Annotated in this window: 92 protein-coding genes, 1 tRNA gene and 8 pseudogenes; 39 read left to right on the forward strand and 62 right to left on the reverse strand. The window is 73.4% G+C overall.

Annotated elements, in window-relative coordinates:
- Positions 1 to 27: 27 nt before the first annotated feature.
- A complete protein-coding gene (locus J7I97_RS22020) occupies positions 28 to 1,659 on the reverse strand; it encodes an IucA/IucC family protein (protein WP_214937535.1) in 1,632 nt (543 codons plus the stop codon).
- Between the two features lie 87 nt (positions 1,660 to 1,746).
- Here J7I97_RS22020 and J7I97_RS22025 point away from each other — a divergent pair, with 87 nt between their 5' ends.
- From J7I97_RS22025 to J7I97_RS22040, 4 genes are all read left to right on the forward strand, one after another.
- A complete protein-coding gene (locus J7I97_RS22025) occupies positions 1,747 to 3,240 on the forward strand; it encodes an IucA/IucC family protein (RefSeq protein ID WP_214937803.1) in 1,494 nt (497 codons plus the stop codon).
- A 31-nt stretch (positions 3,241 to 3,271) separates the two neighbouring features.
- Positions 3,272 to 4,012 (forward strand): class I SAM-dependent methyltransferase, encoded by a 741-nt coding sequence (locus J7I97_RS22030; RefSeq protein WP_214937538.1) that lies wholly within the window; start codon positions 3,272 to 3,274, stop codon positions 4,010 to 4,012.
- A 146-nt stretch (positions 4,013 to 4,158) separates the two neighbouring features.
- Entirely contained in the window at positions 4,159 to 5,673 is a 1,515-nt protein-coding gene (locus tag J7I97_RS22035) for an FAD-binding oxidoreductase (protein WP_214937540.1), read from the forward strand.
- Positions 5,674 to 5,730: 57 nt separating this feature from the next.
- Positions 5,731 to 6,663 (forward strand): hypothetical protein, encoded by a 933-nt coding sequence (locus J7I97_RS22040; RefSeq protein WP_214937543.1) that lies wholly within the window; start codon positions 5,731 to 5,733, stop codon positions 6,661 to 6,663.
- On the opposite strand, the gene J7I97_RS22045 is transcribed toward J7I97_RS22040, so the two are convergent.
- The 3 genes from J7I97_RS22045 to J7I97_RS22055 form a co-directional block, all read right to left on the reverse strand.
- Positions 6,602 to 7,003: a hypothetical protein gene (locus tag J7I97_RS22045; RefSeq protein ID WP_214937545.1), complete on the reverse strand. Its 402-nt coding sequence runs from the start codon at positions 7,001 to 7,003 to the stop codon at positions 6,602 to 6,604. The two genes, J7I97_RS22040 and J7I97_RS22045, sit on opposite strands and share 62 nt — an antisense overlap.
- Before the next feature lie 300 nt (positions 7,004 to 7,303).
- Entirely contained in the window at positions 7,304 to 7,846 is a 543-nt protein-coding gene (locus J7I97_RS22050) for an HXXEE domain-containing protein (RefSeq protein WP_214937547.1), read from the reverse strand.
- On the reverse strand, positions 7,843 to 8,790 hold the full coding sequence (locus tag J7I97_RS22055) for an AEC family transporter (RefSeq protein WP_214937549.1): 948 nt from the start codon (positions 8,788 to 8,790) through the stop codon (positions 7,843 to 7,845). The genes J7I97_RS22050 and J7I97_RS22055 overlap by 4 nt, the downstream gene beginning before the upstream one ends.
- 108 nt (positions 8,791 to 8,898) lie before the next feature.
- Here J7I97_RS22055 and J7I97_RS38745 point away from each other — a divergent pair.
- Together J7I97_RS38745 and J7I97_RS22060 are read left to right on the forward strand one after the other, a co-directional pair.
- Positions 8,899 to 9,057: pseudogene (locus J7I97_RS38745) on the forward strand (response regulator transcription factor); the annotation flags it as partial.
- 7 nt (positions 9,058 to 9,064) lie between these two features.
- Positions 9,065 to 9,637 (forward strand): annotated as a pseudogene (locus J7I97_RS22060) (acyltransferase); the annotation flags it as partial.
- Between the two features lie 12 nt (positions 9,638 to 9,649).
- Here the strand turns inward: J7I97_RS22060 and J7I97_RS22065 are convergent.
- Positions 9,650 to 10,072: a DUF350 domain-containing protein gene (locus J7I97_RS22065; protein ID WP_214937551.1), complete on the reverse strand. Its 423-nt coding sequence runs from the start codon at positions 10,070 to 10,072 to the stop codon at positions 9,650 to 9,652.
- A gap of 101 nt (positions 10,073 to 10,173) precedes the next feature.
- Here J7I97_RS22065 and J7I97_RS39970 point away from each other — a divergent pair, with 101 nt between their 5' ends.
- Positions 10,174 to 12,018 (forward strand): GNAT family N-acetyltransferase, encoded by a 1,845-nt coding sequence (locus J7I97_RS39970; protein WP_308369267.1) that lies wholly within the window; start codon positions 10,174 to 10,176, stop codon positions 12,016 to 12,018.
- Here J7I97_RS39970 and J7I97_RS22075 read toward each other — a convergent pair.
- Complete coding sequence (locus J7I97_RS22075) at positions 11,967 to 14,045, reverse strand: AMP-binding protein (RefSeq protein ID WP_214937553.1); 2,079 nt, start codon at positions 14,043 to 14,045, stop codon at positions 11,967 to 11,969. The two genes, J7I97_RS39970 and J7I97_RS22075, sit on opposite strands and share 52 nt — an antisense overlap.
- A gap of 162 nt (positions 14,046 to 14,207) precedes the next feature.
- Between J7I97_RS22075 and J7I97_RS22080 the strand changes: the two genes are divergently transcribed.
- Both J7I97_RS22080 and J7I97_RS22085 read left to right on the forward strand, forming a co-directional pair.
- Positions 14,208 to 16,109: an ABC transporter ATP-binding protein gene (locus J7I97_RS22080; RefSeq protein WP_214937556.1), complete on the forward strand. Its 1,902-nt coding sequence runs from the start codon at positions 14,208 to 14,210 to the stop codon at positions 16,107 to 16,109.
- 49 nt (positions 16,110 to 16,158) lie between these two features.
- Positions 16,159 to 16,536: a VOC family protein gene (locus J7I97_RS22085; RefSeq protein WP_214937558.1), complete on the forward strand. Its 378-nt coding sequence runs from the start codon at positions 16,159 to 16,161 to the stop codon at positions 16,534 to 16,536.
- Positions 16,537 to 16,668: 132 nt separating this feature from the next.
- On the opposite strand, the gene J7I97_RS22090 is transcribed toward J7I97_RS22085, so the two are convergent.
- From J7I97_RS22090 to J7I97_RS22110, 5 genes are read right to left on the reverse strand one after another with little or no spacing between them, the layout of a single operon-like run.
- A complete protein-coding gene (locus J7I97_RS22090; protein WP_214937560.1) occupies positions 16,669 to 18,240 on the reverse strand; it encodes an AAA family ATPase in 1,572 nt (523 codons plus the stop codon).
- Positions 18,241 to 18,259: 19 nt separating this feature from the next.
- Positions 18,260 to 18,901: a hypothetical protein gene (locus J7I97_RS22095; RefSeq protein WP_214937561.1), complete on the reverse strand. Its 642-nt coding sequence runs from the start codon at positions 18,899 to 18,901 to the stop codon at positions 18,260 to 18,262.
- Positions 18,835 to 19,029, reverse strand: coding sequence for a hypothetical protein (locus J7I97_RS22100; protein ID WP_214937563.1), 195 nt, complete (start codon positions 19,027 to 19,029; stop codon positions 18,835 to 18,837). The genes J7I97_RS22095 and J7I97_RS22100 overlap by 67 nt, the downstream gene beginning before the upstream one ends.
- Positions 19,026 to 20,801 carry a hypothetical protein gene (locus tag J7I97_RS22105; protein WP_214937565.1) on the reverse strand — a complete coding sequence of 592 codons (1,776 nt, stop codon included), beginning with the start codon at positions 20,799 to 20,801 and terminating at the stop codon, positions 19,026 to 19,028. The genes J7I97_RS22100 and J7I97_RS22105 overlap by 4 nt, the downstream gene beginning before the upstream one ends.
- Positions 20,798 to 21,310 carry a hypothetical protein gene (locus J7I97_RS22110; protein WP_251050998.1) on the reverse strand — a complete coding sequence of 171 codons (513 nt, stop codon included), beginning with the start codon at positions 21,308 to 21,310 and terminating at the stop codon, positions 20,798 to 20,800. The genes J7I97_RS22105 and J7I97_RS22110 overlap by 4 nt, the downstream gene beginning before the upstream one ends.
- Positions 21,311 to 21,450: 140 nt before the next feature.
- Between J7I97_RS22110 and J7I97_RS22115 the strand changes: the two genes are divergently transcribed.
- Positions 21,451 to 23,385, forward strand: a complete 1,935-nt coding sequence (locus tag J7I97_RS22115; RefSeq protein WP_214937567.1) for a caspase family protein — start codon at positions 21,451 to 21,453, stop codon at positions 23,383 to 23,385.
- Here J7I97_RS22115 and J7I97_RS39630 read toward each other — a convergent pair.
- From J7I97_RS39630 to J7I97_RS22135, 4 genes are read right to left on the reverse strand one after another with little or no spacing between them, the layout of a single operon-like run.
- Positions 23,366 to 27,457 (reverse strand): CHAT domain-containing protein, encoded by a 4,092-nt coding sequence (locus tag J7I97_RS39630; RefSeq protein WP_285441108.1) that lies wholly within the window; start codon positions 27,455 to 27,457, stop codon positions 23,366 to 23,368. The two genes, J7I97_RS22115 and J7I97_RS39630, sit on opposite strands and share 20 nt — an antisense overlap.
- 15 nt (positions 27,458 to 27,472) lie before the next feature.
- On the reverse strand, positions 27,473 to 28,126 hold the full coding sequence (locus tag J7I97_RS22125; protein ID WP_214937569.1) for an RES family NAD+ phosphorylase: 654 nt from the start codon (positions 28,124 to 28,126) through the stop codon (positions 27,473 to 27,475).
- Positions 28,127 to 28,129: 3 nt separating this feature from the next.
- Positions 28,130 to 28,804 (reverse strand): hypothetical protein, encoded by a 675-nt coding sequence (locus J7I97_RS22130; RefSeq protein ID WP_214937571.1) that lies wholly within the window; start codon positions 28,802 to 28,804, stop codon positions 28,130 to 28,132.
- Positions 28,801 to 30,015, reverse strand: coding sequence for a hypothetical protein (locus J7I97_RS22135; RefSeq protein WP_251050995.1), 1,215 nt, complete (start codon positions 30,013 to 30,015; stop codon positions 28,801 to 28,803). The genes J7I97_RS22130 and J7I97_RS22135 overlap by 4 nt, the downstream gene beginning before the upstream one ends.
- Positions 30,016 to 30,226: 211 nt before the next feature.
- Here J7I97_RS22135 and J7I97_RS22140 point away from each other — a divergent pair, with 211 nt between their 5' ends.
- Positions 30,227 to 31,321 (forward strand): MerR family transcriptional regulator, encoded by a 1,095-nt coding sequence (locus J7I97_RS22140; RefSeq protein WP_214937573.1) that lies wholly within the window; start codon positions 30,227 to 30,229, stop codon positions 31,319 to 31,321.
- A gap of 36 nt (positions 31,322 to 31,357) precedes the next feature.
- Here the strand turns inward: J7I97_RS22140 and J7I97_RS38760 are convergent.
- The 6 genes and pseudogenes from J7I97_RS38760 to J7I97_RS22165 all read right to left on the reverse strand — a co-directional run.
- Positions 31,358 to 31,515 (reverse strand): annotated as a pseudogene (locus J7I97_RS38760) (GntR family transcriptional regulator); the annotation flags it as partial.
- 110 nt (positions 31,516 to 31,625) lie between these two features.
- Positions 31,626 to 31,916, reverse strand: coding sequence for a hypothetical protein (locus J7I97_RS22145; protein WP_214937575.1), 291 nt, complete (start codon positions 31,914 to 31,916; stop codon positions 31,626 to 31,628).
- Positions 31,913 to 32,635, reverse strand: a complete 723-nt coding sequence (locus tag J7I97_RS22150) for a hypothetical protein (protein ID WP_214937577.1) — start codon at positions 32,633 to 32,635, stop codon at positions 31,913 to 31,915. Before J7I97_RS22150 ends, J7I97_RS22145 begins: the two co-directional genes overlap by 4 nt.
- Positions 32,636 to 32,699: 64 nt before the next feature.
- Positions 32,700 to 34,052 carry a cytochrome P450 gene (locus J7I97_RS22155; RefSeq protein WP_214937579.1) on the reverse strand — a complete coding sequence of 451 codons (1,353 nt, stop codon included), beginning with the start codon at positions 34,050 to 34,052 and terminating at the stop codon, positions 32,700 to 32,702.
- A gap of 124 nt (positions 34,053 to 34,176) precedes the next feature.
- The gene (locus J7I97_RS39635; RefSeq protein WP_214937581.1) at positions 34,177 to 34,926 is read right to left on the reverse strand and encodes a hypothetical protein; all 750 of its coding nucleotides are present in this window, start codon (positions 34,924 to 34,926) and stop codon (positions 34,177 to 34,179) included.
- A gap of 298 nt (positions 34,927 to 35,224) precedes the next feature.
- The gene (locus J7I97_RS22165) at positions 35,225 to 38,785 is read right to left on the reverse strand and encodes a S8 family serine peptidase (RefSeq protein WP_308369268.1); all 3,561 of its coding nucleotides are present in this window, start codon (positions 38,783 to 38,785) and stop codon (positions 35,225 to 35,227) included.
- A gap of 232 nt (positions 38,786 to 39,017) precedes the next feature.
- Between J7I97_RS22165 and J7I97_RS22170 the strand changes: the two genes are divergently transcribed.
- The 3 genes from J7I97_RS22170 to J7I97_RS22180 are packed head-to-tail and all read left to right on the forward strand — an operon-like array spanning position 39,018 to position 41,551.
- Complete coding sequence (locus tag J7I97_RS22170; protein WP_251059055.1) at positions 39,018 to 40,664, forward strand: MFS transporter; 1,647 nt, start codon at positions 39,018 to 39,020, stop codon at positions 40,662 to 40,664.
- A complete protein-coding gene (locus J7I97_RS22175) occupies positions 40,661 to 40,822 on the forward strand; it encodes an agmatine deiminase family protein (protein ID WP_214937585.1) in 162 nt (53 codons plus the stop codon). The genes J7I97_RS22170 and J7I97_RS22175 overlap by 4 nt, the downstream gene beginning before the upstream one ends.
- Positions 40,823 to 40,834: 12 nt before the next feature.
- Entirely contained in the window at positions 40,835 to 41,551 is a 717-nt protein-coding gene (locus J7I97_RS22180; protein WP_214937587.1) for a DUF6629 family protein, read from the forward strand.
- Here J7I97_RS22180 and J7I97_RS40380 read toward each other — a convergent pair.
- Together J7I97_RS40380 and J7I97_RS22185 are read right to left on the reverse strand one after the other, a co-directional pair.
- A pseudogene (locus J7I97_RS40380) lies at positions 41,523 to 41,630 on the reverse strand (DUF6126 family protein); the annotation flags it as partial. The gene J7I97_RS22180 and the pseudogene J7I97_RS40380 overlap by 29 nt on opposite strands.
- 79 nt (positions 41,631 to 41,709) lie before the next feature.
- Positions 41,710 to 43,242 carry an ATP-dependent DNA ligase gene (locus tag J7I97_RS22185; protein WP_214937589.1) on the reverse strand — a complete coding sequence of 511 codons (1,533 nt, stop codon included), beginning with the start codon at positions 43,240 to 43,242 and terminating at the stop codon, positions 41,710 to 41,712.
- 238 nt (positions 43,243 to 43,480) lie between these two features.
- On the opposite strand from J7I97_RS22185, the gene J7I97_RS22190 reads away from it, so the two are divergent.
- Positions 43,481 to 46,207 carry an alpha/beta fold hydrolase gene (locus J7I97_RS22190; RefSeq protein ID WP_214937591.1) on the forward strand — a complete coding sequence of 909 codons (2,727 nt, stop codon included), beginning with the start codon at positions 43,481 to 43,483 and terminating at the stop codon, positions 46,205 to 46,207.
- Positions 46,204 to 47,070, forward strand: coding sequence for an ABC transporter permease (locus tag J7I97_RS22195; protein ID WP_214937593.1), 867 nt, complete (start codon positions 46,204 to 46,206; stop codon positions 47,068 to 47,070). Before J7I97_RS22190 ends, J7I97_RS22195 begins: the two co-directional genes overlap by 4 nt.
- 383 nt (positions 47,071 to 47,453) lie before the next feature.
- Here the strand turns inward: J7I97_RS22195 and J7I97_RS22200 are convergent, their stop codons facing one another.
- Complete coding sequence (locus J7I97_RS22200) at positions 47,454 to 48,401, reverse strand: aldo/keto reductase (protein ID WP_214937595.1); 948 nt, start codon at positions 48,399 to 48,401, stop codon at positions 47,454 to 47,456.
- A gap of 203 nt (positions 48,402 to 48,604) precedes the next feature.
- On the opposite strand from J7I97_RS22200, the gene J7I97_RS22205 reads away from it, so the two are divergent.
- The gene (locus tag J7I97_RS22205) at positions 48,605 to 50,230 is read left to right on the forward strand and encodes a N,N-dimethylformamidase beta subunit family domain-containing protein (RefSeq protein WP_251059056.1); all 1,626 of its coding nucleotides are present in this window, start codon (positions 48,605 to 48,607) and stop codon (positions 50,228 to 50,230) included.
- 126 nt (positions 50,231 to 50,356) lie between these two features.
- On the forward strand, positions 50,357 to 50,755 hold the full coding sequence (locus J7I97_RS22210; RefSeq protein WP_214937597.1) for a VOC family protein: 399 nt from the start codon (positions 50,357 to 50,359) through the stop codon (positions 50,753 to 50,755).
- Between the two features lie 125 nt (positions 50,756 to 50,880).
- On the opposite strand, the gene J7I97_RS22215 is transcribed toward J7I97_RS22210, so the two are convergent.
- A tRNA-Trp gene (locus tag J7I97_RS22215) sits at positions 50,881 to 50,954 on the reverse strand.
- A 159-nt stretch (positions 50,955 to 51,113) separates the two neighbouring features.
- Here J7I97_RS22215 and J7I97_RS22220 point away from each other — a divergent pair.
- Together J7I97_RS22220 and J7I97_RS22225 are read left to right on the forward strand one after the other, a co-directional pair.
- Complete coding sequence (locus J7I97_RS22220; RefSeq protein WP_251059057.1) at positions 51,114 to 51,674, forward strand: DUF4352 domain-containing protein; 561 nt, start codon at positions 51,114 to 51,116, stop codon at positions 51,672 to 51,674.
- Between the two features lie 162 nt (positions 51,675 to 51,836).
- The gene (locus tag J7I97_RS22225; protein WP_214937599.1) at positions 51,837 to 53,489 is read left to right on the forward strand and encodes a GMC oxidoreductase; all 1,653 of its coding nucleotides are present in this window, start codon (positions 51,837 to 51,839) and stop codon (positions 53,487 to 53,489) included.
- Positions 53,490 to 53,554: 65 nt separating this feature from the next.
- Here J7I97_RS22225 and J7I97_RS22230 read toward each other — a convergent pair whose 3' ends face one another.
- The gene (locus J7I97_RS22230) at positions 53,555 to 54,034 is read right to left on the reverse strand and encodes a carboxymuconolactone decarboxylase family protein (protein WP_214937600.1); all 480 of its coding nucleotides are present in this window, start codon (positions 54,032 to 54,034) and stop codon (positions 53,555 to 53,557) included.
- Positions 54,031 to 55,110: a dihydrodipicolinate reductase gene (locus tag J7I97_RS22235; protein ID WP_214937602.1), complete on the reverse strand. Its 1,080-nt coding sequence runs from the start codon at positions 55,108 to 55,110 to the stop codon at positions 54,031 to 54,033. Before J7I97_RS22235 ends, J7I97_RS22230 begins: the two co-directional genes overlap by 4 nt.
- 128 nt (positions 55,111 to 55,238) lie before the next feature.
- Between J7I97_RS22235 and J7I97_RS38770 the strand changes: the two are divergent.
- Positions 55,239 to 55,415, forward strand: a pseudogene (locus J7I97_RS38770) (proteinase inhibitor I4 serpin); the annotation flags it as partial.
- Between the two features lie 136 nt (positions 55,416 to 55,551).
- Positions 55,552 to 56,436: an aldo/keto reductase gene (locus J7I97_RS22240; protein WP_214937604.1), complete on the forward strand. Its 885-nt coding sequence runs from the start codon at positions 55,552 to 55,554 to the stop codon at positions 56,434 to 56,436.
- A 180-nt stretch (positions 56,437 to 56,616) separates the two neighbouring features.
- On the opposite strand, the gene J7I97_RS22245 is transcribed toward J7I97_RS22240, so the two are convergent.
- Positions 56,617 to 56,859, reverse strand: coding sequence for a hypothetical protein (locus J7I97_RS22245; protein ID WP_214937854.1), 243 nt, complete (start codon positions 56,857 to 56,859; stop codon positions 56,617 to 56,619).
- 2 nt (positions 56,860 to 56,861) lie between these two features.
- On the opposite strand from J7I97_RS22245, the gene J7I97_RS22250 reads away from it, so the two are divergent.
- The 3 genes from J7I97_RS22250 to J7I97_RS22260 all read left to right on the forward strand — a co-directional run bounded on the left by J7I97_RS22250 (position 56,862) and on the right by J7I97_RS22260 (position 61,415).
- Positions 56,862 to 57,017: a hypothetical protein gene (locus tag J7I97_RS22250; RefSeq protein WP_374103773.1), complete on the forward strand. Its 156-nt coding sequence runs from the start codon at positions 56,862 to 56,864 to the stop codon at positions 57,015 to 57,017.
- Between the two features lie 76 nt (positions 57,018 to 57,093).
- On the forward strand, positions 57,094 to 58,806 hold the full coding sequence (locus J7I97_RS22255) for a sigma-70 family RNA polymerase sigma factor (protein WP_214937606.1): 1,713 nt from the start codon (positions 57,094 to 57,096) through the stop codon (positions 58,804 to 58,806).
- A 143-nt stretch (positions 58,807 to 58,949) separates the two neighbouring features.
- A complete protein-coding gene (locus J7I97_RS22260; RefSeq protein WP_214937608.1) occupies positions 58,950 to 61,415 on the forward strand; it encodes a DEAD/DEAH box helicase in 2,466 nt (821 codons plus the stop codon).
- 26 nt (positions 61,416 to 61,441) lie between these two features.
- Here the strand turns inward: J7I97_RS22260 and J7I97_RS22265 are convergent, their stop codons facing one another.
- Positions 61,442 to 62,833, reverse strand: coding sequence for a glutamate decarboxylase (locus tag J7I97_RS22265; RefSeq protein ID WP_214937610.1), 1,392 nt, complete (start codon positions 62,831 to 62,833; stop codon positions 61,442 to 61,444).
- Positions 62,834 to 63,090: 257 nt separating this feature from the next.
- Between J7I97_RS22265 and J7I97_RS22270 the strand changes: the two genes are divergently transcribed.
- Together J7I97_RS22270 and J7I97_RS22275 are read left to right on the forward strand one after the other, a co-directional pair.
- Positions 63,091 to 63,516: a tyrosinase family oxidase copper chaperone gene (locus tag J7I97_RS22270; RefSeq protein ID WP_214937612.1), complete on the forward strand. Its 426-nt coding sequence runs from the start codon at positions 63,091 to 63,093 to the stop codon at positions 63,514 to 63,516.
- On the forward strand, positions 63,513 to 64,364 hold the full coding sequence (locus tag J7I97_RS22275) for a tyrosinase family protein (protein ID WP_214937614.1): 852 nt from the start codon (positions 63,513 to 63,515) through the stop codon (positions 64,362 to 64,364). The genes J7I97_RS22270 and J7I97_RS22275 overlap by 4 nt, the downstream gene beginning before the upstream one ends.
- Here J7I97_RS22275 and J7I97_RS22280 read toward each other — a convergent pair.
- The gene (locus tag J7I97_RS22280; protein ID WP_214937616.1) at positions 64,316 to 65,023 is read right to left on the reverse strand and encodes a response regulator; all 708 of its coding nucleotides are present in this window, start codon (positions 65,021 to 65,023) and stop codon (positions 64,316 to 64,318) included. The two genes, J7I97_RS22275 and J7I97_RS22280, sit on opposite strands and share 49 nt — an antisense overlap.
- Entirely contained in the window at positions 65,020 to 66,666 is a 1,647-nt protein-coding gene (locus J7I97_RS22285; RefSeq protein WP_214937618.1) for a sensor histidine kinase, read from the reverse strand. Before J7I97_RS22285 ends, J7I97_RS22280 begins: the two co-directional genes overlap by 4 nt.
- A 105-nt stretch (positions 66,667 to 66,771) precedes the next feature.
- On the opposite strand from J7I97_RS22285, the gene J7I97_RS22290 reads away from it, so the two are divergent.
- Together J7I97_RS22290 and J7I97_RS22295 are read left to right on the forward strand one after the other, a co-directional pair.
- Complete coding sequence (locus tag J7I97_RS22290) at positions 66,772 to 68,145, forward strand: cation:dicarboxylate symporter family transporter (protein ID WP_214937621.1); 1,374 nt, start codon at positions 66,772 to 66,774, stop codon at positions 68,143 to 68,145.
- A gap of 330 nt (positions 68,146 to 68,475) precedes the next feature.
- Positions 68,476 to 70,242, forward strand: a complete 1,767-nt coding sequence (locus J7I97_RS22295; RefSeq protein ID WP_214937816.1) for a S8 family serine peptidase — start codon at positions 68,476 to 68,478, stop codon at positions 70,240 to 70,242.
- A 133-nt stretch (positions 70,243 to 70,375) separates the two neighbouring features.
- On the opposite strand, the gene J7I97_RS22300 is transcribed toward J7I97_RS22295, so the two are convergent.
- The 3 genes from J7I97_RS22300 to J7I97_RS22310 form a co-directional block, all read right to left on the reverse strand.
- The gene (locus tag J7I97_RS22300) at positions 70,376 to 71,050 is read right to left on the reverse strand and encodes a (2Fe-2S)-binding protein (RefSeq protein ID WP_214937623.1); all 675 of its coding nucleotides are present in this window, start codon (positions 71,048 to 71,050) and stop codon (positions 70,376 to 70,378) included.
- A gap of 37 nt (positions 71,051 to 71,087) precedes the next feature.
- The gene (locus J7I97_RS22305) at positions 71,088 to 72,326 is read right to left on the reverse strand and encodes an MFS transporter (protein WP_214937624.1); all 1,239 of its coding nucleotides are present in this window, start codon (positions 72,324 to 72,326) and stop codon (positions 71,088 to 71,090) included.
- A 142-nt stretch (positions 72,327 to 72,468) separates the two neighbouring features.
- The gene (locus J7I97_RS22310) at positions 72,469 to 73,275 is read right to left on the reverse strand and encodes an alpha/beta fold hydrolase (protein WP_214937626.1); all 807 of its coding nucleotides are present in this window, start codon (positions 73,273 to 73,275) and stop codon (positions 72,469 to 72,471) included.
- Positions 73,276 to 73,415: 140 nt separating this feature from the next.
- Between J7I97_RS22310 and J7I97_RS22315 the strand changes: the two genes are divergently transcribed.
- Positions 73,416 to 74,102 (forward strand): GNAT family N-acetyltransferase, encoded by a 687-nt coding sequence (locus J7I97_RS22315; RefSeq protein WP_214937628.1) that lies wholly within the window; start codon positions 73,416 to 73,418, stop codon positions 74,100 to 74,102.
- Positions 74,103 to 74,138: 36 nt separating this feature from the next.
- On the opposite strand, the gene J7I97_RS22320 is transcribed toward J7I97_RS22315, so the two are convergent.
- The 3 genes from J7I97_RS22320 to J7I97_RS22330 are packed head-to-tail and all read right to left on the reverse strand — an operon-like array spanning position 74,139 to position 77,348.
- Complete coding sequence (locus J7I97_RS22320; protein WP_214937630.1) at positions 74,139 to 75,167, reverse strand: hypothetical protein; 1,029 nt, start codon at positions 75,165 to 75,167, stop codon at positions 74,139 to 74,141.
- 25 nt (positions 75,168 to 75,192) lie between these two features.
- On the reverse strand, positions 75,193 to 76,464 hold the full coding sequence (locus J7I97_RS22325; protein WP_214937632.1) for an MFS transporter: 1,272 nt from the start codon (positions 76,462 to 76,464) through the stop codon (positions 75,193 to 75,195).
- A gap of 2 nt (positions 76,465 to 76,466) precedes the next feature.
- On the reverse strand, positions 76,467 to 77,348 hold the full coding sequence (locus tag J7I97_RS22330; protein WP_214937634.1) for an alkaline phosphatase family protein: 882 nt from the start codon (positions 77,346 to 77,348) through the stop codon (positions 76,467 to 76,469).
- A 499-nt stretch (positions 77,349 to 77,847) separates the two neighbouring features.
- On the opposite strand from J7I97_RS22330, the gene J7I97_RS22335 reads away from it, so the two are divergent.
- Positions 77,848 to 78,879, forward strand: coding sequence for an alpha/beta hydrolase-fold protein (locus J7I97_RS22335; protein WP_308363576.1), 1,032 nt, complete (start codon positions 77,848 to 77,850; stop codon positions 78,877 to 78,879).
- Here the strand turns inward: J7I97_RS22335 and J7I97_RS22340 are convergent.
- Complete coding sequence (locus J7I97_RS22340) at positions 78,857 to 80,350, reverse strand: carboxylesterase/lipase family protein (protein WP_214937636.1); 1,494 nt, start codon at positions 80,348 to 80,350, stop codon at positions 78,857 to 78,859. The genes J7I97_RS22335 and J7I97_RS22340 overlap by 23 nt on opposite strands.
- Positions 80,351 to 80,618: 268 nt before the next feature.
- Here J7I97_RS22340 and J7I97_RS22345 point away from each other — a divergent pair, with 268 nt between their 5' ends.
- Positions 80,619 to 80,903, forward strand: coding sequence for a chaplin (locus J7I97_RS22345; protein ID WP_214937638.1), 285 nt, complete (start codon positions 80,619 to 80,621; stop codon positions 80,901 to 80,903).
- Positions 80,904 to 81,023: 120 nt separating this feature from the next.
- Here the strand turns inward: J7I97_RS22345 and J7I97_RS22350 are convergent, their stop codons facing one another.
- The 5 genes from J7I97_RS22350 to J7I97_RS22370 all read right to left on the reverse strand — a co-directional run bounded on the left by J7I97_RS22350 (position 81,024) and on the right by J7I97_RS22370 (position 85,725).
- The gene (locus J7I97_RS22350; protein ID WP_214937640.1) at positions 81,024 to 81,887 is read right to left on the reverse strand and encodes a tyrosinase family protein; all 864 of its coding nucleotides are present in this window, start codon (positions 81,885 to 81,887) and stop codon (positions 81,024 to 81,026) included.
- Positions 81,888 to 81,913: 26 nt separating this feature from the next.
- Entirely contained in the window at positions 81,914 to 82,291 is a 378-nt protein-coding gene (locus J7I97_RS22355; protein WP_214937642.1) for a tyrosinase family oxidase copper chaperone, read from the reverse strand.
- Between the two features lie 163 nt (positions 82,292 to 82,454).
- A complete protein-coding gene (locus J7I97_RS22360; protein WP_214937644.1) occupies positions 82,455 to 83,561 on the reverse strand; it encodes an acyl-CoA dehydrogenase family protein in 1,107 nt (368 codons plus the stop codon).
- Positions 83,558 to 84,754 carry an acyl-CoA dehydrogenase family protein gene (locus J7I97_RS22365; protein WP_214937646.1) on the reverse strand — a complete coding sequence of 399 codons (1,197 nt, stop codon included), beginning with the start codon at positions 84,752 to 84,754 and terminating at the stop codon, positions 83,558 to 83,560. The genes J7I97_RS22360 and J7I97_RS22365 overlap by 4 nt, the downstream gene beginning before the upstream one ends.
- Positions 84,751 to 85,725: an NADPH:quinone oxidoreductase family protein gene (locus J7I97_RS22370; RefSeq protein WP_214937648.1), complete on the reverse strand. Its 975-nt coding sequence runs from the start codon at positions 85,723 to 85,725 to the stop codon at positions 84,751 to 84,753. Before J7I97_RS22370 ends, J7I97_RS22365 begins: the two co-directional genes overlap by 4 nt.
- Before the next feature lie 307 nt (positions 85,726 to 86,032).
- Here J7I97_RS22370 and J7I97_RS22375 point away from each other — a divergent pair, with 307 nt between their 5' ends.
- Positions 86,033 to 86,959 (forward strand): SDR family oxidoreductase, encoded by a 927-nt coding sequence (locus J7I97_RS22375; protein ID WP_214937650.1) that lies wholly within the window; start codon positions 86,033 to 86,035, stop codon positions 86,957 to 86,959.
- A gap of 60 nt (positions 86,960 to 87,019) precedes the next feature.
- Here J7I97_RS22375 and J7I97_RS22380 read toward each other — a convergent pair whose 3' ends face one another.
- From J7I97_RS22380 to J7I97_RS22400, 5 genes are all read right to left on the reverse strand, one after another.
- Positions 87,020 to 87,853, reverse strand: coding sequence for an enoyl-CoA hydratase/isomerase family protein (locus tag J7I97_RS22380; RefSeq protein WP_214937652.1), 834 nt, complete (start codon positions 87,851 to 87,853; stop codon positions 87,020 to 87,022).
- 56 nt (positions 87,854 to 87,909) lie between these two features.
- Complete coding sequence (locus tag J7I97_RS22385; RefSeq protein WP_214937654.1) at positions 87,910 to 88,674, reverse strand: PIG-L deacetylase family protein; 765 nt, start codon at positions 88,672 to 88,674, stop codon at positions 87,910 to 87,912.
- Between the two features lie 170 nt (positions 88,675 to 88,844).
- The gene (locus J7I97_RS22390; RefSeq protein WP_214937656.1) at positions 88,845 to 90,155 is read right to left on the reverse strand and encodes an alpha/beta fold hydrolase; all 1,311 of its coding nucleotides are present in this window, start codon (positions 90,153 to 90,155) and stop codon (positions 88,845 to 88,847) included.
- 95 nt (positions 90,156 to 90,250) lie between these two features.
- Positions 90,251 to 91,336: an S-(hydroxymethyl)mycothiol dehydrogenase gene (locus tag J7I97_RS22395; RefSeq protein ID WP_214937658.1), complete on the reverse strand. Its 1,086-nt coding sequence runs from the start codon at positions 91,334 to 91,336 to the stop codon at positions 90,251 to 90,253.
- A 73-nt stretch (positions 91,337 to 91,409) separates the two neighbouring features.
- The gene (locus J7I97_RS22400) at positions 91,410 to 92,336 is read right to left on the reverse strand and encodes a LysR family transcriptional regulator (protein WP_214937660.1); all 927 of its coding nucleotides are present in this window, start codon (positions 92,334 to 92,336) and stop codon (positions 91,410 to 91,412) included.
- A gap of 70 nt (positions 92,337 to 92,406) precedes the next feature.
- On the opposite strand from J7I97_RS22400, the gene J7I97_RS22405 reads away from it, so the two are divergent.
- The 4 genes and pseudogenes from J7I97_RS22405 to J7I97_RS22415 all read left to right on the forward strand — a co-directional run bounded on the left by J7I97_RS22405 (position 92,407) and on the right by J7I97_RS22415 (position 95,542).
- On the forward strand, positions 92,407 to 93,477 hold the full coding sequence (locus J7I97_RS22405) for a dihydrodipicolinate synthase family protein (RefSeq protein ID WP_214937661.1): 1,071 nt from the start codon (positions 92,407 to 92,409) through the stop codon (positions 93,475 to 93,477).
- A 379-nt stretch (positions 93,478 to 93,856) separates the two neighbouring features.
- Positions 93,857 to 93,964: pseudogene (locus J7I97_RS40385) on the forward strand (DUF5954 family protein); the annotation flags it as partial.
- Between the two features lie 73 nt (positions 93,965 to 94,037).
- On the forward strand, positions 94,038 to 94,538 hold the full coding sequence (locus J7I97_RS40390; RefSeq protein WP_214937663.1) for a DUF5954 family protein: 501 nt from the start codon (positions 94,038 to 94,040) through the stop codon (positions 94,536 to 94,538).
- A gap of 254 nt (positions 94,539 to 94,792) precedes the next feature.
- Complete coding sequence (locus tag J7I97_RS22415) at positions 94,793 to 95,542, forward strand: LysM peptidoglycan-binding domain-containing protein (RefSeq protein WP_214937665.1); 750 nt, start codon at positions 94,793 to 94,795, stop codon at positions 95,540 to 95,542.
- A gap of 86 nt (positions 95,543 to 95,628) precedes the next feature.
- Here the strand turns inward: J7I97_RS22415 and J7I97_RS22420 are convergent, their stop codons facing one another.
- The 5 genes from J7I97_RS22420 to J7I97_RS40395 all read right to left on the reverse strand — a co-directional run bounded on the left by J7I97_RS22420 (position 95,629) and on the right by J7I97_RS40395 (position 101,601).
- Positions 95,629 to 97,305, reverse strand: a complete 1,677-nt coding sequence (locus tag J7I97_RS22420; RefSeq protein WP_251059058.1) for a serine/threonine-protein kinase — start codon at positions 97,303 to 97,305, stop codon at positions 95,629 to 95,631.
- Between the two features lie 27 nt (positions 97,306 to 97,332).
- Entirely contained in the window at positions 97,333 to 99,027 is a 1,695-nt protein-coding gene (locus tag J7I97_RS22425) for a peptide-N4-asparagine amidase (protein ID WP_251059059.1), read from the reverse strand.
- A gap of 257 nt (positions 99,028 to 99,284) precedes the next feature.
- Complete coding sequence (locus tag J7I97_RS22430; RefSeq protein WP_251049604.1) at positions 99,285 to 99,620, reverse strand: hypothetical protein; 336 nt, start codon at positions 99,618 to 99,620, stop codon at positions 99,285 to 99,287.
- A 5-nt stretch (positions 99,621 to 99,625) separates the two neighbouring features.
- The gene (locus tag J7I97_RS22435; protein ID WP_214937669.1) at positions 99,626 to 100,504 is read right to left on the reverse strand and encodes a hypothetical protein; all 879 of its coding nucleotides are present in this window, start codon (positions 100,502 to 100,504) and stop codon (positions 99,626 to 99,628) included.
- The gene (locus J7I97_RS40395; protein WP_251059060.1) at positions 100,501 to 101,601 is read right to left on the reverse strand and encodes a phosphatase PAP2 family protein; all 1,101 of its coding nucleotides are present in this window, start codon (positions 101,599 to 101,601) and stop codon (positions 100,501 to 100,503) included. Before J7I97_RS40395 ends, J7I97_RS22435 begins: the two co-directional genes overlap by 4 nt.
- A gap of 215 nt (positions 101,602 to 101,816) precedes the next feature.
- Between J7I97_RS40395 and J7I97_RS22445 the strand changes: the two genes are divergently transcribed.
- Complete coding sequence (locus J7I97_RS22445; protein WP_214937673.1) at positions 101,817 to 102,419, forward strand: TetR/AcrR family transcriptional regulator; 603 nt, start codon at positions 101,817 to 101,819, stop codon at positions 102,417 to 102,419.
- Positions 102,420 to 102,585: 166 nt separating this feature from the next.
- Here the strand turns inward: J7I97_RS22445 and J7I97_RS22450 are convergent, their stop codons facing one another.
- The 8 genes and pseudogenes from J7I97_RS22450 to J7I97_RS22485 all read right to left on the reverse strand — a co-directional run.
- Positions 102,586 to 103,140, reverse strand: coding sequence for a TerD family protein (locus J7I97_RS22450; protein WP_214937675.1), 555 nt, complete (start codon positions 103,138 to 103,140; stop codon positions 102,586 to 102,588).
- 94 nt (positions 103,141 to 103,234) lie between these two features.
- Entirely contained in the window at positions 103,235 to 104,452 is a 1,218-nt protein-coding gene (locus J7I97_RS22455; RefSeq protein WP_214937823.1) for a VWA-like domain-containing protein, read from the reverse strand.
- 171 nt (positions 104,453 to 104,623) lie between these two features.
- Complete coding sequence (locus J7I97_RS22460) at positions 104,624 to 105,820, reverse strand: AAA family ATPase (protein WP_214937677.1); 1,197 nt, start codon at positions 105,818 to 105,820, stop codon at positions 104,624 to 104,626.
- Positions 105,817 to 107,652 carry an ankyrin repeat domain-containing protein gene (locus tag J7I97_RS22465; protein WP_214937679.1) on the reverse strand — a complete coding sequence of 612 codons (1,836 nt, stop codon included), beginning with the start codon at positions 107,650 to 107,652 and terminating at the stop codon, positions 105,817 to 105,819. Before J7I97_RS22465 ends, J7I97_RS22460 begins: the two co-directional genes overlap by 4 nt.
- Entirely contained in the window at positions 107,649 to 108,788 is a 1,140-nt protein-coding gene (locus J7I97_RS22470) for a gala protein (protein ID WP_214937682.1), read from the reverse strand. The genes J7I97_RS22465 and J7I97_RS22470 overlap by 4 nt, the downstream gene beginning before the upstream one ends.
- Positions 108,789 to 108,856: 68 nt before the next feature.
- A pseudogene (locus tag J7I97_RS22475) lies at positions 108,857 to 108,929 on the reverse strand.
- Positions 108,930 to 108,980: 51 nt separating this feature from the next.
- Positions 108,981 to 109,454 (reverse strand): hypothetical protein, encoded by a 474-nt coding sequence (locus J7I97_RS22480; RefSeq protein ID WP_214937684.1) that lies wholly within the window; start codon positions 109,452 to 109,454, stop codon positions 108,981 to 108,983.
- A 131-nt stretch (positions 109,455 to 109,585) separates the two neighbouring features.
- Positions 109,586 to 109,961: pseudogene (locus J7I97_RS22485) on the reverse strand (hypothetical protein); the annotation flags it as partial.
- A gap of 224 nt (positions 109,962 to 110,185) precedes the next feature.
- On the opposite strand from J7I97_RS22485, the gene J7I97_RS22490 reads away from it, so the two are divergent.
- Positions 110,186 to 110,998, forward strand: coding sequence for a glutamate ABC transporter substrate-binding protein (locus J7I97_RS22490; RefSeq protein WP_214937685.1), 813 nt, complete (start codon positions 110,186 to 110,188; stop codon positions 110,996 to 110,998).
- On the opposite strand, the gene J7I97_RS22495 is transcribed toward J7I97_RS22490, so the two are convergent.
- Positions 110,982 to 111,935, reverse strand: a complete 954-nt coding sequence (locus J7I97_RS22495) for an SMP-30/gluconolactonase/LRE family protein (RefSeq protein WP_214937687.1) — start codon at positions 111,933 to 111,935, stop codon at positions 110,982 to 110,984. The genes J7I97_RS22490 and J7I97_RS22495 overlap by 17 nt on opposite strands.
- Positions 111,936 to 112,035: the final 100 nt, after the last annotated feature.

A 112,035-nucleotide genomic window follows, 5' to 3' on the forward strand; every position in this document is an offset into this window, starting at 1 on the left:
CGACCCGGTGAACCTTTCCGGACACCCCTAGCCGCGCAGGGCCCGCAGCGGGTTCGGCAGCGGCAGGTACCGCGCGTCCGCGCCGTCCGCCCGGGTCCAGCGCAGCAGCAGATTCGTCTTGGCCGGCAGGGCCGGGCCGTCAAGCAGGTCCCCGATCTCCGGGAGCCCGCCGCGTCCGGCGTCGTAGCGGAGGAACTCCTCGCGGACCGCCGGCCACACCAGCGCGGCCATGTCCGGATGCCGCTCGGCCAGGGCCCCCGCGACCTCGGCCAGGTGGTTGACGACCAGGCAGTACACGAGTCGCTGCCAGGCCGCCGCCCGCGGCAGGTCCGGCGGGAGCTTCACCCCTTCCGCGTCCCGGAAGAGCGCCTGCACCGGCGTCCCCTGGGCGTCGACCGCCACCAGCGTGTTCTGCAGGTGGGCCTCCAGCACGATCCCGTGCCGGGCGAAGAGTTCCAGCACCGGGGGCACGACATGGCGCAGATACGCCCGCCACCACCCGGCCGGGTCGGCGGTACGGCCCACCGGGCTGCCGTCGAAGCCCTCCGCGAGCGCGGCGGCCAGCAGCGGCGTGGCCCCCGGCTCGCTCTGCGCGTGCAGTCCGTCGCGGACCAGGACGGCGAGTTCCTCGTAGGCGAAGGCGGCGGTGCGGTAGCCCCGGTCGGAGAGCCACGCGGCGTTCGACCCCGAGGCCCGCAGCCCGGCGAAGGCCGCCACGACCGCGGCGTCGGTGCGGCGGAGTCTGAGCAGGTCGTGCCGCCACAGCCGGCGCACGTCGTTGGTGATCCGGACGTCGAGGCTGAACTTGACGAAGAGGTCCGCGGCCGGGTCCGGCACGTACAGGGTCCGGATCGAGGCGGTGGGCCAGGCCGGGAGCCGCCCCGGGCCGAGCCGCAGCAGCCGCCCGTCCGCGAAGGCCTCACGCACCTCCGGCCGGGCGCCGGCCAGGTCCAACTGCCAGGGGTGCGCGGGCAGCAGCCGGTAACCGGCGGGCGCACGCGGGCCGTCGAGGGCGACGGCGAGGGAGTCGATCGAGCGGGCGGCGGCCGGGCCGCCCTCCTCGACGAGCTGGTCTTCGCGCAGCCCCAGGAAGACCAGCGGGAAGCGGGCATGGGCCTCGGGGGCGTACGGCAGCCAGCTCGCGGCCGGCCCGCCGCCCCGGGCCTTGGGGGCCGGGTGGTGCGGATGCCCCATGACCAGGGACTGCTCGGAGAGGACGTACGGGTCCGCCGGGGGATCGGCCGCGGCCCGGGCGGCCAGCAGCGCGGCGACGGTGTTGCGGCTGTCGGCTATCTCGGCCGGCAGCTCGTCGTTGGAGGCGCCCGTGTACTGGCGCAGTTCGTCGGAGGTGAGCTTGACCAGTTCGGTGTGGCTGAGCGGATGCCAGCCGTCCACCGTGCGCAGTTCGGGGCGTACGGGCCGGCGCCCGCCGCCCACCCGCAGCAGCCGCCCGCTGCCGCGCAGCTGGTGGACGCCCTCGCCCTCGGGCCGGGCCGCCTCCCGCAGCAGGCAGTTCAGCAGCGGGGTCGCGGCGTACGCGTCGGCGGCGGCGTTGAGATCCACTGATTGCACCGGTCCCGTCGTCCATCGGGTGTGCCGGAGTTCGCAGGGTGTGCCACCGGCCGTGATCTTCAGTATCCGCGATGATGACGTGATCATCAGCTCAGGCGATGCGAGAGGAGCAGGGCCCTGGACCACAGCACGCACATCTCAGCCTCCCCGGCCGAGGAGGCCGTCGCCGGCGCTCTGGCCGACGGGCCGGCCGAAGGCCCGGCCGGCGCGCGCACCGCTCTCGGACCGGCGTACGCCGCCGCCCTGCCCGGTGCGCGCGCGGCCGTGCTGACCCGGCTGTGGCGGGCACTGGCCCACGAACCCCTGCCGTGGGTGACGGGCCGCGAGCGGGGTTCCGGTTCGCTGGCCCTGCGGCTGGCGGGGGGCGGGCGGCTGGAGGGGCCGCTGCCGGATCCGTACGCGACCGGGGCCTACGTCACCGAGGTACGCCTCGACGGCCGGCCGTACGGGCAGGCCGCGCGGCTGATGGCGGCGCTGGAGGTGGCGCACGGCTCCGAGTTCGCCGCCGAGCTGGACGACAGCACCGCCTCGCTGGCACTGTCCCGGGCCGGGCGGCCCGCCGTGGACGAGGCGCCGCCGCAGACCACGTGGCAGTGGGAGCAGCGGGTGGTCGACGGACACCCGTACCACCCCAACTGCCGCTCCCGGCCGGGCTTCTCGGTGGCCGAACAGCTGGCGTACGCACCCGAGCACCGGCCGGTCGTGGAGCTCGGGCTGGTCGCCGTACCGGCCGGGGAGTGCCTGGTCACCGGCGCCTGGCCGGCGGAGCTGCGCGACGGCGGGCGGCTCCTGGTGCCGGTGCACCCGTGGCAGGCGGAACACGTGCTGAAGCGGGAGGAGGTGCGCCCCGGGTTCGCGGCGCATCCGCTGATGGCCCTGCGCACCCTGGCCCCGGTCGGGGGCGGTGCTCACGTCAAGACGGCTCTGAGCACCCGGCTGACCTCCTCGGTGCGTGACATCTCCGTCTACTCCATCGAGACGGCCGCCGCGGTCTCCGCCTTCGCGCAGGCACTGGCCGAACGGCTCGACGGGCGCCTGCACATCACTCGCACCCTGGGCGCCGCGACCGCGTACAGCCCGGACCTGGCCGCCGTGCTGCGCGAGCCGCCCGAGATGTACGCCGGCACCGCCGCGGGCGAGCGGGTCGTCCCGGTGGCGGCTCTCGCCGGTACTCCCTTCGCCCGGTCGGCGCACTGGCGGGCCGCCTTCGCCCGCCTCGCGCTGTCGGTGTGCTTGCGGATACTGGACCTCGGTGTGGCGCTGGAGGCCCACGGCCAGAACCTCCTCGTGGTCCTCTCCCCCGCCGGCGCGCCGCTCCGGCTGGTCTACCGCGATCTCGCCGACATCAGGATCAGCCCGGCCCGGCTCGCCCGGCACGGCCTGCCGGTGCCCCCGCTGTCCGGCCGGCTGATCACCGACGATGTGACCGTGCTGCGGCGCAAGCTGTTCGGCTCGCTGCTGACCGGGGCCCTCGGGGCCACGGCGGGCTCGGCCGCGGCCCTCGGCGAAGACCTCACCCGGGCGGTGGCCGGCCTCCCGCCCACCGCGGACACCGAGGCCCTGCTGACCGGGCCGCTGCCGGCCAAGGCGCTGACCCTGATGCGGCTGAGCCCCGGCGTTCCGGGCGATCAGTGGGCCGAACTGCCGAACCCGCTGACCGGGAGGTGAGCGGCAGGGTGGGCGGCTACTGTCAAGAGACATGAGCGAGACCTCGTACCTGAATGCCGTACGGGCGTCCTACGACGCCGTCGCCGTCGACTACGCCCGGCTGCTCAGCGCCGAGCTGGGCCGCAAACCGCTGGACCGGGCGATGCTCGCCGCGTTCGCCGAGTACGTGCGCGGCCAGGGCGGAGGCGACACCGATGGCGGGGGGAGCCGGGCCGTCGCGGACCTGGGCTGCGGCCCGGGCCGGGTGACGGCCTATCTGGACGCCCTCGGCGTCCGCGCCTTCGGCGTCGACCTGTCTCCGGCGATGGTGGCGGTGGCCCGCCGGACCTATCCGGGGCTTCGGTTCGAGGTGGGCTCGATGGCCGCGCTGGACGTGGCGGACGGCGTGCTCGGAGGCGTCCTGGCCTGGTACTCCACGGTGCACACCCCGCCGGGGGAACTGCCGCCGGTGTTCGCGGAGTTCGCCCGGGTACTGGCGCCGGGCGGGTACGTACTGATCGCGTTCAAGGCCGGGGACGAGCGGTTCCGGCTGGAACACGCGTACGGCCATCCGGTGGACCTCGAGGTGTACTGGACCCCGCCCGACCGGATCGCGGCCCTGCTGGCCGACGCCGGACTCGCCGAGGTGGCCCGCCTGGTGCGGGAGCCCGACGCCCACGAGAGGTCCCCGCAGGGCTTCCTGCTGGCCCGCAAGTCCCCCGGCTCTGCCGGAACCCCTGGAACCCCTGGAACCCCTGGAGCCCCCGGATCCAACGGATCCCCCGGCGTCTAAGGCGTTCCGTCGGCGGGGCAGGCCCCGGGCACGCCCCCCCGGCGGACCAGCCGTCGTTACACCCGGCGTGGGCCGTTCGGGGGACAGCCCACGCTCCGTGGGCCCGCCTTCGCTCCGATCCGGCCGGACGGTGGCAGGAAAGAGGGATGAGCCTCCACCGCCGCCGGGTCCTGGGAAGCGCGGCCGCCGCCGTCCTCGCCACCGCCGGGGCGGCTCCGCGGCGCCGGGGCCCGGATTTCGGGGCGCTCGCCCGGGCCGTGGAAGGGCGGGTGGTACTCCCGGGCGACCGTGACTACGCCGAGGCCCGGCAGCTGTTCCAGCCCCGCTACGACTCCGTCGCGCCGGCCGCGGTGGCCTATCCCGCGCACGCCGGCGATGTGGCCGCCTGCCTGGACTTCGCCCGCCGGTCCGCCGTGCCGGTGGTACCGCGCGGTGGCGGCCACAGTTACGCCGGCTGGTCCACCTGCGCCGCCGGGCTCGTCATCGACACCGGCGCCATGGCGGCGGTCGTGGCCGACTGCTCCGGCGTACGGATCGGCGCGGGGGCCAGGCTCGGTGACGTCAACGCCTCCCTCGCGGGGCGGGGCCTGGGCATCCCGACCGGGCTCTGCCCCTCCGTCGGCATCGCCGGGCTCGCCCTCGGCGGCGGGCTGGGCCTGGCCTCCCGGGCGTACGGCACCACCGCCGACCGGCTCACCGGCGCACAGGTGGTCACCCCCGACGGGGTCGTCCGCGAGGCCGGCGCCGACCGGGACCAGGACCTGTACTGGGCGCTGCGCGGCGGCGGTGGCGGAAACTTCGGGGTGGTCACCGAATTCCGCTTCCGCTCCCACCCGGTCGCGGACTGTGCCTTCGCCGAACTGCACTGGCCCGGCGCCGGCTCCGCGGCAGTACTGGGCGGCTGGCAGCGCTGGCTGGGCGGGCTGCCCGACCCCTTCTGGAGCCAGGTCGAGTTCGTGGTCGGGGCCGGGCCCGCGGCCGTCCCCGCGGTCCGCGTGGTGTGCCTCGACGGGCGCGCCGAGCTGGAGCGGCAACTGACCCGGCTGTCCGACCTGGTCGGCGGGCAGCCGCAGGACAGCTGGATCGCCGTACGGAGCTACGGGGACACCGTGCGGGCAATGTCCGGCTGCCTGGAGCAGAGCGCCGCGCAGTGCCGCCTCCCGGGTCTGCTGCCCGGCCACGACCCGCAGGGGCGGCTGGGGCGGGACTCGTACGCCGCCCGCTCCGACTTCTGGACCGGCGGCGGGCTCACGGAGGCGGCGGTCGCGGCGGTGCTGGACGCCGTCCGGCGGTATCCGGCGGCCGTACCGCCCGGCGGGATCGGGGTGGTCCAGTTCGACGGGGTGTGCGGCGGCGCCGTGAACCGGGTGCCGGCCGCCGGGACCGCCTTCGTACACCGTGACAGTGCCTTCCTGGCGCAGTACCTCGCCTACTGGCCGCCGTCCGCGCCGGCCGCCGACGTGGCCCGCCATCAGGGCTGGCTCGACGGGCTCTGGCAGGACCTGCGCCCCTGGGCGAGCGGCCGCGCGTACCAGAACTACACCGACCCGAAGCTCGGCGGCTGGCGCGAGGCCTACTACGGCCCCAACCTGCCCCGGCTGGAAGGCGTCCGGCGGGCCTACGACCCCGGGCGCCTCTTCCGTTTCCCCCATGCCGTCTAGCCGGACACCCTCTAGGGCTGCCGTGTCCACGCCGAACACGACGAAGAGGAGCACGACATGCGACGCACGTTGACGGTGGCGGTGGCCACGGCCGCACTGATGCTGGTCGGCGGCCCCCTGCCGGTGGCCGAGGCCGGGGTCGAGGCCGTCCCCGGCCGCTGGTCCGCGCGCGAGGCCGAGGCCTTCTGGACGCCCGAGCGGATGGCCTCCGCCGCCCCCGTGGCGGCGCCGGGGGCTCCGACCGCCGCCGAACCCGGCACGGGCGAGGACTTCGACGGTATCCCGGTCGTCGGGCGGATGTTCGTCATGAAGGGCGCGGGCGCCTACTTCTGCACCGCGAGCGTGGTCGCCTCCCCGGGCCACGACCTCGTGCTGAGCGCGGCGCACTGCCTGCTGGGCACGGATGCCCGGCAGGTGGCCTTCGTACCGCTGTACACGCGCGAGGAACCGCAGCCGTACGGCATGTTCCCGGTCCTGCGCGATGCCGGCGGGCGCTCACAGGTGTGGATCGACCCGCGCTACCCGCGCGACGGGCCGGATCTGGCGGCCACCCTCGACGTGGCCTTCGCCCAGGTGGGACCGGATGCGGAGGGCCGGCCCGTGGAGGAGGTGGTCGGGGCGAACCGCCTGGTCGCCAATGCCGGTTTCACGCACCCGAGGGTCGAGCTGATCGGCTATCCGGCATCGGCCCCGCGGCCGCGCCGGTGCCAGAACCGGACGACCAAGTTCACCAGCACCGACCCCGGGATCCCCGGGTCGTTTCTGCGGATCGACTGCACCGGGTATCCAGGCGGTACCAGCGGCGGTCCGTTCCTCACGCACTACGACCCGTGGACCGGAACCGGCGACGTGGTCGGGGTCATCGGCGGCTGGAACACGGGCGGGAACACCGCCGACACCTCATACAGCTCCTACTTCGGCGCGGAGATCAGGAAGTTGTACGAGACAGCGGTTGCCGGGGCTGCGGTTGCCGGGGAAGCGGCGGTGTGACCACCCGCTCCCAGCGGGTCCGGCGCGGGTTCCCGACCGTGCGCGGGGTGCTCGGGAGCCCCTCGGTGGTCAGTGTGTCCGGCGGCGACAGGGCCAACTGGCGGCGCAGATCGGCCAGGGCGGCGTGGACCGGCCCGAGGATGACCTCCGCGCGGGGGTGGATGTGCGCGAGGGCGTGCGCGGTGGTCTCAATGGCCGCGTCCTCGGCCGCGGTCCGGCTCCACCCGCCGGGCCCGTCGGCGCGCCAGGGCGCGACGGCGTCGTAAAGGTGGCAGGCGGCATCGGCCGCGGCGTCGGCCCGTTCTCCGACGCCCGGCGCCGCGATGATCGGCAGCTCCATGCCAGGTCAACGAGCGGAGCCCGCCGGGGGAACGAACGGGGGCCGCCGGGGGAGCGAGCGGAGCCCGCCGGGGGAACGAGCCGCACCGGCCGGGGGAACGAACTGGGGCCGGGGCCCTCACCCGGCGCCCTCGCCCGAGGCCGTCACCCGGCGCCCTTTGCCCGGCGCCTCACCCAGCGCCCCGCCCGGCGCCCCGCCCGGCACCTCACCCGGCGCCCTCGCCCGGCGCCTTTCGCCTGACCCGGCCGGACAGCCGACCCCCGCCCGGTCCCATGCGGTCCGGCCGGCAGTGGACACTCCTCAGCGGATCCGCCGGGCCGCGGCGTGCGCCCCGGCGGTGGCCGCGGCGGCCAGGCCGAGCCCCTTCACGAGGTCGCCCGCCCGTGTCGGCCGCAGGACTCCGGCGCGGCGCAGCCGGCCCCGCGCCCACAGGGAGAAGGGGACGACGATCAGCGGGGAGGTGACCACGCCCGGGGTGTAGCCGCGGGTGACGGCGGACAGCCCGAGGTGCACGAGCCCGTGCAGGCCGAAACCGTTGAGGGCGGTCTGGTAGAAGGCGGAGCGCCCGCCGGTGCGGTGCCCGTCGGCGGCGGCAGCGGCGACGACGAGGCCCATCACGCCGACGGCGGTGGCGAATTCACGCCCGTCGACGTTCGTGAAGCGCTGCCACACCCGGTCGGGGACGCGCGGGTGACGCTCGCGCAGGACGGGCACCCGGGTGCGGGACCACCGCGCCATCGTGGCCACCTCCTCCAGATCGTGCACGGCCCAGGCGGCCAGCAGGCCTAAGGTCGCGGTGGTGAGGGCTGCGCCGCTCTTCGCCGGTGCGTTCGATTCGCTCATGAGGCCACAGTCTGCAGCCAGAGGGGCAGCAACAGGAGGGAAACCACTGACGACTTGATCACAAGGGAGGCGGACAGGTCCACTCCGACGTCGTAGCGCTGGGCGAAGATGAACAGGTTCTGCGGTGTCGGCATCGCGGCGAGCACGACGAGGTACGCGAGCCACGCGCCCCGCACCTCGAAGATGGCCTCGCACACCACCCAGGCCAGCAGCGGAAAGCCCAGGCACTTGCAGGCGATCAGGGCCAGCTCCTCCCGCGAGGTGCCCCGGACGTTCAGCCCCCGGCCGCCGAGGTGCAGGCCGAGGGCGAACAGGGCCACCGGGGAGGCGCTGTCGCCCACGAAGGCCGCCCCGTCCAGCACCACCGCCGGGACGTGCACCGAAAGCAGGTTGAGCAGGATGCCCGCGTTGCAGGCGAGGACCAGCGGGGTCGCGAGCGAGGCGCCGACGGCCCGCGAGAACCGGGTGCCGGGGCCGCCCGCGTCCGGGTCCGCGCGGCCCAGCTCCATGATGGAGATGACGACGAGCGACAGCACGCAGACCTGGAACAGCAGCACGGGGAAGATCGGTGCGGCCGTCCCGAACACGGTGATGAACACCGGGACGGCGAAGTAGGCCGTGTTCACCTGCACTCCGGCCATCACGCGCAGCGCCACGGCACGGGGCTCCCGTATGCCGTAGGCGGCCGTGGCGAGGACGACCGCCAGGACGGCGAGGCCGGCCGCTGCCGCGTAGCCGCCGATCGCCCGCCAGTTGAACAGGGCGCCGAGATCGCTGGCGTAGATGTTGCCGAAGAGGTAGCAGGGGACGGCGAAGAGGAACGCGTAGTCGGCGAACACCTTGGAGGCCTCGGCCGGGACGGTCTTGCGGCGTGCGAGCAGCACCCCGCCGAGGAAGGCCAGCAGTACCGGCACCAGCTTCTCGAGTGCGGCTGCCCCGCCCATGCGTACCGGCTCCCCCGTGATCGACCGCGAGCAGCCTACCCGTACGCCTCTCGGGGGCCCGATCGCGCATAGGCTGGACCGCCTGAACGACCCGGCCGAGGAGGCCAGTTGACCATTCGCGTGATCATCGTCGACAACCAGGCCATGGTGCGGGCGGGGTTGGCCGCACTGCTGTCGGCGCAGGCCGACATCGACGTGGTGGGCGAGGCGCCCGACGGGCGGGAGGGGGTGCGGGTCTCCCGCACCATGCACCCCGATGTCGTGCTGGCGCCCTCGGCTCGGCGTCTCGTGGGGCGAGGGGCGGATCGGGCGGCGCGGGGCCCGGCTGCTTCTGGTGGGCGGGGCCGTGCTGTTCGCGGCGCTGCTGATGGTCTTCCACTACCCGGCGTCGATGGTCGGCGTACCGGGCGAGGTGCGGACCAACTCGCACCCGCCGTCGCTGCTGGTGCTCGCGCTGGCCTCGGCGCAGTCAGGGGCCGCGATGCTGCTGCGGGAGCGGCTGGCGCGGCGGCTGGCCCGGCCCGCGCTGTGGGCCCCGGTGGTCGTGATCAACCTGTGTGCGATGACGATCCTGTGCTGGCACCAGACGGCCATGCTGGCGGCGGCCGTTCCCGGCTCCTTCGTGGGCGAGCTGACGGGTCTGACGACGGCGCCGGACAGCCTGGGCTGGATCGCGGCGCGGCTGGCGTGGATGCCGGTGTTCGCGGCGCTGCTGGTGCTCATCGCCCGGTACGCGCGCCGGTTCGAGCAGCCGTGGACCAGGGCCACGGCGGTACGCCGGACCGCGGCGGGGCTACTGGCCGCGGGGTTCGCGGGGTTCGCGGGGTTCGCGCTGGGGCTGGCGTGAGGCCTGTCGGCGTCAGGCGATCGAGGCCGCGACGATGGCGGCCACGGCGAGGTTGCAGGAGGCCGAGACCCAGACCGCCGGGTGGGGCTCCGGGTCGACCACTATGGCGCCCAGCCGGCCCGGGGTCACCCAGTCCAGCACGAGGAAGGCCACCGCCATCAGCAGCAGACCGAGCAGGCCGAAGGCCGCGGTGGAGAGCAGGCCCTTGCCGAAGTCGTCGTACGTCGTCCAGATCGAGGTGAACACGATGCCGCCGATGCCGAGCAGCGCGGAGCTGAGCAGGATGGCGGCATTGCGGTTGCGGTCCTCCCAGATCTGCTTCGGGAGCTTCCCGGGCGTCAGCACGTCCACGAGGACGATGCCGAGGATCAGCAGCACCAGGCCGATCGCGCCGAACGCGCTGGTGCGGCCGAGTCCGTTGATGATGTCGCTCATGGGGAAGCCTGTCTTCGCGAGATGGGACGTACGGGAGTTGCCGTCGGGGGCTGGCCGAATCTATCGCACGGCCTTGCGACGGACCATGGGGAGGTCAGTACATGGCAAAGGTCAGGGCGGCGCGGAGTGATGAGGCGGAGGCGCTGACCGGGCTGGTGATGCGGTCCAAGGCGTACTGGGGGTACAGCCCGGAGTTCCTGGCCGCCTGCGTGCCCGAGTTGCGGATCCGCGGCTCGGACGTCGCGGCCCGCCGGATCGTAGTGGCCGAAAACGGGCGCGGGGTGGTGACGGGAGTCGCCTCCCTGGAGGGGCACGCGCCGGAGGGCGAGCTGGGGCTGATGTTCGTGGAACCGGCGGCGATCGGGCAGGGAGTGGGGCGGCTGCTGTACCGGGACGTGCTGCGCCGGGCCGCCGCACTGGGCATGCGCCGGCTGCGCATCGACGCCGATCCGCACGCGGCGGGCTTCTACCGGGAGATGGGCGCGCGGGAGATGGGCGCGTCGGCTCCGGCCGAGGGCACCGGAAGCGGCCTGGTGCGGTTCGAGGTGGCGCCCGCCCCGCTCGCCGGCTGGGCGCGGGCCTGGACCGGTGGCCGTCCGGCCGTGCACGTGGGCAATGTCGCCGAGTTCAATGCCCAGTTCGGCGATGCCTCCCTGGACCGGGAGCAGCGGGCGGCGCACCACTACGCCTGCCTGGCCGCCTTCTACAGCCCGGAGCCCGCTGCCCTGGTGCTGCCGCGGGCGGTGCCGCCGGGCTGGATCGAGCTGGTGTGCCGACAGCTGGGGTGGGCGGGGGTGGAGGTCTACGACGGCCTGGTGGAGGGCGGCGGTCCCGGGCTGTCGGACGCGGTCCGGGCCCGGCCTGCCCTGGCCGCTCGGCTCACCGTGCCCGGGCTGCCCCTCGTGGCGTGGGGGCGGACGGCGCCGTTCGCACGGCTTCAGGGCCGGCCGTGGCGGGCGCGCGCACTGCGGTACGAGTCCAAGTCCGCGGCGCACACCATGTTCGCCAGGATCCTCTCGACCGGTGACCACCCCGGGATCACGCTCCCCGCACAGTGGCGGGCCGGCACCAGGCGGGCAGCCGTGCGCCTGGTTTCCGCGCGGGCGAAGGCCGGCGAGAGCACTGTTCTGAAATCGGAGCACGGTGTCGGAGGTTCGGGCACCACCGTGCTGACGCCCGCCGGGGTCCGCGCGGCCGGCGGCGCCCGGGCCGTGCTGCGGCGGCTGCCGCGCGGGCCGCTGCTGGTGGAGGAGTACGTCCACGGCCCGGCGGAGGGCGAGGGCGGGGGCGGGGGCGGGCCCCGGGATCTGACGTACGACGGGTTCGTGGACGAGGCGGCCCGGGTGCACGAGGTCGGCGGGGCGGTGATGGATGTGGAGGGCGTCGGGTACCGCGGGGCCACCGTGGGGCCCGGGGTGGTGCCCGCCTGGGCGGAAAAGGGGCTGCTCGGCTTCGGCGAGGCGGTGGGCCGGGAGCTGGCGGCCGCCGGCTACCGGGGCTGGTTCGACGTGGACTTCGTCGCCGACGGCGCGGGGCGGCTCGCGCCGACCGAGACGAACCTGCGCCTGACCGGGCCGTCGATCGCCTTCATGGTGGCGGCCCGGCTCGACGCGCTGCGGGGCGCGGGGCACTTCGTACGGATCGCCGACCGGGTGGAGCTGGGGGCGCGCCTGCCCGACGCCCAGCTGGCAGAGCTGTGCACGGCCATGACCCGGGGCTGCGCCGAGTTCGGGGCGGTGTTCGTCCCGGCGATCCCGACCGGGGCCTTCGAACCCGCGCCCTGGCTGGGCGTACTGGTGGCCGCGCACAGCAGGGAGGCGCTGGACGCGGCCGAGGCGCTGGTTCGGGCGGAGGCGCTCGGGGTGGGGGCGGCGTTCGGCCCCCTGGAGCGCGGTCAGTCGTCGAAGTCGAAGGCGGAGGCGGAGGCCGGTGCTTGGGAGACGTAGAACGCCACGATGCCTGCCGCGATCATCAGGGGGATGTTGAAGGCGTAGACGAGCGCGGCCTGGCGCGGCCAGTCCTGCTTGGCGGCGAGCCGGTAGAAGTTGTCCTGGGGCCACCAGGCGACGAGCAGGTAGACCACCGCCAGGTGCGCGGCAGTTGTGAGGGCGCGGCCGCGGCCCTGGCGCCGCATCATGGGGCGCCCGCCCAGCAGGAACAGCAGCCCGGTGGCGAAGGCCGCGCCTTCGAACAGGTAGAGGACGAAGAAGAGGAACGCCCAGGGGCTGGGCACACCGGTGAGGTCGGTCGATCCGGGCCAGATGCCTTTCGCGAGCACAAGGAGGACCAGGCCGGCGAAGGCCAGTACGAGGGCCGCGCAGCCGCCCACCCACGCGTCGGCGAGCCCGCCGCCGGCCGAGGGCGCGTACTTGGCGGCGCGGACGGCCTGCGCGTCCGGCTTCCCGAGGAGTGTGGGCTGCGGCAGGGCGGTGCGGTTCTCCTGCCCGGCCCGGTTGCGCGGCAGGGTGCGCAACCGGATCACGGCGCGCGGGGTCTCCTCGAAGAGGAGTCTTCCTGCCAGGTGGTCGCGGAGTTTTTCGATGTCCGGCAGGTCCGCGCCCGGGGGCCAGGCCGGTGCGTCGGGCGGCGGGGCGAGGTAGGCGACGAGCCGTCCCGGACGCACGCTGCCGCCGCGGCCGCCTCCGCCTTGGACCTCGGCCACGATCACGGAGCCGACGTCCTGATGGCCGCGGATGACGGATTCCAGGCGGTGCGGGTCGAGGCGTTGGCCGTCGAGGGTGATCCGGTCCCGGATCCGGCCGCCGAACTCCAGCAGTCCGTCGGGGCGGAGTCCGGCGAGGTCGCCGGTGGGGATCGGGTCGCCGCCGTCGGGCGGGGTGAGGCGTATCTCCCCGTCGCGGAGGTCCACCCGGCAGCCGGGGAACGGGGTGCCGAGCAGTGAGAGTTGCTCGGGGTCGTCCAAGGGGCCGGGCAGCTGGGGCAGCTCGAACCAGGTGCCGGTGCCCGCGGCCTCGGTGGGACCGTAGACGTTGAGCAGCCGGGCGCCGGGCCGCAGCCGGGCCTGGAGGGCGGCCTGTTCGTCGAGGAAGAGCCGGTCTCCGGTGACGGTGACCATGCGCAACGACCTCAACGCCGAATCGGCTTGGCCCAGGGCGCTCGGGCGGGAGGCGTTCGGGCGGGAGGCGTTCGGGCGGGGCGCCTGCGCGTGCGGCGCGGTGTCGTCGCGTATGAGCAGCCGGGCCGCTCCGGCCGGGTCGGTGTGGACCACGGTGACCTGCTCGTCCTCGACGGCGCGGCGGATCGCGCGGGGCGTCCAGGGTGAGCGCTCGGGAACGGCGAGCGCGGCGCCGGAGCACAGGGCCCGGGTCCAGCCGGCGGCGAAGCCGGTGACGTCCGGCCCCGCGGTGATCAGGTGCCGGTCCTCGGGGGTCAGCCGGGCCACTTCGGCCCAGGCATCATGGGCGGCGAGCAGGCGCTGCCGGCTGACGGGAACGGGGCGGGGTTCGGCTCCGCCGGTGAACAGGACCGCGGCGGTGGGCCCGGGCACGGTTCCGGCCGGCGGTGTGGTGGGCCGTGCGGCGATCTCGGCGGCTTCCGCGCCGAGGCGGATCGCCCGCAGGCCGCTGCCGTCGTCGAGCCGGGCGTGCCCGGCGGCATGCGTGAGCAGCACGTAGGGCGATATCCGGGCGAGCTGCCGACGCCCGGTGCCGGGGGCCTCGACGTCGATGACCGCGTAGGCTCCGCCGGCCTTCAGGGCGGCGAGAAGGGCGATGACGATTTCGGTCTGCCGGGCGGTGCCGATGGCCACCAGGCCGCCGGCCGGCAGTCCGGCGTCGATCAGATGACGGGCCAGCTGGTTGGCGCGCGCGTCGAGCTGCCCGTAGGTGAGACTGTCCGGGCCGGCGATGACCGCGCGCGCCTCGGGAGTGTCCCGGGCGCACTGTTCGAAGCGGTGCAGGACGGTGTCGGCGGTCAGCCGACCGGTGTGAGCGGACTCTGATCCCTGCGTCATGTCCCGATGATGCCACCGCGCACTGACAGCGGAGGAGGTGCGCGAATTTCCCTGCGATGTCCCTCCGATATGCCTCTGACGGGCGGGAGTTGGGGAAGGGAGCGGGCGGATCGGACCGAAAACATTGACCTCAAGCTTGCTTGAGGTCATACCGTTCGGGTCATGGACATGGAAGTCACCGCTTGGACATCGCTGCACAGCGCGATGAACGCCCAGCAGGACCGGCGCCCGCTCTCCCGGGCGAGCCTGCGCCGGGTCGCCGCCTTCGCCCGCCCGCATCGCCGCGGGCTCACCTTCTTCCTGCTGCTCAGCGTGGTCACGGCGCTGCTCGCGGTGGCCACCCCGGTGCTCGCAAGCCGGGTCGTCACGGCGATCGTCGACGGCCGGGACTCCGGCACGGTCACCCGGCTCGCCCTCCTCATCGCCCTGATCGCGGTCGCCGAGGCGGGGCTCGGCCTGCTGACCCGCAGACTGTCGGCCACCCTCGGCGAGGGGCTGATCCTGGATCTGCGGACCGCGGTCTTCGACCACGTGCAGCGGATGCCGGTGGCGTTCTTCACCCGGACCCGGACCGGGGCGCTGGTCAGCCGGCTCAACAATGACGTGATCGGCGCCCAGCGGGCCTTCAGCAACACCCTCTCCGGGGTCGTCGCCAACACCGTCACCCTGCTGCTGACGCTGGTCGTCATGCTGAGCATCTCCTGGCAGATCACCCTGCTCGCGCTGGTGCTGCTGCCCGTGTTCGTGCTGCCGGCCCGCCGGATGGGGGCCAGGATGGCGGCCATGCAGCGGGAGGCCTCCACCCTGAACGCCGCGATGGGCACGCAGATGACCGAACGGTTCTCCGCCCCCGGCGCCACCCTGGTCAAGCTGTTCGGGCGGCCCGCCGACGAGTCCGCCGAGTTCGCGGCCCGGGCGGCGCGGGTACGGGACATCGGGATCCGTACCGCGATGGCCCAGTCGGCCTTCATCACCGCCCTCACCCTGGTCTCCGCCCTCGCCCTCGCGCTCGTCTACGGGCTCGGCGGGTACTACGCCCTGCGCGGGACCCTGGACGCCGGGGCCGTCGTGGCCCTGGCTCTTCTGCTGACCCGGCTGTACGCCCCGCTCACCGCGCTCGCGGGCGCCCGCGTCGAGGTGATGAGCGCCCTGGTGAGCTTCGAACGGGTCTTCGAGATCCTCGACCTGAAGCCGCTGATCGCCCAGAAGCCGGACGCCCGCCGGGTGCCGGACGGCCCGGTGGCGGTGGAATTCGACGGGGTCTCCTTCGGCTACCCCTCCCCCGACAAGGTCTCGCTGGCCTCACTGGAGGAGGTCGCCACCCTCGACGCCCGCGGCGGTACGCAGGTACTGCACGAGGTCTCCTTCCGTGCCGAGCCCGGCCAGATGATCGCGCTGGTCGGCTCCTCGGGCGCCGGCAAGTCCACCATCGCGCAGCTGCTGCCCCGGCTGTACGACGCCGACGAGGGCGCCGTCCGCCTGGGCGGCGTCGACGTGCGGGACCTGACGGCCGACTCGATCCGCGAGACGCTGGGCATGGTCACCCAGGACGGCCACCTGTTCCACGAGTCGGTACGGGCCAACCTGCTGCTGGCCCGGCCGGAGGCGAGCGAGGCCGACATCTGGGAGGCTCTGCGCCGCTCCCGCCTGGACGGCCTGGTGGCCTCCCTGCCGGACGGTCTGGACACGGTCGTCGGCGAACGCGGCTACCGGCTGTCGGGCGGGGAGCGCCAGCGCCTGACCATTGCCCGCCTGCTGCTGGCCCGGCAGCGGGTGGTGATCCTCGACGAGGCCACCGCCCACTTGGACTCCACCTCGGAGGCCGCGGTGCAGGAGGCCCTGGGCGAGGCGCTGGCGGGCCGGACGGCCGTGGTGATCGCGCACCGGCTGTCGACCGTCCAGGCGGCCGATCTGATCCTGGTGGTCGAGGACGGCCGGATCGTGGAACGCGGCACGCACACCGAGCTGCTGGCCGCGAGCGGGCGGTACGAGGAGCTGTACCGGACCCAGTTCGCGGCGGCCGACAGTGCGCCGGGCGGCGCGGTACCGGCCCCGGGAGCATGATGGCCGACGGGCCCCGGTCCCGCGGCCCCTGCCGATCCTGGAGCATGCGATGGACATCAAGCTGGAGCTGGTCGCCGTCCCGGTGACCGATGTCGACCGGGCCAAGGCCTTCTACGAGAAGGTCGGCTTCAACGCCGATCACGACGTCACCGTGAGCGAGGAGGTCCGCTTCGTGCAGCTGACCCCGCCGGGATCGGCCTGCTCGATCGCCCTGGGCAAGGGGCTCACCCGGATGGCACCCGGCTCCCTGGACAACATGCAGGTGGTGGTCACCGACATCGAGGAGGCCTACGAGGACCTCAGGGGGCGGGGCATCGAGGTGACCGAGATCCAGGACATGCCGTGGGGGTCGTTCGTCTACTTCTCGGACCCGGACGGCAACGGCTGGGCCGTCCAGCAGACGAAGCCGCGCACGGCCGCCGGCTGAATCCGCCGGCGCCGTCGGTACGGGGACACGTGCACCCGTACCGACGGCGCGACCTGACCTGACCTGACCGGCCCGGCCCGGCCCGGCCCGGTCAGGTCAGGTCAGGTCAGGTCAGGTTCGTCCGGTCCGGGCTCAGTCCTCCGGGTCCAGGAACACGATCCGCCGGGCCGGGCCGCCCGGGCTCTGCGCGGTGGCGGCCGCGAACCGCCCCGCCGGGACGGCGCGCTCGCGGCCCCAGGTGCGGATCTCCTCGATCTGCTCGGGGTTGTTCCGGCTGAGCGGGACCGTATTGGCGAAGGTGTCCAGGACGAACGCGGGCCTCAGGTTCTCCGTACCGCCGCCGAGGTAGACCTCCGCGCCGACGTCGTGCAGCGCCGCCTCGATGTCGGAGCCGGCGAAACCCTCGGACAGGTCGACGAGCCGGGCCAGCTGCTCCGGGTCGGGGTCGGTCTTCAGATAGCGGCGGTAGTAGATCCCGATGATCTCCTCGCGGTCCTGCGCGTCCGGCAGGTCCACGAAGAAGAGCTCGTCGAAGCGGCCCTTGCGCAGCAGCTCGGGCGGCAGGCTGCGGACGTCGTTGGCGGTGGCCACGACGAAGGAGCGCGACTGGGACTCCTGGAGCCAGAAGAGGAACTGGCCGATGATCCGCTGCGGGACTCCCGTCCCGTCGCCCGCCCCGGCCAGGCCCTTCTCGATCTCGTCGATCCACAGCACGCAGGGCGCGACCCGGTCCGCCGTCTCCAGGGCCTCCCGGAACCGGCCTTCGGACTCACCCAGGTACTTGCCGTGGATGGAGCCCATGTCCAGCCGGTAGAGCGGGAGTTGCCACTGCGCGGCGATGGCTTTCGCGGACAGCGACTTGCCGCAGCCGGGGACGCCGACGAGCAGCACCCCGCGCGGCGGGCGCAGGTCGGTGGCGCGCAGGTCGGCCTGGAGCAGCCTGCCCCGGCGCTCGAGCCAGTCCCGGAGGTTGGACAGCCCGCCCACGGCGTAGTCGGCGGCCTTGAGCGGCACCTTCTGGAGGCCGGTCAGGTCGTTGAATATGCGGTCCTTGGACTGGGCGAGGACGAGGACGTCGTCCTCCTCCACCGAGCCCTTGGCGGCGACCGTCGCCATCAGGTTGATGGCCTCGCCCTCGGTCACGCCGACGAGGAACTCGGCGGCGCGGCGGGTGTGCTGCTCGTTCCAGGCGATGGGGATGTGGCCCCGGTGGTCGCCGAGGAAGGCGGAGAGGGTCGCGTACATCTCGTCGGCGTCGGGCGGATCGAGCTGGAGGCTCATGCCGAGCCGCTGGAGGCCGCTCCACACCGGGCTGTCGGTGATCAGGATGATGCTGCCCATGTTGGTGTCGGCGAGGCGGGCGAGCTCGGCCACGTGCCGGGTCAGCGGGGTGTCGGCGTCGAGCTCGTCGGGCTCGACGAGGACGAGGGTGGCGTTGGGGCGGGAGGTGAACTGGGTCGCCGCGAACTCCATGGCCCCGGTGAGCGAACGGTCGTCCATCAGCGGTGCGTTGGTGCGCAGGTCCCGCAGTCCGGTGGCCCGGGTGTAGATCCAGAACGGCATGTTGCTGCGGCGAGCGTGGGTGGCGGCCGTACGGACCAGGCGCAGCGCGCGCTGCTGCTCGATGGTGCGCATGCAGATGACCGGTACCCGGGCGGAGATGTAGCTGTCGAGATCGCGGTGGCATTCGGCGTAGTTGGGCATGGGGCGGGTCTCCGGTCAGTCAGTCGGTCATGATGCGGCGGCGGGCCGGCCCTGCCGGGTCGTACGACCAGCCCTCGCCCGGGGCCGGGGCGGCGGCCGCGGCGCCCGGGCCGGCCGTGGTCAGCGGGTTGTCACGCAGGGTGCGACGGCGCCCGTCGATGAACTGCCGGTCGGCTCCGCCGCGTTCGGCCCGGTTCAGCATGTCCTCCAACTGCTGCTGGAGGCCCACGATCTGACCGGCGACCAGTTTTCCGAGCTGCTCGCGCAGGTCCTGCGGCAGGGAGGGGTGCGCGGCCAGGGCACGGATCGTGTCGAGCCCGGTGCGGGACTGGACCAGGGCCCTGCCCGCCCCGAACTCGTCGGCCGCTTCCTCCAGGGCTGCGGTCAGGGCGTCCGCCCAGCTGCGCAGCCGGCGGTCGACGGCCGCCGTGAGCTGGTTGACCAGCCGGACCCAGGTCTCGTGGTGGTAGTCCTCCTGGCGCAGGCGCGGCAGCAGGGCGGCGGCCTCCCTGGTGCCCGCCGCGCCCTCCTCGCCCCAGCGGCGCAGGTAGTCCGTCCAGGTCTGGTAGTCGCCCCCGTGGCCCCAGATGCCGTTCAGGACTCCCCCCGGGTGGCGCCGGGGCGCCGGATCAGCTGCTCGCCGGGGGGCAGCGGGGACCATTCGGGCAGCCCGTCCACGACGCGCCGAAGCCGCGCGGTGGTGCGTTCGTCGGCGGGTTCGGCGCCTGCGGCCCACAGCCGGCGCGACGGCGCCCCCTGTCCGACCTGGCCGGGGTTCGGGGTGCTCATGACTGCCTTCCTTCGCGGGAAACGATGCGGCCGCCGAACGGGGAGTTACCCTCGGCCGCGGTGGACAGCGACTCGATGAGCTCCCGTACCCGGCCCTCGACGGCGTCGGCCTCGGCGTAGCCGCTCTGCCAGTGTGTCAATTCGGCGGACGCGCCGACCAGTTGGTGGAGCGCGTCGCGTTTGGCCTCGTCGAGCAGCAGCCGCGCCGAGTCCTGCACCTTGCGCGCCTTGGCCAGGCCCTGGCTGATCACGATCGCGGCGACGCCCCCGACCAGCAGGGGGATCACCACGGTCGCGGCCGTGCCGATGGCGGAGCCGATGAACAGGCCCAGTACTGCGATGAGTACGGCCACCGCCGCCTTTCCTCCCCACCGGTATCCCAGGGCGGCCAGGAACGGCGCGGTGTGCCGGTCCCAGTGGTCGCCGAGGTCCTTCTGCAACTCGGGCAGCGGGGTGCGGAACGAGCCGCCCCATTGCGGGAGGGTGAACTGCTGTGCGGCGCCCACCGGGTAGGTGGCGTCGAAGCGGGCCCACACGTCCTGCGGCACGGCGGCCCGGTAGTCCGCGGAGAAGCCCTGGTGGGCGTGGTGGAACCAGTCCCGGCAGGCGGCGACGGCGAGCCGCCGGGTGGCCTGCGAGGTGCCGATCGCGCCCGGGTTGAGGGCGGCGGTGCTCTGCACGGTCAGGTAGTCGAGGCTCTCGTCGTACGAGGCGGCGTCGGCGTCCGCGACGGCCTGGGCCCGGGCGGTGTCCCCGTCGTGGGCGACGACCGCCTGCTGGTAGGCGAGGTCGCGGCGCAGGGGCAGTTCGTCGTTGTCGTACTCGGAGACCAGCCGGTCCAGGATGTCGTCGACCGCGTCCTCGATCCGGCTGGACGGCTTGTGCTCCGCGCTCATGATCGCCGTGTACTTGTCGAGGATCACCTGCTGCGTGCGGGCGGCGGAGAGCACCTGGCCGAGCTGCGGCCACTGTGGCGACACCCGGAAGAGGAACGGGAACTCGTCGCCGGTCACGGCCGGGCACAGCGTGCCGAGTTCGGCCCGCCAGCGCTCGATCTGGGCGTTCTGCGCGTCCATGTCGCTGCCGAGCAGCTCGCGCCACTCGTCCATGGAGTCCCGCAGCATGTCCCGCCCTGCCGCGCCGAACGCGCCCTGGGCCACGGATTCCAGGATGACGGCGAACTCGCGGCCGAGCCGGGCCGGGTCCTGGGCGAGCAGGTAGTGGCGCAGCCAGCGCGTCGACTCGGCGTGTCGGCCCTGGCGGCGCAGGACGAGGGCGAAGAACAGCGAGGTGCGGTCCGGGGAGCGGCGGAAGCACTCCTGGACGGCGCGTTCGCACAGGGCGGGGTCGTCCGAGGACCAGGCGGCGAGCGCCACGAGCGCGGGGGCGAGCCAGTAGCGCGGGGTCTGGAGCATCAGCTGGTCGCCGACCATGCGGACGGTGTCCTCGGAGACCAGCCCGATGTCGAAGGCCTGGAGCATGCCGACGGCGGTGCGCCGGACCACCTTGTGGTGGCCGAACTCGTGGTCGAGCTGGTCCTGGATGACGCCGACCCTGGTTTCCGCGCGCTGGAGGGCGGCCGTCAGCCGGGCCTGGGCGACGAAGGCCGCGAACTCGTCCCGGAGTTCTTGGAGTTCGGTGCGGGTCTGCTGCTGCTTGGCCTCCACCGAGGTGACCTGGCCTGAGACGTGGCCGAGTTGTTCGGCGACCTGGATGACGAGCCGGTTGACCTCGGCGACCTTGTTGTGGAGCGAGTAGTCGATGTCCGTCACAGCCAGTTCTCCGATCGTCCGCTGGGCCGTACCACCGACCCGTTCGCCAGGACGGGCAGCACCAGCCCGTCGGAGTACACCTCCACGCACGCGTAACTGCCGTTGCGCGCGAGCATCCTGGCGTCCGCGAACGGCGGGGGCATCACATCGCCGGGTGTGTAGTGCGTGAGGATGGCGCCGGAGAGGTCCAGGATGTGGTCCACGTAGGGCGGGCCGAGCCAGCACTTGGCCACGTAGCCGATCGGAGCGGTGTGGTGCTGCACCTCGTACTGCTCGCGGATCCACTCGGCGAGCTGCCTGCGGGCCGTCTCGTCCAGCCCGGCGTCGAGCCGGGACAGGGCTTCGAGCAGCTCTCCGGAGCGGTTGCGCAAGCGGTCGGCGAGCCGGCCCTGGGCGCCTGGGGCGTGTGTGGCCGCCGGCGCCGGGCCGGTTGTCTGCTGGAGGTCCTGCGCCGGTCGCACGACACGGCGCGGACGCTCTATGTACCCCATGGTCTCCCCGGTTTTCATGAGCGGAGCACGCAGGCTAATGACGTTGCGTCAATCATGCGACCGCAAAACGGATTCGAGCCACGGGTGACCCGGAAGCGACCTCGATACGACCGGTTTCCGGCCGGTCGGGCCGCCCGATCCGCTGCGAGACTTGCGCCATGGGGAAGGTTTACGCCCTGCTGGTGGGCATCAACGAGTACGGGAGCGCCGCCCGCGCAGATCTTCGCGGGTGTCTGAACGACGTCGCCGCCGCCCGCGCCGAACTGGAGCGCCGGGCGGCGGGCCGGCTGCTGGTGCGGACGCTGCTGAACGGCGCGGCGACGGCCAACGCCGTGGAGGCGGCGATCCGCACGCACTTGGGGCAGGCCGGGCCCGAGGACACCGCACTGCTCTGGTTCTCCGGGCACGGTACGGAGTACGCGGCGCGCACGCCGCAGGAGCTGGCGGCCGAGCCGACGGGCCGCTGCCAGGCGCTGGTGTGCGCCGACGGACCGCTGCCCGACAAGCGGCTGGGCGCCCTGCTGGACGGGGCGGCGGCGGGCGGCGCCCATGTGGTGGCGGTGCTGGACTGCTGCTTCTCCGGGGGCGCCACCCGGGAGGAACGGGGCGGCGCCCGGTACCTGCCCCCGCTGCCCGGCTGGCGCCCTCCGGCGGTGTCGCGGGACGCGAGCGGGCCCGACACCCGGCCGGCGCACGTACTCCTGGCGGCGAGCCGGCTCGGGCAGCTGTCGTACGAGCGCCCTTTCCGCTCTGCGCAGCCCGCGGGCGGCGCGGACGGCGCCGACGGCGCGGACGGCGCTGACGTGCACGGGGTGTTCTCGTACGCCCTGGTCGACGCGCTGCGCCGGGCCGGGCCGGCCGTGAGCGCCCGGGAGTTGCTCGCCGAGGCGCATGCCCGGGTGCGGCGGCTGCTGGACGGCCAGCATCCGGTGCTGTTCCCGGCCGAGCCGGGCGGGCTCGCGGACCGGCCGCTGCTGGGCGGTGCGGCCCGGACGCCGAGCCCACATCTGCTGCGGGAGGGCCCGGACGGCTGGGAGGTCGACTGCGGGCGGGTGCACGGGCTGACCGGGGAGGCGGGCACCGAGTTCGCCGCGGCGCGGGGCGTCGTGCGGGCCCGGTCGGTGGCGGCGGACCGCACGCTGGTCGATCCGCACGGCTGGGTTCCGGAGCCCGGCTCGGTGCATCCGGTGGCCCTGTCCGCCCTCGCCCTGCCCCCGGCGGCCGTGGTGGTCTCCGGGGAGGGCGCGGCCCCGCGGCCCGACTCGCCGCTGTTGCGCGTGGCCGCGGAGGGCTCCGCCGAGGCCGAGCGGGCGGCGCTGCTGTTCCGCGTGGAGGTACGGGACGCGCGGGCGCACGTACTGCGGCGCGACGGGTCGCCGTACGTGGCTCCGCTGCCGCTGGGCGGAGCGGCGGACGCGGCCCGCCTCACCGACTGCCTGACCCGGCTCGCGCAGTGGTACCGGATCCGCGATCTCAGCTCGGGGCTCTCGCCGCTCGGCGGGCACGTCCGGGTGGAGGTCCTGCCGTGGGGGGACGAGGACGCACGGCCACTCGTACCGGACGGCAACGGGGAGATCGTCCGGGCGTACGACGGCCCGCGCGAGCCGTGGGTGTCGGTGCGGCTGCGCAACACCGGGGACCGCCCGCTCTGGTGCGTACTGCTGGACCTCAACGACCGCTTCGGCGCCGGATCCGCCCTGTTCCCCGGCCAGTTCATCGGGCCCGGCGGCACCGGGTACGCCCTCGACGGGGCGCCCGTGCAGCTGAGCCTGCCTCCTTCCCGGCCCGCCCGGCCCGGGGCCTGCGCCCGCGACTGGCTCAAACTGATCGTGGCGGAGGGCGAGTTGAACACCGTGCCGTTCCACCTGGCCTCCTGGGACCCCGACGGCCCCCGGGACCGGTCCGGTCCGCCGGTCGACGGCCTGCTGCGGCTGACCGGCCGTCCGGGGCCGGCCGGCGGCCGGGACCTCGGTCCGGCGCGCCCGGCCGCGCCGGGGCAGTGGGCCACGCGCACGGTCGCGCTGCGCACGGTGGTCCCGGACGGGGGGACGGCCCCGGACACCGGCCGCCCCGTCACTGCCCCAGGTGGGTGAAGCCCGCCCACGCGCTGAGGTCCCGCGGATCCAGGTCCGCCAGCCGCTCGGCCAGGACCGGTGGCAGCTCCGCGGGTACGGTACGGGCCGGATCCAGCACCCACAGCTGGGCGCGGCGCAGCGCCCGGGCCGGCGGCTCCTGCTCGCGGCGCAGGAAGTGGTGGGTCATGAACATCAGGACAGAGGTCGCCTCGTCCGGGACCGGCCACAGCGAGCCGATGACGGAGCGGGTCCCCGCCACCAGGAAGGCCGAGGCCAGGCTGTACGCCTCGTTGTGCCCGCGCCCCGAGACCTGGCTGCGGCAGGCCGCGAGGACGACGAGCCCCAGCCGGCCCGGGAGTGAGTCGGTGAGCTCCTCCGCCGTCAACTCGCCTCCCTTGAGGGAGAGATAGGAGCTCCGGGGCCGGTTCTCGGCCACGGTGCCGTGGCAGGCGAGGTGCAGCACGGCGCCGTCGTCGCTGTCCCGCCGCAGCCATTCGGCGACCTCCTGCGGGGTTCCGTCGCCGGTGCTCAGGCCGAGGAGGCGCCCGTCCGGGTAGAAGGCACGGTGCACGGCGTCGGCCTCCTCGCCCGCGTAGTGCAGGTCGCCCGTCGGATTGCCGACGATCAGGGCGGTCGCGGTGTGCGGGGCGGGGGGCCGGGCGGCGACCTCGCAGAGCAGGCGCGCGGAGGGGGCGTACGAGATCTCCGCCTCCTCGATCGCGTGGCGGCGGCGGCCGGTTCCGTCGTCGTTCCAGGCGGCGTGCCACGGGACGAGGCCCAGTGCGCCCATGGGCAGCAGGACCAGCCGGGCAACCCGGCCGGGCCGGTCGGGTACGGCGAAGAGGTCGAACAGCGGGCGGACGGCGGCGTACCAGGCCCAGGAGCAGAGCCGGTCGAGTTGCTCGCGCAGCGGCGCGGGGACCGGCGCGGGGACCGGCGCGGGCGCCGACGCCGGCGCCTCCCAGCCGGGTACGGGCCCCAGGTCGCGGCCGGTGCGCCCGCCGGGCGCGTACTCCCGCAGGGGCGCCGCGTCCTCGGTGAGCCGGGGCAGGGGTACGGCGTGGATGTCGCCCTGGGCGGTGACGACGAGGGCGCTGCCGGGACCGTACAAGGACGCGGGTACGAGGTAGACGAGGGCGTCCTTGCGCAGGGCGCGCAGCCGTTCGCCGATCTCGGCGGCGCCGGGCGGGTCGAGCAGGGTGCCCCCTTCGCCGGTGAGGGCCGCGATGACTTCGCGGCGCAGGGCGCTGGGGACGGAGTCCGCCTCCGCGCTCGCACGGCGCCAGCGTTCGGCGAGGTCCTCCCGGTCCGCCGCGGCGAGCAGTTCGGGGACGGACCGACTGGTCGTGGCCGCGTGCAGGACCAGCCCGCGGCAGGCGTCGAGGGCCTGCACCGCCTCTTCGAGGCAGCCGTCGGCCAGGCACCAGCGGACCACCTCCTCGGAGTTCTCACCGGCCATCCGGGCCGCTTCGGCGGCGTCGTGGGTGCCGGACTGGAGCAGTGCGGCCCAGACGTAGCCGCGCAGGGAGTCGATGCCGTACCGGCGGGCGGCCTCACGGTCGCCGCGGGCCGCGTTGCCGCGTGCGCGGTAGGCGCAGCCGAGCGGGAAGGCGGTGAAGGCCCACAGCCGGTGCTCGGGTCCCCCCATGGCGTCGACGGCGCGCTGTAGGAGGGTGATGGAGCGTTCCAGGTCCTGGGCCCGTTCCCGGGAGCGGGGGTCGGGGGCGTTCATCGCGAGGCCGTAGTACAGGTGCCCCGCTTCGGCGGAGAACCGCATCCAGGGGTCGCTGCCTTCGGCGCTCAGTGCGCACGCCTCCTCCGTCAGCGCGAGCACCCCCCGCACCCGCGGGATGTCGTGGGCGCGGAGGGCGTCGCGCGAGCGGGCCAGGGCGTTGTTGCCGAGGAGGTCGGCCCGGTCCTGCCGGGGATACGTGGCGGCCATGCGCTTCAGTTCGGCGATCGAGGGCCGGGCAGCGGGCGGCCGCGAAGCGGGGGCTCCGACCCGGTCGGCCAGGTCCTCCCGGGCCAGGCGGGCGGTCTCCCACTGGGTCCAGACCTCGATGAAGGCCGGGTCGTCGCGCGGCAGCGCTGAGACGGCCTCGGCGACCTCGGCGAGCCCGCTGTCGGCGGCGGCCAGGTCGCCGCGCTTCGCGGCGACGATGGTTTGAGCGGACGCCTGCTGGCACACCCACATGGCCTGGAGGCGCGGGGACAGGCCCAGGGCCTCCCGCATTTCCGCCCAGTCCTCCACGGCGGTGGCGAAACCGCCGGTGATTCCGGTCAGCTGCTCGTGCATCCCGGCCGCCATGCGTTCGCCGTAGCTCGTCCAGGCGCGGTCTCCCCCGGCCTCCCGGGCTGCCGCGAAGTACGCCTGGGCCTCGGCCAGCCGGGCCGCCGAGCCGGCCATCCCCTGGTTCAGCCGCCAGCCGCCGAGGGCCGCGTACCCCCGCCCCCGCCATTCCGGGTGGTCCTCGCAGTACCGCAGGACACTCTGCGTCAGCTCCTCCTCCCGGGCCTCGCCCAGGCGGTCCCGGTGCGGGTCCAGCATGGACATCGTGACGAGGAGCTGGGCGGCGCCCTCGGCCCGCCGCAAGCCGTCCGGTTCCGTCGCGCGCCACTGCTCGAACACGGGGGCGAAGCGCAGCTCCCAACGGGCCCGGGCTTCGGGGGTGTCGGCGAGGAGACGGTTGTCGGTCCCGAAGTCGAGCGGGTTGCCTTCCATGACACTGGCGCGGAACTCCCGGTCCAGGCGGGCCACTTCCTCCACCGGAACATCGGTCGGGCCGTCGCCGGGCAGTTGGCGCTGGGCGTCCATGAGGAGCATCAGCCCGTGGTCCCGCTCCTCCCCGGTGAGTTCCTCGTCGGCGAGCGCCAGGCGCAGGGCCCGTACGGCGGCGCGCAGCCGTTCCGGGTCGGCCGCCGAGTCATGGCGCATGGACTGCGCCACGGCGAGGGCCAGCGCGGGCCGGGTGGGTTTGCCGTCCCGCTCGGGCTGCCACCGGTCCAGCGCCCGGGTGAGCAGCTCGATGCCGTGGTCCAGCAGCTTCGGACTGTCCTGGGCGATACCGCGCAGGCTGAGGAGCCGTCCGAACACGTCGAGCTGGGACTCGGCCAGCGCGTCCATGTCCTGCGGGGCGGCGGCCATGACGGCGAGGTCCGCCTCGGCGAGGGCGCCCTGGGCCTCGTCGTCCCAGGTGACGGCGATGACGGTCCGGATGAAGGTGATCCGCAGTTCCGCGTCGCGCCGCCACTCAGGCGGGTCGCCGCCCCGGCCGCGGGCGTCGGCCAGCGCGGCGGCGCTCTCCTCGCGCGCCTCCTCCAGCAGGCGCCGGTCGGTTTCCGTGTATCCCTGGAAGGTCAGGGACATGGCCCGGCTGTGGCGGACCAGCGGAAGGTCGCTGGCGGGGCCGGGCTCCGCGAGCACCGCGCCGTAGTACCGGGCGGAATGGGCGTACGAGGCCGCCCCGCCGCCGAGAACGCCGTGCCGGAGCCAGAGGTAGCCGAGGGTCTCCTGGAGGTCGGGGTCGGCTCCGTCGATGTCGTCGAGGGCGCTCAGGTTGCGGTGCAGGGCCTCGTCGAGGAGCTCCCTGTCGTCCTCCGCCGCCAGGTAGCGGAGCTTGGCGGTGACGGCGAGCAGCCGGCGGGCCAGCAGGGCGGCGCCCTCGAAGTCCGGATCCTCCGGTAACGCCGACAGCCCCCGGGCCAGCAGCTCGTGGACCTCGGCCAGCAGGTCCGGGTCGGGCGCCTCGTCGTAGCGCAGGGCCAGGATGTGGCCGTACATGATCTGCCACAGCGGCCGGCCGGATCCCGGGGAGCCTTCGCCCCGCCCCCGGAAGGCGTGGGCGAATGCCTCGGCGGCGAGGGCCAGATCCTCCGGGTCCTCCTGCTCCCGGTACAACAGGTAGCTCAGCTCACCGGCCCGTCCGCACAGTTCCCGGGCGCGCGGGTCGCCGGCGGGCAGGGTGGTGAGCGCGGCCATGGCATCGTCGCGCTCGGTCCGCCAGGCGGCGGGATCCTCGGGGTGGGACTCCTCGGGGTGGGGCCTCTCGGGGTGGGACTCCCCGGGCTGGGACCTCTCGGGCTGGGACAACGGCACTCCTGTGGCTCAGGGCGCGAGGCGCGCGTGGTACGGCAGCAGGGCCTCGTCGAGCCACCGCCGCCCGTCGGGGGTGGCGAAGTCGACCGGCGCGTCACCGGTTTCGGCCAGCACACCGGGCGGGCAGCGGTCAGCGAACAGGACCAGGGCCCGCTCGCCCGGCTCGCGTTTGGAGGACCAGAGGAAACCCTGCGCCCAGGGATCGGTGTGGCTGCGGATCCAGTGCGCCCAGTCCCTGGTGTACGGGTAGTCGCGGGCCTCCGCCTGCACCAGCCAGCTGTCCTGGTGGACGGCCGCCAGGTCCTGGCCCGTGACGAGCGACACCACATCGACGGCGGCCGTGAGCCGGAGCACGGAGAGCCGACGGCCCGTGACGGCCACCCGGGGCACCAGGCGCGCCCCGCCAGCCGGATCGAAGGGGAGCGAGTGCAGCACGCTCTCGCTGACCGCGGCCTCGGGGGTGAGCCCGGCGTAGAGATGGCCGTACGGGTCGCAGGCGGTGGAGTCGAACCGCCCGCCGCCGTACAGACAGTGGGAGGGCACGGGGTTGAAGGAGTCGCCGCCGCGGCGGGCCGAGTGCACCCGGTAGAGGCGGGTCTCCGCGGCGAGGGTCACCTTGGCCGGGGTGCCGGCCGGCTCGGCGGGGGGACGGTAGTTGGGCACGTACTACTCCCCCTCGATGAGGAACTGGGCCGCTGTGACGAGGCGTTGCTGCTGCGGCGTACCCAGCAGCCGTGCCGGTGTGTCGTCCAGCCACACGTTCGGCGAGAGCCACCAGTCCGCCGCGGCCCAGGGATCGTGGTCCGCGTCCAGCAGTGCGTTCACCTCCAGGACCACGGCGCGGGGCCGGCCGTCGGCGGTGAACTGGAAGGCGGGGAGGCGGACGAGGCCACCGGCGCCGTGCAACCGGATCAGGCCGGGGGCGTACGGGTCGCAGCCGCCCTCCAGGGCTTCCGCGTCGCCGACGGAGGGGGCGGCGAGCAGCCGGTCCCGGACCTCGCCGAGGACGGGACCGACCATGCGGTGGCCGTCGAGGACGAGCACGGCCAGGTCGTCGGCGCTGAAGCCGAGGTGTCCGGCGGCGGGGGCTTCCGGGGCCGCGGCGAGCCGGCTCTCGCCGGGGAACCGGTCGGGCAGCTGCTCCCCCAGCAGCCTGGCGGCCAGCAGCGCGGCGCGTTCCGCCGCCTCGCCGTCGGCCGTCCGTAACGCGGCGAGGAGAAGGGCGAGTCGATCCAGGGCGGCCGGGGCGAGCCGGGGGTGCAGCTCGTCCCACTCGGCGGCCGCCGCGGCCAGCCGCGCGTAGGGGTTCCCGGGGTTGCCGGGGTTGCCGGGGTTCGTCACGTCGGGTTTCCGTTCAACGGGACTGTGTCTGCTGACGCTCCGCGCTCTACCGCATCCACTGTGGTGGCCAGCAACTCAGCTACCAGCAAGGCGCGTTCGGGTCGCCGCACCAGGAAGTGGACGTCCCAGTCGCCGCCACGCGCCAGTTCGGCCTCGACCGCGGCCCAGAGGGCGCCGAAGCTCTCGGTGGCGGTGAGGCCGCCGCGTCCCGCGCCGAGCAAGGGCAGGCACAGCGACCTGAGCGGCGGCCGCCCGGCGGCCGCGGACCGGTCGTTCTCCTCGGCGAGCAGGGCGAAGACACGGGTGACGGCCCGGGTGACGTCGACGGGCAGCACGTCGTAGTCGTTGGTTCCGGGACGCGGAACCGCGACCGCGGCATGGTAGATGCGGCGGATGCCCTGCCACTCCAGGGCGCCGGACCCGGTGGCGGCGACCGTACCGGCTGCGACGGGCAGCCCGGGCGGTGAGAACCGGTCGGTCCAGGCCCGTAGTTCGTCGTGGATCCGGTCCTCGACCAGCCGCCCGGCCGGATCGCGGAGCGCGCCGGCCCGGCGCAGGGAGGCGGCGACGGAGGACTTGTACGGCTCGGGCAGGGCGAGGTGGGTGTTGGACGGGGAGACCACCACGTCGATGTCGCGCAGCAGGTCGACGGCGTGCACGTGCAGGGTGACGCGGCGGTCCCGCCCGCCGGCCCGGACCGGTATCTCGTGGTGGCTGGGCGCCAGTTGGCGCGGGCCCGGGGAGGAGGACGCGCCGGCGGCCGCCGTGCCGGCGGCCACTGAACCGCCCCCGGAACCACCGGCGGAACCAGCGGCGGAAGCACCGGCGGCGAGGCGTACGAGCTGTTCGGCGACCTGGCCGAGAACCATCAGCTCCTGGTGCTTGCGGAATCGTTCCACGCTGACGCCGTAGACCTGGGCGGCCCTGCGGCGCCGGTCGGCGGGCGGCCAGTCCCGGGTCCCCCTGGCCAGCCCGAGGCTGTACTCGGCGGCCTCCTGAAGAGTCCCGCCGCCCATTTCGGCCACAGCCGTGCGCAGCAGCCGCTCGACGGCGGGGAAGTGCGGCTCTCCGGGGCTCCCCTCCCCCGGGCCGACCGACATTTCGGTGAGCACAGGAAGCCTGAGCTCACGCAGTCGGACGATCCCGGCCCGCCGCACTTCCCTCACCTCCGCGAGGACCGCCCCGTGATCGGGCAGTTGTGTGAGCGACATGGCGGAAGGATCGCACCGCCCGCGCGGCCCCTACAAGCCAGATCCGGCCCTCTTCCACCATGCTCCGCTCCCACCGGGGCGCAGTCCGGTCGTCCGGTGGGCGCGACGGGTCGGATTCCGGGCGGATTCCGGCCGGTTCGCCGGGGCACGGCCCGGGGGGGGCGCGGACCGAGTTGACCTTCAAGTGGGATGAAAGTCGACAATCGCAGCCATGGACGACACCACTGCATCTGAACTGATGAGCATCAGCACTTTCGGCGGCCGGGTCGGACTCGCGCCCAGCGCCCTGCGTTTCTACGACGACTGCCGCGTGCTCCTCCCCGCGCACGTGGACGGCGCCACCGGCTACCGCTACTACACCGCCGCCCAGGAGGCCCGGGCCGTGCTCCTGCGCGGTCTGCGCGAGGCCGGGCTGGCGCTGCCGGACGTGGTCGCCGTGCTGGACGGGCCCGCCGAGCAGGCCCGGGGAGTACTGGAACGGCACCGGGTGGCGGTACGGGAGGGCGGGCGGGCCGCCGACGCGGCGATCAGGGCCGTGCTGGGCGGCCTGCCCGGCGGCCCGGCCCGCACCGAATTCACCCTCGGCGGAGCCGAGTTGGCGAGCGCGGTCCGGCAGGTGGCGCCCGCTGCCGGGCGCGACCCCGCGCACCCGGTCCTGGGCTGCGTGCTCATGGAGTTCGACGAGGACGAGATCCGCTTCGTGGCCACCGATCAGTACCGGCTCTCCCTGCGCACCCTGCGTCCCGCCTCCCTGACCGGACCGGAGGGCAGCGTGCTGATCGACGCCGACACCCTCGTCGCGCTGGGGGCGTGGGCGGCGCGCGCCGCCGAGGTGACCCTGACGGCCGGCCCGGAGAGGGCCCCGCTCGCGGTCCGGCACCCGGGCGGCTCCCGCGAGGTGCCTGCCGCACGCGGGGTCTTCCCCGCCTACCGGAACATGCTCGCCGCCCTCGCCGCGCCTGCTCACCGGGTGGTCGTGGACCGGGCCGCGCTGATCACCGCGCTCCACGACTGCGGGGACACCGCCGCCGTCACCCTGGAACTGGGCCGCGACCGGCTCCTGGTGGGCCGGGCCGACGGCACGGGTGCGACGGCTTCGCCGGCCGCCGTACGCGGGGAGTCGGAGCCGGTGCGGATCGGGTTCGACCCGGCGGTGCTGGCGTCGGCCCTGGAGGTCAGCGTCGGCCCGGACGTCCTACTGGAGACCTCCGAGGCAACCCGGCCGGTGCTGGTCCGCTCCGCCGACCAGGGCAGTTTCACGACGCTCGTCATGCCCGTCCCCCTCCCGTCCCCGCAGTCCCTGTAGCTCCCGTAGCCCGGAAGCGGAAAGCGGGCGCCGGCACGGAGCGAGTACGTCGAGCTCCTCCAGTGCCCCCACCGCGATCTGCCGGGTCAGCGCCTCGGCCCGGGCCGCGTCGCCTTCCCGTACGGCCTCGGCCACCTGTACGTGGAGCGTGAGGGCGGCCGGACGGGGCCGTCGAACATCACCGCGTGCTGGGTGTGCATCTCGGTGGCGGCCTGGGCTTCGTCCTGCTGCTGTCACCGGTGCTCTAGGGACGCCGTCCATGACGGGGCGTGCGGGGCCGCGCCGATCGCGGGCGGGGTGGCCTTCACTCTTCGTCGAGTTGTGCGGCGCCGAGGGCGAGACCGTTCGCCGCCGTGGCGCACCGGTCGGCGAGGGCCTCGACCTCGGCGCGGAAGGCGTCCGCCTGCGGGCCCTGCCAGTCCAGTGCGCGGGCAGCGAGCCGCAGCCGCTCGGCGTGCGAGCGCAGGGCGGTGGAGTGGGTGCGCAGGCCGTCGGCCGGGCCCGGGTGCGGTTGCGGGTGCGGGTGCCGGCCCGGGAACAGGCGCGGGCGGGGGTGGGGGCGCAGCCACGGGACGGCGGGCAGACGACGGCTCACAGGCTCCTCCCGGGAGCGAAGGGCACGCGGACGGCGGTGTCGTCCGGTGCGACGGGGCGGGCGCGGCCCGGCCCTCGGTCGAGGAAGGCCCAGAAGGCGGCGCCGAGGCCGAGGAGCGGTTCGGCGGTCACGGCCCGTCCGGTGGCGACCTGCCAGCCGGCGTGGTCGTTGAAGGGATTCCCGTCGGTCAGCGCGTTCCAGGCCAGGATGTCGGCGAAGGACGGGGCCAGCATCCCGAAGGCGTGCTCGGCGCCCCGGGCTCGCATCAACTCGCGGAACATACGGACCGCGGCGCCCTGCCGGCCCTCGTCCACGGCCTGGAGGATCGCGGCGGCGTCCGGGTCGCCGCGCAGCTCCGGGCGGCCCGCGCGGGCGGCCCGGATCCGCGCCTTCAGACCGCAGACGGCGATGCTGATCGCGAGGCTCTCCCGGCCGGCGAGCACCCCGGCGAGCCGTCCGGCCCGGGCCGCGCCCCGGCCGCGCGGGGCCCAGCCCAGACCCGCCGGGTCGGTGAGGGTGCGCAGCAGGGTCCGCCAGGCGAGGCGGCGGCGGCCGCCGCGACCGAGGGCGGCGGCCGGCAGGCGGACGCCGAGCGCCAGTTCGGAGGCGTGGCGGGCCGCCTCTGCGACGGCGTCGGCGGCCTCGGCGAGCTCCCGGCACACGACGTCGAACTGGCCGAGGTCGGGCTCGGCGGGGAGGGAGGTCGGGGCGTCGGACATGGGATCCTCGCGGGTCGTCAAGTCGGCGTCAGGTCGGCGGCGGGTCAGGGCGGGTCAGGGCGGGTCAGCGGCGGGTCAGCGTGAGCCGGATGCCCTGCGGGTCCAGCGTCGCGGGCAGCGGCCCCGGCGGGTCGAGCACCGGCCGGCCGCCCGCGACCCGGTGGCCGCGCAGCACCTCGGCGCAGAGCGCGGCGGTGACCAGCAGCCCCAGTTGGTCACCGGGGCAGCGGCCGGCGCCGTGGCTGAAGGGGGCCATCCGGATGTCCCGGTCCGCACCGGGGGTCGTCCATCGGCCCGGCACGAAGACGTGCGCGGCGGGCACGTGTTCCGGGTCCCGCTGATGGAACAGGGCGGGCAGCAGTACGGATGTGCCGGCCGGGTAGCGCACACCGCGCCACTCGGTCTCGGCGCGGGTGACCCGGATCAGGTCGGGCACCACTGGGTACAGGCGCAGGGATTCCCGTACGCAGGCCCGCAGCCGGGGCAGCTCCCCCAGTGCGGCGCCACCCGCGCGGGGCCCGGCGGCGCGGGCCTCGGCGGCGGCGGTGTCCTGCTCGGCGGGGTGGGCGCCGAGGAGCAGCAGGGTGCGCAGCAGCGTCCCGGGGACGGTGTCCATGGCCAGCAGCCAGTGGTACGCCTGACCGGCGGGGTCGGCGTGCCCGCGGGCCCGCCCGACGAGGGTGTGCGGCTCGGCGCGGGCGGCGTACTCCGCGATCCGCGCGGTGGTCCGGTCGTAGACGGTGCGGGCCGCGCGGCCCCGGGCCTTGCGCAGTCCCGGCCAGTTGCCCGCGCCCCGCAGCCGGCTGAGCCACCCGGCGAGTTCCTCGTCCCCGGCGGCCGCGTCGCCGAGCACGATCCGCCGGCCGGTCCGCGCCACCGCGCGCCGGGCGCGGGCGAGTCGGAGGGTGTCGGCCGCCGTCAGATGGCGGGCCTCCTCGGCGATGACGCCGAGGAACGGCCCGCACGAGGGGTGTACGGGGGCTCCCGCGGCCAGCACCTGGTCGTTGATCCGCCGCTGCTCCTCGCGCCGTTCGTGGTCGCGCCGGATGAGGCTCTTGTGCGGGTCGGGCGGGTCGGGCCGGTCGGGCGGGTCCTGCGGGGCCTGCGGGTCCTGCGCGTCCGGGGCGGGGCAGCTCACGGGTTCGGCGTAGAACTGCCGCATGTCCTGCGGGTCCAGGAGGACGAGAACCGTCCCGGACAGCCCGCGTACGAGGACGGGCGCGCCGCCGTGACGTGCGCGCAGGGCGCGCAGGGTGGCGGCGTACGCCCGCATCGCGCGCGGGCGGGCGAATCCGGGCACGGTACGGGCGGCGACGAATCGGGCGGCCTCGGCGCGGCCCGCCCGGGCCGGCGGCACATCGGGGCTGGCGGCCGGGCGGCTGGTGCCGGAACCGGTCGTTCGTGGCGCCGCCGTCATGCCGGGACCGCCGGGACGGCGGCATGGGGCGCGGCATGGGGCGCTGCCTGGGGGGCGGCCTCGTGGACCGTGCACATCCGTATACCTCCGCACAGCCGGAAATCAACGGTCGGTGACGATTGGCTCACCGTACGTCGATCTTGGAGGGTTCGCGCTCCGAGGGTCCGGCGAAGACGGCCTCACGGAAGGCCGCGCGGAGCGGGGGCCCGGGGCCGGCCGGGAGGAGGTACGCCCATCGGCCGTGCCGGGGCGAGACCCAGAGGGCGGGGCCCGCCGGGCCGGCCGGGGCGGGGTGGCACCAGACGCCGTGCGGCCCCGGGTGCCAGAGCAGGCCGCGTGCGGGGGTGAGCTCGCCGGTGCGGATCCGCAGGGACTCGGCCGTCCAGGCTCGGGTGATCGGGTGGTCCGCCGGGGAGAGGAGGTGGCTCAGGAAACGCGCGAGGTCGGCGCGGGGCGCGTACAGCGTCCCTTCGGCGGTGAACCGGGTACGGGCCATGCCGAGCGGGTGCCAGATCCGGGCGGCGGCGTACTCGGCGAGCGTGCCGCCGCAGAGGTGTTCGGCGAGCCGGGTGAGGGCGGGCGGCCCGCCTGTGTGGGTGAGCAGGTGGTGGGCGGTGGTACCGGCGGGGAGCCCGGCCCCGGCCGCGCCGCCGAACGCGGAGAGCGGCGTGTGGAGGGCGAGCTCGCCATCGGCGACGAGGCTCCCGATGACCGGCCAGAGCGCCAGCACGGCCGCGAGCCCGCTGACGTCGAGGTCGGCGTCACCGTCGGCCGACCCCGTGCCGACGCCCCCGGGTCCCCCGACCGCCCAGACGGCTCCCGGATCGGCGGACCGCAGCAGCGCGTGCACGGCCTGGTCGCTGTGAAGCGTCATAGTCGGCCACGCTAACGACGCCCGACAGGCGTCCCGGGCACGTCGCGGCGAAGTCGCCGGCCGGCCACCCGAATGCCGGGACCGCCGTCCGTCCGCGTCCGCCCGGCGGAGCGGCCGGAGGGGCGGAGCACCCGGAGGTGCCCCGCCCGTTGGCCCGCCGGCGGCCCGACCGGGCCCGGCCCTAGGAGTCTGATGAAGATCTTGAAAACGCGCCCGGCTTGCACCGGTTCAACCCGATTGGCATTTACCGGCAATATGGGGTGAATCGGTCGGCCGGAGCAAGATCTTCAAGAGCCTCCTAGCTCCTGTCGGGGCGGTCGGTCACCCGCAGGGTGTTCAGCAGGGGCTTGCCGAAGCCGCTGTGTGTGACGAAGCGGATGTTGAGCACCCCGTCCGTGACCGTGACCGTGTAGGTCCGGGTCAGGGCCGTGTACGTGCCCGCCTCAAGGGAGATGTCCAGGGACGGGAGCACCTGCGTGCCCTCGGCGAGGACGTCGAAGACGCGCTTGTCCGGCTTGGTGTCGGAGAGCTCCGCGAAGCCCAGCTCCACCGTGTACGTACCGTTCGGGACGTTGTCGAAGCGGTACTCGTACATGCCCTCACGGGCGTTGCGGAACAGCCGCTGCTCGTCCGTGCCGGCCACCGTGCGGCCGGTGGACCGCACCGAGCTGTTCCCCTGGTAACCGTACGAGCCGGCGGTGTACTTCCGGTCCGGGGACCAGGTGTCCCCCGCCAGGTCCGTGCCCGCGTAGTCGGAGCCCGCGTCCAGGGCGACCTGGTAGCGCGGAACGACGATCTTGACCGGCAACGTGAGCACCGGGGCCCGGCCGCTGACTGACTGGATTTTCAGGTCGGCCGTGAGCACTGACCCCGCAGTCAGGCCCGCCGTGTCCACCGCCAGGGTCAGCGGGGCCTTGCCGCCCGTCGGGAGGTCGCCCGACCCCGGCGTGGCCGTCAGCCAGGCCGCGTCCTCGGCCACCGTGAACGCCGTACCGAGACCGGTGTTGGTGAGCTCGACGGTCCGCGTGCGCTTCTGCTCCGCCGGAAGGACGATCTCCACCGACGCCTTGGAGGCGGTGACCCTGCCCGTGCGCAGGGACTGCGTCACCGTCGTGACGTCGGCCGGCTTGACGTCCACCGTCGCCTGCGCGGACTCGTACGACGGCGCCGCGAGGGAGACCGCCCGGGAGCCGGACGGGCTCTGGACGACGTACCCGCCGTCCGCCGCCGTGACGGCCGAGACGGCGGCGTCGCCGGAACCGACCGTGACCGTGGCGCCCGCGACGCCGTTCCCGTCGTTGGCGTCGAGCACCCGGCCCGCGACCACACCGCTCTTGGTGGTCCGGAACGAGACGGACAGGCCGTCCGTGATGACGGGGGTGTTGAAGGAGTACTTGAAGGCGTCGGTTCCGTTCGCGTTCTCCACGCCGACCGTGGCCGTGGAGCCGCCCTTGATACCGGTGCCGCCCGTCCCCTTGTAGTGGTACGCCACGGTGCCGTCCTCGCCGATCGCCGCCGAGAACGAGAACTTGTCGGCCTGCGCCGACCAGTGGGACACCTCGCGCCATTCGATCACGTACTGCCGGTGCGGCGCCGTGCCGGTGATCGCCGTGAAGACGCCCGAGCCGCTGCCTGCCGGGCCGACCACCAGGTCGTCCCAGAACGGGTAGAGGGCACCGTTGGGCGTGGCCGTGCTCGGGAGGTCCCCGTTGATGTCGCCGGTGTTGTTGCCGCCGAAGCTGACCGTGCCGTTGGTCCCGATCCACGCCTGGCCGTACGTCTTTCCGTACAGCGGCAGCGGGAAGGGGAGTTCGACGCGCTCGGTGGTGTTGTCGCCGGTCAGTGCGAGCTGCCGGTCGCCGGCCGCGTACGGGCGGCCGCTCGCGGTGGCGCAGGCGTAGCCGTATCCGTCGGTGCGCTCGGGCAGGTTCACCGCGACCGTGGTGTCCCCGGCGACGGTGACCTTCGCCGTGCCACTAGTGACACAGCGCGAGGAGTGGGTGGCGTTCACGTCGTACGAGCCGTGCGGCAGGGTGACCTCGAAGCGGCCCTGCGCGTCGGTGGTCGCCGTCACCGGGGTGTCCGCGATGGTCACGGACGCTCCGGCGGAGGGGCCGGCGGCCGAGGAGACCGTGCCGGTGAGCTTGCCGGAGGCGGCCTGGGCGAGGGTGAAGTCACCGGTGGCGGTGGAGTTCTCGGTGACGGACGCCGTCGCGGTCTGCTGTCCGTAGCCGAACTTCGACGCGGTCAGCGTGTACTCGCCGACCGACAGGGAACGGAAGCTGTACGTCCCGTCAGCCGCCGTTGTCGTCGTACGGTCGATCGGGCCGTCGGCGGTGATCTTCGCGCCCGCGACCGGCTGGCCGCCGGAGCGGACGGTGCCGCCCAGGGCCCCGGTCGCGCCGCGCGGGGCGGCGGTGACTGCGGCGAGCGCGTCGAGCTTGCCCTCGCCGAAGACGTTGTTGTCGGCGGTGCTCCCGCCGCACTGGTCGCTGCCGGTGTCCTGCGCGGTGCCGTCCAGCAGGGATTCGGTCTGCGCGATGTCGCCTTCGAGGGAAGGCGCGGCGGACCAGAGCAGCGCCACGGTGGCCGCGGTGTGCGGGGAGGCCATAGAGGTGCCGGAGAAGGCCTCGTACCCGCCGCCCGGGACTGAGGAGCGGACGTTCACGCCCGGGGCCGCGATGTCCGGCTTGACGATGCCGCCGGGGCCGGCGCCGCGGGAGGAGAACGGTGCGATGGCGCCGTTGATGTCGAAGGCGCCGGAGCTGTAGGAGCTCGCGTAGTCGCCGGGCGATCCGCTGGTGGCGCAGCTCGGGCCGGAGTTCCCGTTGGAGAAGGCCGGGAAGATGCCGGCGGCGCGCCAGGCATCGACGATCTGCTGGTACCAGTCGTCGTGCGCCGCGCTGCCCCACGAGTTGTTCACGATGTGCGGGGCGAGGTCGGGGCGCGGGTTCTGGCCGTTCAGGTCGGTCGGGGCGACGATCCACTGGCCCGAGGCGAGCAGCGAGGCCTCGGAGCAGGAGCCGGTCTCGCAGCCCTTGGCGGCGATCCACTTCGCACCCGGGGCGACACCGGTCTTGTTGGCGCCGCCGTCGTCACCGACCATCGTGCCCATCGTGTGGGTGCCGTGGTCGTTGTTGTCGCACGGCGCGGCCGTGGGGCAGACGCCGCCGGGGTCGAACCAGTTGTAGTTGTGGTCGTACGAGCCGTCGGCGTTCTTCCCGCGGTACTGGTTGTTCACGGCCGGATGCGTGTAGTCGACTCCGCTGTCGATGTTGGCGACGACGATGCCCTCGCCGCGCACACCGAGCTGGTCCCACACCTGGGGGGCCTTGATCCGGTCGATGTTCCATTCGACGGCGTCGGCCGCGGCCTGCTCCCGCTTGCCCTCGGCGGGCCTGGGGAGGGTGACCTTGTCGTCGGCGTCGATCCGGGAGACCTCGGGGCGCTGCGCGAGCGTCCCGGCGAGCTTCTCGCTGCCGACGACGCGGATCGCGTTGACGATCCAGTACGAGGTGTACTCGGCCTTGGCGCCGTCCAGGGCCTTGACGACCTCGGCCTGACTGCGCGCGGCATGGTCCCTCTTGGCCCGCAGGACCCCTTCCGCTTTGGCGGCGCGGGTCCGCTGGCCGCGGGCGGCGGTGAGGTCGGCGGCACTGTCGAGGTAGACCCAGAAGACGGCCTTGGCGGAGTCGTCGAGCTGGGCGCGGAGCTTGGGTTCGATCTTGCGCTCGGCCGCACCGGGGGTGGGGCCGGGCTCCGGCGCGGCCGCGGCGACGCCCGCGCCGACGGGTAGGAGCAGGATCGAGGCAAGGGCGGCGAGTGCCGCGCGTAAAGGTCGTTTGTCGCGTTGGGCCACGTGTTGTCTCCTCGGACGCCGTGTGCAGGTTGTGCGGAAAAGGCGTGCGTGATGTGCGCGGGTCATGGTGAATGAGTCGTCATGGCCATTACAAGAGGGCCAAATGAGCCGCGCCGGACCCGTGCCGGACCCGCACCGGACCCGCACCGGACCCGCACACGGACTGCGCCGCGCGCCGTCGCGCCGGGCCCTCCGGGTGGCCCTTCCGGGCCGGGCGGGCCAGCCTGGAGACATGACTGCGCACGGCGAGCCCCCGAGTGAGCCGCCGTCGCTCGGAGAGCCGGCGGGCGAGCCGGCCGCGCCCGGTGTTGAGCCTGGTGTCGCGCCCGGCGTTCCGGCCCGTGAGCCGCTCGGTGAACCGGCGGGTGAGCCGCTCGGCGTTCCGGCCGGGGAGCCACCGGGTGAGCCGCCCGCCCCCGATGTGCGGCTCGCGTCCGCCCGGGGACGGTGGATCGTGCTGGCCACCGTGCTCGGGTCGAGCATGGCGTTGCTGGACTCGACGGTCGTCAACGTCGCGCTCCCCCGCATCGGGCTGGATCTCGGCGCCGACCTGGCGGTGCTCCAGTGGACGGTCAACGCCTATCTGCTGACCCTGGCCGGGCTGATCCTGGTCGGCGGGGCGCTCGGGGACCGGTTCGGTCGGCGCCGCGTCTTCGTCCTCGGCGCGGTGTGGTTCGCCGTCGGCTCCCTGCTGTGCGGAATCGCGCCGAATTCCGGCGTACTGGTGGCCGCCCGCGCCCTGCAGGGCGTCGGCGGCGCCCTGCTGACACCAGGTTCGCTCGCCCTGATCCAGGGCTCCATCCACCCGGACGACCGGGCCCGGGCGGTGGGCCTTTGGTCCGGGTTCGGCGGCATGGGCGCGGCGGTGGGACCGTTCCTCGGCGGCTGGCTGGTGGACGGGCCCGGCTGGCGCTGGGTGTTCCTGCTGAACGTGCCGGTGGCCGCGCTGTGTGTGCCGGTGGCGCTGAGACACGTACCGGAATCGAAGGATCCACAGGCGCACGAGCGGTTCGACGTGGCCGGTGCCGTACTGGGCGCGGCGGCCCTGGCGCTGCTCACCTATGCGCTGATCGAGGCCCAGTCCGGATCCCCGGTGGTGATCGCCGCCGCGGTGTGCGGGCTGCTGCTGGCCGCCGTGTTCGTGTACGTCGAGCGGCGGCGGGCCGATCCGATGGTGCCCCCGGAGATCTTCGCCTCCCGGCAGTTCACCGCCGTCAACCTGGTCACGCTGTGCGTTTACGCGGCCTTCGCCGGGTTCTTCTTCCTCGTGGTGCTCCAGCTCCAGGTGGTCGCCGGGTACTCGGCACTGGCCGCCGGGGCCGCGCTGCTGCCCACGACCGCGCTGATGCTGCTGCTGTCGTCCCGGTCGGGGGCACTCGGGGAGCGGATCGGGCCGCGGCTCCCGCTGACGGTGGGGCCCCTGCTGTGCGCGGCCGGGACTCTGCTGATGCTGCGGGTGGGGCCGGATGCCTCGTACGCAGAGGACGTGCTGCCCGCGATGGTGGTGATGGGGATGGGGATGGTGACCCTCGTGGCCCCGCTCACGGCGACGGTGCTGTCCTCGGTGGACCCCGGCCGGGCCGGCCTGGCCAGCGGTATCAACAACGCCGCCGCGCGGGCCGCCGGGCTGCTGGCGGTGGCGGCGCTGCCGCTGCTGGCCGGGATGGGACCGGAGGCGTACCGCTCGCCGTCCCAGTTCGACGCGGCCTTCGAGCGGGCCATGCCCTGGTGCGCGGGGGTCCTGCTGGTAGGCGCAGCCGTGGCCTGGGGGACCGTACGCAAGCCCGTGCCCGACGCGTGCCACCCGCAGTGCCGCACGCACTGCTCGGTGGCGGCCCCGCCACTCGAGCCCCCGCGGGCCGACGGGAGGCTCGAATGAACCGAAGCCGCAGAACCCCGCTGCGCTCGGCGGGCGCGGGAGCCGCGGGACCGGCCCTCGGTGGCCTCGCCGCACAGCCCCAGCTCGACGTGGACCGGCTCGTGGGCGGCGGCGGGGGAATCCACTGCTCGACGATGCGGCAGCCGGCCGCCGCGTAGCGACGTGGGCCCATGTGCTGGAGCGCGACGGCCGATCTGACGGCGGGTACGGTCATCACCGCCGTCGGGGTGGTGTGCGTACTGCGCGTGCGCCGGGCCCGCGACCTGCCCGTCGCCGCGCTGCCCCTGCTGCTGGGGGCGCACCAGCTGGTGGAAGCCGCCGTCTGGAGGTCGGGCGGCGGCTGCGGCCCGGCCACCACGGCCTGGGCGGTGATCGCCCTGCCGGTGCTGCCGGTGTGGGTGCCGCTCGGGGTGCTGCTCGCGGCCGCGCCGGACGCCCGGCGGCGACTGTGGGGGCCGGTGGCCGTGGGGCTCGCCGCGGCCGCGGTGCTCGCGTACTGCCTGGCCATCCGGCCGGCAACCGCCGAGCTCCGGGGCCGCACCATCGGCTACGTCGTCGATGTCCCGTACGTTCCGCTGGTCCTGGCGGGCTATCTGTTCGCCACGCTCGGGGCGCTGCTGCTCGCCGGGGGCCGCCGGCTGCGGCTGCTGGGGGCCGTACTGGCCGCCGGGGCGCTGCTCTGCGCGGCGCTGTGGCGGCTGGAATTCGCCTCGACCTGGTGCGCCTTCGCCGCGGTGGCGTCGGTGCTGGTGCTCGGCTGGGTCCGGCGCGGGACGGATCCGGCTGCTGCCGCTGCCGTCACTGGTTCTTGGCGCCCAGCACGAAGAGCAGGTAGACGAAGAACGCGAAGAGGTGGCCGACGAACAGGTAGGCGATCAGCCGGATGACCAGCCCACGCGGGAACTTGGACTCGATGCGCTTGCGTAGGGTCGGCACGTTCTTCGCTGGATCGGCCTCTGCGGACACGGCCTCCGCGGATCAGATGGTTGCCTGGCTGGCAATCCGGCTTGCCAGCCAGGCAACCCCGCTGGATCCGCTGGATCCGCTACGCCGCACCCCCGGCCAGCACCGTTTCGACCGTGTCCGCCTGCTCCGCGCTTTTGTCCGGCCGGTGCCGCAGCACCCGCGCGAAGCGGAGCGCGACCCCCGCCGGGTAGCGCGGGGAGCGCTGCAGTCCGTCGTAGGCGATCTCCACAACGAGTTCGGGTCGCACCCGCACGGTGAAGCCGTCGTCCTCGATCGCCAGTTCGCGCAGCCGTTCGGTCTGCCAGCGCAGCATCTCGTCGGTGAGCCCCTTGAAGGTCTTGCCGAGCATGGCGTACGTGCCGTCGGCGGCCCGCGCGCCCAGGTGCAGGTTCGAGAGCAGGCCGGTGCGCCGTCCGTGGCCCCATTCGGCGGCGAGCACCACGAGGTCGAGGGTGTGCACCGGTTTCACCTTGAGCCAGTGTTTGCCGCGCCGGCCGGCCGCGTAGGTGGAGGCGAGGGCCTTGACCATCACCCCTTCGTGTCCCCGGCGCAGGGTCTCGGCCCAGAATTCCTCGGCCTGGGCCGTTTGCGTCGCCGGGTCCTCGACCACGAGACGGCGCACCCGGGAGGCGTCGGGGACGAGGGAGGCGAGCACCTCGTAGCGCTCGCGGACCGGCAGGTCGAGCAGGACCCGGCCGTCGGCGGCCAGCGCGTCGAAGAAGTACGGCGCGACGGCGAGCGTCTGCCGGGCGGCCGCCACGTCCAGCCGGGAGCCGACGCGGCTCGCGACCTCCTGGAAGGGCACCGGGCGGCCGTCCACCGTCTTCCCGATGACCTCACCGTCGAGGATGAACCGGTCCCCCGGCAGGGCCCGGGCCAGTTCTGCCACCTCCGGCAGCCGGTGGGTGATCTCGTCGAGGGACCGCGTGTAGACCCGTACGTCGTCCCCCTCGCGGTGCACCTGCACGCGGATGCCGTCGAGCTTCTCCTCCACCGCGCAGGGCCCGAGCGCGGCCAGGGCCGCCGCCACCGACTTGGCGGTGTTGGCCAGCATCGGCTGTACGGGCTGCCCCACACGCAGGGTGACATCGCTCAGTGCCCGCGCCCCCTCGGCGAGCACCGCGGCGGCAACCCGGGGCAGCGAGCCGTCCAGCATCACGGCCCGGCGCAGTTCGGCGGCCGGCACCCCGGCGGCCGCGGCCACCCCTTCCAGGGCCACCGCGTCCAGCGCGCCCTGGCGTACCTCGCCGGAGAGCAGGCTGCGCAGGAACCGCTGCTCGGGCTCGGTGGCCGCGCCCAGCAGGGTGTCCAGGATGCGGTGCCGCTCGGCCTGTGATCCGGCGCCGGTCGCGGCGGCCAGCTCGGTGACCGCCGCGTCGACCGCGCTGACGGTCAGCGTCGGCGTCGGGGCGGGGGCGGTCTCCCGGCTGAGCGCGCGCCAGCCGATGCCGGGGCGGCCCTGCGGGAGGCGCCCGGCGAGGTACGAGATCACCAGGCCGGTTTCGTCGGCGGGCGCGGCGGCGAACAGTTCCGCGAGCAGGGCGGTCTTCCGGGACCGGGCGGAGGTCTCGGCGACCTCCCGGGACACACGCGCGACCTCGGCCAGCAGCATGCGGCCATCCTCCCGCCGGTCGGCACACTCCGCAGGTCGGCACGCTCCACAGGTCGGCACGCTCCGCAGGTCGGCACGCTCCGCAGGTCGGCACGCTCCGCAGGTCGGCGGAGCTCGCGGCGCGGGCCCGCATACCGCCGCTGCGGTATGCGGGCCGGCCGGCGTACTCCCTGAGAAGGTCGCGCAGTTCCGCCTGTGGACGCTCGGGGGCCGGAGCCCCGGCGTTTAGGGTTCCTGTATGAAGCTCCGACAGCTCCGACTACCCCGGCGCCGCCGCAGCCGCCTGCTCGCGGGGGCGGCGGCACTCGCCGTCATCGCTGGGGCCGGCACGCTGACGGCCACCGCCGCGGCCGGCGATGCTCCGGCCGTGCACCGCCAGGACCGCGTGTTCGCCATGCCCGGCGCCGGGATCGACACCTCCTACTTCACCGCGAGCGGGGCATCGGACGGACGGCGGAAACGTCCCGCTGTGCTCCTCGGGCACGGTTTCGGCGGCAGCAAGGACGATCTCCGGGAGCAGGCCGAGCGGTTGGCCCGCGACGGGTACGCCGTCCTGACCTGGTCGGCGCGCGGCTTCGGCCGTTCCGGCGGCCGGATCGGGCTGAACGACCCCGAGCACGAGGTCAAGGACGTCTCCCGGCTCATCGACTGGCTCGCCGAGCAGCCCGAGGTCGAGCTCGACGCGGCCGGCGATCCGCGTGTCGGCGTGTCCGGGGCCTCCTACGGCGGGGCGGTGTCGCTGCTCGCCGCCGGCTACGACCGGCGGGTGGACGCGATCGCTCCGCTCATCACCTACTGGAATCTCGCGGACTCGCTCTTCCCGGACGACGTGTTCAAGAAGCTGTGGAGCGGCATCTTCTTCACCACCGGTGCGGCCGGTGGACTCCAGCCGGCGCAGCGCCCGGCCGGCCCGGTGACCGCGCCGGGATCATCAGGCTGCGGGCGGTTCCAGCCGGAACTGTGCGCCATGTACGAGCGGGTCGCGGTGGCCGGCAAGCCCGACGCCGAGGCCCGGGAGCTGCTGGAGAAGCGCAGCCCGTCCGCGGTCGGGGACAAGATCAAGGTGCCGGCCCTGATCGTGCAGGGCCAGGACGACTCGCTGTTCCCCCTGGACCAGGCCGATGCGCTCGCCAAGGCCGTCGCGGCGAACGGCGCGCCCGTCGCCGTGGACTGGGCGGCCGGCGGGCACGACGGCGGAATGCGCGAGTCCGGCCGGGTCGAGGCCCGGGTGACGGCCTGGTTCGACCGGTACCTCAAGAAGGACGAGGGCGCCGACACCGGCCCGGTGTTCCGGGTCTCCCGCTCCGGCGGCATCGATTCCACCGACGGCGTGGTGCAGCTGCGGGGCGCGACGGGTGACCGGTATCCCGGGCTCCTCGCCGCTCCCCGGGAGTTCGCGCTGGCCGGGCGGGAGCAGACCTTCGCCAACCCGGCCGGCGGCGCCCCTCCCGCGCTGTCCTCGCTGCCCGGCATCGGCGGGCAGCTCGCCGCCCTCGGCGCCGGGCTCTCGCTGGACTTCCCGGGGCAGAACGCCCGGTTCGAGTCGAAGCCCCTGGCCCAGGAGGTACGGATCACCGGGACGCCGACTGTCACCCTGAAGGTGAGGTCGACGGCCGCGGACGGTTCGGCGGTCCTGTTCGGCAAGGTGTACGACGTCGGGCCGGACGGGCAGCAGCAGGTGCTACCGAGTCAGCTGGTCGCCCCGGTACGGGTGGAGAACGCGCAGCAGGGCGCGACGGTGGAGCTGCGGCTCCCCGCGATCGACCACGCCGTCGAGGCCGGACACCGGCTGCGGCTGGTGGTCGCGGCCACCGACCTCGGCTACGCGTCTCCGGCCGCGCCGGCCGTTTACACGGTCGCGGTGGAGAGCCCCCTGGCCGTGCCCGTCGCGGCAGCGGTACGGACGGCGTCCGCCGGGTTGCCCGCCTGGACCTGGGGGCTGCCGCTGGGCGCGCTGGCGCTGGCCGCCGGGCTGCTGGGCATCCGGCGGACCGGCCGGGGCGGCGCGGGAGCACGGGCCGGCGTGGCGCGGCCGGAACCCGCGCTGGCCGACGTACCACTGGAAATCACCGGGCTGACGAAGAAGTACGCGAAGGCACAGGACCGGTACGCGGTGCGCGACCTGTCGTTCCGGGTGGAGAAGGGCCAGGTGCTGGGGCTGCTCGGGCCCAACGGCGCGGGCAAGACCACTACCCTGCGGATGCTGATGGGGCTGATCTCGCCGGACGCCGGGGAGATCCGGGTGTTCGGGCACGCGGTGCGGGCGGGGGCGCCGGTGCTGTCACGGGTCGGGGCGTTCGTGGAGGGCGCGGGATTCCTGCCGCATCTGTCGGGCCGGGCCAATCTGGAGCTCTACTGGCAGGCCACCGGCCGCCCGGCCGGGGACTCCCGGATGGCGGAGGCCCTGGAGATCGCCGGGCTGGGCGACGCGCTGGAGCGGGCGGTGCGCACGTACTCGCAGGGCATGCGACAGCGGCTCGCGATCGCGCAGGCCATGCTCGGGATGCCGGACCTGCTGATCCTCGACGAGCCGACGAACGGTCTGGACCCGCCGCAGATCCGGGAGATGCGGGACGTGATGATCCGGTACGCGGCCGGCGGCCGGACGGTCATCGTCTCCAGCCACCTGCTGTCGGAGGTCGAGCAGTCGTGCACGCACCTGGTGGTCATGGACCGCGGGCGGCTCGTACAGGCGGGCGAGGTCGCGGAGATCACCGGCGGTGGGGACACTCTGCTGGTGACGCTGGCCGGGCCGGTGGACGAGGTGACCGTCGAGAAGGTGGCGGCACTGGAAGGAGTGGGTTCCGTGGTCGCAGCCGATGACGGTCTGCTGGTGCGGCTGGAGGGTGCGACGGCCGAGGGGCTGATCGCCGAACTCGTGCGGCTGGAGGTGCCGGTGTCCGGAGTCGGGCCGCACCGCCGCCTGGAGGACGCGTTCCTCACCCTGATCGGAGGTGCGGCGTGAGTGCCGAGACCGAGGTGGCCGCCGGCTACCGGGCGAGCCGGACGCTGCCGCTGCGGGTGGAGGCGCTTCGGCAGTGGCGCCGCCGGCGGACGCTGGTGATGGGCGGGGTGCTGGCCGCGCTGCCGTTCATCCTGATGATCGCGTTCGCGGTGGGCGGCGGCCCGGGCGGCGGCCCGCGCGGTGGCGACGGCCGGATCACCCTCATCGACACGGCGACGGCCTCGGGCGCGAACTTCGCGGCCACCTGCCTGTTCGTGTCGGCCGGCTTCCTGCTGGTGGTTCCGGTGGCGCTGTTCTGCGGGGACACCGTGGCGTCTGAGGCGAGCTGGTCCTCGCTGCGCTATCTGCTGGCCTCGCCGGTGCCGAGGGCGCGGCTGCTGTGGAGCAAGCTGGTGGTGGCGCTGGGCTTCAGCCTGGCGGCCATGGTGCTGCTGCCGGTGGTGGCGCTCGCGGCGGGCACGGCCGCGTACGGGTGGGGACCGCTGAAGCTGCCGGCGGGCGGTTCGCTGGCCGCCGGGGACACGGTTCCGCGCCTCGCACTGGCCGTCGCGTTCGTCTTCGTGTCGCAGCTGGTCACAGCCGGGCTGGCGTTCTGGCTGTCGACGCGGACGGACGCCCCGCTGGGCGCGGTGGGCGGGGCGGTCGGGCTGACGATCGTGGGAAACGTGCTGGACGCGGTGACCGCGCTCGGGTCGTGGCGGGAGTTCCTGCCCGCGCACTGGCAGTTCGCGTGGGCGGACGCGTTGCAGCCGCAGCTGGAGTGGGGCGGGATGATCAAGGGGGCGGCGGTCTCCGTGTCGTACGCGCTGGTGCTGTTCGCCCTCGCCTTCCGGGGGTTCTCCCGCAAGGACATCGTGTCCTGACCCGCCCCCGGAGCGCCTGGGCCGTGTGGGCCGTTCGTGGCAATGGGGCACGCGCCTGCTTGTGCCTGCCGCCGGGTCAGCCGCGCCCCGCTGAACAATCGCCGTCGTCACCACGTACGAACGCGCCCCAGCGGCACTGAGCGGCGCTGAGGGGCACCGAGGGGCACCGATGGGCACTGAGGGGCGACCGATGGGCAGAACAGGGCTTCCGCCCCGTAGGGCATTGCTGGGCGGCGGCCTCGCGGTCGCCGTGGTCGCGCTCTCGGGGTGCTCGTCGACGAGCACCCCGAAGGCGACGACGGCCGCGCCGGAACCCCGGCCGACCACGCCCCCAGGCGGCCTTCGCCCGGCTGGTGGAGGGCAACAAGCACACGCGTGGGGCGTCACGCCTTCGGTGCCGCGATCGCCTCGATCTCGGCCAGCAGTTCGGGCTCCAGCGGGCGGTCGGCGACGGCCGCGTTGGCACGTACCTGCTCGGCGGAGGTGGCGCCCGCGATGACGGAGGCGCAGCCGGGCTGGGCGGAGAGCCAGCCGATGGCCAGCTCCAGCACGCTGCGGCCGTGCTTGTCGGCGAGCGCGGCCAGCGCCTCCACGGTGTCCAGGCGCTCCTCGGTGAGGTACGCGTCCCGCCCTTCGAGCCGCGAGCCGGCCGGTACGGGCGCGCCCCGGCGGATCTTGCCGGTGAGCAGCCCGTTGGCCAGGGGGAAGTAGGGGAGCACGCCGACGCCGTAGTGCACGGCGGCCGGAACCAGCTCCCATTCCGCCGACCGCTGGAGCAGTGACCATTCGTTCTGCGCCGATACGAACGGTGCCGCGCCCGTTTCGCGGGCTACGTGGGCGGCTTCGGCGAGCTGCCAGCCGCTGAAGTTGGAGTGGCCGATGTAGCGGACCTTGCCCTCGGCGACCAGCTCGGTGAGCGCGGCCAGGGTCTCGGCGATGGGGACACCCGGGTCGGGGCTGTGGAGCTGGTAGAGGTCGATGTGGTCGGTCTCCAGGCGGCGCAGGGACTCCTCGACGGCGCGCCGGATGTAGGCGCGGCCGCCACGGGATCCGGCGGCGGGCCCGTACTCCATGTCCATCCCGGCGAAGCCGAACTTGGTGGCCAGGACCACCTGGTCGCGGCGCCCCTTGAGGGCCTGTCCGAGATGGCTCTCGGAGCCGCCGCGGCCACCGTAGATGTCGGCGGTGTCCAGGAGGGTGATCCCGGCGTCGAGGGCGGCGTCCACGACGGCGCGGGTGGCCTGGGCGTCGAGTCGGCCGCCGAAGTTGTTGCAGCCGAGCCCCACCGCGGAAACCTGCAGACCTGAACTGCCCAGGGGGAGATAGCGCATGCGTTTCGTTCCTCCGCACTCGTCCGGTACGTGATCGGCCAAGTGGTCAGTCTAGGCACAGCGATTGCGCGGGGCAGCGGCCAGCTGCCCATGGCCGGTGACCGGCTGCGCGGCGAGCACCTCCGCCTCGCGCCGGCCTGGATCACCGGATGACGGGTGGGCCGGTTCCGAAGGGGTTTCAAGCGTGACATAGCGTGCTCGCCATGGATCAGGAGCACATACCGGGGGACGGCGAAGGCGCAGGCCGGAGGCGGTTTCTCACGATAGCGACGGGGGCGGCCACGGCCGCCGGGCTCGGGGCCGTGGCCGTGGCCGGCTACGCGAGCGGGGACGCCGGCGGGCCGGACGCGGACGGCGCCAAGCCGGGCGGGAGCCCGGCGCCGGGCGGGTCGCCCAGCCCGGGCGGGCCGCGCGGTTTCGACGTCAAGGCCGAGAACGCCCGGCCCGGGAACGCCGACTGGCCCGTGACCGAGCCGGGTCCGGCCCGCGCCATCGAGGGCTTCGCGGACAAGGTCAGCGTCCTGCCCGGCGAGTCCTTCGGGCTGCACGTGTCCACCACCGCCCCGCGGTTCACCGTTTCCGCGTACCGGATGGGCTGGTACGGCGGGGCCCGGGGCCGGCTGGTGTGGCGTTCCGAGGCGCTGCCCGGGGCCCGGCAGCCGGAGCACACGGTGGACTCCGGGACCAGGATGGTCCGCACCCGGTGGGCCCGTACCGCCACGGTCGAGACCAAGGACTGGCCCGAGGGCTGCTACCTGCTGCGGCTCGACGCGCAGGGCGGCGAGGGCCAGCGGTTCGTACCGCTCACCGTGCGGTCGGCGGCGGCCACCGGTCGTACGGTCGTGGTCAACGCGGTGGCGACCTGGCAGGCGTACAACCGGTGGGGCGGCTACGGCAGCTACGACGGTCCGAGCGGCGGATACGCCTCGCGCTCCCTCGCGGTGACCTTCGACCGGCCGTACGAGTACGACGACGGCGCGGGCCTGTTCCTGGTGTACGAGGCTCCGCTGATCGCGCTCGCCGAGCGGCTCGGCATACCCCTGGCGTACACGACGACCACCGACGTCGCCCGGGAGAAGCGGCTACTGGAGGGGGCGGCGGCGATCGTCTCGCTCGGCCACGACGAGTACTGGTCGCCGGAGCAGCGGGCGCACTTCACGGCGGCCCGGGACGCCGGCACCAACGTCGCGATCCTGGGCGCGAACTGCTGCTACCGCCGGATCCGCCTGGAGGCCTCCGACCTCGGCCCGGACCGTACGGTGGTCTGCTACAAGTCCTCCTACGACCAGGATCCGGGGTTCAAGCGGGGCCACCCGGCGACCGTCGACTTCCGCTCCGCGCCCGCGGCCGACCCGGAGAGCTCGCTGCTCGGCGTGATCTACGACGGCTTCCCGGTGGACGCCCCCTACGTGGTGACCAACCCGGGGCACTGGCTGTTCGAGGGCACCGGAGCCAAGGCCGGCGACCGCTTCGCGCACCTGGTGGGTGTGGAGTACGACAAGGTCAACACCGGTTTCCCGACGCCCCGGCCGATCGAGATACTGGCGCACTCCCCGGTGGTGTGCGAGGGCCGCCCGAGCCACCAGGACACGGCGTACTACACGGTTCCGAGCGGGGCGGGGGTCTTCGCCACGGGGACGATGCGGTGGGTGGAGGCCCTGGACGCGAAGGGGGACGGGCGCAGCGGGAGGAACCACGGCCTGGACGCCCGGTCGGGGGCACTGACCACCCGGGTGACGGAGAACCTGCTGCGGGTGTTCGCGGCCGGCCCGGCGGGCCGTACGCACCCGGCGCAGGACAATGTCAAGGTCGTGTACGGGGGTTCGTAGTCTTCCGATTCCGGTGGACTTCACCCGGATGGGCTGTTTAGGATCATCATGACGGCATCGCGTGTCGGTCACCGGCTGGGTGAGGCATGGAGGTGCCCGTGAGGTGCCTTGCGGAGGCATTCACTCATGTCAGTCCAGCTGAACCACACGATCATCCACTCCCGTGACAACCGGGAGTCCGCCGAATTCCTGGCACACGTCCTCGGTCTCGAGGTCGGGGCCGAATGGGGCCCGTTCGTCCCCGTCGACACCGGCAACGGCGTCACCCTCGACTTCGCGACCGTCCCGGCGGAGTCCATCACCGCGCAGCACTACGCGTTCCTCATCTCCGAGGCGGAGTTCGACGTGGCGTTCGCGAAGATCCAGGCTGCGGGGACCGCGTACTTCGCGGATCCGCACCGCAAGCACCCGGGCGAGATCAACCACAACGACGGCGGCCGCGGCGTCTACTTCCTGGACCCGTCCGGGCACGCGATGGAGATCATCACCCGCCCGTATGGATACCAGGCGGACCCGGCCGAGTAGGCACGTCCCGGCACCACTGACTCCCGGTCCCCGCACGGGGTTTCGGTCGCAGTGGCGGGCGAAACGCCGCCGGGCCGGACCCTGAGGGGGTCCGGCCCGGCGGCGTCACGCGCTTCAACTCATTGCAGGGGTGGCAGGATTCGAACCTACGACATCTGGTTTTGGAGACCAGCGCTCTGACCAGCTGAGCTACACCCCTTCGGCGAGACCAACGATGACACGACTCGGCCCGAAGATCCACTGATTTCGTGGTTCAACTGGGTGGAATTCAGCAGGTGAGACGATCACCAGCCACTGGCGCCACCGCGGCGCGCGGAGGATCGTGGGCAGCGTGACCCCTGGAGCGGGAGGTTCCGCCATGCGATCTCTCCGGATCCGCCTCGAAGCCCGCGCCCGCATCGGCAGCCGCATCGGCATTCGCATCGGCAGCCGCGTCCGCGGCCCCCTCGCGGGCCTCGCGCTCCTCGCGCCGCTCACGCTCGTCGCCCCCGTCGCCCCCGCCCTGGCGGCAGCCACCCCCACCCCGCCCGTCGAGACCGTCTCCCTCGCGGGCAATCAGCCGGGCGAGCGTCTCGACGTCACACTGGTGCAGGTGGTCGACCCCGCGAGCCCCGCGCCCGACGCCTCCGACCGGCTGGTCTCCGTACAACTGCGCCTGGAGAACACCGGGACCGCGATATACAAGGACTCCCCCGCGCCCGCCGCACACCTCCTGGACACCGAGGGGCAGCGGTTCACCGGCCTGAACGCCGCCGTCCCGGCAGGGGCGGCCTTCCCCGACACCGTCACCCTCTACCCCGGCGGCACGGCGCTCGGCTTCGTCACCTTCCGGATCCCCAAGGACGCCGGCCTCGCCGCCGTCCAGTTCGCGCTGAACGGCGGCCTCGCCGACGACGTCGGCCAGTGGAGCCTGCCGTAGCACCGCCGCGTCGCGCCGCCCCCTCACCCTCCGGCACACACTGACTGTGACCTGGCGCTTCTGTTGCGTAAGCACCCGAAAGTTACCTCGACGTATCTAGTGACTTCACAGGCGAGCAGCAGTAGAACTCGTTCTCATTCCCCCATGAGTGAGGTACGTCACATGAGTGATCCTTCCTTGCGCGATACCGGCTCCCAACGGCTTTCACGCCGCGGCTTCATCGCTGGAACAAGTTCCATTCTCGGGGCCGCAGCCCTGGCGAGTCACGCCACCGCGGCCGCCCGGACCGTCGCCGCAGCCGCCGCCGCGAGTGCCCCGATCGAGAACGGCGCCAACGTGCCCGCCCTGGTGATCGGCACCGGATACGGCGGCTCCGTCGCGGCTCTCCGCCTCGCCCAGGCCGGTGTCGACGTGCACATGATCGAGATGGGCATGGCCTGGGACACCCCCGGGGCGGACGGCAAGATCTTCTGCAACACGACCAGCCCGGACCAGCGGTCCTACTGGCTGCGGACCAGGACGAAGCAGCCCCTGAGCAACTTCCTCGGCTTCCCGATCGACAAGGACATCCCCCGCTACACCGGGATCCTGGACGCCGAGGAGATGGGCGGCATCATCGTCTACCAGGGCCGCGGCGTCGGCGGCGGCTCCCTGGTCAACGGCGGTATGGCCGTCACGCCGAAGCGCTCGAACTTCGCCGCCATCCTCCCGTCGGTGGACGCCGAGGAGATGTACGGCACCTACTACCCTCGCGCCAACGCCGGGCTCGGGGTGGGTCTGGTCGACCCCGTCTGGTTCGACACGGTCGACTGCTACCAGTTCGCCCGGGTCGGCCGAAAGCACGCGCAGCGTTCCGGGTTCCCCTTCGTCTTCGTGCCCGATGTGTACGACTGGGACTACATGGAGCAGGAAGCGGCCGGCACCGTCCCCAAGTCCGCGGTGGCCGGTGAAATCCTCTACGGCAACAACTACGGCAAGAAGTCGCTGCAGAAGACCTACATCGCCCAGGCCAGGGCCACCGGCAGGGTCACCATCTCCCCTCTGCACAAAGTCACTTCGGTCACGCCCGCGGCCGGCGGCGGCTACACCGTCGTCATCGAACAGATCAACACCACCGGTGACGTCACGGGCACCAAGACCGTGACCGCCGGCAAGGTGTTCTTCGCCGCGGGCAGCGTCGGCACCAGCAAGCTGCTCGTCAGGCTGAAGGCCACCGGCGCGCTGGCGAACCTCAACAGCGAGATCGGCAAGGGCTGGGGCGACAACGGCAACGTCATGTGCGGCCGCGCCAACCACATGTGGGACCCGACCGGCAAGGTCCAGGCGTCCATTCCGTGCGGCGGCATCGACAACTGGGACGCGGGCGGCGCGTTCGCCGAGGTGGCGCCGCTGCCGACCGGGATCGAGACGTACGCCTCGTTCTACCTGTCGATCACGAAGAACCCGAACCGCGCCGAGTTCACCTACAACGCGGCGTCGGGGGCGGTCCAGCTGAACTGGCAGACGGCCTGGAAGCAGCCGTCCATCGACATGGCCAAGACCATCTTCGACAAGATCAACGCGAAGGAGGGGACGATCTACCGGACCGACCTATTCGGCACCAACAAGATCTGGGGCGACCACCTCACGTACCACCCGCTCGGCGGCGCGGTCCTGGGCAAGGCCACCGACAACTACGGGCGCCTGCACGGCTACACCGGCCTGTACGTGATCGACGGCGCGCTGATCCCCGGCAACACCAGCGTGAACCCGTTCGTCACCATCACGGCGCTCGCCGAGCGGAACATCGAGAAGATCATCGCCACCGACCTGTAGACATCCAGGCCGAAGCCGGGGCCGCCCGGGCTGATAGAGCCGAGCAGGCCCCGGACCACCTCACTTCAATGCCCGGGAAGTACGCACACGCTGTCGAGGCCGAGCACATGGTTGAGCCGGCCGAAGGCCAGCCAGGAGCCGATGCTCATGGTCAGCTCCACGATCTCCAGCTGGCTGTAGTGCGCGGTCATCCGGTCCCAGAACTCCTCGTCGAGGCCGTGGTGATCGAGGGTGTACCGCTCGGCGTACTCGGCGGCCAGCCGGGTGCGGTCGTCGAAGGCCTCGGTGGTGCGCCATTCGGTGACCGCCTCGGAGAACTCCTCCTCGACCTTCTCCCCGTCCCGTTCGGTGCGCCAGTCGAGGCAGAAGACGCAGCCGTTGATCTGCGCGACCCGCAGCCGTGCGGCCTCGAACTCGCGCAGCCCCAAGGTGGTGTGGGCGTACACCGACAGCGAGAAGTTGGCGGCGGCCATCCCGATGCCGGGGACCATGTCTCCCCACACATACTCGATCGGGTGCTGGCCCTCAGGAATGTCGATCTTCATGGCTGCTTCCTTCCGAGTTTGCCGACTGCGGGACGCAGCGGGATGTCGAGTGCGTCGTAGATTCCGGGCTCCGCCTCCATGAGCCAGTCGATGGCGCTCACCAGCCGGCCGACCGCCGTGGCGTTCCCGCCCGCCGAGCGGTTCTCGCCCTCGTCGGTGGCCTCGACCGTGACCTCGATGCGCGGGCGGCCCTCGATGACCACCCGGTGCGCCCCCGCCCCGTCGGGCGGCGTGGGCCAGTCCGGTGCGCAGGACGGGTGGATACGGGTGACGTGTTCGATGACGATGCGGGGTTCGCCCTCGACGATGCCCTGCACCTCGAAACGGATCGCGCCCTGGGAGCCGGCCTCGAACTCGCCCATCGTCCGGGTGGTCACCGTGGTGTCGAGCGCGCGGCGGTCCACGGTCTCGCGGATCTCGTCGAGCTCGACGCCGAGGGCCCGGGCCATGAGCCGTATCTGCCCGCCCCACACCATGGTGGGGATCGAGGGCAGGAGCATCATCGGCTCGTAGTCCATGGGCTGGCCCATGCCGACCAGGTACCGGACCGAGTCGGGCTGGTCGTAGGTGGAGTAGTCGAAGATCTCCTGGCAGCGGATCGCGTCGACGGTGGTGCCGAGTCCGCTGATCAGCAGCGGCAGTACGTCGTTGCCCCAGCCCGGGTCCACACCGGAGGCGAAGAGCGAGCCGCCGCCCGCCGCGATCGCGGCCAGTACCGGATCGCGGAATTCCGGCGGGGCGTTGCGCTGGTCGTAGAGCGGGTAGAGGGCGGGGCTGACGACGACCGCGCCCGCCCGGATGGCCTTGGCGATGTCGGCGAGGGCGTCGTCGGGGCGGATGTCGCCGGATGCGGCGTACACCACGGCGTCGGGACCGGCGGCCAGCACGGCGTCGATGCCGTCGGTCGCCGCTACCCCCAACGCGTGGTCGAGCCCGGCGAGTTCGCCCGCGTCGCGGCCCACCTTGGCGGGGTTGTGTACGAGTACTGCCGTGAGTTCGAGTGCCGGGTGGGCCTCGACGGCGCGGATCGCCGCACGGCCGACGTTCCCGGTACCCCAGACCACCGTGGAAATCATGCGCGGAGGGTAGCCACAGCACCCAGAGGTGCCCAGTGCCGTGACCGATGAATTTCGGTCGGGCCGACGCCGCCGGGCCGCGGATTCCGGCCCGGCCCGGCGGCGCCCCACCACGTACGCTCCCCGTCATGAGGAACTCGACGGTGCGGGCGGTCAACAGGCTTACCAGCAGCTGGGCCGGCCGGGCGGTGACCGGCGCCGAAGGCACGGTCCTCACGGCGGCCGGGGTCTGGCCGCTGCTCGCCCTCCTGGCGGACGGCGCGGGCGGCCCGGCCCGGGCGGAGCTGGAGGAGGCCCTGTCCGTCGCGCCGAGGTCTCGTTCCTGCGGCCTTTCGGCTTCCTCTGCGTCCACCGGACATCGAGGCTGGTGCTCGCCGCGGGCTGGGTCGCCGACCCCCTCCCCCGTGCCGACGGGGACGAGGACCCGGATACCTTCTCCGAATGACTTCAAAGACGATCACCGCGGAAGCGTCCGGCACCTGGCGACTGGGTGACCTCACCGTCAACCGCCTCGGCTTCGGCGCGATGCGCCTGACGCACCTCGCCGACGGCTCACCCAGCGACCGCGAGCGCGTGACCGGGTTGCTGCGGCGGGCCGTTGAGCTGGGGGTCAACCACATCGACACCGCCTCCTTCTACTTCTCCCCGCTGCGCTCCGCCAACGAGCTGATCAATCGCGCCCTCGCCCCGTACGCCGACGAGCTCGTCATCACCACCAAGGTCGGGCCGGGCCGTGGCCCCGACGGGGACTGGTGGTGGGCCGAGCCCGGGCAGCTGCGCGGGCAGGTCGAGGAGAATCTGCGCCAGCTCGGCCGGGACCACCTGGACGTGGTCAACCTCCGCGTCAAGCGGCGGGAGACCACCGGGTCGATCGCTGAGCACTTCGGGGCGCTCGCCGAACTGCGTACCGCCGGGCTGATCCGGCACCTCGGCATCTCCAACGCCCGCCCCGACCACCTCGCCGAGGCCCAGGCAATCGCGCCCGTGGTGTGTGTGCAGAACCCGTACGGAATCGGCTCGCCGGCCGAGGACCACGCCTTCCTGGACGCGTGCGGCGAACAGGGCGTGGCCTTCGTGCCGTTCTACGCCATCGCCGGCGCCGGCAAGGAGGCCGGAGTGACCGAGGAGGACAGCGCGGAGGTCCGCGAGGTGGCCAAGGCCCACGGGGTGTCATCCGCCCAGCTGCGCCTGGCCTGGACGCTGAGCCGCGGCTCGCACGTGCTGGCCATCCCCGGCACCGGGAACCCGCACCACCTGGTCGAGAACATCGCCGTCGGGGCGCTGCGCCTTTCGCCGGAGGAGATCGCCCTGCTCGAAGCGGCGTAGGCCGGGGTGGCACGGGGCTGTTCGCTCCCGCGTGCCTCAGCTGGACGGCGGTCCGCCGCGTGCGGTGGCGCTCCGGTGGGCGGCGGCCAGGGCTTTTTGTGAGAGGGGGCCGACGGGGTCCCGCGCCGGGATGACGGCACGGGGCCCCGTAAAAGGTGGAGTCCGCCCGGGCTCGCCGGTTCAGCCGCGGGGCGCGGCACCCGCCAGGAAGCCGGACCGGCCGCCCGACCCGCCCGCCGACCCGCCCGAGCCGCCCGAGCCGCCCGAGCCGCCCGAGCCGCGTCGGCGACCCGCCGCCAGCCCGGCGAGCAGCACCAGCCCCACCCCCACGACCACCGCGGCGGCCAGCGCCCCGGCGGCGCCCAGTGTCACCCCGTCGGGCGAGGTCAGCGCCTGCCCGCGCAGCGCCTGCCAGGTGACCATACGTGGCACACCGGAATCGGCCCGAGGACCTGGTCGAGCGGGTGGTGGTGGGCACCGTACTGGGGGATGCGATGCTCGCCGGGCTCAGGCGGCTCGCCCAGGTGGACGCGTCCGCGCGGCACTATCCCGCGGAGGCGGCGGAATCTCCTTCCCGATAAGTGTTATCGGGGCACCCCTCGACGGTCTCCCAGTTATTGGGCATCATCGACCGCCGGTACGGACAGGGAACATCACATGAGTACACAGCACACGGCAGCGCTGGTGGCAGCGGCCCGCGCGGGCGATCCCCGCGCGCAGGACGCCCTGGTCAGCGCCTATCTGCCGCTCGTCTACAACATCGTCGGGCGGGCCCTGAACGGCTCGTGCGACGTGGACGACGTCGTGCAGGACACCATGCTGCGTGCGCTCGACGGGCTGGGCGGCCTGCGTGCGGACGAGAGCTTCCGCTCATGGCTGGTGGCCATCGCCATGAACCGGATACGGGCGCACTGGCAGGCCCGGCAGACCGGCCCCGGCCAGAGCGGCCTGGAGGAGGCCGGCGACCTCGCGGACCCGGGGGCCGACTTCGTCGACCTGACCGTCGCACGGCTCAGCCTGGCGGGGCAGCGGCGCGAGACGGCCCGCGCCACGCGCTGGCTGGAGCCGGACGACCGGGCGCTGCTGTCGCTGTGGTGGCTGGAGTGCGCCGGGGAACTGACCCGCGCCGAGATGGCCGCGGCGCTGGAGCTGTCGCCGCAGCACGCGGCGGTCCGGGTGCAGCGGATGAAGGCGCAGTTGGAGTCGGCCCGGGTGGTCGAGCGGGCGCTGGACGCGCAGCCGCCGTGCGAGGGGCTGCGGGCGTTGACGGCGGGCTGGGACGGGCTGCCGTCGGCGCTGTGGCGCAAGCGAATAGCCCGGCACGCGCGTGAGTGCCTGCGGTGCTCCGGGCTGTGGAGCGGGCTGGTTCCGGCGGAAGGGCTGCTGGCCGGGCTGGCCCTGGTGCCGGTCGGGGCGGCCCTGCTGGCAGGCATACGGTCCGCCGCGGCGGGCGGCGGTCTCGTCTCCGCCGGCGCGCAGCTGCACGCGGCGGGCGGCGGCGTCCCCGCCGGCGCGGAGCTGCACGAGGCGGCCACCCAGCTCACCCCGGTCGTGTCCGGGCCGGGCCGGGCGGCCAGGCGGCGCGCGGGCGATCAGGGCGCCGATCAGAAGGTCACCCTCGTCGGCGGCCGCGGCGCGCTCCGCAAGCGGCGCCAGAACCGCCGTCGGGTCATCGGCGGCGCGGTGCTCGCCGCCTGCGTCACGGGTGGCGGCCTGGTCTACCTCGGCACTCTGCCCGGCTCCGGTGACTCCCAGGCGGACGGCGGCGCGTCCGCCTCCCCGCTGGCCGCGCTCGCGGCGCCCGCCTCCGCGCTCCCCTCGGGCTCCCCCTCCCCCTCCGCGTCGCCGTCGGCCTCGGCCTCCCCCTCCCCGTCGGCCTCCCCCTCGCCGAGCCCGTCGAGCGCCAGCCCGACCCCGACCCGCTCGCGGACCCCCAGCAAGTCCCCGACGCCGCGGGCCTCCGCGCCGGCCCCGGCGCCCGCTCCGCAGGGTGACGCGGCCAAGGTGGTCGCCCTGGTCAACTCCGAGCGGGCAGCGGCCGGCTGCGGGCCGCTCAAGGAGGACTCGCAGCTCCGTACGGCCTCCCAGGGACACTCCGACGACATGGCGAAGCGGGACTTCTTCTCGCACACCAACCCCGACGGGGCCGATCCGGGCCAGCGGACGACCGCCGCCGGGTACCGCTGGTCGACGTACGGGGAGAACATCGCGAAGGGGCAGCAGAGCCCGGAGTCGGTCATGGACGCCTGGATGAAGAGCCCGGGGCACCGCGCGAACATACTCAACTGCTCGTTCAAGGAGATCGGCGTGGGTATCCACCAGGGCGCGGGCGGCCCGTGGTGGACGCAGAACTTCGGCGCCCGGATGTAGGCGCCGGGGTGTAGGCGCCCGGATGTGATGGCGGCCCGCTCGCACCGCGCCACGCCGCTCGTGGAGGCGGTGAATGTCTCAGAAACGGGGCAGGATGGAGACTGGAGCCGAACGGGCTGATCAGAGCGGGCGGAGCGAGACAGATGGCGAAGAAGGAGCTCCGTCCACATCAGCGCGAGGCCGTCGACGCCGTCGTACGGGCGCTGGAGCTGCCCGCTGGGGGCCGGGTGCCCCGGGCGGGGCTGCGGACGCAGGTCATCATGGCCACCGGCTCAGGGAAGTCCCTCGTCGCCGTCCGCTCGGCCGAGGAGTTGCGGGCCCGCCGGGTGCTGGTCCTGGTGCCCTCCCTGGACCTGCTCGTCCAGACCGTCGCGGCCTGGCGGGAGGGCGGCCGGACCGGGCGGGCGCTCGCCGTGTGCTCCCTGCGCGGCGCGGACGCGGGGGTTCCCACCACCACCGATCCGGCCGAGCTGACCCGCTGGGCCGGCCGGCCGGAGGACCGGGTGACCGTGTTCGCGACGTACGCCTCGCTGGGCCTGGGCACCATCGAGCGGGCGCACCTCGCCGGGCTGCCCGGCTGGGACCTGATCGTGGTCGACGAGGCGCACCGCACCTCGGGGCGGATCGGCAAACCCTGGGCCGTGGTGCACGACAACGCCCGGATCCCGGCCGTCCGGCGGCTGTACATGACGGCGACTCCCCGGGTGTGGCAGGACGGCGAGGAGGGCGAGGGCGCCGAGGAGGGCGGCCGCAAGGGGCGGGGCGAGCTCGTCGCGTCCATGGAGGACGATCCGGACGGCCCGTTCGGCGCGCGCTGCCACACCCTGTCCCTGTCCGAGGCCATCGACCGGGGGATCTGTGCGCCGTACCGGGTGGTCTGCGTGGACGTCACGGATCCGGAGTTCCAGGCGGCCGTCCTGCTGGGCCGCGAGGGGCGCTCCGACGCAGTACGCGGAAGCCGGCTCGCGGCGCTCCAGACGGCGCTGGTGAAGGCGGCCGCGGACCAGGGGTTCCGGCGGACGCTGGTCTTCCACCACCTGACCAAGGAGGCCGAGGCCTTCGCCGCCGGACTCCCGGCGGTGGCGGAACGACTGCGCACCGCGAGCCGGGACACGCGCCGCGACAAGAGCCGGGCCGCCGGCGGCGCCGCGAGCCGCGCGCCCCAGCATCCCCCGCAGCCGGCGTACCCACGCACCGTCTGGGCCGACTGGCTGTGCGGGCAGCACACGGCGGCGCACCGCCGTCGGGTGCTGGACGACTTCGCGGCCGACGGCATCGCCGAGAAGGCCTTCCTGGGCAGTGTCCGCGTCCTGGGCGAGGGCGTGGACACCAAGGAATGCGACTCCGTCTACTGGGCGGACGTACGGGGGTCCATGCCCGACCTGGTGCAGGCGGTGGGCCGCGCGCTCCGGATCCGTCCCGGGGAGGGGAAGGTGGCCTCGCTGGTGGTGCCGGTGCTGCTGGGGCCGGGTGAGACGCCGGAGTCGATGCTGACCTCGCGGGCGTACGGAAACCTCGCGCGGCTGCTGGAGGCGCTGCGCGCGCACGACACCCGGCTCGTCGAGGCCCTGGCGCAGCCGCAGACGCCGAGCCGCCCGGCGGCGGCCCCGGGGCCCTCCGGCGCCGCGGCCCTGCTGAGCTTCTCCACCCCGCGTGATCCGGCGCTGCTCGCGGCGTTCATCCGGCTCCGCGTGCTGAATCCGGAGCAGGAGCACTGGCGGCGCGGGGTCGAGGCCGCCCGGATCTACGCCGCCTCGGCGGGGGACCTGAAGGTGCCGTTCGCCTACAAGGTGCCTTCGGGCGGCGAGGAGTGGCCGCCCGGGCTGGCCGGGTTCCCGCTCGGCCAGTGGATCGCGGACGCCCGGCGCACGCACCGCCGGGGCGCCCTCGGCCGGGAGCGGGCTCCGGAGCTGGACGGACTCGGCATGGTGTGGAGCCACTTCGACGTGGCCTTCGAGGATGGGCTCGAGGCCGCCCGCGGCTGGGCGGCGGAGCACGGTCACCTGCTGCCCCCGGTGGACGCCACCTGGAACGGCGCGCCGGTCGGGGTCTGGGTCAAGAACAACCGGGCCGCGGCGCGGCGCGAGGGGCCGGGGGCGCTGCCGGAGGAGCGCCGGGAGGCCCTGGAGGAGATCGACGCCTCCTGGTGTCCGGCCTGGGCGATCTCCTGGCAGCGCGCCTTCCACCTGACCCGGGTACACCTGGACGCGGGCGGCCGGCTCCCCCTCGGCCCGGGCGAGGTCGTGGTCCAGGGCGAGGACCTGGGCCTGTGGGTCCGTACCCAGCGGCTGTCCTGGGAGCGGCTGTCCTGGTCCCAGCGCTGGCTGCTGGAGCACACCCTCGGAGTGACCCCGGCGACCGACGCGGAACGCCCGCCACCGCGCCGCAGCCATGCCACCGCGTGGGCGGAGCACCTCGAGGCGGCCCACCGGTTCCACGAGCGCGAGCGGCACCTGCGGGTTCCCCGAACCCACGTGGAGCGGGTCGGCGACCGGGAGTTCCGCCTGGGCTCGTGGATCGCCAACCAGCGCTCCCGCGCCGACGCCCTCACCCCGGAGCGCGTCGCGGCGCTGTCGGCCCTGGGCATGAGCTGGTCGGCGTCCGCCTGACCGGTCAGCGGTGGAAGCCTTACCGGTCAGTGGTGGAAGCCCGACCGGGGCTCGGCGGCGGGCACGGGCGGGGGCGTGACGGTGAGGTGCTGCACGGCCCGCCGGACGTCGGAGACCAGCAGGGCGATCTGATCGCGGGTCACGCCGTGCCGGACCAGGACGCGCTGGATGACCGTGTCCTCGCGGTCGGCCGGCAGCGGGTACGAGGGCACCTGCCAGCCGCGCATCCGCAGCCGGTCGGAGAGGTCGTAGAGGCTGAAGCCGGCCCCGGCCGGGTCGGTGAGGGTGTAGGAGACGGCGGGCAGCGCGCCCTGGCCGTCGTAGAGGAGGGTGAAGGGCCCCATCGCGGCGATCTCCCCGGCCAGGTACTGGGCGGTGTCGGCGCAGGCCTGCTGGACGCGCCGGTAGCCGCCGCGGCCCAGGCGCAGGAACAGGTAGTACTGGGCGATGATCTCGCCGCCGGGGCGGGAGAAGTTGAGGGCGAAGGTGGGCATGTCGCCGCCCAGGTAGTCCACGTTGAAGACGAGGTCGGCGGGCAGCAGTTCGGCGGTGCGCCACACGATCCAGCCGACGCCGAGCGGGGCGAGCCCGTACTTGTGCCCGGAGGTGTTGACGGAGGCGACGCGCGGCAGCCGGAAGTCCCACACCACATCGGGGTGGAGGAAGGGGGCGACGAACCCGCCGCTGGCCCCGTCCACGTGGATCGGGACGTCCCAGCCGTGTGCGGCCTGGATCCGGTCGAGTTCGGCGGAGATCCCGGCGACCGGCTCGTAGTCGCAGGTGTAGGTGACGCCGAGGATGGCGACGACGCCGATGGTGTTCTCGTCGACGTACGCGGCGAGCTGATGGGGCCGCAGGCCGGTGGCGCCGGGCTCCAGCGGGACCTGGCGCAGCTCGACGTCGAAGTAGCGGGCGAACTTGTCCCAGCAGATCTGCACCGGCCCGCACACCAGGTTGGGACGGTCGACGGGGAGGCCCTGGGCCCGGCGGCGCTCGCGCCAGCGCCATTTGAGGGCGAGGCCGCCGAGCATGGCGGCCTCGCTGGATCCGGTGGTGGAGCAGCCGGTGGCGGCGCCGCCGGCCGGGGCGTTCCACAGGTCGGCCAGGATGTTGACGCAGCGGGCCTCGATCTCGGCCGTCTGCGGGTACTCGTCCTTGTCGATCATGTTCTTGTCGAGGCACAGGTTCATCAGGCGGCGCACGCCGTCGTCGGACCAGGTGGTGCAGAAGGTGGCGAGGTTCTGGGCCGCGTTGCCGTCGAGGAGTAGTTCGTTGCTGAGCAGCTCGTAGACCACGCCGGAGGGCGAGTGGTCGTCGGGCATCCGGTACTTGGGGAGGACTTCGCCACTCAGGGCGGAGGCGAACACGTCCGTCTCGGCGTCGAGGGCACGGGCGTCCTTTGTCTCATGCAGGGCCATATCGGGAATATAGGTGACACAACGCCAGGAAACCGGCTTCAGGTTCCGGCCGACTCTCTGGTGTGACCCTCTCCATAGACACCCGGGACTGCCGCAGGATTTATCGTGAAGTAGGCTTATCTGCGCAGATCTTCCCGTTCGAGCCACTGGAGCTGGTCCGGACGGGAAGATCATCCAATTTGGTTCTACCGGCAACTTATCGGCAGATGTCCGGATAGAGAACAAGGGTCAGGTGCGCCCTGATACCTCTTCATGCCATGAACAAGATCACCCGCCGACAGGCCTTAGGCACCAGCGTCGGCGCCCTCAGCGCCATCGGCCTCATCGGCGCCGCCGCCCACGTCGCGAACGCCGCCACCCCTGCCGCCTCCATACCCGGCGGCACCGTCAACGAGGTCTACCAGGGCCGTCGCATCCAGATCACGCCCGCCACGGGCGGCGGCCACCACGGCGGCCACCACGGCGGCCACCACGGCGCCGGCCTGCCCACCGTCCTGATCGACGGCCGCGAGCTGCACGTGATGCGCAACGCCGACGGCACCTGGATCAGCGTGGTCAACCACTACGAGACCTTCGCCGATCCCGCCTCACTCGCCCGCGCCGCGGTCCGCGAGCTCCAGGGCGCCACCCTCGCCCCGTTCGCACCGATGTCGATGTCGATGCCGATGGGAGGCGCGGCATGACCGTCCGCAAGAACCAGGCCGCGCTCACCCCCGAGGAGAAGCGCGCCTTCACGAACGCTCTGCTCGAACTCAAGCGCACCGGCAGATACGACCGCTTCGTCACCACCCACAACGGCTTCATAATGAGCGACAACGACTCGGGCGACCGGGTCGGCCACCGCTCCCCCTCCTTCCTGCCCTGGCACCGCCGGTTTCTGCTGGAGTTCGAGGCAGAGCTGCAGAAGGTGGATGCGAAGGTTTCGCTTCCGTACTGGGACTGGACCGCGGACCGCACCGCCCGCTCCTCCCTCTGGGCCGCCGATTTCCTCGGCGGCACCGGCCGCGCCCGCGACGGGCAGGTCCTAGACGGACCGTTCGCGTACGCGGCAGGCAAGTGGGAGATAGCCGTCCGGGTGGACGGGCGCCCGTACCTGCGCCGCGCGCTGGGCACGGGTGTGGCCGAGCTGCCGACCAAGGCCGAGGTGGATGCCGTACTGGCCATGCCGGTCTACGACATGGCGCCCTGGAACAGCTCCTCGAACGGCTTCCGCAACCACCTGGAGGGCTGGCGCGGCGCCAACCTCCACAACCGGGTCCACGTGTGGGTCGGCGGCCAGATGGCCACCGGGGTCTCCCCCAACGACCCGGTGTTCTGGATGCACCACGCCTACATCGACAAGCTGTGGGCCGAGTGGCAGGCCCGGCACCCGCAGTCCACGTACCTGCCGGCGGCGGGCACCCCGAACGTGGTGGACCTGAAGGACACCATGCGGCCGTGGAACGACGTGACCCCGGCCGACATGCTGGACCACCGCAAGTTCTACACCTTCGACACCGAGCCGGTGCCGGCCGCCGCCAGCCAGCGGTAGTGCAGTTCGGGGCGGCCTACCTGGCCGTACCGGGGGGTGCGGTCCGCGCGACCGGTGTCCACCAGGTGCTCCAGGTACCGGCGGGCGGTGATCCGGGAGATCCCGGCCGCCTCGGCCGCCCCGGCCGCGGTCAGCCCCTGAGCGGCCGAGCGCAGCAGCGCGGCGACCCGGTCCAGGGTCGGCGCGCTGAGGCCTTTGGGGAGTTCGGCGGGGCGGGGCGCACGCAGGGCGGCCAAGGCGCGGTCCACGTCGTCCTGCCCGGCCGCCTCTCCCGCCGTCGCGCGGAACTCGGCGTACCGCAGCAGCCGTTCGCGCAGGGTGGGGAAGGCGAACGGCTTCAGTACGTACTGCACCACGCCCAGCGAGACGCTCTCGCGGACCACGGCCAGGTCACGCGCCGAGGTCACCACGATCACGTCGACGGGGTGTCCGGCGGCCCGTAGCCCGCGCGCGAAGCGCAGCCCGTGCCCGTCGGGCAGGGTGAGGTCGAGCAGCAGCAGGTCGACCCGGGTCCGCTCCAGGACCCGGGTGGCCTCCGCGAGGGAGTGGACGGCGCCGACGGCCGTGAATCCGGGCACCCGGCCGACGTAGAGGGCGTGCGCGTCGGCGGCGACGGGGTCGTCCTCCACGACGAGGACCCGCACCTCGGGCGTGCTCATGCGTGTGCCTCCCTCGACGCCGGCAGCCGTACGGTGAACTCGGCTCCCCCGCCCGGCACTTCGGCGGCGTCCGCGCTGCCCCCGTGCCGCTGGGCGACCTGGCGCACCAGCGCGAGGCCGAGCCCGCGCCCCTCGCCCTTGCCGGACCAGCCGCGCCGGAAGACATCCGCCCCCTCGGGCAGCCCCGGCCCGTTGTCGGCGACGCGGATCAGCATCCCGTCGCCCTCGGGGCGCACGGTGACGGCGATCTTGGCCCCGGGGATCCCGGTGAGCGCGTCGACGGCGTTATCGACGAGGTTGCCGAGCACCGTGACCAGATCCCGGGCCGGCGGAGTCCCGGTCCGCGCGTCGACGGCGCTGCTGTCGGGGGTGACGACCAGCTCCACGCCCCGCTCGTGCGCCTGGGCGGCCTTCCCCAGCAGCAGCGCCACCAGCACGGGCTCGCCGACGGCGGTGACCACCTCGTCGGTGAGCGCCTGGGCCAGCTCCAGCTCGGCGGTGGCGAACTCCACCGCCTCCTGGGCGCGGCCGAGCTCGATCAGGGAGACCACGGTGTGCAGCCGGTTGGCCGCCTCGTGGGCCTGCGAGCGCAGAGCTTGGGTGAATCCGCGCTCGTGGTCCAACTCGCCGGTCAGCGACTGGAGTTCGGTGTGGTCGCGCAGGGTCACCACGGTGCCGCGGCGGCCGCCGCCCGCGACGGGTGAGCTGTTGACCACCAGCACCCGGTCGGCGGTCAGGTGCACCTCGTCCACCCGGGGCCGGTCGGCGAGCAGGGCGCCGGTGAGCGGCGCGGGCAGCCCCAAGTCGGCGGCTCCGCGGCCCTTGACCTCCTCGCCCAGGCCCAGGAGTTCGCGCCCGGCGTCGTTGATCAGCGTGATCCGGCGCTGGCCGTCGAGCATCAGCAGCCCTTCGCGGACCCCGTGCAGGGCCGCCTGGTGGTAGTCGTACATCCGGCTGAGTTCGGTGGCGTTCATGCCGTGGGTGTGGCGGCGCAGCCGGGCGTTGACGATGTACGTGCCCACTCCGCCGAGTACGAGGGCGCCCGCCGCGACCCAGGCGAGGGCGGAAAGCTGTTCGGCCAGCCGGGCGCTGATCGCGCGGACGGTGATGCCGGCACTGACCATCCCGATGACCCGGCCGTTGTCCATCAGCGGTGTGACCACGCGAATGGAGGGGCCGAGGGTGCCGGTGTAGGTCTCGCTGAAGGTCTCGCCGCGCAGGGCGGGGGCGGTGTTGCCCATGAAGGGCTCGCCGATGCGGCGCGGGTCGGGATGGGTCCAGCGCCGCCCGTCCGGGGCCATGATCGTCACGAAGTTCACGCCCGAGTCGACGCGCACGCGCTCCGCGTAGGGCTGGAGGGCGGCCGAGGGGCCGACTGCGGGACCGACTGACGGGCCCACTGAGGGGCCGGCTCCGGGACCGGTCCCGCGCGCGGATGCCCGTACCGCCTCCCGCACGGACGGCGAGTCCGCGACCGCGCGGGCGACGGCCCCGGCCTGCCGCCGGGCGGCGTCCTCGGCCTGGCCGCGGGCGGTCACGTACGCGAAGACCGCGCAGCCGGCCACGACGACGGCGACCAGCACGACCTGCATGGCGAACAGCTGGCCGGCGAGACTGCGCGGCGGCCGGGGCAAACGGAGCATGGCGTTCAGTGTGCACCCGGCCGTGAACTCAATGAACGCAAGGGTGACCGGGGTCACAGCCGCGGGTGATGGTCTCCCGGAACGTATTCACCACCAGGAGGCGACGTGGCCGCCAAGCGCGACAAGACCCACTATCTCTACATCGCGGTCATCGCCGCGGTGCTCCTCGGCATCGCCGTCGGCTTCGCCGCACCCGGCGTGGCCGTGGAGCTCAAGCCGCTGGGCACCGGCTTCGTGAACCTCATCAAAATGATGATCTCGCCCGTGATCTTCTGCACGATCGTGCTGGGCATCGGGTCCGTCCGGAAGGCCGCCAAGGTGGGCGCCGTGGGCGGACTCGCCCTCGGCTACTTCATGGTCATGTCCACGGTGGCACTCGCGATCGGTCTGCTGGTCGGGAACCTGCTGGACCCGGGCAGCGGGCTGCACCTGACCGAGGCCGCGCGCCACGCGGGCGAGGCACAGGCGAAGGCGGGCGGGGCGCAGAGCACGCCGGACTTCCTGCTGGGGATCATCCCGACCACGCTGGTCTCGGCCTTCACCGGCGGCCAGGTGCTCCAGACGCTGCTGGTGGCCCTGCTGTGCGGGTTCGCCCTGCAGGCCATGGGCACGGCGGGCGAGCCGCTGCTGCGCGGAATAGGGCATGTGCAGAAGCTGGTGTTCCGGGTCCTCGCGATGATCATGTGGGCGGCCCCGGTGGGCGCGTTCGGCGCGATCGCGGCGGTGGTCGGTGCGACCGGGATCGACGCGCTGAAGTCCCTCGCCGTCATCATGATCGGCTTCTACACGACCTGCCTGCTCTTCGTGTTCGTGGTGCTGGGCACCCTGCTCCGGGTGTGTACGGGAGTCAGCGTGTTCGCCCTGCTGCGCTACCTGGGCCGGGAGCTCCTGCTGATCCTGTCCACCTCCTCCTCGGAGTCGGCGCTGCCGCGGCTGATCGCGAAGATGGAGCACCTGGGGGTCTCCAAGCCGGTGGTCGGCATCACGGTGCCGACGGGCTACTCGTTCAACCTGGACGGGACCGCGATCTACCTGACGATGTCCTCGCTGTTCGTCGCGGAGGCGATGGACAAGCCGCTCGCCCTGGGCGAGCAGATCTCGCTGCTGCTGTTCATGATCGTGGCCTCCAAGGGCGCGGCCGGGGTGACCGGCGCGGGACTGGCCACCCTCGCCGGCGGTCTCCAGACGCACCGGCCGGAACTGGTGGACGGGGTCGGCCTGATCGTGGGCATCGACCGGTTCATGAGCGAGGCCCGGGCGCTGACGAACTTCGCGGGCAACGCGGTCGCGACGGTCCTCATCGGGACGTGGACGAAGGAGTTCGACCGCCAGCGGGCCGCCGAGGTCTTCGCGGGCCGGCTGCCGTTCGACGAGACCACTCTGGTCGACGACGCGCACGGGGCGCGACCGGAGTCCGGCGAGGCGCCGCCCGCCGTACCCGGCCAGTCGGCCGACGCCAAGGACGGCGTACCGGCGTAACCGGTACGCCCGCAGTGGCCGACCGGGCAGGGCTCGCCCCCACGGTGCCCAGCCCGGTCGGCCTCGACCGCGCGTCCGGCCATCAGACCATCAAGCCCTCCGGCCCTCCGGCCGGCCGTCAGGGTCGAACGGCGATCCGGATAGTCGATTTTCAGCCACCGCTCCGAGAACAGTCCTGCTGTAAAAGGTACTTCCATACCGGGGCACGGGTCTGACATCTTGCGTCCACCACTCGTTTCGTACGGCCCGGTAGGTGCCACCCGCACCGCCGGGCCGTCTTCGGAGGACGCATTGATACCCCACATATCCAGCCGACCTCGACGCACCCTCGTGCTGGCCGCCGCTGTCGGCGCCGCACTGACCTTCGGGGCCCCCGCCGCGCTCGCCGGCACGGCCCCCGTCGCGCCTTCCGCGCCGTCCGTCCAGTCCGCCCCCGCCAAGGCCAAGGCCGCGGCGCCGACTTCCCAGAGTGCGACCTGGGTCGCCGGCACCCGCGCCTACCTGGTGATCACCGCTCCCGGTGACAGCTCGGCGGTCCGTTCGGCCATCACCGCCAACGGCGGCACGGTCTTCTCGAACTACGACTCCATCGGCGTGATCGTGGCCCACTCCGCCTCCGGCAGCTTCGCCACCACCATGCGCGGTGTCAGCGGAGTCCAGCAGGTCGGCGCCACCCGCACCTCGGACGTCCCCGCCGATGCCTACAACCCGGCGCTGCCCGCCAACCCGACGCAGGCGACGACCCCGACGGGCGAGCCCGTCCGTGCCGACATGAGCCAGATCAAGGCCGACCAGGCCTGGGCCGTCACCACCGGCTCCTCCTCGGTCAAGGTCGGCATCCTGGACACCGGCATGGACGACCAGCACCAGGACCTGGCGCCGAACTTCAACGCCGCCGACTCCGTCTCCTGCGCCTACGGCAAGGCGGACACCCGTACCGGCGCGTGGCGGGACGTGGACAGCCACGGCACCCACGTCGCGGGCACCATCGCCGCCGCCAAGAACGGCAAGGGCGTCATCGGTGTGGCCCCGAGCGTGAAGATCTCCGCGGTCCGCGTCGCCGAGCCGGGCAACTCGTTCTTCTTCGCGGAGAACACCATCTGCGGCTTCGTGTGGGCCGGTGACCACGGCTTCAAGGTCACCAACAACAGCTACTACACGGACCCGTGGCAGTTCAACTGCCCGGACAACGTCGACCAGGCCGCCATCATCGAGGGCGTCAAGCGCGCCCAGGCGTACGCGGAGAGCAAGGGTTCGCTCCAGGTCGCCGCGGCGGGCAACGAGAACTACGACCTCGCCCACAAGACGACCGACAGCGCGAGCCCGAACGACTCGACGCCGACCACCCGCACCATCACCAACGCCTGCCTCGACATCCCGACCGAGCTCCCGGGCGTGGTCACGGTCGCGGCGAACGGCACCGGCACCACGAAGGCCTCGTTCTCCAACTTCGGCCAGGGCGTCATCGACGTGGCCGCGCCGGGCAGCGACGTCTACTCCACCGTGCCGGGCGGCAAGTACGGCAGCAAGAGCGGTACGTCGATGGCCACCCCGCACGTGGTGGGCGTCGCGGCGCTGCTCGCCAGCACCAACCCCGGCATCACCCCGGCGCAGCTCCGCGACAAGCTGGCCACCCAGGCCAACGACATCGCCTGCCCGTCGGACAGCCGCTGCACCGGGACCACGGCCAACAACGCGTTCTTCGGTGAGGGCCAGGTCGACGCACTGAAGGCGGTCGGGTCCACCCCGCCCGCCGGCAAGTACTTCGAGAACCTCGGCGACTTCGCGATCAACGACAACGCCACCGTGGAGAGCCCGATCACCGTCAGCGGAGTGACCGGCAACGCGCCGGCCACCCTCAAGGTGGGCGTGGACATCAAGCACACCTACATCGGTGACCTGAAGGTCGACCTGGTGGCCCCCGACGGCACGGTGTACACCGTGCACAACCGGGCCGGCGGCAGCACGGACAACATCATCCAGACCTTCACCGTGGACGCCTCCTCGGAGGTCGCCAACGGTGTCTGGAAGCTCCGCGTGAACGACAACGCCAGTGCGGACACCGGCAAGATCGACGCCTGGAACCTGACCTTCTAGTCAGCCGCCATCAGCGCCGCAAGGGCCATCGGGGAGCAGTGCAACTGCTCCCCGATGGCCTCCGTCGTCTTCACGTACTCGCGACCGTCTTCACGTACTCGCGACGCGAGCGGAGCGCCGCGCGTCCGCGCGTCTACCTGGTCCGCAGCACGCAGTCCCCGCAGAGGCCGCCGCCGGGCACCTTGTAGTACAGACAGCAGCTGCGCCGTACGAAGGCCACCCCGAGCCCCTCTTCGTGGATGAAGGTCCCGGTCCCGCCGAGGGGTCCGCCGTCTGCCAGCAGGCCCGCGGCGAGGGACACGGCGACCTCCGCCGGAACCCGGTCGATCAGCACCCGCAGCGCCCCGGCCAGCCCGGACGCGGTGTTCCCGCGCAGTACCTTCGGCGAGACCCCGAACCGGGCCCGCAGCCCCGCGTCCAGGACCCCGAGGTTCCGCAGCACGTTCTCCCCGAGGGCGCCGGCGGGCAGCGCCTCCGGCTCGGGCAGCCACAGCTCCAGCGACCCCGCCTCGGGCAGCCGCCACCACACCCGGTCGACGCCGAGGTCCGGGACCCGCCCGGCCAGCGCGGCGCAGCCCAGCCCGAGCGACCACAGCCGCGAGGCGATCCCCAACTGCGCGGTGGACGCCGCCACCCTGCCCGGCCCGCTCCCGATCCGCCGCCCCACCTCGGTGACGTAGGGCCCGAGGTGCTCCCCGTACAGCTCGCCGAGCGGCAGGAAGTCCGGCCCGGGCGGCTCCTTCCCGTACGGCACGGTGAAGAACGGCCCGATGGCGGCGAGTCGGCGCAGTACGTCATCGATGTCCATGCCCCGGATGATCTCAGGCCCCGGCCGCCGCCCCGCCTCAAGACCGTACGACGGCCCCCGCAGGCTCGCTTCGCCGGTGAACAGCCCCGGCCCGGCGTACCGCCGGGCCCATCGCGTACGAGGCGCCCAGCAGCAGGCCGCCGAGGAGCAGCCAGCCTGGGAGCCCCCACACCAGGAGCAGCGAGGTCAGCAGCAGCGGCCCCAGGGTCCGGGCGACGGGTACGCCGGTGCCGAAGAAGCCCTGGTACTGGCCGATCCGGTCGGCGGGAGCCAGCGCGAAGCCGATCTGCCAGGACCCCGCCGACTGCCGCATCTCGGCATCCACCTGGAGCAGCGCGCCCGCCACGAGCAGCGATCCCGCGGCCCACCCGGCGGCGGGCAGCGCGGAGGCGGCGAACACCGCGCAGGAGGCGGCCATGACCAGCCCCGACAGCCGCACCGCGCGCCGGGCGCTGTCCAGGTCGGTCACCGGCCGGGCCATCCGCACCTGGAACAGCATCACGACGAGGGTGTTGAGCACGAACAGCGCCGACACCAGCCAGCCCGGGGCGCTGGTGCGCTCCACGATCCACAGCGGAATCGCGAGGCTCAGCAGCGGCATCCGCAGCAACAGGACCGCGTTCAGCAGGGTGACCAGCGCGTACGGCCGGTCCCGGAGCACCGCCAGCCGGGGCTCCCCCGCCGCCCGCTCCGCCGCCGGCGCCACGGCGGGCAGCCGCAGCAGTACGGCGGCGCAGATCAGGAAGCTCACCGCGTCGAGTCCGAACACCGCGAGGTAGGCCCGCTCGGTGCCGGCGCCGAGCGCGAGCCCGCCGAGCCCCGCCCCCAGCGCCAGCCCCGCGTTGAGAACGGCCTGGAGGTGTGCCAGAACCCCGGTGCGCTCGTCCGGGGTCACGAGAGCGGCGAGCAGCGCCTGCCGGGCGGCCGCGAGCCCGCACTGGGCGGTGGCGTAGACGACGACGGCTGCCAGGAAGCCCCAGAAGGACCGGATGAAGAGGAAGGAACCCACCGAGCCGGCGGTGGCCAGGGCCAGCAGCACGGAGGCGCCGCGCGGCCCGCGCCGGTCGGCGAGCGCCCCCAGCGGTACGCCCGCGACCGAGCCGACCGCCCACGCGACGGTCAGGCCGAGGCCGATCTGGGCGGGCGAGAGACCGACCACCCGGGTGAAGTAGAGCGCCGAACACACGTAGTAGGCGCCGTCGCCGACGGAATTGCTCAACTGGGCGGCGGCCAGTCGGCGCGGCGCTCCGGGCGGGGGCAGGATCCGTATCGTCACCGGACCATTGGACCAGCGCGGTGGCCCGCTGGACCGGGCCAATGGGGCATCTGTCCGGCGGGCCACTTGCCGCCGCCCACCGGAAACGACAGGCGACGGCGCTCAAGCAGGCTCGGAGACGCTCGGAGACGCCCAGGGAGGCTCAGAGAGTGCCGAGGAACTCCAGCAGCGCCTCGTTGAAGGCCTGTGGCTGCTCCACGCCCGGCAGGTGGCCGGCCCGGTCGATCACGGTGAGCCGTGAGTGCGGGATCAGCGCGTGCAGGGCCTCGGCGTCGGCGACCGGGGTGTAGACGTCGTCCACGCCGACCAGCACCAGGCAGGGGACGGTCTCCGGGAGCGCGCCGAGCGCGGGCCGGTAGTCCGGGCGCTCGGCCCGCCCCCGCAGGGCGGCGGCCGCGCCCTGCGGGTCGGTCGCGCGCATCATGGCGCTGACGTGCGCTGCGGCCTCGGGCATCCCGGTCACGTTGTAGGGCGCCAGCATCTTGTCGATGACCTCTTCGGCGTAAGGTCCCATGCCTTCCGCGATCAGCCGTTCGGCGACCTCCCGGCGGAGCTTCCTGCCGTCCTCGGTCTCCGGCACCGGGGAGGTGTCGGAGAGCACGAGGGCCCGTACCCGACCCGGGTGGCGCAACCAGACCTCCATCGCGATCTGCCCGCCCATGGACACTCCGCCGACGACCGCTTGTTCGATCCCCAGGCGGTCGAGCAGGGCGACGAGGTCGTCCGCGAGTTCGGCGAGCAGGGCCTTGCCCGCCAGCACCGGGCTTTCTCCGTATCCGCGCAGGTCAGGGGTGATGACCCGGTAGCCGGAGGCCGTCAGCGCGGCCGCTTGGGGGGCCCACATGGTCCGGTTGAAGGGATGCCCGTGGATGAGGATTACGGGCGCTCCGCCGCGGGGACCCAAGTCGTCGAAAAAGAGTGCCGCGCCATTGTCATTCAGGGGGTTCATGAGAGGACTTTAAGGGGCTACATTGAGCCACTCGCGTTCACGTGACAGCCCGTTGCCTTTCACCCGTGTTTTGCACGGGGGGCGACGTCAGGGACGCAGACTGTGCAACCACCCCACCGCCCAGAAGGACCGAAGGCTCCGTGCCCGTACCCGTACTCCTCGCCGGCCGCTCCGTGCGGCTCGAGCCCCTCGCCCCCCACCACACCGAGGCCTTGGCCATGGCCGGGGCCGAGGATCGTACGACTTACGCCTTCACTCCCGTGCCCCATGGGGTGCAGGCGTCTCACGAGTACATCGACCGTGCCCTCGCCGATCAGGCAGCGGGTCGATCGCTCCCGTTCGCGGTGGTCAGAGCCACCGACGGGCGGGTCGTCGGTTCGACCCGGTTCCTGGAACTCGACTACTGGCAGGGGCCTCTGGTGTGGCCCGCCGTGCCGGGCGTCCCGTTCGGCGATCCGGCGACGGCGATCCCCGATGCCGCCGAGATCGGCAATACCTGGCTGTCCCCGGGCGCCCAGGGCACGGGCATCAACACCGAGGCGAAGCTGCTTATGCTCCGCCATGCCTTCGAAACCTGGGGCGTCCGGCGCATCTCGCTGCGCGCGGACGCCCGCAACGGTCGCTCGCGGGCGGCGATGGAGCGGCTGGGCTTCACCTGTGAGGGAGTCCGCCGGGCGCATTCGCGGGGGCTGGACGGCGCGGTGCGCAGTACGGCCTTCTACTCGATCCTCGACGAGGAGTGGCCGACCGTGCGGTCAATTATCGAGCTGCGGCTGTCGCCCACCGCTCAGCGCAAGCGCCGGCGCAAGACGCTCATTCCGGCGTAACAGTCCTGCGGCGGCTCCGCCCCGGCCCTCCCGGGTTCATCCGAGGACGGCCGGGGCGAGCGCCGACGCCATCAGCCGGGCCGGCGCGCCGCTCCCGTCGGCCGGCACGGTGTACAGGTCGGCGCCGAAGTCACCCGGCAGGGAGTAGGCGACGGTCTTGTCGTCGAGCCACACCACCTGGTCGTCCACGCTGCGCTCCTCGGCGAGCGGGGTCTCCTTCATGGAGGCCAGGTCCAGTGCGTACAGCCGCCAGGGCGCCTCCGCCGGGGCGCCCTCCACCCGCTTCTTGAACACCAGCCGGGTCCCGTCGGGTGACAGCGAGGGGCATTCCAGGTTCTCGCGCAGGGTGGTCACCGTGCGCTCGGCCAGGTCGCCGCGCACCAGGTACGTCCGGCCGCCGGTCGCGAGCGTGGCGTAGAACGTCCGCTCGTCGGCGGTGAAGGTCACGCCCCAGAAGTTCACGTCGGCATTGCGGTACGTCTTGCCGTCCTTGCGGATGGCGAAGTCCTCCAGCGAGGCGTCGAGCTTCCCGGTGCGCAGGTCGAGCAGTGAGGTCCGGGTGGAGAAGTTCGTACCGGCATACGAATCCCCGCCGACGAACACCGTCCAGGCGGCGAGGTGTCCGCCGGGCGAGACCCGGGCGCGGGTGGGGATGCCGGCCAGGGGGTGGGTGGAGAGCTCCTTGAGGTGGGCGTCGAGCACGACGGCCCGGTAGCCGTCCTGGACCCCGCCCTTGTCGGCCCGGAGGCAGATCCCGGTGCCCGCGGCGGAGTGGAAGCGCAGGCAGCTGACCCCGGAAGCGGTGCGGGGCCCTTCGGGCGCGTCGGCCGGGACGGTGGCGAGCTCGTCGCGGTGCGGCCCCCAGGCCATGTTCCGGAACACGATCCGCCGGCCGCCCTCGCCGGGGGCCAGCGACAGCTCTCCCCGGGTGATCCGCGGGCCGCCGGCCTGGGCCTGGTTCTTCTCATCGGCCCGCGAGGAGGCCCGCACGACGGCGAGCACCCCCACCGCGGCGAGCAGCACCACGGCGGAGACGAGGATCAGGATCCGGCGTTGGAGGGTCATGGGGGGCCTTTCGGGGACGTGGGGGTCAGGCGTCGGCGGGCCGCAGCCGGACGCAGACGGCGGCGGCCACGGCCAGCAGCGCGGCGGCACCGGCGAGCGCGGGGCGGGCGCCCCATACGGTCCAGGCGGCGCCGAAGCAGAGGGAGGCGGCGAACCGGGCGAGGGACTGGCCGGTCTGGACGAGGGCGAGGCCCCCGCCGCGGTGTTCCTCGGGGACGGCTCCGGCGGCCGCGGCCATGAGCACCCCGTCGGTGGCCGCGTAGAAGGAGCCGTGCAGCAGGAGCACGGCGTACGGCAGCGCGGGATGCTGGCCGTGCTGCCCGCCGGCGAGGAGGAGTCCGTATGCGGCGAGCAGCGCGAGGTGGCCGCCGAGGAAGACGCGCCAGCGGCCGATCCGGTCGGCGAGCCGGCCGAGCGGCAGAGCGAGCAGGAAGAACGCGGCGGCGGTGCCGAGCGGAAGCAGCGCGAACCAGCGGTCGCTGATCCCGGTGGCGCGCTGGAGCAGCAGGAAGACGAAGCCGTCGCTGACGGTGCACAGGCCCAGCAGCAGCGCGCACAGGCCGATCCGGCGCAGGTCGCGGCGGCGCAGCAGCCCGAAGGAGGCCTTCAGGGAGACCGGCTCCGCGTGGGCGGCGGGCTCTGTCCGGCGGCCCGGGACGAACAGCACCAGCACGAGCACGCCGAGCACCGCGACGCAGGCGCTGACGGTGAACACGGCGTCGTAGCCGTCGGCGGCGCCGCGCAGGATGAGGAAGGCGAGGATCGGCCCGATCAGCGCGCCCGCGGTGTCCATGGCCCGGTGCACGCCGAAGGCCCGGCCGCGATCCTCGGGGGCGGCGGCGAGGGAGATCAGCGCGTCGCGCGGGGCGGTACGCAGGCCCTTGCCGGTGCGGTCGAGGGCGAGCACGGCGCCGATGGCGGGCAGGGTGTGCGCGAGCAGCAGCAGCGGCTTGCACAGGGCGGAGAGGCCGTATCCGGTTCCGGCGAGGGCCTTGTGGCGGCCGAAACGGTCGCCGAGGTGGCCGCCGGTCAGGCGGACCAGGGCGCTGACGCCGTTGTAGAGGCCGTCGAGCAGGCCGAAGCCGAGCGGGGAGAGCCCGAGTCCGGCGACGAGGTAGAGCGGGAGCACGGCGGTGACCATCTCCGAGGAGACGTCGGTGATCAGGCTGACCGTGCCGAGGGCGAGCACCGTGGGGGCGAGCGCGGCGCGCCGCCCCGGGCTGGTGCCCGGGGCGACGGCCGACGGCTCGGGGGTCACGGCGGGCGCGGGGGTACCGCGACTGTCCGCAACGTACATGGTCAGGAAGTCCAGATCCCCGTGATGTCCTGGGCGGTGGCCGCGTTCCCGGCGTGGGTGCTCAGGCCGGACAGGTCCTCCAGGGTGCGCAGCATGTCGTAGTGGTTGTAGGTGGTGCTCGACGTGGAGCCCGGGGTCACGGGCTGGCCGTAGAGCACGGTCGGGATCTTGTTGCCGGCGAGCCGGTTGTCCTCGTCGAAGGTGACGACGAGCAGGCTGTTGTGGGTCTTGGCCCAGTCCGCGTAAGCCTTGAGGTTGTTCTTGAGCCAGGTGTCGCCGGTGCCGACGGAGCAGTCGTGCATGTCGTTGCACAGGTCCGGGACGACGAAGGACACCTTGGGCAGGGTGGTGAAGTCCGTCGGGAACTGGCTCATGGTCTTGGCGGTGCTGGTGGGCACGTTGGAGAACGCGAACCACGGGTTGTGCTTGCGGGCGTACTTGCCGCTGCTGCAGGTCGTGGAGCCCTGGCTCGGCAGGCCCTCGTTGTAGCTGGCCCAGGTCTTGCCGGCGGCTATGAGCTCCGAGGCCAGGTTGGCGGTGGAGCGGGAGCCGGGCGTGTAGCAGCTGTCGTCGGTGACGCCCTGGTTGGAGCCCGAGAAGAGCTGGAGGTAGTTGGGCTGGCTCGGGTGGGTGATGCCGTAGGAGTTGGTGAGGTTGGCTCCCCCGCTCTTGAGGGAGTTGATGTACGGGGCGCTGGAGCTGCCGATGACTTGGCTGTAGGCGTGGTTCTCGAAGACCACGACGACGGTGTGGTCGGGCGCGGGCAGGGTGGCCGCGTGTGCGGGCTGGGCGGCACCGATGCCGGCCCACAGAGCGGCCCCGGCGACGGTGACGCCGAAAGCGGCGGCGAGGGCGGTCTTGCGGCGGGACCGGGAAAGCGGCATGCCGAACACGGAAGTTACCTCCGGGCAGGGGGTGGGGGCGGCGGCGCGGACGCACCATATCCAGCGGCATCTGCATGGGCCAGGGACAGACGGCGAACAGAACGGGAACTCCGAAGGCCCTCCCGGTGATCGGCAACGTCCTCCTCTACGGAGTTCCAAGAGAAGGAAAAATGTGGAACCAGTTCGACTTTGCGATCATCATTCGAGGAGAAGCAGACAACCCCGCCCCAACAGGGCAGCAACAGCCGGAGAGCCCTCGCACATGTCGTACGCACCCGATGGTCACCAATACCAGCCATACCGGCAGGAACCGGAACCTCGGTATCAGCAGCCACAGTCGCAGTACGACGGTCCGACCGTTGCGTTCGGTTCAGCCGATCCGTACGGCTCGCCCGATCAGTACGGTGCGCCCGGTCCGTACGGATCGCCGCAGCCGCCCGCGCCCGAGCCGCCGCGCCGACGGTCCCGCGGGTGGCGCTGGCTGATAGCCGGCGTCTCCGTGCTCGCCCTCGCCGGCATAGCGGCGGGCGTGATGAGCTACTACGAGATACCCCCGTTCACGGACAAGGGCAAGGACGTGTCGTTCGGGCAGCCCGCCGGCGGTAGCGGCGGTACCGGGGGCGGCGGCGAGAAGGCCGCTCCGAAGCAGCCCGCGAACTCGAAGATGCAGATGCCGACCGATCCGTCGGCCGTGTTCAAGAACTCGATGACCCTGGCCGACGGCACGCACGTCGCCGTCACCACCCTGGACGGCAAGAAGTCCGGCTTCAAGGGCAAGGTCTGGGTGTGGGCGCCCAAGGAGTACAACGACCCGAAGTTCGCCAAGAGCGGCTTTCCGGTCATGATCGCCCTGCCCGGCGGTGCCGGCTACCCGACCAATTACTGGATGGGCACCGACCTGGGCCTCCAGACGAGCATCAGCAAGTGGTACTCGGAGGGCAAGAGCAAGCCCTTCATCCTGGCCATGCCGGTGCTGAACCCGGGGCCGGACGACAAGGGCATCTACTGGGACGGCTCCGACATCCCCGGCCAGCCGAAGATGGGCACCTGGCTGACCGAGGACGTCCCGGACCTGATGAAGGCGAACTTCCGCACGGTCAAGTCCCGTGACGGCTGGGCCTTCATGGGTTCCTCCACCGGCGGCTTCGCGGGCCTGAAGGCCGTGCTGAAGCACCCGGACAAGTTCAAGGCCGTGATCGCCTCCGGCCCGGACATCGTCCCGGACTCCTCCCTGTGGAAGGGCTACGACAAGGAGAAGGCCGAGAACAACCCCGAGATCCTGGCGAAGCAGCTCATCGACAGCAAGGGGCCGGACGTCTACCTCGCCTTCCAGGTCGGCGACAGCGAGAGCAACCCGAAGACCCTGCCGGACGTGAAGAAATTCATCGCCACCTACGGCAACAAGGGCCCGATCCACACCAGCCTGCGCGTGATCGCGGGCGGCAAGCACAACGCCAAGACGTACGTGCCGAACATGGGCGAGGGCCCGATCGAGTTCATCAGCAAGGTCATGGAAGGACCGGTGGAGTAGCCACCGCGTCCCGCGTCCGGGGCGCCTCCAGCGCCTCCTCCGCCTCTCCCGCTTCCTTGAGCTCCGGCCCGCCGAACGCCTTCGGCGGGCCGTTGCCGTCCCAGGGGGCCCAGCCCGGGTCGCCGGTCACCGCGAAGCGCACCCACGCCGCGTGCATCTCGTCGGCCAGCGCCTGCGGGGCGTCCGGGCCGGCCAGCCAGGTGGACTCCGGCACATGGAGTGCGTCGAATACGAAGCCCAGTTCGAGGGCGTGGCAGGAACCGAGGCCGGGTACCCCGGAGGGCCAGCCGAATTCGTAGAGGTAGCTCGGCGCCGCCCGCCGGGCCCCCGCGAGCCGCCGCAGCGGGTCACGCAGCAGCCGGTCGGTGAGGAGCTGGCCGGCGAGCTCGGCCGGGGTCGCCCCGGGCAGGGCGGCGCGCAGCGCCCGTACGGCGGCCCGGTCCTTGCCGCTGCGGGCCCGGGCCAGCGCCACGGCCAGGGGGCCCAGCCGGTCCAGCATCCGCATCGCCCCCGTGGGGGCGAGCCAGAGCCGGTACTCCTCGGTGGTCCAGCCCAGCAGCAGCGGCACGTCCGGGGCCGCCGCGTCGAGGGGGTCCTCGGGCAGTGTGTCCGGGTCGGTGACCAGCCCGAAGTGGGGGCCGCCGAGCAGCGGACCGGAGCGGCGCAGCACGGCGCCCTGGGCCGCGAGCAGGTCCGGCAGGGCGGTGGCCGAGAAGGCCCGGGCGGTGGCGGGCATCTTGAGCAGCGAGGCCATTCGCCGGACCATCGTGCGGACCTTGTCGCGCGGAGAGGCCTCGGGGGCGCCGCTCTGGAGGACGGCCTGGGCGAAGAGCCCGGCGGCGCGCGGGGCGGCGAGCAGCGCGCCGACGCTGATGGCGCCGGCGGACTCGCCGAAGATAGTGACCCGGTCGGGGTCGCCGCCGAAGGCCGCGATGTTGTCCCGGACCCAGGTGAGGGCGGCGATCTGGTCGAGCAGGCCACGGTTGGCGGGGGCGTCCGGGAAGAGGCCGTATCCGAGCACGCCGAGGCGGTAGTTGACGGAGACGAGCACCACTCCGTCGCGGGCGAAGCTCGCGCCGTCGTAGACGGGGACGGCGGAGGAGCCCCGGGTGAGCGCCCCGCCGTGGATCCACACCATCACGGGCAACCGGGCTCCGGGCATCTCCTCGCCGACGGGGGCGGGGGTCCACACGTTGAGGTTCAGGCAGTCGTCCCCGGGGATCTCCGGATCGGACAGCAGGGCCGCGAACGTGTCCGGGTAGGGCACCTTGGGCGGGGTGGGCCCGAACGCACCGGCGTCGCGTACGCCGTCCCAGGGCTCCGGGGGCGCGGGCGCGGCGAAGCGGAGGGCGCCGACGGGCGGTGCGGCGTAGGGGATGCCCCGGAAGACGCAGGTCCCGCCCGCCTCCCGCCGGCCCTCGACCACCCCGTATCCGGTGCTGGCCCGGGGCCGGCCGCTCGCTGCACTCATCCCGTCCTCCTGGGAACTGCCGAATCAGGTGTTCCGGGCACGGTCGCACAGCCTTCCAACGGTTGCCAAGGCGCGACCCGGCCGGGTGCCGGCTCCGATCCCCGGTGGTGGCCGGGGGACGTCACCAAGACATGGCCGTATTCCGCCTCTGTGCGATTCGGCATCACCAGGTAGGCGCAGCGGCCGTGACCCTTGGGCCATCGCTGCGTTGTATGCCATGTCAAAGCCACAGATTCTGTGGCGCCCCATATCTCATGAGGAGATCTTGATGTCGCGTATCGCGAAGGCATTCGCCATCACCGCTGTCGCCGGTAGCGCTATGGCCGCCGGTGCGGGCCTGGCTGTCGCCGATGCCGGAGCGCACGGTGCGGCGATCGGCTCCCCCGGTGTCCTGTCGGGCAACCTGCTCCAGGTTCCGGTTCACATCCCGGTCAACGTCTGCGGCAACACCGTCAACGTGTTCGCCCTGCTGAACCCGGCGTTCGGCAACACCTGCATCAACCACTCGGACGGCGGCGAGCACCACACCGAGGGCGAGGGCTACGGCGGCTGACCGCCTGCCTGACCGGCTGAGGGCCCCCGCCTTGGCGGGGGCCCTTTCGCTGTGCGGTGAGGTGTGTGCAGTGAGGCGAGGTGAAGGAGGTGGGCGTGAGACGTCACTCGTAGCCCGGTGTCACTCGTAGCGGTAGAGCCTCTGGTGCCCCAACATCTCGCGCGGGGTGATGTTCCACGGCGGCATCGGCTCGTCCAGCGCGATCACCCTGCCGCGCTGGGGGTCGCCCCACTTGGGCGGGGTGGCGGGCAGGTATCCGGAGGTGGGGTGCTGCTGCTGCCAGCGGTCCCAGAGCAGGTCCACGAAGGCGTGGTGAAGCCAGAACACCGGGTCGTTTGGCGCCGTGCCGCCCGTCATGTGGCCGCCGATCCACTGGTGGACCTTGTTGTGGTTGCGCCAGCGCTCGCTCTTCGGCGCGGCCCAGCCCTCCAGCTTGTTGCGGAAGCCGCCCTCGGCCGCGGTGGAGTCCCAGGGGGCGGTGTCGTAGACCGGATCGTCCAGCGCCCACTGGAGTTCGGCCTTGGTGGGCAGCTTGATCGGGTTCTGCGGGCGGCCGAGGTTGCGGGTGAGGTAGCGGGCCTCCGTGACGCCCTCGGTGATCTCCCAGTTGCCCCTGTCGTAGGCGAAGGGGCCGGTCATCACCCGGCGGTCACTGGCCCGGCCGGTCCCGCCGAGGAAGTCGTCGGCCCAGAGGGATGAGACCGGGCTGGAGTCGGTGGTCCAGTCCCAGTACGGGATGCTGACCCCGGGGTCGACGACCTGGAGGTGCTTCTCGAACTCGAGGAGGTAGCGCCGGTGCCAGGGGAAGAACGACGGGGACATGTGCCCGACGCGGAGTTTGCGGTCCCGGTCGGGCACGAAGTACTTGTCGTGGGTGCGCACGAGGTCGTCGTAGACGCCATTGCGCTTGAGCGCCAGCACGGCGGCCGTGAACCGCTTCTTCTGGGTGCTGGTGAGGTGCTTCTGGTTCTGCCGGGTGTACAACGCGGGGCTCCTCCCGTTCCCGTACGTCAGCCGTGGTGGGGGGCGGCCATCGCCAGCTGGTTGGTGCCGAGTTCGTCGACGGCGGCGCGGGCCAGCTCCAGCGGGGTCGCGAAGGACTGGAAGTGGTTGATCCCGCTCAGATAGCTGCCGTCGGCCCGGCGCATGACGTGCAGTGGGCGGCCGTCGATGCGCACCCCGGCCCCGGCGAGCTCGACGGCGATGTGCCGGCCCCGGTACGTCTCCTCCACGAGCGGGGCCGGGGTGAGGGTCTGCCGGGGCCGACGGGCGCGCAGTACGGGGGCCAGGGCAACGGCCGTGCCGGCGAGCACGGCCGCGGTGAAGGCGGTACGGAGGGCCGCGCGGCGGGTGAGTGCCGCGGCGGCCCGTGCCGGTGCTGTGTACATGCGGTCTCCCTCGCTCGGTGGTCCGCGCTAAGCGGACTAACGCGGAGCGGCGGGCGAGGTCACCCCTTGGGGTGCTTTTAGCAGAGGGTGCGGGGGCTCCGCCCCCGAGCCGCCGCACCTCAAACGCCGGCGAGGCTGGGTTGTGCCGGCGATCGCCGCGGGGCTACGGGAACGGGAGTTCCGCGAAGTCCGCGACCAGGGTGCGGTGGTGGCCCGCTGTGCCCAGGGTCAGGGAATCGGCCTTGGCGCGCTTCAGGTAGAGGTGCGCCGGGTGCTCCCACGTCATGCCGATGCCGCCGTGCAGCTGTACGCATTCCTCGGCGGCGCGGACGGCGACCCCGGAGCAGTAAGCCTGGGCGACGGCCACCGTCAGCGGGGCTTCAGGGGCCCCCGTGGCGAGGGCGTCGGCCGCGGCGCGGGCGGCCGCGCGGGCCGAGGCGACGTCCAGCCAGAGCCGGGCCAGCCGGTGCTTGAGGGCCTGGAAGGAGCCGACGGGCCGGTTGAACTGGTGTCGCCCCCGGACGTACCCGACGGTTTCCGTCAGGCACCACTCGGCGATCCCGAGCTGTTCGGAGGCCAGCAGTCCGGCCCCCGACAGCAGCGCCCCGGCGATGACCGCCCGCGCCGTGGCCGGGTCGGCGAGCCGGGTTCCCGCCGCCCCGTCGAGGGTGACGGTGGCGAGCGGGCGGGTCAGGTCCAGGGGGACCAGCGGGGTGAGGGAGGCCGCGGCGGCCGGGACGGCGTACAGGCCCGTGTCCGCGAGGACCAGCAGTACGTCGGCGGCCACCGCGTCCGCCACCGAGGTCACCGTGCCGGAGAGGATCCCGCCTCCGGAGTCCCGTACCGCGGTCGGCAGCGGCGCCCCGGGCGCCAGCGTGAGCGGCACGGCCGGTACGCAGACCTGCCGCCCGGTGGCCAACTCCCGCAACAGCCCGGCGACTTCGGCCGGATCGCAGGCCAGCAGGATCTCCGTCGCGAGGACGGCGCTCGTCAGGTACGGGACGGGGGCCACGGCCCGCCCCAGCTCTTCCAGGACCACGGCCGCCTCGCGGTGCCCCGCGCCCTGGCCGCCGAGCTTCTCCGGCACGAGCAGCCCCGCGGTGCCGATCTCCATCGCAAGGGTGCGCCACAGGTCCGGATCGTGCGGCCGGTCGCTCTCGGCCCGGGCGAGGACGCGTCCGGAGTCGCACCGGTCTGCGAGCAGCGCCCGTACGGCGGCTCGGAGTTCTTCCTCGGTCTCGGAGTACAGCAGGTCGAACGGAGCGCTCATCGAGCCAGGTCCTTCCAGGCGAGGTCCTTGTCGTCGCGCGGCTCGGGGGGCAGTCCGAGGACGCGTTCGGCGACGATGTTGAGGAGGATTTCGCTGGTGCCGCCCTCGATGCTGTTGCCCTTGGCGCGCAGGTAGCGGTAGCCGGCGTCACGGCCGGTGAAGTCGACCAGTTCGGGGCGGCGCAGGGTCCAGTCCTCGTACAGCAGGCCCTCCTCGCCGAGGAGTTCCACCTCCAGGCCGCTGATCTCCTGGTTGAGGCGGGCGAAGGTGAGTTTCATCCCCGATCCCTCGGGTCCCGGCTGTCCGGCGGCGAGCTGCTGGCGCAGCCGTTCGCCGGTGAGCCGGGCCACCTCGGCCTCGACCCACAGTTCCAGCAGCCGCTGGTGCAGGGCGTGCGTGCGCAGCTCGGGCCGCTCGCGCCAGGCGGCGGCGACCGGCGCGATCATGCCGCCTTCGCGGGGCAGCCGCATGCCGCCGATGGAGACGCGTTCGTTCATCAGGGTGGTGCGGGCGACCGCCCAGCCCTGTCCGACGGCGCCGAGGCGGTGGGCGTCGGGGATGCGGACGCCGGTCAGGAAGACCTCGTTGAACTCGGCCTCGCCGGTGATCTGGCGCAGCGGCCGGACCTCGACGCCGGGGGCGTGCATATCGCAGAGGAAGTAGGTGATGCCCTGGTGCTTGGGCAGCGCCGGGTCGGTGCGGGCGATCAGGATGGCCCAGCGGGCGGTGTGGGCGCTGGAGGTCCACACCTTCTGGCCGTCCACGATCCAGTCGCCGGTGCTCGCCTCGCGCACCGCGCGGGTGCCGAGCGCGGCGAGGTCGGAGCCGGCGCCGGGTTCGCTGAAGAGCTGGCACCAGACCTCCTCGCCCACCCACAGGGGGCGAAGGAAGCGCCGCTTCTGCTCGTCGGTGCCGTACGCGAGGATCGTGGGAGCTGCCATGCCGAGGCCGATGCCGATGCGGCGCGGGTCGTTGTCGGGGGCGCCGGCCGCCTCCAACTGGGCGTCGACGGCGGCCTGGAGGGAACGCGGGGCGCCGAGTCCGCCGAGGCCCACGGGGTAGTGGACCCAGGCGAGTCCGGCGTCGAAGCGGGCGCGCAGGAAGTCGGTGCTGTCGGTTTCGGCCGGCGGGTATGCGTCGAGCAGCTCCCTCACCCGCACCGTCAGTTCCTCGGCGGTGACGGTCGCGCTCACCTGGCACCCCCGTCCAGGGCCGGTACGACGACCAGCCGGCCGGTGGTGGCGCCGTCGGCGAGGCGCTGTACGGCATCGGCGGCCGCGGCGAGCGGGACGCGTTCGCTGACCAGCGGTTTGATGGCGCCCTCGGCGGCGAGCCGGGTGAGTTCGGCGTGGCAGGCGAGGATGGAGGCCGGCTCCTTGGTGGCGTACAGCCCCCAGTGCAGGCCGAGGATGGCGTAGTTCTTCACGAGGGCGTGGTTCAGGGCGGGGGTGGGGATGGTGCCGCCGGCGAAGCCGACGACCACGATCCGGCCTTCGAAGGCCACACATTTGGCGGAGGCGGTGTAGGCGTCACCGCCGACCGGGTCGTAGACCACGTCGGCGCCGCGCCCGCCGGTGAACTCCTTGACGCGGGAGACGAGCTCCTCGCTCGTACGGTCGATCACCAGATCGCAGCCGAGCTCCTCGGCGGTACGGACCTTGGCCTTGCCGCCGACCACCCCGATGACGGTGGCGCCGGCGGCCTTGCCGAGCTGGACGGCGGCGCTGCCGACGCCGCCCGCGGCGGCGTGCACGAGCAGGGTCTCGCCGCTCTGGAGGCGGGCGCGGCGGTGCAGGCCGAACCAGCCGGTCTGGTAGCCGATGTGCAGAGCGGCCGCCTCGGCGTCGTCGAGGGTGTCCGGAGCGGGCAGCAGGGCGCGCGCGGGCGCGGTGACGTACTCGGCGAAGCCGCCGTGCGGCAGGGTCGGGTTGGCGATGACACGGCGGCCGTCCTCGGTCTCGCCGCAGATCTCGACACCGGGGGTGAAGGGCAGCGGGGGCCGGATCTGGTACTGGCCGCGGACGAGCAGCGCGTCGGGGAAGTTGACGTTGGCCGCGAGCACCTTGAGCCTCACCTCGCCCTCGCCGGGCACCGGTTCCGGAACCTCTTCGAGGCGCATGGCCTCACGGGGTTCACCGGGGGTATGTACTCGCCATGCCTGCATCCGGGGCCTCCAGCCGCCGTCGAGGAACCACGCTCCGCTGGCATACTAAGCAGTCGCTTGCCCATCTGGGAACCGGTCGGCCCAAGACGCGCCACATCCGTGGCCGGCGCCGCGATCTTCCTGGCGGGGCTGATCAGGAGGCCGGGCCGACCGTGGCGGCCGGGCGGAGATGCACGCCGTCCCGATGTACGCCGCCGGGATGCCGACGCCCCGATGCCGACGCCCCGACGGCGTAGCGGGAACACCTCGCGGGGCACTCGCGGCGCGGGCATGGTGATCTGAGCGCCCGCACGCTATCGATGGGCGCATGGAGAACCCCTCGCAGCACCCCTTCCAGCCCTTGCGCGGCCTGCCCGCGCCGCCGCCGGTCGGTGCCGCCGCGCTGCCTCCCGGTACGTACGCGGGGCAGGTCGTCCTCGTGACGGGCGGCGGCACCGGGCTCGGCAGGGCGATCGCCGCCGAGTTCGCGCGGCTGGGCGCCGACCTGGTCATAGCGAGCCGGCGCGTGGAGCGGCTCAAGGCGGCTCAGGAGGAGCTGGCGGCCGTGCCCGGTGCGGGCCGGGTGACGGCCGCCGTCTGCGACATCCGGGACCCGGAGCGGGTCGCGGAGGTCTTCGACGCGGCCGAGGCGTCGCTCGGGCTTCCGGACGTACTGGTCAACAACGCGGCCGCCAACTTCCCGAGCCCTGCGGAGGATCTCTCCCCCAACGCCTGGCGGGCGGTGGTGGACATCACCCTGACCGGCACCTGGTTCATGACCCGCGAGTTCGGGCGCCGCCACCTCGCGGCGGGCACACCGGGCTCCATCGTGAACATCGGCGCCTCGTACGCCTGGACCGGCGGCCCGGGTTTCGCGCACAGCGCGGCCGCCAAGGCCGGGGTGAAGAACCTGGTGGAGACCCTCGCCGTCGAGTGGGGCCCGTACGGCATCCAGATCAACGGCCTCGTCCCCGGACTGTTCCCGCACGCCGACATGACCGAGGACATCCGGGGCGGCCTGGATCGGGCCGCCCCGGAGGCGAAGGACGCCCGGCAGCCCGCCCTGCGGGTCGGCGCGCCGCGCGAGCTCGGCTGGGCGGCGACCTTCCTGGCCTCGCCCTACGCCCGGTTCGTGACCGGCCACACCCTGGTGGTCGACGGCGCGAACTGGCAGCGCCGGGCGCTGGTCAATCCGGAAGTGGTGCCGGTGCGCGAACAGTTGGGGCGCGGACCGTTCAGTCCGTTCAGCGGGTGAACCCCTGCCCCGTGGCTGGAGGGGTGGCCCCGGCTGTCCATGGCCGGAGCCGGTCCGCTCTCACCCTCCGGTGAAGTGCGGGGGCCGGCGGGCGGCCTTGGCGGTGTAGCCCTCGCGGGAGTCCTCCGAGGTGAGGGTGAGGGCGGCTGTCATCGCGACGCGGTCGAGGGCGGCGGGGAGGGCCGCGTCGGCGTAGGCGTCCACCGCCCGCTTGATGCCCTGGACGGCGAGCGGTGCGTTCGCCGCGATCTCCGTCGCGAGCGCGCGGGCCGTGGAGTCCAAGTCCGGTCCGGGCACCACCAGTTGGACCAGATGGAGGCGTTCGGCCGTCGGCGCGTCGATGCGACGGCCGGTCAGGGCCAGCAACTTGGCCCAGCCCGCCCCCGCCTCGCGGGCGATACGCAGGTCGCCGCCCGCGTCCACGGCGACCCCCAACTGGGCCTCCGGCAGCGCGAAGACGGCGTCCTCGGCCGCCACCCGGATGTCCGCCATCAAGGCCAGCTCGAAGCCGAAGCCCAGGCAGTACCCCTGCACGGCGGCGACCACCGGTTGCGGGAGGCGAGTGAGGACGGCGAAGCGCTCGTGGACCCAGCGGATGCCCTCGTAGTAGTTCCGGGTCCGCTCGGCGGCCGAGGCGCCGGTGATGGCGCCGCCGGGCGCGGTCACGTCGATCCCCGCGCAGAACGCCCGGCCCTCCGCCCGCAGCAGGACCACCCGCGCGGCGGGGTCGAAGCGGATCCGGTCCGCCAGCAGGCCCAGCTGGCGGGTGGACTCCCAGCTCCAGCCGTTGAGCGTGTCCGGGCGGCAGAGGGTGAGGACCGCGATCCCGTCCGCGACCTCCAGCCGGATCCGCTCCTCACCCTCCGCGATCTCCGTGGTGATGGTATCGATCACCTGATCCTGCCCCCTTCGCCCCGAATTTGACGGAGCGTCAGACTAGGGGGCGCCGATCAGCGGGGGAAGACCTCGAACGGCACGGCGGGACGGCCGCCGAACCTGGCCGCCGTCTGCTGGGCGTAGCCGGTGAGGAAGGTACGGACGTACTCCTCGGGGTCCTGGTCGGTGAGCACCTCGATGTACGCCTTGTGCTCCAGCAGGGACTTCACGGAGCGCTCCAGGCCCGGCCCCGCGTCGGCCGCGTGCGTCGGCGTGTTGGTGCCCGCCACCGCGACCCACCGCACGCCCTTCCACGGCTCCAGGCCCTGGTCCGCGATGAGTTCGGGGAAGATCCACCGGTTTCCGGCGTCGGCGGCCGCGTCCAGGGTGGCCCGGCCCACCGCCTGGTGGTCGGGGGTGTTCCAGAAGCCTCCACCGCCCTGCCCGCCCCAGGTGTCGCGGTGGTTCATGGTGATGACGAGCTCGGGGCGATGCCGGCGGATGGCCGCGGCGATGTCCCGGCGCAGGCCGAGGCCGTACTCGATGACGCCGTCGCTGTGGTCGAGGAACTCGACCGTGGAGACGCCCACGACGGCCGCGCTGGCCCGCTGTTCGGCCTCGCGCAGCGGGGCGCACTCGGCGGGGGCGATCGTGTCGATGCCCGCCTCGCCGCGCGTGGCGAGGAGGTAGACGACCTCGCGGCCGCCGTCCGTCCAGTCGGCGATCGCCGCCGCGCAGCCGTACTCCAGGTCGTCGGGGTGGGCGACCACGGCGAGGGCGCGCTGCCAGTCGGTGGGCATGGGCTGCAGGGGTGTCGGCTGATCCACTTCTTCAGTCATGCTGCGCACAATAGGCGAATGGGGCAGGCACGGTCTTCGTGGACCGCCAGTTGAGCGACCACGAGCCACGGTGACTCCCGGCCCGCGGTCAGGCCTCGACCTCAGGCCTCGCCCCCGGTCAGCCTCGCCCCGCGGTCAGGCCTCGCCCCGCAGTCACCCTCGCCCCGCGGTCAGGCCTCGTCGCGGGCGAGGGCCAGCAGCCGGTCCAGGACGCGCGGGCCGCCCGCGCGGACCCCGTCGTGCTCGAACTCGTCCGTCACCCAGGTCCGCAGGCCCCGGATCGCGCGGGCCGTACGCAGGGAGTGCGCGGTGTCGACGTACATGTCGTCGTGGTAGACGGCGGCAGCCACCGGCACCTCGTTGTCGGCGAGCCGCGCCGGGTCGTAGAGCCGCCCCCAGCCGGTACGGGAGGCCAGCAGTTCGGCGGTCTCGCGCAGCGGTGCGAGCGCCGGGTCCACGGTGAAGTGCCAGGGGTGCACGGTCTCGCCGGTGAACAGGAGGGGCTCGTCTCCGGCGAGGGTCTTGGCGGCGTCGAAGCGGGGGTGCTCCGCGCGCACCCGGTGGGCGGCCCAGGCGGTGGGCGCGGCCGGGTCCTGGGCGTAGATGGACTCGTGGATCAGCGCGTAGAGGGGATGCCCGGCGAACGAGAGCTGCGCGCGGACGGCTTCCAGGAAGGCATCGGAGAGGGCGGGCCCGGCGGAGGTCGGTACGAAGGCGTCTTCGAGGAGGTAGTGCAGCTGGTGGCTGCCGTCGCCGGTGCCGAGGAGCAGCCCGAGGGACTGGAAGGCCTCCACGGTGAGCCGGTAGCCGCCGGGGAGTTCGGCCGGGCGCTCGGCGAGATGGGCGGCGATGCGGCGGGCGCGCTCCACGTCCATCGGGTAACGCGCGTAGTGGGCGAGGTTCTTGCCCTCGATACGCGGATACGCCGCCTGGTACACCTCCTCGGCGGTGGCGTCGAGGGAGGGCAGGCCGCCGGTGATCAGCGCGGCGGTCAGGCCTTCGGGGGCGGTGGAGAGGTAGTTCGTGGTGCAGAAGCCGCCGAAGCTCTGGCCGAGTACGGTCCAGGGCGCGCCGCCGGTCAGGCCGGGCCGCACGGCCTCGCAGTCGCGGACGATCGAGTCGGCGCGGAAGTGGGAGAGGTACTCGGCCTGCTGTTCCGGGGTGCCGTGCAGAGGCAGGGTCTGCCGGGACACGGGCGTGGAGCGGCCGGTTCCGCGCTGGTCGAGGAGCAGCACCCGGTACTCGGTGAGGGCCCGCTCCAGCCAGGCCTGCCGCCCGACGAAGCGCCGGGCGCCGAAGCCCGGGCCGCCCTCCAGGTACAGCAGCCAGGGCAGGGTGGCGGGGTTTTTGTCACCGGCGACGACCTCACGGGCGTACAGCTCGATGCGCGCGCCGTCGGGGCGGGCGTGGTCGAGCGGGACGCTGAAGTGGTGGTCGGTCAGGACGACACCGGGCTGGCGATAGCTGCGGCTGGCGGTCACGGCGGGCCCCTGGGGTGAGAGGGTGGAGTACCCGCACCCCGGCCGGATCGCGTCCGGGGTGCGGGTGGCGTCCCGCCGAGTTTAAAGGGGGGCCGTCAGAGCTCGACCACCGAGCGGAGCACCTCGCCGCGCTCCATGCGCTCGAAGGCGGCCTCGACCCCGTCGAGCGGGATCGTCTCGGAGACGAAGGCGTCGAGGTCGAGCCGGCCCTGGAGGTAGAGGTCGACGAGGAGTGGGAAGTCGCGCTCGGGCAGACAGTCCCCGTACCAGGAGGACTTGAGCGCGCCGCCGCGCCCGAAGACGTCGAGCAGCGGGAGTTCGAGCCGCATCTCCGGTGTCGGTACGCCGACCAGGACCACCGTGCCGGCCAGGTCGCGCGCGTAGAAGGCCTGACGGTAGGTCTCGGGGCGGCCGACGGCCTCGATGACCACGTCCGCGCCGTTCCCGTCGGTCAGCCCCTGGATGGCCTTGACCACGTCCTCGGTGCGCCCGTTGACGGTGTGGGTGGCCCCGAGTCCGCGCGCCCACTCCAGCTTCCGGTCGTCCAGGTCTACCGCGATGATCCGCGAGGCACCGGCCAGCCGGGCGCCGGCGACGGCCGCGTTGCCCACTCCCCCGCAGCCGATGACGGCGACGGAGTCACCCCGCCCGACGTTGCCGGTGTTCAGGGCGGCGCCGAGGCCGGCCATCACCCCGCAGCCGAGGAGTCCGGCGGCGGCGGGCGAGGCGGCCGGGTCCACCTTGGTGCACTGGCCGGCGGCGACCAGGGTCTTCTCCGCGAAGGCGCCGATGCCCAGGGCCGGGGAGAGCGGGGTGCCGTCCTCCAGGGTCATGGGCTGGGTGGCGTTGTGCGTGGCGAAGCAGTACCAGGGGCGGCCGCGCTTGCAGGCCCGACAGGTACCGCACACCGCACGCCAGTTGAGGACGACGAAGTCGCCGGGTGCGACGGAGGTCACGTCCGGTCCGACCGATTCGACGATTCCGGACGCCTCGTGGCCGAGGAGGAAGGGGAACTCGTCGTTGATGCCGCCCTCGCGGTAGTGCAGGTCGGTGTGGCAGACCCCGCAGGCCTGGACCTTGACCAGTGCCTCGCCGGGTCCCGGGTCGGGCACGAGGATCGTCGTCGTCTCCACCGGTGCGCCCTTGCTCCGCGCGATGACCCCTCGTACGCGATGCGTCACGTCATACCCCGCTCTGGTCGGTCCTGTCTGGACCATCGAACGTACACGGGCGTGGCGGTGTACGGGAGTTGTGTCACGCCTCGGCGCGCGGGCGCGACAGCTCCGGCGGTACGGCGGCACGCAGCGCGGCACCGAAGGCGGCCACGGCCGGGTGGGTCGCGGCCCCGCCGCGGAAGGCGATCTTGGTCCGGCGTTCCATGAGCAGTCGGGTGAGACCGACGGACGGGTCCACGTGCCCGGCGATCCCGAGCTGCGGTACGACGGCCACCCCCTGGCCGGCCGCGACCAGGGCGAGCACGGTGGCGAACTCGTCCACCTGGTGGCGGACCCGCGGGGTGAAGCCGGCGGCCTGGCAGGCCCGTACGGTCATGGCCTGGCAGAGGGTGCCGGGCGTGGCGGTGATCCAGGGCGCCTGTGCGTGTGTACGGAGGACCGCGCCCTGGTCGGGGCCGGCGGCTGCGGGTGCCCCCGCCGGGGCGGCCAGGTACATCGCCTCCCCGTACAGCGGCTCGGTGGCGACGCCCGGCTCGTGCGGCGCGGGGACGAAGTCGTACTCGTGGACCAGGGCCACATCCAGGTCGCCGGCCCGCAGCGCGTGCGCCACCGCCGCCGGATCGGTCTCGGACACCATCGGCTCCAGCCCCGGGTGGCGGCGGGCGAGGTCGGCCAGGGCGGCGGGGACGATGGCCCGGGTGGCGGTGGGGAAGGACCCGACGCGCAGGACTCCGGAGAGGCCACTGCGCGCCTCGGCGAGCTCGGCGTCGGCCTGCTCCAGCCGTTCCAGCACGGCTTCGGCGTGCCCGACCAGGTTCTGGCCGGCGGGAGTGAGGCGGACCCGGCGGCCGGTGCGCTCCAGCAGGGGCAGCCCGGCTTCGCGTTCGAGGACGCTGAGCTGCTGGGACACCGCCGAGGGGCTGAATGCGAGGGCCTCGGCGACGGCGGCGATGGTACCGCGGCGGGCGAGTTCGCGCAGCAGGCGCAGGCGTCGTACATCGAGCATCGGCTCAGCTTACGGTTCAGGTAAGAAACGCGAACTGGATTTAACGCTGAGGCCGGGCGAGGCTCGACGCATGGCACAGGACACGACGCAGCAGGCTCAGCACGCACACGGCACATCGCGCGGGCAGCACGGACAGAACGGACAGCACGGACAGCAGGCACACGACAGCGCGCAGGAGACCCCGCCGGGCAGCACGCCAGGCAGCGCACCCGGCACCCCGTCGGGCGCCGCACCCGGTGGTCTCGCCCTCCGCGGGATCCACGTACCGCTCGTCACCCCCTTCACCGCCGCCGGGGGCATCGCCGCCGAGGCCCTGGAGGCGCTCGCCCACGAGGTGCTCGACGCGGGCGCGGCCGGGATCGTCGCGCTCGGCACCACCGCCGAGACCGCCGCCCTCGACGAGGCGGAGCGGGACCTCGTCACCGACGTCTGCGCCCGCGTCTGCCGGGAGCGGGGCGCGCTGCTCACCGTGGGCGCCGGTGCGAGCGGCACCCGGGCCACCGAGGCGGCGCTCGCCCGGCTGGAGCGGTGGCCGCAGGCGCGGGCGGCGCTGGTGACGGTGCCGTCGTTCGTGCGCCCCTCGGCCGCGGGCGTGCTGGCGCACTTCACCCGGCTGGCGGAGGTGAGCCCCGTACCGCTGATCGTCTACCACATCCCGTACCGCACCGGGCAGCCGCTCGACGCGGCCGCGCTGCGGGCGCTCGGGGAGCTGCCGGGGGTCGCCGGGTTGAAGTACGCGGGCGGCGGCATCGACCAGGACACGGTGGAGCTGCTCGGTGAACTCCCGGACGGCTTCGATGTGCTGGCCGGCGACGACGTGTACGTGTCGCCGCTGCTGGCGCTCGGCGCGGTGGGCGGCATCCTGGCCTCGGCACACCTGGCGACCGCCCGCTTCGTGGAGCTCGCCTCGGCCTGGCGGGCGGGTGACGTCCCCCGGGCCCGGGCGCTGGGCCACTCGCTGGCCCGCCTCGCCGCGGCGGCCTTCGCCGAGCCCAACCCCGTTGTCGTCAAGGGGGTGTTGCATGCCCAGGGCCGCATCCCGACCCCCGACGTGCGGCTCCCCCTGCTCCCGGCGGGCGAGGCCGCGGTGGCGGAGGCCCTGAAGCGGCTGGCCGAACTGGAGGGCGTGCCCGCGAAGTAGCGCCGAAGGGCCGTAAATCCCCTACGCCCGTACCCGCCCGCCGCACCACAGGCGACCCGCGCCGCGGGCGGGCTTCGGGAAGTTCCCGGTGGCCGGGCGGCGGGCGTGGACACCATGCGGCATGAGCAGCGAGCTACCGCCGGGGCGCGAACATCTCTTCATGAACGTCGTGGGTACGGAGCACCCCGTGGCCGCGGCGCAGGAGGCCGATGCCTCCGACGCGGCACGCAGGTCTGTACCAGCCGCCCTGGAGCGCGGTCTTTCGCCCTGGGGGCGAAACCCCGATTCCTGCCCTGCTCCGCAGGGGTCCGATTCCGCCCCGGCCTGAAGGCCGGGGCATCCTCGGAGGAGTCCGGTGATCCGCGGACCCCTGTTCGGCGTGGCCGCCCAAGGCGACGGCGACGGGAGGCGGTGGCGGGTGGTGAGCGCGGTGACCGGCGGATTCCCGCAGGAGGCGCGCGACGCCCTGAACTCCCTGCTGTGGTTCCCCGCCAAGGACGACACCGACGAGCGGTGGGTGCGCCGGGAGCTGCTGGCCGCGGTCGCGCGGCTTCGGCGGGGTGAGCCCGATCAACGCGCAGAACCGGGAGCTGCTGCTGGAGACGGAGCCGGTGGACGAGGTGACCGCGGCCGGTACCCGGTACCGGGTGGTGCGCGCGGACGAGTTCCTCTACAGCAACGCCGAGGGGCCGGAGCAGCCCCGGCCGACCGATCCGGAGCCGGCCGACCGCGGCTGGGGCATCCGCACCCGAGACCCCGAGCCGGACACCGGGTTCGTGATCCAACCACATGTCGTACGGATGCGCCGACTGGTCCGGATGGGGCCGGACGGGCCGGAGACCCCGCGGCCGTCCGACGAGGATCCGTACGCCGATGAAGATGCACCCGACGATGGACGAGCACGGAGTGATCACGCGACAGAGCTGACCCGACCCACTCGGATCGCGCCGGAAAGCATCCTGTGTGGGCGATTCGTCTGCATCGCCCAAGTCGCCCGAATCAGGTACACGGAAGGGCGACTTGCCCGGATTCCTCCGCCGGGCCCCGAACCCGTGATGTGAGTCACCTCGACGCGGTCAACATCATTTCCCTGACGGGGCCGATTCCCTTTTCCCGGAAAGAAAGTTGGCTTTCCCGCGAAGGTGCTTTCATGGTCATTTTCCGGACCTATACCGAGAAGTCGATCTCCCGGTGGAATTCAAGCCTTGTTCCGGCCCCGCGGACTCGCCTACGGTCACCCTCACTCCCGGTGGCCCAATGCCGATTCCGGCCGCCGCCCGGGCTCTCCCGTACCCCCCACGTGAGGAATTCCGCCATGCCCGCAAAGGCGAAGCACCGTCGGCCGAAGCAGCACCCGATCGCCCGCAAGCTGGCCTTCGCCGGCACCGGGAGCGCGGCCCTCGCCCTTCCGCTGATCAGCGCGACCACCGCCGGTGCGGCCGTCGCGCAGCCGGCCGCCGTGTCCGCCGCCACCATGTCCGCGGTGGCCCCCGCCGCCGCTGTGACCGTGGAAAAGGCCGCCCTGCCCGTCACGTATTCCGTGGTCGGCGGCGACACCCTTTCCAAGATCGCCGTGGAGCATTCCGTGAGTGGCGGCTGGCAGGCCCTCTACGAGGCGAACCGGAGCGCCATCGGCGCCAACCCGTCGATCATCCGGCCCGGCCTCAAGCTGACCATCGGCACGGCGGCGAAGGCGGCGGCGGCCAGGGCCAAGGCGACGGTCGCCAAGCCGGTCACGGCGTACGGCAACAACCTTGACGGCTGGATCCGGCAGTCGCTGGACATCATGGCGAAGCACGGTATTCCCGGGAGCTACAACGGAATTCACCGCAATGTGATGCGGGAATCCTCGGGCAATCCGCTGGCCATCAACAACTGGGACTCCAACGCGGCGGCCGGCATCCCCTCCAAGGGGTTGCTCCAGGTCATCGACCCGACTTTCCGCGCCTACCACGTGCCCGGTACGTCCCTGGACTCGTACGACCCGGTCGCGAACATCACCGCCGCCTGCAACTACGCGGCCGCCCGCTACGGCTCGATCGACAACGTCAACGGCCCGTACTAAAAACCCGGCTGGAACCCGCCGGGGCCCCGGCGGGACCCCGGCTGGAACGCGGCGGGGCCCCGCTTGGAGGCCCCGCCAGCACTGCGTCAGGTGCGGACGACCTTCTTGATCTTGCCGTCGATTCCGGCGAGGACGTATCCGCCCTGGCCGTAGTCGTCACTGAGGTAGGGGCGCATGCACGGGACCTGGTCCATCATCCAGGGCTCGACGATGACATAGCGGGAAGTGGGTTTCGGGACGTCGAGTTCCTTCTGGGACTGCTCCAGCAGCGCGGGCAGGGCGTCCCAGTTGACCGTGGCCATGTCGATGAGCGGTTCCCCCTCCTCGACGGTGCCGTCGGGGCCGGTGCGTTCGGCCTCTCCGTTGCGGTATTCCCAGGAGTCGACGGTCTTGGCCCCGGGGGCGGTGGGGATGGCGGCGAGCACGTATCCGTCGTAGATCCGCAGGTCCACGAAGGTGGTGGTGCCGGCCTTCTCCTTGAGCGCCGCCAGGGCGGTACGCACATTGGCGGGGGTGAGCATGCTGCCCTTGGGGGCGGTTGCGGCGGGGCCGGTGGTGGCTTGCCGGTTGCCGCTGCCTGCGCTCGTCTTCGGGGTGGCGGGGGCGGAGATGGTCGTGGTGCCGCCGCCCTTCGCGTCCGTGGTGGAACCGCCGTGCTTGTCGGGCAGCCACTGGACGATGCCGATCGTCCCGCCGACCAGGGCCACCGTGACGAGGCCGGCGAGCAGCGCCGGGCGGCGGCGCGGGGTGCCCGGAGCCGGGACGGGATTCGGGGTCGTGATCGCGTACGGGGAACCGCCGCCCGGGGTGAAGGGGTGGGGCGTCGCGAAGAGTTGAGGGGCCGCGTAGGGCTGTGGGGCCGGCGGGCCGTACTGGCCCAGAGACGCCGGGGGCGTGGTCGGCGTGGCACCGGCAAGAGCACTGCTCGCGTTCCGGAGCAGCTGTTCCAGCTGCTCCGCGTCGGGCCGCGCGGCCGGGTCCCGTACCAGCAGCCGTTCCAGTACGGGCGCCAGCGGGCCGGACCGCACCGGCGCCGGGATCGGCTCGTCGAGCACGGCGACCACGGTGGCCAGGCTCGTGGCCCGGCGCAGCGGATGGACCCCCTCCGCAGCCACGTACAGCAGCATGCCCAGCGACCACAGGTCGGAGGCGGCCAGCCCCTCCTCACCGCGCACCCGCTCGGGCGCGATGTACTCCGGCGAGCCGATCAGCACACCGGTGGAGGTGAGCGCGGTCGACCCGTGCAGCGCCGCGATGCCGAAGTCCGTGAGCACCGCCCCGCCATCGGGCCGCAGCAGCACGTTGGCCGGTTTCACATCCCGGTGGAGCACCCCCTCGGCGTGCGCCGCCCGCAGCGCGGACAGCACGTCGAGGCCGAGCCGCAGCACGTCCTCGACCGGCATCGGGCCGGCCGCCAGCCGGTCGTGCAGGGAGCCCCCCTTGACCAGCTCCATCACGATCCACGGGTGCCCGTCCACACCGTCGGCCGGCTCGACGATGTGGTGGATCGTCACCACGTGCGGGTGCGCGAGGCGAGCGAGCGCCCGGGCCTCGCGGACGGCGCGCTCGCGCAGCTGGACGGCCAGCCCGGGCTGGGCGGCGGCGGTCGCCGGGTCCGGCGGGCGCACCTCTTTCAGTGCGACATCGCGATGCAGGGCGATGTCGCGGGCGCGCCACACCGTGCCCATGCCTCCGGCGCCCAGGGGGCTGATCAGTTCGAAGCGGCCGTCGACCAGCTGTCTGCCGGCCTCACTCTTGTCCATGGCCGGTCATCGTAGGGTCCGCCGGTGTCAGCAGCGGCGGCGGTCCACCGTCAACGTGCCCTGGGCGGTGCCCACCGTACGGTCGTAACAGCCGCCGGGCACATCGGACCCGTACAGCCGGTAGCGCGCCGAGGTGGTTCCGACGGCGTGCCGCTGGTCGCGCGGCACGTTGGCCGTGTAGGCGGCGTCGCCCGAGTAACGGTCGTCGAGCCGGGACCGGTCCAGCGGGTGGCCGCCGCGCAGGGTGACGGTGTCCGCGCGGTCGCCGAGGGAGAGGACGGTGCGCAGCCGGTCCCCCGCTCCGAGGGTGGTTTCGCCGTCCATGGTGTACGTGCGCTGGGTTCGGGTGGTGGTACCGCCGCGGGTCGCGGTCTCCTCGTCGGTCCAGGTGCCGGTGAGCGCGTCCAGGTTCTCGCCGTCGGTCCAGCGGTGTACGGAGGTGTGGTGGACGGCCCGGGTGATGGTGGTGGCCACCCGGCCGTGGGAGGTGTCGAGGTGGCCCGCCACGGTCAGCCGGTGCCCGCCCTCGGTGTCCAGACGGTGTTCGGCGCCCGGCGTCCAGCGGGAGGAGTTGGCCGGTTCGCTCTCCTCGTGCCGGGTCAGGGCTCCGGTGACGACCTCGCGGGCGTCGTCCTGCCACAGCAGCAGGTTCCCCGGGGTGTTCCAGCCGCTCTGCCCGGCCGGGACTCCGGCGACGGACACCTCGATCCGGTGCGGGCGGCCGTCGTTGAGGAGCGCGGCGTAGGGGGTGAGGTCGTAGACGATGGGCCGGACGTCGAAGGCGCGGGGCCCTGGGGTCACGTACCAGAGAAACGGGTTGGACCAGCCGCCGGTCCAGACGGTCGGGAAGGGCGCGGCGAGGCCGGCGAGCTGTCCGTCGACGGAGATGCGGACCTCGCGGTAGGGGCCGTCCGCGGCCTTGCAGGAGTACGGGGCCGCGTCCGGGGTGGTCATGTACCAGTACTCCTCGCAGCCGCCTCCCGAGCCGGTCGCGTACACCTCTGCGAGGAGCCGCTCGGTGTTGCGCGGGGTGGTGACGGCGGGGGTGGTGAGCGGGAGCACCCGGTCAGGGGTCTCCGGGGCCGAGGTGCGGCCCTCGGCGGCGTAGAAGGTGAGCGTGACCTTGACGTCGATGACACCGGTGTAGGTGTCGTTGACGACGTTGCCGATGAGCATTTCGACGGACTGCGGGCTGCTGAGGGTGTCGCGGTAGTGGGTGACGTCCTTCTCGACGGACCAGGTGATGCCGTCCGGCGAGGGCTCGGGGGTGGAGGTGTGGAAGATCTGGACGCCGCCCACGGAGAGGTGACCGAGGCGGTCGTACTGGCGGCCCTTGACCTTGCCTTCGAGCCGGAGCACCACTTTGGCCCAGCCGCCGGTGCCGCATCCCGCGGGGGGTGTGTAGCTCCCCTGGTACGGGGTGTAGTCGCGGAACTGGGCCTCGGCGAGGGTCACCTCGCAGGACCGGGTCGCGGGGCGCGCGATGGGCGGGGCCGCGGTGAGGGGGTCGTGCCAGTCGGTCCCGAACTCGGCGGGCGGGGTGTCGGGCTTCCCGGACTCGGTGGTCACGGCGGCCGCGGTGGGCCGGCCGGTGGCGTCGAGGAGCCCGGGGATGCCCGTGGCGCCGGAGGGGCCGGCCGCGCCCGCGGGTCCCGCGGCGGCCAGAGTGCCTGCGGCCAGCGCGAGCGCGCCGAGCAGGCCCATGATCCTGTGTCGTCTCATGGGCCCGCAGTGAAACCCGGCCCGCCCGGGCGGCGCCAGCCCTCGCGGCCCGGCAGCGGCTGAATCTCGCCCCTCCGGACAGGCGCTCACCCCCTGGGCGGGGCCGGTTCGAGGTCCGGTGGTTCCGTCGGGGCGGCGTGGGGTCAGGCTGTGGCGGGGAGGACGACCACGCCGTCTTCGTCGGCGTGCACGGTGTCGCCGAGGCGGAAGGCGGGGCTCGGTCGCGGGAGTTGCGGACGGTTCTCGGCCGTCGGTTTTCAGCTGCGGCGGGTCCGCGAAAGGACGAAGGTGGTGGCGAGGGTGGCCGCGGCGACAACGCCGACGCCGACCCCTGCTGCCATGAAGCCGCCGCGGGAGCGGTAGGAGAGCACCGACAGGGTCGACTGGGCGGACAGCGCGGAGCCCGTGCTCAGCCAGGACGCCGCGGAGCCGAGCGACAGCGCCGAGCCGATGGAGGCGGCCGAGAGCGCGGATCCGATCGAGCCGACGGACAGGACGCTGCCGACCGAGCCGATGGAGAGCACCGAGTCCACCGAACCGATGGACAGCACCGAGTCCTTGGAGCACAGGGAAAGATACGATCCGTCAGCCATGTGAATCATGCTGCCACACGGGCGATCGGCGGGGCGGGAGGAGCGGCGGGAGCGGTGAGCGGGGCGACGGGCGGCGTCCGGGTGAGCAGCAGTACCCCGCGCGCGGCCGCGAAGGCGCCGGCCACGGCCAGCAGGATGCCCAGCGCACCGCCCTGGAGGCGTTCGCCGAGCAGGACCATGCCGATGGCGGCCGCAGCAAGCGGATTGGCCAGGTTCACCACGGCCAGGGGCGCCCCGAGGCCGCCCCGGTAGGCCCGCTGCGACAGCAGCATCCCGCCGACCGCGAACACCACGACCAGCAGGGCCACCGTGACCACCCGGAGGCTGATCAGGGCGCCCCCGCGGCCACCCGCGACAGCCACGGTCTGGGTCAGGGCGGAGGCGACCGCGGAGGCCAGCCCGGACGCGGTGGCGTGCCGGAGCCCGGAGCGCGTGTCCCTGCGTACCGTCAGCAGCGTGATCACGGCGGCGGTGGCTCCCGAGACGGCGAGCGCCTCGGCCAGGGTGAGGGTGTCGTCGGGGGCGGGGCCGGAGGCGGGGAGCAGCAGCAGGCCGAGCCCCACGACGGTGGCCAGGGTGCCGCGCCACTCGGTGGCCGCGACCCGGCGCCCGGCTCCGCGCGCCCCCAGCGGCACGGCGGCCACGAGGGTGAGCGCACCGAGCGGCTGGACCAGGGTGAGGGGGCCGTAGCGCAGGGCCGCGGCGTGCAGCAGCGCGGCGGCGGCGTTCAGCCCGGCCGACCACCACCAGGCGCCGGAGCCGAGCAGGTCCTTGGCGCTACGGGCGACGGCACGCCGGGCGAGCCGCTCCTGGGCCACGGCGGCGGCGGCGTAGGTCGCGGCGGAGGCGAAGCAGAGCAGCACGGCGAGGGCGGTGGCGTTCACCGCCCGGCCCCAACGATGACGGGGGCGGCCGGACCTGCCCCTGCGCTGACGGCGGCGGACGGGCCCGCCCCGGAAGCGACGGCAGCAGACGTGTCCGTCCCCGAGGCCACGGCAACGGACAGCTCAGCCCCAGTAGCCGTGGCAGATGGGGCGGCGTGGGCAGGCGCATCGGCAAAGGCGGCCGCGGCAGCGACAGTGGCAGCGGGCACGAGCTCAGTGCCCCCAGCAGCAGGCCCATCGACGGCCCCACCCGGGCGCGGGAGGCCGCGCACGGCCTCGGCGGCGCGGACGGCGGGCCGCAGGACGCCCCGCACACCCGGGGCACTGCGCACCGCAGGCCGCAGCACCCCCCGCACCCGCGACTCCCCGCCAACCGCAGGCCGCGGTACGAACAGCAGGGCTCCGCCCAGCAGCACGGTGGCCACGATCGCGTCGAGCCAGTAGTGGTTGGCCGTGCCGACGACCACGAGCAGCGTCACGAGCGGGTGCAGCAGCCACAGGGCGCGCCACCTCGACCCGGTTGCGGCGATCATCCCGAGGGCCAGCATCAGCGCCCAGCCGAAGTGCAGCGAGGGCATCGCGGCGAACTGGTTGGCCATGGTGTCGGCGGCCGGGGCGGCGCCGTAAACGGTGGGTCCGTAGACCTGCCCGGTGTCCACCAGCCGCGCGGTGTCGAGCATCCGCGGGGGTGCCAGGGGGAAGGTGAGGTGCAGGGCCAGGGCGGCTCCCGTGAGGACGGCGAGCCCCCGGCGGGCCCACAGGTAGTGGGCGGGGCGGCGTAGGTAGAGCCAGACCAGGAAGAGCGCGGTGGCGGGGAAGTGCACGGCCGCGTAGTAGGTGTTGGCGGTGTGGATGACGGCGTCCCCGTGGAGCAGCAGCCGCTGTACCGCGCCCTCGCCGGGCAGGTGCAGGGCTCGCTCGGCGTCCCAGACCCGGGCGGCGTTGCGGAAGGCCTCGTCGGTGCGGTCCGTCGAGAGCGTCCGGCCGGCCTTGTAGACGGTGAACAGGCCCGCGACGAGCAGCAGCTCGCGTATGAGGCGGCGCCGCTCGCCCTTGGGCCCGCGTGGTGGCCCGGCAGGTGTCGTGTGGGAGGTCATCCCCCGTCCTTCTTCCTGTACAAGCCCCGCCTCTGGTGCATGCGGGGCTGATGGAGCGGCCGGTGCGCGCCAGCGGCTTCCGGGCATCCGGGCCGCGCGCCCATCGACACGCCAGTGTATCGATACATTCGCGTATCGATACGCGGGTGTACCGATACGCTTGCGTTCCCGTACACTTTTCACATCCGACTCGAGCCGCAGAGGAGAGCCGCCCCATGACGTCGACGCAGACGCCGACCGCCGCGCGCCGCTCCAAGATCAGCCCGGAGCGGGTGCAGGAGTTCTACGAGGCCGTCCTGGAGCAGCTGCGCGAGCACGGCTACGAGGCCCTGACCATGGAGGGCATTGCCGCCCGGGCCTGCTGCGGCAAGTCCACGCTCTACCGCCAGTGGAAGACCAAGCCACAGCTCGTCGCCGCCGCCCTGCGCGCGAACCGGCGTGGCACGCTCGCCGCCGTGGACACCGGCACCCTGGCGGGCGATCTGCGCGAGGCGGCCCGGATCGCGGCGGGCACCTCGGGGCGTGACACCCTGCTGACCCAGGCCCTCGGGCGCGCCGTGCTCAGCGACGAGGAGCTGCAGGCGGCACTGCGCGAGGCGCTGGTGGAGCCGGAGCTGGCGGCGTTCGACGCAATGGTGGAGCGGGCCGTGGCCCGGGGCGAGATCCCCGCGAACCACCCCGCCGTGGAGTTCCTGCCGGCGCAGCTGATGGGCGTGCTCCGGATCCGCCCGGTACTGGAGGGGCGGTACGCCGACGCCGACTACCTGGTCCGGTTCGTCGACGCGGCCCTGCTTCCCGCGCTCGGGCTCAGCCCCTAGAACCGGCGGGCCGCCGTTTCCGATGACCGGACGGCGACCTGCCCGCGCTGCCTCGTGGGGACGGCGGCAGCGCGCCACCCGGACCGGGCGGCGACCACTCGCCTGACGAGTGGCCGCCGCCCGATCTGTGCGGGCCGGATGTCAGCGGACCCGGGACCGGCCGGAGTCAGGCCCGCAGGGCGCCCATGGTCCGGACGAACTCCTCCGGGTCGTTGTCGAATCCGCGCACGTCGGCGTCCAGCGTCCAGCCGCCCTCGGCATCACGGGTGAACTCGGCGACCGTGGCCGCCGTGGCGCCCGGGACGACGGTGAAATCACTTTCGGCGAGGTCGGTGTGGCCCTCGCGGATCCGCAGTCCGGTGCCGGCGATGTCGGCGAAGGTTTTCGTACGGTCACCACCGCCCGCGTCGTGGATCACGGCGTCCTGGATGACCACGCCCACCACCACCCGCCCCAGCTCGGGCGCCAGCCTGTTCAGTTCGAGGGTCATGACCTCGTCGTAGCCGAACCCCTGCCCGGTGCGGCTGTCCCGGTTGAGGGTGATGGTGCCGTCGGGCGCGCGGCTGCCGAAGTGCACGACGTAGACGGGCTCCCCGTACGGGTCCTGCGTACCGTAGACCGCGGCGAGTATGTCCAGGTCGTTGGCCGGGGTGCCGACCGGGCTGGGGTCCCACCGCAGCGAAATCTCCACCTTGGCCAGGCTCTTGCGTACTCCGCTCACCGAACTCCCCCTCCGTGTGCCGGGTGTTGCCCGGCCATGCTGTCATGCGGCCGCGGTCACGGCGCGGCCGACCGCATGTTCCCGGCCAGCGCGGTCACCGTCCGAGGTCGACCCGTACGGTCTCCACCCAGCCCGGCGGCTGCGGAGCGTCCGCCCCGATCAGGGCGGCGACCAGCCGGCAGGACGGTGTCTCGTCCGGCCACGGCGTGTACCCGTCGGTCAGCACGACGACGATGTTCGGCCGGTCGGGCATGGCCAGCGCGGCGGTGATGCCGACCCGCATGTCTGTGCCGCCGCCTCCGGCCAGCGCCACCTGCTCGGTACTGGTCACCCGGGTCACGGCGTGTACGTCGGCGTCGCAGGCCAGTACGGCGACCCGGTTGCCGCGCACCCCCACCTCGCGCAGGACACCGGTGACTTCGCCGAGTGCCGCGGCGAGTTCCTCCTCGCCCATCGACCCCGAGGTGTCGATGACGATCGCCACCCGCGGCAGCGGCCTGCGCAGGCTGGGCAGCACCACACGGCCGCCCATCGCCGGGGTGCGGCGCGAGGGGCGGCGGTACGTGTAGTCCACCGCGCCGCCCGCCCAGGCCGCGGCCTCCCGTACCGCGCCGGACAGCGCCCGGCGCCAGTCGACGGTGGGCTCCAGCAGTTCCTCCGCCCAGCGCTGCCAGCCGGCCGGGAGCGAGCCCCGGGTGCGCTGATGGGCCCGCATGGCCTGGGCGGTCTGCCGGCGCAGGGCATCCGCCTCCACGGGGCTCAGCCGGGCGGGGCCCTCGCCCTCGCCGAGCTCCCAGGGCATCGGGGTGCCGTGCGCTCCCGAGCCGCAGTCCACGGCGTGCGGCGGCGTGGCCGGTATCGCGGGCAGGTAGCTCTCGAACATCCCGCCCGTGGGCAGGCCGAAGAGCTTCGGTTCCATCCGCCCGGCCGGCAGCGCCAGCCCGTCGGCGAGGAGGTCGTCGTTGATCTCGCAGTCCTGCGCGATGTTGATCCGGACCGGGTCGCTCTGGTCGGCGGCCGGGAGCAGGTCGGCCCGCTCGTGGTGGCCGCGCAGCAGGTGCGCGACCTCGTGGACCCACACCCCGGCCAGTTCCGTGACCGGCGTCGCCTCGACGAAGGCCGGCGACACGTAGCAGCGCCAGTGCCGGTCGACGCCCATGGTCCGTACGCCCGCGGCGGGGACCACCGTCAGCGCGTACAGGGCGGAGGCCAGGTAGGGGCGGGCCTCCGCCGCCTTGTAGCGGGCGGCCAGCAGCTTGGCGCGGTCCAGGCGCACAGCGGGGCTCGTGTCCACAGCCGGGTTCCGGCCCATGGGCGAGTGCCGGCCCATGGGCGAGTGCCGGTCCACGGACGGGTTCCGGTCCACGGACGGGTTCCGGTCCACGGACGGGTTCCGGTCCACGGACGGGTTCCGGTCCACGGACGGGTTCCGGTCCACAGGCGGGTTCCGGTCCACGGACGGGTTCCGGTCCACAGGCCGGCGTCAGCCGCTGCCCGGCAGCGCGCCCGCGAGCTGGAGCAGCTCCACGAAGGCGTCGATCCCGGCGGGCACCGGCCAGTCCAGGTCGCGCATCGCGGCGAGGTCGGCGGCCGCCCGTGCGGCCACGTCGGGCACACCGGCGTCCACGGCCTTGGCCAGCACCGCCCAGCCGGCCTCCCAGCGGGGCCGGGTGAGCTCGCTCTGGACGGCCGCGACCACGGCGATGAGGAAGGCGAGCTGGCGGTCACCGCGCTCGGGCAGCGCGAAGGCGTCCGGGTCGGCCAGTACCCGGTCCGGGTCGGGCAGGTCGAGGTGTTCCAGGTACGAGAGCAGCTCGATGCCGGCCGCCTCCCCGACGGCCCCGGTGAGGGCGGCGGCCAGCGCCTCGCGGCCCGCCCCGGCCGCGTACCCGGTGGCCAGCAGCCGCAGCGCCATCTCCCAGGTGCGCGGCGAGGGCCAGGCCCGGCCACGGCCCTCGGCCTCCTTCGGCATGTGGTGGACGAGGCCCGGCCGGGCGGTCAGGAAGCCGGAGATCGTGCCGCGGGCCCGGGCCGCCGCACCGGAGACCCGGGCCGGGTCGACGGCGGGGATGGCCACCTCGGGCCAGGTGCCGGCCATGCCGCGCGCCACGGTGCGCGGGTTGTGTGTCCAGTCGAGGTGCACGAACCGGTTGGCCAGCGGCGGGCTGAGGTGCCAGCCGTCGGCCGCGCTGGACGGCGGATTGGCCGCGGCCACGATCCGTACCGCCTCGGGCAGCACGAGACTGCCGACCCGGCGCTCCAGCACCACCCGCAGCAAGGCGGCCTGCACGGCCGGCGGGGCGGAGGACAACTCGTCGAAGAACAGCAGCCCGTGGCCGGTGCGGGCGAGGCGTACGGCCCAGTCCGGCGGGGCCATCGGGACGCCGGTGGTGGCGGGGTCGTCGCCGACGATGGGCAGCCCGGCGAAGTCGGAGGGCTCGTGGACGCTGGCGATGACCGTCTCCAGCTCGACTCCGAGGGCGGCGGCGAGCTGCTCCATGCCGGCGGACTTGCCTATGCCGGGTTCACCCCAGAGGAGGACCGGCTGATTGGCCGTCACGGCCAGGGCCAGTGCCTCCAGTTGGGGGTTGGCGGCGGGCTCGGTACGGGTGGACCGCAGCCGGGCGCTCAGCGCGTCGGCGGCGGCCAGGGCGCGCGGGGCCTGCGTCGGGGCGCTCATGCGGCGTCGTCCTCGTCGTCGTCTTTCTCGTCCGCGGCGGCGTCGTCGACGTCGTCCTCGTCCGCGGCGTCGTCCTCGTAGCCGTCCTCGTCGTCCTCGTCGTCCTCGCGCTCCTCCATGTACTCGTCCCACCAGTCGGCGCCGATGTCGGGGAACTCCTCATCCACCCGGCGCCGTAGGAAGGCCAGATCGGTGCGCTTGTAGCGGCGGATCTCCTGGGACAGGGACAGGTCCATCTCGTCGACGACGTCGATCCGGGAGCCGGCCGCGAGGAGGGCCCGGACGAGGTCCGCCGAGCCTCCCCAGTGCACCGCCGACAGCAGCGGTGTGCGCTGCGCCGAGTCCTTCGCCTCCAGGTCGAGTCCGGCGGCCAACAGCCGTGGCAGGAGCGCCCGGTGGTCGAGCTGGTGCAGTACGTGCAGCAGCCCGCGCCGCCTTGAGTCCCGGATCCGGGGGTCCACGCCGGCGTCCAGCATGGCCACCACACCCGGCGTGTCCCCGTGCTGGGCGCGCAGGAACAACTCCTGCCGCTGCGCCCGCAGGGCACGCGGCAGCCGGCCCTCACCGGAGACCCAGCTCTCCTGCACGGCGAAGCAGCCCGCTACCGCGCCGCCGAACGCCCGCATCGCACGCTCCCGTTGCTGCTCCTCGGGGGTGTGCGGCAGGTCGAGTACGCCGCGTCGCGAGCGGACTTCGTGCCACCCGCCGCGGCACCGTACCCGTACGGGCTCGGGCTCGCCCGGGCCGGCCGGGAGGATCGCGGGTCCGGCGTCCGGGAAGAGGGCGGCGGCGACCAGCGGGTGCAGCTCGCGCGGGGTGATCCGGCCGGTCCGCACCAGTTCGAGGTCGGGCAGGCGCTGCCAGGCGTACTGCGGCAGCGGCACGCCCTGCCGCTGGTTCCACTCGATGACCTGGGCCCGGATCGGGCCGTCCGGGCCGGCGCCGACCGGCTCCAGCAGGATGACGCGGTAGCCCGGGCTGAACCGGAACCGGTCGCCTGCGCCGGCTGCCGCGAGCCGTCGTACCTCGGACCTCAGGCGGGTGAGATCGAAGGCGGTGCCCGCCAGTACGGCCTCGGGGTCCACGGCGCCGTGATAGGTCGGCGGCGTGGGCGCGGTCAGGTCCCGCTCGATGCCCGCCGCCGCGTAGGCCTCGGCGATGTCACCGCGGGCGTGCAGGACGCTGACCCACTCGGCGTGCCCGGCGGAGTCGGCCGCGCCGGGGTCGGCGTCAGGCAGCTCGTCGGGGCCGAGCGGGGTCCCGTCCGGGCGGAAGAACGGGAGCCGGCCCGAGCCGCCACCGAATCGCTCGCGCAGTTCGGCGCTGCGACGGGCGTCCCAGAGCGGACGGGCCGTGGTCCAGTCCTCCACGCTGATGCTGTAGTACGGCCGCTGCTGTTCCTTCGGGTCGACAGGCGCACACTGCATCCGCAGCCGCTGCGATCCCTCGATCATCGGAGTGGTGGTGACGGACAGCACCGGTGCGTCGGCGGTGGCGCCGTAGGTGGCGAGCAGGATGCGGCGGTCGGGGGTGAGCGTGGTGCGGCCGCCCAGCACCCGGGGCAGATGCCAGCGCAGCAGGTCCGGGGCGAGGTGGCGGAGGTCGTCCTCCACGGCCTCGGCAACGGCCGCCCCGTGCCGGGCCGCCAGACCGGGCAGGTCGAACGCGATGTCCACGGCGGCGCTCGCACAGGCCGCCCGCCAGTCCCCGGCCAGCCGGTGTGCGGTGGCCTGCTCGATCATCCAGCCGGGCACGGCGTGGCGGCGGATCCGCTGCCAGGCCGGGCCGTCCGCCCGCAGGAAACCGCCCGGGAGTTCGGTGTGCGGGCTCACCGGTACACGCTCCCGATGGCGCGCAGGTCGGGGTGGGTGGCCCGGGCCGGGCGCAGTCGTTCGGTGAAGGAACGCTTCACCCGGCGGGGCAGGCCGGGCCCGAGGCCGACGTACTCCAGCGGGGAGTCGGCGGGGAGTGCGGCCAGCAGGCTTTTCGCGCCGCGCCCGGTGAGTCCGGTGTGGCGCAGCTCCAGGCGGCGCAGCGGGCTGCCGGGCAGCGCGGCGGCCAGGGCGTACGCGCCCTCGTCCCCGGTGGTGTTGCCGGTGGAGCCGAGGCTGCGCTCGGACATCGCCCGCCCCAGGTCCAGTGTTTCGATGCCGCCGAGGGCGTCGGCGAGGGCTTGGGCACCGGCCGGGCCGATGCCGTTGCCGCCGAGGCCGAGGCGGACCGGGCGGTCGGGATCGGCAGCCGCCGCGGCGGCGAGGATCGCGGCGCCCTCGTCGCCGAGGTGGTTGGCCGGGAGGTACAGCTCACGGACCCCGGCCTCACGTATCAGCGCGGCGAGCAGGGGCGCGGTGTCGGCGGTGAGGCCGTTGCCGCCGAGGAAGAGCCGTTCCAGGGGTGCTTCGCGCCGGGTGAGGGCGTCGAGGAGGATCCGTACGCCCTCGGGGCCTATGCCGGTGTTGACGAGGTCGAGCGTGCGCAGGGTGCTGTTGCGGCGCAGCAGGGCGGCGAGTGTGCGGGCGCCGTCCTCGAAGACCGGGTTCCGCTTGAGCCACAGGGCCCGGACGGTGGTGTCGTCCGCGAGGGCGCCGGCGAGGGCGGTCACGCCGTCGGGGCCGATGCGGTTGCAGCCGAGGTAGAGGGTGTGCAGGCCGTGTTCCCCGGTGAGGGTCCCGGCCAGGATGCGGGCGCCCCGGTCGCCGATGGCGTTGGTGCCGAGCAGCAGGTGGCTGGCGTGCGCGGAGGCGGCGGCGGCCGGCAGCAACCGGGCCGCGCCGGCCGGGCCGAGGCCCTGCTTGCACAGGTCGACGCGGCCGTCCGCGCGCAGCGTGCCGAGCGGGAACTCCTCGTCGGCCTCGACCGGTTGGCCCGCCGCGAGCCGCGCCAGCAGCGGGTCGAGCCCGGCCGGATCGGCGAGCGGCAAGTCGGGGTGCTCGATCGCGGGGCACCGTACGGGTGTCGGCTGTGTCATCACCACTCCACCGGTCCTTCGCCGGTGCCCGGCGTCCACAACGATATGAATTCACTACGAAGAAGACGCAAGACCGGTCGGATTCGAACCGACGTCCTCCAGCTCGATGCGTGGGCGCGACGACCTCTGCGCTACGGCCTTGCTGCGGCGATCATACCGGCCCAACGGCCTGAACTCGGTCACCAGTTTGACTCATTTACCCTTCCCGATACGTATGTACGTCACATCGAAGTCGGGACTCCAGAGCTCGCCGTCGGGTGACTGCTCCCAGCCGCCGGTGATCGTGTTGCCTCTGTCGCCGAAGGCGCCGGTGAACCGCTGGTGGAAGCCGGGCGCGGCGCGCCACTGCGTCCACACACCGTCACTCATGTCCGTCCGGTAGGTGCGTGCGACTCCGCGGCCATCGGCGTACAGCGTGGTGAAGTCTCCGGCTGTTTCGTCGTAGCCGGTCACCGACACAGTGGGGAACGGCGCGTTCGCCCCCCATTCGGCGGGGAGAACCGTTTCAGGCCCCACATCCACGCGTTGGACGAGGAAGGCTCCGCCCTCCGTCCACGCGAACTCCGTCCGGACCGGCCCGGCCGTGTGACCGGCGGCCCACATGTCCCACTCGCCCACGAGCACGTCCAGCTGCCGCAGTGCGCTGTGGGGCGTCGGTGGCCGCATCAGGGTTCTCCTCTCCTCTTACCTGTGGCAAGCGCGTGCGTGCTCGCACGTGCGGGAACCGGGGAGGACGCGGACAGGTCACGGGCAGGCCCCGGTCTTCACCTGGTCGGCCAGGGGAGCGAGCCGGGCACGTCCAGCCAGGGCTGCCGGGGCAGCACCACATAGTTCTGCGGGGTGCGCGACAGCTGCCCCGTCCACCGCTCGCCGGAGACGGCGCACACCTTGCCGACCCCGACCTGGAGCGCGGCGGGCACGCTGGACCCCGCGAAGCTCAGCCACATCGCCTCGCGCAGGTATACGGGCAGCATCACCCCGCCCTTCGCCAGCCACTCCGGCGGAACCGTGTCCGGAAAGTCCTCCACCCTCCGCAGCGGGAACTCCCCCCAACCCCGGCGGCAGCGCGTGGGTGCCCGACTCCGGCAGGCGCAATGTCCGGATGAATCGGATCTGCACCCCCTCGCCCAGCAACAGTGCGTTCCCGTCCACCCTTACCGAATCCGCCACCACTGAAGACCCCCCTCGTGCGGCCGTGACCTGAAACCGCCGCAGAATCTCCGGCCGGACCAGATCGTTACCCTCAAGTTTTGCTCAGATCCAGTGACACCACGCCCGTCACCTTCCTAGCTTCCTCATACACGTGCCTTGCCGACCCCGTGGTTCCGCATGTGCCCCACACCCCGCGTTGCCCGCGTGATCCGCGTGTTCCGTGTTTTCCGAGGAAAGAGTCCAGCATGAAGGTTCCCCAGGCCGGTGCGGTCGCCGCAACGATCGCCCTCGTCCTCACGGCCTCCGGGTGCGGTGGAGACGAAGCCAAGGAGCCCCTCGCGATCGGCATCAAGTTCGACCAGCCTGGAATCGGTTTCCGCGAGCAGGGCGGCACGTTCTCCGGTTTCGACGTGGACGTGGCCACGTACATCGCCAAGGAGATGGGCTACAAGCCCTCGGAGATCGAGTTCAAGCAGGTCTACAGCTCCGACCGGGAACTGCTGATCCAGTACAACGAGGTCGAGTTCGTCGCGGCCAGCTACTCGATCAACGACAAGCGCAAGGAGAAGGTCGACTTCGCCGGCCCCTACTTCGTCGCACACCAGGACCTGCTGGTCCGCGCCAACGAGACCGGTATCGCCAAGGCCGAGGACCTCAACAGCAAGCGGCTGTGCTCGGTCACCGGCTCCACCTCGGCGGAGAACGTCAAGAAGAACCTCGCCCCGAAGGCGAGCGTGCTGGAGCTCGGCGGCTACTCGGAGTGCCTCATCGCCCTTCAGGACGGCCTGGTCGACGCCATGACCACCGACAACTCCATCCTGGCCGGATACGCGGCCAAGAAGGGCAACGAGGGCAAGTTCAAGCTGGTCGGGCTGAGCCTGAGCAACGAGAACTACGGCATCGGCCTCAAGAAGGGCGACAAGGAACTCCAGAAGAAGATCAACGCCGCCCTCACCAAGATGGTCTCGGACGGCTCGTGGGACGCGGCCGTGGAGAAGAACTTCGGCTCGGCCAACTACAAGAACGAGCCCGCCCCCCTGGTCACAACGGGCAGCTGACGATCGTCGAGGCGGTGGCGGGGTCCGACCAGTCGGCGTCGAACCGGGCGTTGACGACGTAGAGCCGGCCCCCGTACATCGCCGCCGTGGTGGGCTCGTCGAAGCGCGGGTCGGTGATCTGCCTGACGAACCGGGCCCGCCGCCCGTCCCCGTCGAGCGTGAACACGTCGATGGCGTAAGCCCAGTTGCGTACCACGTACAGCGTGCGGCCGAGCACCACCAGGCCGTCGCCGTTGCCCACCGCCCCGCCGTCGAGCACGGTCCGGGTGGCCCTGCCGGTGCGCGGGTCGACGCGGAACAGCGCCTGGACGTTGTCGTTCACCACCAGCAGCGCCCGGCCGTCCGGGGTCCGCTCGATGCCGTTGGCGCCCCAGTACTGGCCGCCGGGCGGGGTCGGGGCCCATTCGCCGCCGAGCGCCAGCGGCCGCGGGGCGGAGCCGGCGCCGGTCAGGTCCCGGCCGGCGGGCAGGAAGTGCAGGACGTCGTTGAAGGAGTCGGTGAACCAGGCCCCGCCGCAGCCGACGATGACGTCGTTGATGAAGGTGGCGCCGGTCGCGACCTGGTGGGCGGCCAGGACCCGGCCGTCACCGGCATGGACGACGCGGATCTGCCCGCCCGTACCGCCCGCGACGAGCAGCCGGCCGTACGTGTCGAACTTGAGGCCGGCCGACATCGCGCCCTGGCCCGGGCTGGGGCTGACGATGCGGCCCGCTCCGGTGGCGAGATCGGCGCGGTAGATCGAGCCGTCGATCAGCGAACCCGTGTAGGCCGTGCCCCTGGGCGAGATGGCGATGCCCTCGGGCTGGAAGCCGGGCGGGGTGGCGATCGCGTCGGGCCGGCCCGCGGCGGGCTGCGCCCGGGCGAGCGGGGCGAGCGGTCCGGCGAGCGCGGCGGCGCCGAGGGCGGCGGCCGCGCCGATGAATCCGCGTCGGCCCAAGGCCCTGGTCGCGCCGGTCTGTTCGGCCGGTCCGGCCGGTCCGGCCGAGCGGGTTGATCCAGTCGATCGAGTCGATCCAGTCACGGTGATGACCTTCCAA

Origin of the sequence: Streptomyces sp. ISL-87, from assembly GCF_018614095.1 — a bacterium.
Lineage (GTDB): Bacteria > Actinomycetota > Actinomycetes > Streptomycetales > Streptomycetaceae > Streptomyces.

Excerpts from the sequence above, each read along its gene's own strand:
- J7I97_RS22020 (WP_214937535.1), bottom strand. The coding sequence starts at position 1,659 with ATGATCACGTCATCATCGCGGATACTGAAGATCACGGCCGGTGGCACA.
- J7I97_RS22030 (WP_214937538.1), top strand. The coding sequence starts at position 3,272 with ATGAGCGAGACCTCGTACCTGAATGCCGTACGGGCGTCCTACGACGCC.
- J7I97_RS22035 (WP_214937540.1), top strand. The coding sequence starts at position 4,159 with ATGAGCCTCCACCGCCGCCGGGTCCTGGGAAGCGCGGCCGCCGCCGTC.
- J7I97_RS22040 (WP_214937543.1), top strand. The coding sequence starts at position 5,731 with ATGCGACGCACGTTGACGGTGGCGGTGGCCACGGCCGCACTGATGCTG.
- J7I97_RS22045 (WP_214937545.1), bottom strand. The coding sequence starts at position 7,003 with ATGGAGCTGCCGATCATCGCGGCGCCGGGCGTCGGAGAACGGGCCGAC.
- J7I97_RS22050 (WP_214937547.1), bottom strand. The coding sequence starts at position 7,846 with ATGAGCGAATCGAACGCACCGGCGAAGAGCGGCGCAGCCCTCACCACC.
- J7I97_RS22055 (WP_214937549.1), bottom strand. The coding sequence starts at position 8,790 with ATGGGCGGGGCAGCCGCACTCGAGAAGCTGGTGCCGGTACTGCTGGCC.
- J7I97_RS22065 (WP_214937551.1), bottom strand. The coding sequence starts at position 10,072 with ATGAGCGACATCATCAACGGACTCGGCCGCACCAGCGCGTTCGGCGCG.
- J7I97_RS39970 (WP_308369267.1), top strand. The coding sequence starts at position 10,174 with ATGGCAAAGGTCAGGGCGGCGCGGAGTGATGAGGCGGAGGCGCTGACC.
- J7I97_RS22075 (WP_214937553.1), bottom strand. The coding sequence starts at position 14,045 with ATGACGCAGGGATCAGAGTCCGCTCACACCGGTCGGCTGACCGCCGAC.
- J7I97_RS22080 (WP_214937556.1), top strand. The coding sequence starts at position 14,208 with ATGGACATGGAAGTCACCGCTTGGACATCGCTGCACAGCGCGATGAAC.
- J7I97_RS22085 (WP_214937558.1), top strand. The coding sequence starts at position 16,159 with ATGGACATCAAGCTGGAGCTGGTCGCCGTCCCGGTGACCGATGTCGAC.
- J7I97_RS22090 (WP_214937560.1), bottom strand. The coding sequence starts at position 18,240 with ATGCCCAACTACGCCGAATGCCACCGCGATCTCGACAGCTACATCTCC.
- J7I97_RS22095 (WP_214937561.1), bottom strand. The coding sequence starts at position 18,901 with ATGGTCCCCGCTGCCCCCCGGCGAGCAGCTGATCCGGCGCCCCGGCGC.
- J7I97_RS22100 (WP_214937563.1), bottom strand. The coding sequence starts at position 19,029 with ATGAGCACCCCGAACCCCGGCCAGGTCGGACAGGGGGCGCCGTCGCGC.
- J7I97_RS22110 (WP_251050998.1), bottom strand. The coding sequence starts at position 21,310 with ATGAAAACCGGGGAGACCATGGGGTACATAGAGCGTCCGCGCCGTGTC.
- J7I97_RS22115 (WP_214937567.1), top strand. The coding sequence starts at position 21,451 with ATGGGGAAGGTTTACGCCCTGCTGGTGGGCATCAACGAGTACGGGAGC.
- J7I97_RS22135 (WP_251050995.1), bottom strand. The coding sequence starts at position 30,015 with ATGTCGCTCACACAACTGCCCGATCACGGGGCGGTCCTCGCGGAGGTG.
- J7I97_RS22140 (WP_214937573.1), top strand. The coding sequence starts at position 30,227 with ATGGACGACACCACTGCATCTGAACTGATGAGCATCAGCACTTTCGGC.
- J7I97_RS22150 (WP_214937577.1), bottom strand. The coding sequence starts at position 32,635 with ATGTCCGACGCCCCGACCTCCCTCCCCGCCGAGCCCGACCTCGGCCAG.
- J7I97_RS22155 (WP_214937579.1), bottom strand. The coding sequence starts at position 34,052 with ATGACGGCGGCGCCACGAACGACCGGTTCCGGCACCAGCCGCCCGGCC.
- J7I97_RS39635 (WP_214937581.1), bottom strand. The coding sequence starts at position 34,926 with ATGACGCTTCACAGCGACCAGGCCGTGCACGCGCTGCTGCGGTCCGCC.
- J7I97_RS22170 (WP_251059055.1), top strand. The coding sequence starts at position 39,018 with ATGACTGCGCACGGCGAGCCCCCGAGTGAGCCGCCGTCGCTCGGAGAG.
- J7I97_RS22175 (WP_214937585.1), top strand. The coding sequence starts at position 40,661 with ATGAACCGAAGCCGCAGAACCCCGCTGCGCTCGGCGGGCGCGGGAGCC.
- J7I97_RS22180 (WP_214937587.1), top strand. The coding sequence starts at position 40,835 with ATGTGCTGGAGCGCGACGGCCGATCTGACGGCGGGTACGGTCATCACC.
- J7I97_RS22185 (WP_214937589.1), bottom strand. The coding sequence starts at position 43,242 with ATGCTGCTGGCCGAGGTCGCGCGTGTGTCCCGGGAGGTCGCCGAGACC.
- J7I97_RS22190 (WP_214937591.1), top strand. The coding sequence starts at position 43,481 with ATGAAGCTCCGACAGCTCCGACTACCCCGGCGCCGCCGCAGCCGCCTG.
- J7I97_RS22200 (WP_214937595.1), bottom strand. The coding sequence starts at position 48,401 with ATGCGCTATCTCCCCCTGGGCAGTTCAGGTCTGCAGGTTTCCGCGGTG.
- J7I97_RS22205 (WP_251059056.1), top strand. The coding sequence starts at position 48,605 with ATGGATCAGGAGCACATACCGGGGGACGGCGAAGGCGCAGGCCGGAGG.
- J7I97_RS22210 (WP_214937597.1), top strand. The coding sequence starts at position 50,357 with ATGTCAGTCCAGCTGAACCACACGATCATCCACTCCCGTGACAACCGG.
- J7I97_RS22220 (WP_251059057.1), top strand. The coding sequence starts at position 51,114 with ATGCGATCTCTCCGGATCCGCCTCGAAGCCCGCGCCCGCATCGGCAGC.
- J7I97_RS22225 (WP_214937599.1), top strand. The coding sequence starts at position 51,837 with ATGAGTGATCCTTCCTTGCGCGATACCGGCTCCCAACGGCTTTCACGC.
- J7I97_RS22230 (WP_214937600.1), bottom strand. The coding sequence starts at position 54,034 with ATGAAGATCGACATTCCTGAGGGCCAGCACCCGATCGAGTATGTGTGG.
- J7I97_RS22235 (WP_214937602.1), bottom strand. The coding sequence starts at position 55,110 with ATGATTTCCACGGTGGTCTGGGGTACCGGGAACGTCGGCCGTGCGGCG.
- J7I97_RS22240 (WP_214937604.1), top strand. The coding sequence starts at position 55,552 with ATGACTTCAAAGACGATCACCGCGGAAGCGTCCGGCACCTGGCGACTG.
- J7I97_RS22245 (WP_214937854.1), bottom strand. The coding sequence starts at position 56,859 with ATGGTCACCTGGCAGGCGCTGCGCGGGCAGGCGCTGACCTCGCCCGAC.
- J7I97_RS22255 (WP_214937606.1), top strand. The coding sequence starts at position 57,094 with ATGAGTACACAGCACACGGCAGCGCTGGTGGCAGCGGCCCGCGCGGGC.
- J7I97_RS22260 (WP_214937608.1), top strand. The coding sequence starts at position 58,950 with ATGGCGAAGAAGGAGCTCCGTCCACATCAGCGCGAGGCCGTCGACGCC.
- J7I97_RS22265 (WP_214937610.1), bottom strand. The coding sequence starts at position 62,833 with ATGGCCCTGCATGAGACAAAGGACGCCCGTGCCCTCGACGCCGAGACG.
- J7I97_RS22270 (WP_214937612.1), top strand. The coding sequence starts at position 63,091 with ATGAACAAGATCACCCGCCGACAGGCCTTAGGCACCAGCGTCGGCGCC.
- J7I97_RS22275 (WP_214937614.1), top strand. The coding sequence starts at position 63,513 with ATGACCGTCCGCAAGAACCAGGCCGCGCTCACCCCCGAGGAGAAGCGC.
- J7I97_RS22280 (WP_214937616.1), bottom strand. The coding sequence starts at position 65,023 with ATGAGCACGCCCGAGGTGCGGGTCCTCGTCGTGGAGGACGACCCCGTC.
- J7I97_RS22285 (WP_214937618.1), bottom strand. The coding sequence starts at position 66,666 with ATGCTCCGTTTGCCCCGGCCGCCGCGCAGTCTCGCCGGCCAGCTGTTC.
- J7I97_RS22300 (WP_214937623.1), bottom strand. The coding sequence starts at position 71,050 with ATGGACATCGATGACGTACTGCGCCGACTCGCCGCCATCGGGCCGTTC.
- J7I97_RS22310 (WP_214937626.1), bottom strand. The coding sequence starts at position 73,275 with ATGAACCCCCTGAATGACAATGGCGCGGCACTCTTTTTCGACGACTTG.
- J7I97_RS22320 (WP_214937630.1), bottom strand. The coding sequence starts at position 75,167 with ATGACCCTCCAACGCCGGATCCTGATCCTCGTCTCCGCCGTGGTGCTG.
- J7I97_RS22325 (WP_214937632.1), bottom strand. The coding sequence starts at position 76,464 with ATGTACGTTGCGGACAGTCGCGGTACCCCCGCGCCCGCCGTGACCCCC.
- J7I97_RS22330 (WP_214937634.1), bottom strand. The coding sequence starts at position 77,348 with ATGCCGCTTTCCCGGTCCCGCCGCAAGACCGCCCTCGCCGCCGCTTTC.
- J7I97_RS22340 (WP_214937636.1), bottom strand. The coding sequence starts at position 80,350 with ATGAGTGCAGCGAGCGGCCGGCCCCGGGCCAGCACCGGATACGGGGTG.
- J7I97_RS22345 (WP_214937638.1), top strand. The coding sequence starts at position 80,619 with ATGTCGCGTATCGCGAAGGCATTCGCCATCACCGCTGTCGCCGGTAGC.
- J7I97_RS22355 (WP_214937642.1), bottom strand. The coding sequence starts at position 82,291 with ATGTACACAGCACCGGCACGGGCCGCCGCGGCACTCACCCGCCGCGCG.
- J7I97_RS22360 (WP_214937644.1), bottom strand. The coding sequence starts at position 83,561 with ATGAGCGCTCCGTTCGACCTGCTGTACTCCGAGACCGAGGAAGAACTC.
- J7I97_RS22370 (WP_214937648.1), bottom strand. The coding sequence starts at position 85,725 with ATGCAGGCATGGCGAGTACATACCCCCGGTGAACCCCGTGAGGCCATG.
- J7I97_RS22375 (WP_214937650.1), top strand. The coding sequence starts at position 86,033 with ATGGAGAACCCCTCGCAGCACCCCTTCCAGCCCTTGCGCGGCCTGCCC.
- J7I97_RS22385 (WP_214937654.1), bottom strand. The coding sequence starts at position 88,674 with ATGACTGAAGAAGTGGATCAGCCGACACCCCTGCAGCCCATGCCCACC.
- J7I97_RS22400 (WP_214937660.1), bottom strand. The coding sequence starts at position 92,336 with ATGCTCGATGTACGACGCCTGCGCCTGCTGCGCGAACTCGCCCGCCGC.
- J7I97_RS22405 (WP_214937661.1), top strand. The coding sequence starts at position 92,407 with ATGGCACAGGACACGACGCAGCAGGCTCAGCACGCACACGGCACATCG.
- J7I97_RS22415 (WP_214937665.1), top strand. The coding sequence starts at position 94,793 with ATGCCCGCAAAGGCGAAGCACCGTCGGCCGAAGCAGCACCCGATCGCC.
- J7I97_RS22420 (WP_251059058.1), bottom strand. The coding sequence starts at position 97,305 with ATGGACAAGAGTGAGGCCGGCAGACAGCTGGTCGACGGCCGCTTCGAA.
- J7I97_RS22425 (WP_251059059.1), bottom strand. The coding sequence starts at position 99,027 with ATGAGACGACACAGGATCATGGGCCTGCTCGGCGCGCTCGCGCTGGCC.
- J7I97_RS22430 (WP_251049604.1), bottom strand. The coding sequence starts at position 99,620 with ATGGCTGACGGATCGTATCTTTCCCTGTGCTCCAAGGACTCGGTGCTG.
- J7I97_RS40395 (WP_251059060.1), bottom strand. The coding sequence starts at position 101,601 with ATGACCTCCCACACGACACCTGCCGGGCCACCACGCGGGCCCAAGGGC.
- J7I97_RS22445 (WP_214937673.1), top strand. The coding sequence starts at position 101,817 with ATGACGTCGACGCAGACGCCGACCGCCGCGCGCCGCTCCAAGATCAGC.
- J7I97_RS22455 (WP_214937823.1), bottom strand. The coding sequence starts at position 104,452 with ATGGGCCGGAACCCGGCTGTGGACACGAGCCCCGCTGTGCGCCTGGAC.
- J7I97_RS22460 (WP_214937677.1), bottom strand. The coding sequence starts at position 105,820 with ATGAGCGCCCCGACGCAGGCCCCGCGCGCCCTGGCCGCCGCCGACGCG.
- J7I97_RS22470 (WP_214937682.1), bottom strand. The coding sequence starts at position 108,788 with ATGACACAGCCGACACCCGTACGGTGCCCCGCGATCGAGCACCCCGAC.
- J7I97_RS22480 (WP_214937684.1), bottom strand. The coding sequence starts at position 109,454 with ATGCGGCCACCGACGCCCCACAGCGCACTGCGGCAGCTGGACGTGCTC.
- J7I97_RS22490 (WP_214937685.1), top strand. The coding sequence starts at position 110,186 with ATGAAGGTTCCCCAGGCCGGTGCGGTCGCCGCAACGATCGCCCTCGTC.